Annotated in this window: 118 protein-coding genes and 1 pseudogene (2 of these 119 cut by a window edge); 58 read left to right on the forward strand and 61 right to left on the reverse strand. The window is 65.8% G+C overall.

Annotation, left to right across the window (positions count from 1 at the left end; translation table 11 throughout):
* The 3 genes from AB0L58_RS13775 to AB0L58_RS13785 all read right to left on the reverse strand — a co-directional run.
* Positions 1-496: the 5' portion of an NADH-quinone oxidoreductase subunit B family protein gene (locus AB0L58_RS13775; RefSeq protein WP_364386207.1), read on the reverse strand. The gene continues 59 nt to the left of window position 1, outside the view; only the first 496 of its 555 coding nucleotides appear in the window; it begins with the start codon at positions 494-496; its stop codon lies off the left edge, out of view.
* Between the two features lie 77 nt (positions 497-573).
* A complete protein-coding gene (locus tag AB0L58_RS13780) occupies positions 574-954 on the reverse strand; it encodes an NADH-quinone oxidoreductase subunit A (RefSeq protein ID WP_364386209.1) in 381 nt (126 codons plus the stop codon).
* 403 nt (positions 955-1,357) lie between these two features.
* Positions 1,358-1,693 carry a hypothetical protein gene (locus tag AB0L58_RS13785; protein WP_364386679.1) on the reverse strand — a complete coding sequence of 112 codons (336 nt, stop codon included), beginning with the start codon at positions 1,691-1,693 and terminating at the stop codon, positions 1,358-1,360.
* A gap of 229 nt (positions 1,694-1,922) precedes the next feature.
* Here AB0L58_RS13785 and AB0L58_RS13790 point away from each other — a divergent pair, with 229 nt between their 5' ends.
* Genes AB0L58_RS13790 through AB0L58_RS13800 form a run of 3 tightly spaced genes read left to right on the forward strand, consistent with a single transcriptional unit; the run spans position 1,923 to position 5,320 of the window.
* Positions 1,923-3,464, forward strand: coding sequence for a hypothetical protein (locus AB0L58_RS13790; RefSeq protein ID WP_364386211.1), 1,542 nt, complete (start codon positions 1,923-1,925; stop codon positions 3,462-3,464).
* Positions 3,465-3,467: 3 nt separating this feature from the next.
* On the forward strand, positions 3,468-3,911 hold the full coding sequence (locus tag AB0L58_RS13795; RefSeq protein WP_364386213.1) for a hypothetical protein: 444 nt from the start codon (positions 3,468-3,470) through the stop codon (positions 3,909-3,911).
* The gene (locus tag AB0L58_RS13800; RefSeq protein ID WP_364386215.1) at positions 3,908-5,320 is read left to right on the forward strand and encodes an FHA domain-containing protein; all 1,413 of its coding nucleotides are present in this window, start codon (positions 3,908-3,910) and stop codon (positions 5,318-5,320) included. The genes AB0L58_RS13795 and AB0L58_RS13800 overlap by 4 nt, the downstream gene beginning before the upstream one ends.
* Here the strand turns inward: AB0L58_RS13800 and AB0L58_RS13805 are convergent.
* Both AB0L58_RS13805 and AB0L58_RS13810 read right to left on the reverse strand, forming a co-directional pair.
* Positions 5,300-6,181 (reverse strand): class I SAM-dependent methyltransferase, encoded by an 882-nt coding sequence (locus tag AB0L58_RS13805; protein ID WP_364386217.1) that lies wholly within the window; start codon positions 6,179-6,181, stop codon positions 5,300-5,302. The genes AB0L58_RS13800 and AB0L58_RS13805 overlap by 21 nt on opposite strands.
* A 267-nt stretch (positions 6,182-6,448) precedes the next feature.
* Positions 6,449-7,315: a LysR family transcriptional regulator gene (locus AB0L58_RS13810; protein WP_364386681.1), complete on the reverse strand. Its 867-nt coding sequence runs from the start codon at positions 7,313-7,315 to the stop codon at positions 6,449-6,451.
* Positions 7,316-7,548: 233 nt separating this feature from the next.
* Here AB0L58_RS13810 and AB0L58_RS13815 point away from each other — a divergent pair, with 233 nt between their 5' ends.
* The 6 genes from AB0L58_RS13815 (at position 7,549) to AB0L58_RS13840 (ending at position 13,772) form a co-directional block, all read left to right on the forward strand.
* Positions 7,549-8,991 (forward strand): form I ribulose bisphosphate carboxylase large subunit, encoded by a 1,443-nt coding sequence (locus AB0L58_RS13815; RefSeq protein ID WP_364386219.1) that lies wholly within the window; start codon positions 7,549-7,551, stop codon positions 8,989-8,991.
* Positions 8,992-9,008: 17 nt separating this feature from the next.
* The gene (locus AB0L58_RS13820) at positions 9,009-9,431 is read left to right on the forward strand and encodes a ribulose bisphosphate carboxylase small subunit (RefSeq protein WP_364386221.1); all 423 of its coding nucleotides are present in this window, start codon (positions 9,009-9,011) and stop codon (positions 9,429-9,431) included.
* Entirely contained in the window at positions 9,421-10,518 is a 1,098-nt protein-coding gene (locus AB0L58_RS13825; RefSeq protein ID WP_364386223.1) for an AAA family ATPase, read from the forward strand. Before AB0L58_RS13820 ends, AB0L58_RS13825 begins: the two co-directional genes overlap by 11 nt.
* A 15-nt stretch (positions 10,519-10,533) precedes the next feature.
* Positions 10,534-11,598: a class 1 fructose-bisphosphatase gene (locus tag AB0L58_RS13830; RefSeq protein WP_364386225.1), complete on the forward strand. Its 1,065-nt coding sequence runs from the start codon at positions 10,534-10,536 to the stop codon at positions 11,596-11,598.
* 19 nt (positions 11,599-11,617) lie between these two features.
* The gene (locus AB0L58_RS13835) at positions 11,618-12,496 is read left to right on the forward strand and encodes a phosphoribulokinase (RefSeq protein ID WP_364386227.1); all 879 of its coding nucleotides are present in this window, start codon (positions 11,618-11,620) and stop codon (positions 12,494-12,496) included.
* 109 nt (positions 12,497-12,605) lie between these two features.
* Positions 12,606-13,772, forward strand: a complete 1,167-nt coding sequence (locus AB0L58_RS13840; protein ID WP_364386230.1) for a thiolase family protein — start codon at positions 12,606-12,608, stop codon at positions 13,770-13,772.
* A 9-nt stretch (positions 13,773-13,781) separates the two neighbouring features.
* Here the strand turns inward: AB0L58_RS13840 and AB0L58_RS13845 are convergent, their stop codons facing one another.
* The 5 genes from AB0L58_RS13845 to AB0L58_RS13865 form a co-directional block, all read right to left on the reverse strand.
* Complete coding sequence (locus AB0L58_RS13845; RefSeq protein WP_364386232.1) at positions 13,782-14,159, reverse strand: PLDc N-terminal domain-containing protein; 378 nt, start codon at positions 14,157-14,159, stop codon at positions 13,782-13,784.
* Positions 14,160-14,280: 121 nt separating this feature from the next.
* On the reverse strand, positions 14,281-15,534 hold the full coding sequence (gene dinB / locus AB0L58_RS13850) for a DNA polymerase IV (protein ID WP_364386234.1): 1,254 nt from the start codon (positions 15,532-15,534) through the stop codon (positions 14,281-14,283).
* Positions 15,535-15,685: 151 nt separating this feature from the next.
* A complete protein-coding gene (locus AB0L58_RS13855) occupies positions 15,686-16,123 on the reverse strand; it encodes a VOC family protein (protein WP_364386236.1) in 438 nt (145 codons plus the stop codon).
* 131 nt (positions 16,124-16,254) lie between these two features.
* On the reverse strand, positions 16,255-16,659 hold the full coding sequence (locus AB0L58_RS13860) for a VOC family protein (protein ID WP_364386238.1): 405 nt from the start codon (positions 16,657-16,659) through the stop codon (positions 16,255-16,257).
* 437 nt (positions 16,660-17,096) lie between these two features.
* On the reverse strand, positions 17,097-18,308 hold the full coding sequence (locus AB0L58_RS13865) for an erythromycin esterase family protein (RefSeq protein WP_364386240.1): 1,212 nt from the start codon (positions 18,306-18,308) through the stop codon (positions 17,097-17,099).
* A gap of 112 nt (positions 18,309-18,420) precedes the next feature.
* On the opposite strand from AB0L58_RS13865, the gene AB0L58_RS13870 reads away from it, so the two are divergent.
* The 3 genes from AB0L58_RS13870 (at position 18,421) to katG (ending at position 21,912) form a co-directional block, all read left to right on the forward strand.
* On the forward strand, positions 18,421-19,116 hold the full coding sequence (locus AB0L58_RS13870; protein ID WP_364386242.1) for a MerR family transcriptional regulator: 696 nt from the start codon (positions 18,421-18,423) through the stop codon (positions 19,114-19,116).
* 87 nt (positions 19,117-19,203) lie between these two features.
* Positions 19,204-19,635: a Fur family transcriptional regulator gene (locus AB0L58_RS13875; protein ID WP_364386244.1), complete on the forward strand. Its 432-nt coding sequence runs from the start codon at positions 19,204-19,206 to the stop codon at positions 19,633-19,635.
* A gap of 45 nt (positions 19,636-19,680) precedes the next feature.
* Positions 19,681-21,912 carry a catalase/peroxidase HPI gene (gene katG / locus AB0L58_RS13880; protein ID WP_364386246.1) on the forward strand — a complete coding sequence of 744 codons (2,232 nt, stop codon included), beginning with the start codon at positions 19,681-19,683 and terminating at the stop codon, positions 21,910-21,912.
* A gap of 51 nt (positions 21,913-21,963) precedes the next feature.
* Here katG and AB0L58_RS13885 read toward each other — a convergent pair whose 3' ends face one another.
* Positions 21,964-22,299 carry a cupin domain-containing protein gene (locus AB0L58_RS13885; RefSeq protein WP_364386248.1) on the reverse strand — a complete coding sequence of 112 codons (336 nt, stop codon included), beginning with the start codon at positions 22,297-22,299 and terminating at the stop codon, positions 21,964-21,966.
* Positions 22,300-22,370: 71 nt separating this feature from the next.
* Here AB0L58_RS13885 and AB0L58_RS13890 point away from each other — a divergent pair, with 71 nt between their 5' ends.
* Entirely contained in the window at positions 22,371-23,306 is a 936-nt protein-coding gene (locus AB0L58_RS13890) for a helix-turn-helix domain-containing protein (protein ID WP_364386250.1), read from the forward strand.
* A 2-nt stretch (positions 23,307-23,308) separates the two neighbouring features.
* Here the strand turns inward: AB0L58_RS13890 and AB0L58_RS13895 are convergent, their stop codons facing one another.
* Positions 23,309-23,443 (reverse strand): hypothetical protein, encoded by a 135-nt coding sequence (locus AB0L58_RS13895; protein WP_364386252.1) that lies wholly within the window; start codon positions 23,441-23,443, stop codon positions 23,309-23,311.
* A gap of 12 nt (positions 23,444-23,455) precedes the next feature.
* On the opposite strand from AB0L58_RS13895, the gene AB0L58_RS13900 reads away from it, so the two are divergent.
* A complete protein-coding gene (locus AB0L58_RS13900; protein WP_364386254.1) occupies positions 23,456-23,692 on the forward strand; it encodes a hypothetical protein in 237 nt (78 codons plus the stop codon).
* A gap of 70 nt (positions 23,693-23,762) precedes the next feature.
* Here AB0L58_RS13900 and AB0L58_RS13905 read toward each other — a convergent pair whose 3' ends face one another.
* On the reverse strand, positions 23,763-24,986 hold the full coding sequence (locus AB0L58_RS13905) for a metallophosphoesterase (RefSeq protein WP_364386256.1): 1,224 nt from the start codon (positions 24,984-24,986) through the stop codon (positions 23,763-23,765).
* A 134-nt stretch (positions 24,987-25,120) separates the two neighbouring features.
* On the opposite strand from AB0L58_RS13905, the gene AB0L58_RS13910 reads away from it, so the two are divergent.
* The 5 genes from AB0L58_RS13910 (at position 25,121) to AB0L58_RS13930 (ending at position 28,324) form a co-directional block, all read left to right on the forward strand.
* On the forward strand, positions 25,121-25,534 hold the full coding sequence (locus AB0L58_RS13910; RefSeq protein ID WP_364386258.1) for a BlaI/MecI/CopY family transcriptional regulator: 414 nt from the start codon (positions 25,121-25,123) through the stop codon (positions 25,532-25,534).
* Positions 25,531-26,478, forward strand: a complete 948-nt coding sequence (locus tag AB0L58_RS13915) for a M56 family metallopeptidase (protein ID WP_364386260.1) — start codon at positions 25,531-25,533, stop codon at positions 26,476-26,478. The genes AB0L58_RS13910 and AB0L58_RS13915 overlap by 4 nt, the downstream gene beginning before the upstream one ends.
* A 63-nt stretch (positions 26,479-26,541) precedes the next feature.
* On the forward strand, positions 26,542-27,345 hold the full coding sequence (locus AB0L58_RS13920; protein WP_364386262.1) for a crosslink repair DNA glycosylase YcaQ family protein: 804 nt from the start codon (positions 26,542-26,544) through the stop codon (positions 27,343-27,345).
* 25 nt (positions 27,346-27,370) lie between these two features.
* Positions 27,371-27,787, forward strand: coding sequence for an NUDIX domain-containing protein (locus AB0L58_RS13925; RefSeq protein WP_364386264.1), 417 nt, complete (start codon positions 27,371-27,373; stop codon positions 27,785-27,787).
* Positions 27,788-27,826: 39 nt separating this feature from the next.
* Positions 27,827-28,324 carry a hypothetical protein gene (locus AB0L58_RS13930; RefSeq protein ID WP_364386266.1) on the forward strand — a complete coding sequence of 166 codons (498 nt, stop codon included), beginning with the start codon at positions 27,827-27,829 and terminating at the stop codon, positions 28,322-28,324.
* Positions 28,325-28,614: 290 nt separating this feature from the next.
* Here the strand turns inward: AB0L58_RS13930 and AB0L58_RS13935 are convergent, their stop codons facing one another.
* The 6 genes from AB0L58_RS13935 to AB0L58_RS13960 form a co-directional block, all read right to left on the reverse strand.
* Positions 28,615-28,770, reverse strand: coding sequence for a hypothetical protein (locus AB0L58_RS13935; protein WP_364386268.1), 156 nt, complete (start codon positions 28,768-28,770; stop codon positions 28,615-28,617).
* A gap of 368 nt (positions 28,771-29,138) precedes the next feature.
* Positions 29,139-29,747, reverse strand: coding sequence for an ATP/GTP-binding protein (locus AB0L58_RS13940; protein ID WP_364386270.1), 609 nt, complete (start codon positions 29,745-29,747; stop codon positions 29,139-29,141).
* Positions 29,728-30,102, reverse strand: a complete 375-nt coding sequence (locus tag AB0L58_RS13945) for a DUF742 domain-containing protein (protein WP_364386272.1) — start codon at positions 30,100-30,102, stop codon at positions 29,728-29,730. The genes AB0L58_RS13940 and AB0L58_RS13945 overlap by 20 nt, the downstream gene beginning before the upstream one ends.
* Positions 30,099-30,494, reverse strand: coding sequence for a roadblock/LC7 domain-containing protein (locus AB0L58_RS13950; protein WP_062982063.1), 396 nt, complete (start codon positions 30,492-30,494; stop codon positions 30,099-30,101). The genes AB0L58_RS13945 and AB0L58_RS13950 overlap by 4 nt, the downstream gene beginning before the upstream one ends.
* A complete protein-coding gene (locus tag AB0L58_RS13955; RefSeq protein ID WP_364386274.1) occupies positions 30,472-32,937 on the reverse strand; it encodes a nitrate- and nitrite sensing domain-containing protein in 2,466 nt (821 codons plus the stop codon). The genes AB0L58_RS13950 and AB0L58_RS13955 overlap by 23 nt, the downstream gene beginning before the upstream one ends.
* Positions 32,938-33,071: 134 nt before the next feature.
* A complete protein-coding gene (locus tag AB0L58_RS13960) occupies positions 33,072-33,440 on the reverse strand; it encodes a DoxX family protein (protein WP_364386276.1) in 369 nt (122 codons plus the stop codon).
* 174 nt (positions 33,441-33,614) lie between these two features.
* Here AB0L58_RS13960 and AB0L58_RS13965 point away from each other — a divergent pair, with 174 nt between their 5' ends.
* Entirely contained in the window at positions 33,615-35,168 is a 1,554-nt protein-coding gene (locus AB0L58_RS13965) for a succinic semialdehyde dehydrogenase (RefSeq protein ID WP_364386278.1), read from the forward strand.
* Between the two features lie 155 nt (positions 35,169-35,323).
* Here the strand turns inward: AB0L58_RS13965 and AB0L58_RS13970 are convergent, their stop codons facing one another.
* From AB0L58_RS13970 to AB0L58_RS13980, 3 genes are all read right to left on the reverse strand, one after another.
* The gene (locus AB0L58_RS13970) at positions 35,324-35,728 is read right to left on the reverse strand and encodes a DUF779 domain-containing protein (RefSeq protein WP_364386280.1); all 405 of its coding nucleotides are present in this window, start codon (positions 35,726-35,728) and stop codon (positions 35,324-35,326) included.
* Positions 35,728-37,245 carry an aldehyde dehydrogenase family protein gene (locus AB0L58_RS13975; protein WP_364386282.1) on the reverse strand — a complete coding sequence of 506 codons (1,518 nt, stop codon included), beginning with the start codon at positions 37,243-37,245 and terminating at the stop codon, positions 35,728-35,730. The genes AB0L58_RS13970 and AB0L58_RS13975 overlap by 1 nt, the downstream gene beginning before the upstream one ends.
* Positions 37,246-37,334: 89 nt before the next feature.
* The gene (locus AB0L58_RS13980) at positions 37,335-38,588 is read right to left on the reverse strand and encodes a transcriptional regulator (RefSeq protein ID WP_364386284.1); all 1,254 of its coding nucleotides are present in this window, start codon (positions 38,586-38,588) and stop codon (positions 37,335-37,337) included.
* Between the two features lie 114 nt (positions 38,589-38,702).
* On the opposite strand from AB0L58_RS13980, the gene AB0L58_RS13985 reads away from it, so the two are divergent.
* Positions 38,703-39,128, forward strand: a complete 426-nt coding sequence (locus AB0L58_RS13985) for a hypothetical protein (protein WP_364386286.1) — start codon at positions 38,703-38,705, stop codon at positions 39,126-39,128.
* A 22-nt stretch (positions 39,129-39,150) separates the two neighbouring features.
* Here AB0L58_RS13985 and AB0L58_RS13990 read toward each other — a convergent pair whose 3' ends face one another.
* Positions 39,151-40,038 (reverse strand): TIGR03621 family F420-dependent LLM class oxidoreductase, encoded by an 888-nt coding sequence (locus tag AB0L58_RS13990; RefSeq protein ID WP_364386288.1) that lies wholly within the window; start codon positions 40,036-40,038, stop codon positions 39,151-39,153.
* An 18-nt stretch (positions 40,039-40,056) separates the two neighbouring features.
* Between AB0L58_RS13990 and AB0L58_RS13995 the strand changes: the two genes are divergently transcribed.
* Positions 40,057-40,302 (forward strand): hypothetical protein, encoded by a 246-nt coding sequence (locus tag AB0L58_RS13995; RefSeq protein ID WP_364386290.1) that lies wholly within the window; start codon positions 40,057-40,059, stop codon positions 40,300-40,302.
* Here the strand turns inward: AB0L58_RS13995 and AB0L58_RS14000 are convergent.
* Positions 40,299-41,348, reverse strand: a complete 1,050-nt coding sequence (locus AB0L58_RS14000) for an NAD-dependent epimerase/dehydratase family protein (protein WP_364386292.1) — start codon at positions 41,346-41,348, stop codon at positions 40,299-40,301. The genes AB0L58_RS13995 and AB0L58_RS14000 overlap by 4 nt on opposite strands.
* 111 nt (positions 41,349-41,459) lie before the next feature.
* On the opposite strand from AB0L58_RS14000, the gene AB0L58_RS14005 reads away from it, so the two are divergent.
* The 5 genes and pseudogenes from AB0L58_RS14005 (at position 41,460) to AB0L58_RS14025 (ending at position 44,663) form a co-directional block, all read left to right on the forward strand.
* The gene (locus AB0L58_RS14005; protein ID WP_364386294.1) at positions 41,460-42,074 is read left to right on the forward strand and encodes a TetR/AcrR family transcriptional regulator; all 615 of its coding nucleotides are present in this window, start codon (positions 41,460-41,462) and stop codon (positions 42,072-42,074) included.
* 85 nt (positions 42,075-42,159) lie between these two features.
* The gene (locus tag AB0L58_RS14010; protein ID WP_364386296.1) at positions 42,160-42,471 is read left to right on the forward strand and encodes a nuclear transport factor 2 family protein; all 312 of its coding nucleotides are present in this window, start codon (positions 42,160-42,162) and stop codon (positions 42,469-42,471) included.
* 331 nt (positions 42,472-42,802) lie between these two features.
* A complete protein-coding gene (locus AB0L58_RS14015) occupies positions 42,803-43,945 on the forward strand; it encodes an alkaline phosphatase family protein (RefSeq protein WP_364386298.1) in 1,143 nt (380 codons plus the stop codon).
* A 90-nt stretch (positions 43,946-44,035) separates the two neighbouring features.
* A pseudogene (locus tag AB0L58_RS14020) lies at positions 44,036-44,158 on the forward strand (helix-turn-helix domain-containing protein); the annotation flags it as partial.
* 190 nt (positions 44,159-44,348) lie between these two features.
* Complete coding sequence (locus tag AB0L58_RS14025; RefSeq protein ID WP_364386300.1) at positions 44,349-44,663, forward strand: hypothetical protein; 315 nt, start codon at positions 44,349-44,351, stop codon at positions 44,661-44,663.
* 110 nt (positions 44,664-44,773) lie between these two features.
* On the opposite strand, the gene AB0L58_RS14030 is transcribed toward AB0L58_RS14025, so the two are convergent.
* Together AB0L58_RS14030 and AB0L58_RS14035 are read right to left on the reverse strand one after the other, a co-directional pair.
* The gene (locus AB0L58_RS14030; RefSeq protein ID WP_364386302.1) at positions 44,774-44,980 is read right to left on the reverse strand and encodes a DUF397 domain-containing protein; all 207 of its coding nucleotides are present in this window, start codon (positions 44,978-44,980) and stop codon (positions 44,774-44,776) included.
* Entirely contained in the window at positions 44,970-45,821 is an 852-nt protein-coding gene (locus AB0L58_RS14035; protein ID WP_364386304.1) for a helix-turn-helix transcriptional regulator, read from the reverse strand. The genes AB0L58_RS14030 and AB0L58_RS14035 overlap by 11 nt, the downstream gene beginning before the upstream one ends.
* A gap of 219 nt (positions 45,822-46,040) precedes the next feature.
* Between AB0L58_RS14035 and AB0L58_RS14040 the strand changes: the two genes are divergently transcribed.
* The 3 genes from AB0L58_RS14040 to AB0L58_RS14050 all read left to right on the forward strand — a co-directional run bounded on the left by AB0L58_RS14040 (position 46,041) and on the right by AB0L58_RS14050 (position 49,093).
* Complete coding sequence (locus tag AB0L58_RS14040) at positions 46,041-46,388, forward strand: hypothetical protein (protein ID WP_364386306.1); 348 nt, start codon at positions 46,041-46,043, stop codon at positions 46,386-46,388.
* Positions 46,385-46,618, forward strand: coding sequence for a hypothetical protein (locus AB0L58_RS14045; RefSeq protein WP_364386308.1), 234 nt, complete (start codon positions 46,385-46,387; stop codon positions 46,616-46,618). Before AB0L58_RS14040 ends, AB0L58_RS14045 begins: the two co-directional genes overlap by 4 nt.
* Positions 46,619-46,810: 192 nt before the next feature.
* On the forward strand, positions 46,811-49,093 hold the full coding sequence (locus tag AB0L58_RS14050; protein ID WP_364386310.1) for an excinuclease ABC subunit UvrA: 2,283 nt from the start codon (positions 46,811-46,813) through the stop codon (positions 49,091-49,093).
* A gap of 297 nt (positions 49,094-49,390) precedes the next feature.
* Here AB0L58_RS14050 and AB0L58_RS14055 read toward each other — a convergent pair whose 3' ends face one another.
* Together AB0L58_RS14055 and AB0L58_RS14060 are read right to left on the reverse strand one after the other, a co-directional pair.
* Entirely contained in the window at positions 49,391-49,858 is a 468-nt protein-coding gene (locus AB0L58_RS14055) for a nuclear transport factor 2 family protein (RefSeq protein ID WP_364386312.1), read from the reverse strand.
* Positions 49,859-49,868: 10 nt separating this feature from the next.
* A complete protein-coding gene (locus AB0L58_RS14060; RefSeq protein ID WP_364386315.1) occupies positions 49,869-50,453 on the reverse strand; it encodes an NAD(P)H-dependent oxidoreductase in 585 nt (194 codons plus the stop codon).
* Between the two features lie 135 nt (positions 50,454-50,588).
* Here AB0L58_RS14060 and sigJ point away from each other — a divergent pair, with 135 nt between their 5' ends.
* Positions 50,589-51,479 (forward strand): RNA polymerase sigma factor SigJ, encoded by an 891-nt coding sequence (sigJ, locus tag AB0L58_RS14065; RefSeq protein WP_364386317.1) that lies wholly within the window; start codon positions 50,589-50,591, stop codon positions 51,477-51,479.
* A 160-nt stretch (positions 51,480-51,639) separates the two neighbouring features.
* Here sigJ and AB0L58_RS14070 read toward each other — a convergent pair whose 3' ends face one another.
* From AB0L58_RS14070 to AB0L58_RS14085, 4 genes are all read right to left on the reverse strand, one after another.
* Positions 51,640-52,077 carry a hypothetical protein gene (locus AB0L58_RS14070; protein ID WP_364386319.1) on the reverse strand — a complete coding sequence of 146 codons (438 nt, stop codon included), beginning with the start codon at positions 52,075-52,077 and terminating at the stop codon, positions 51,640-51,642.
* Positions 52,078-52,320: 243 nt separating this feature from the next.
* Positions 52,321-53,052: an arginase family protein gene (locus tag AB0L58_RS14075; RefSeq protein ID WP_364386321.1), complete on the reverse strand. Its 732-nt coding sequence runs from the start codon at positions 53,050-53,052 to the stop codon at positions 52,321-52,323.
* Positions 53,053-53,331: 279 nt separating this feature from the next.
* On the reverse strand, positions 53,332-53,544 hold the full coding sequence (locus AB0L58_RS14080) for a hypothetical protein (RefSeq protein ID WP_364386323.1): 213 nt from the start codon (positions 53,542-53,544) through the stop codon (positions 53,332-53,334).
* A 24-nt stretch (positions 53,545-53,568) separates the two neighbouring features.
* The gene (locus AB0L58_RS14085; RefSeq protein ID WP_364386325.1) at positions 53,569-54,240 is read right to left on the reverse strand and encodes an NmrA family NAD(P)-binding protein; all 672 of its coding nucleotides are present in this window, start codon (positions 54,238-54,240) and stop codon (positions 53,569-53,571) included.
* An 81-nt stretch (positions 54,241-54,321) separates the two neighbouring features.
* On the opposite strand from AB0L58_RS14085, the gene AB0L58_RS14090 reads away from it, so the two are divergent.
* Positions 54,322-54,732: a helix-turn-helix domain-containing protein gene (locus AB0L58_RS14090; protein ID WP_364386327.1), complete on the forward strand. Its 411-nt coding sequence runs from the start codon at positions 54,322-54,324 to the stop codon at positions 54,730-54,732.
* A gap of 60 nt (positions 54,733-54,792) precedes the next feature.
* Positions 54,793-55,449, forward strand: a complete 657-nt coding sequence (locus AB0L58_RS14095) for a hypothetical protein (RefSeq protein WP_364386329.1) — start codon at positions 54,793-54,795, stop codon at positions 55,447-55,449.
* A gap of 155 nt (positions 55,450-55,604) precedes the next feature.
* Here AB0L58_RS14095 and AB0L58_RS14100 read toward each other — a convergent pair whose 3' ends face one another.
* A complete protein-coding gene (locus AB0L58_RS14100; protein WP_364386331.1) occupies positions 55,605-56,453 on the reverse strand; it encodes a helix-turn-helix transcriptional regulator in 849 nt (282 codons plus the stop codon).
* A 102-nt stretch (positions 56,454-56,555) separates the two neighbouring features.
* Here AB0L58_RS14100 and AB0L58_RS14105 point away from each other — a divergent pair, with 102 nt between their 5' ends.
* Entirely contained in the window at positions 56,556-57,275 is a 720-nt protein-coding gene (locus AB0L58_RS14105; protein WP_364386333.1) for an SDR family oxidoreductase, read from the forward strand.
* A gap of 15 nt (positions 57,276-57,290) precedes the next feature.
* On the opposite strand, the gene AB0L58_RS14110 is transcribed toward AB0L58_RS14105, so the two are convergent.
* The 4 genes from AB0L58_RS14110 to AB0L58_RS14125 form a co-directional block, all read right to left on the reverse strand.
* Positions 57,291-57,500 (reverse strand): hypothetical protein, encoded by a 210-nt coding sequence (locus tag AB0L58_RS14110; protein ID WP_364386335.1) that lies wholly within the window; start codon positions 57,498-57,500, stop codon positions 57,291-57,293.
* A gap of 99 nt (positions 57,501-57,599) precedes the next feature.
* Entirely contained in the window at positions 57,600-57,821 is a 222-nt protein-coding gene (locus AB0L58_RS14115) for a hypothetical protein (protein ID WP_364386337.1), read from the reverse strand.
* A gap of 131 nt (positions 57,822-57,952) precedes the next feature.
* Positions 57,953-58,705, reverse strand: a complete 753-nt coding sequence (fabG, locus tag AB0L58_RS14120; protein ID WP_364386339.1) for a 3-oxoacyl-ACP reductase FabG — start codon at positions 58,703-58,705, stop codon at positions 57,953-57,955.
* A gap of 35 nt (positions 58,706-58,740) precedes the next feature.
* Positions 58,741-59,889, reverse strand: a complete 1,149-nt coding sequence (locus AB0L58_RS14125; RefSeq protein WP_364386341.1) for an acyl-CoA dehydrogenase family protein — start codon at positions 59,887-59,889, stop codon at positions 58,741-58,743.
* 130 nt (positions 59,890-60,019) lie between these two features.
* On the opposite strand from AB0L58_RS14125, the gene AB0L58_RS14130 reads away from it, so the two are divergent.
* Complete coding sequence (locus AB0L58_RS14130; protein WP_364386343.1) at positions 60,020-60,667, forward strand: TetR/AcrR family transcriptional regulator C-terminal domain-containing protein; 648 nt, start codon at positions 60,020-60,022, stop codon at positions 60,665-60,667.
* On the opposite strand, the gene AB0L58_RS14135 is transcribed toward AB0L58_RS14130, so the two are convergent.
* Positions 60,664-61,263 carry an HAD hydrolase-like protein gene (locus AB0L58_RS14135; protein WP_364386345.1) on the reverse strand — a complete coding sequence of 200 codons (600 nt, stop codon included), beginning with the start codon at positions 61,261-61,263 and terminating at the stop codon, positions 60,664-60,666. The genes AB0L58_RS14130 and AB0L58_RS14135 overlap by 4 nt on opposite strands.
* A gap of 177 nt (positions 61,264-61,440) precedes the next feature.
* Here AB0L58_RS14135 and AB0L58_RS14140 point away from each other — a divergent pair, with 177 nt between their 5' ends.
* Positions 61,441-63,528, forward strand: coding sequence for a serine/threonine-protein kinase (locus AB0L58_RS14140; RefSeq protein WP_364386347.1), 2,088 nt, complete (start codon positions 61,441-61,443; stop codon positions 63,526-63,528).
* Here AB0L58_RS14140 and AB0L58_RS14145 read toward each other — a convergent pair.
* From AB0L58_RS14145 to AB0L58_RS14160, 4 genes are all read right to left on the reverse strand, one after another.
* Entirely contained in the window at positions 63,525-64,649 is a 1,125-nt protein-coding gene (locus AB0L58_RS14145) for a BTAD domain-containing putative transcriptional regulator (RefSeq protein WP_364386349.1), read from the reverse strand. The genes AB0L58_RS14140 and AB0L58_RS14145 overlap by 4 nt on opposite strands.
* A 914-nt stretch (positions 64,650-65,563) precedes the next feature.
* Positions 65,564-66,604: a crotonase/enoyl-CoA hydratase family protein gene (locus AB0L58_RS14150; RefSeq protein WP_364386351.1), complete on the reverse strand. Its 1,041-nt coding sequence runs from the start codon at positions 66,602-66,604 to the stop codon at positions 65,564-65,566.
* 108 nt (positions 66,605-66,712) lie between these two features.
* Positions 66,713-67,126, reverse strand: a complete 414-nt coding sequence (locus AB0L58_RS14155) for an SgcJ/EcaC family oxidoreductase (protein ID WP_364386353.1) — start codon at positions 67,124-67,126, stop codon at positions 66,713-66,715.
* A 140-nt stretch (positions 67,127-67,266) separates the two neighbouring features.
* Entirely contained in the window at positions 67,267-68,691 is a 1,425-nt protein-coding gene (locus AB0L58_RS14160; RefSeq protein ID WP_364386355.1) for an amino acid permease, read from the reverse strand.
* 230 nt (positions 68,692-68,921) lie between these two features.
* Between AB0L58_RS14160 and AB0L58_RS14165 the strand changes: the two genes are divergently transcribed.
* Both AB0L58_RS14165 and AB0L58_RS14170 read left to right on the forward strand, forming a co-directional pair.
* Complete coding sequence (locus AB0L58_RS14165) at positions 68,922-69,086, forward strand: hypothetical protein (protein ID WP_364386357.1); 165 nt, start codon at positions 68,922-68,924, stop codon at positions 69,084-69,086.
* A 118-nt stretch (positions 69,087-69,204) separates the two neighbouring features.
* Positions 69,205-70,722, forward strand: coding sequence for an NAD(P)/FAD-dependent oxidoreductase (locus AB0L58_RS14170; RefSeq protein WP_364386359.1), 1,518 nt, complete (start codon positions 69,205-69,207; stop codon positions 70,720-70,722).
* 31 nt (positions 70,723-70,753) lie between these two features.
* Here AB0L58_RS14170 and AB0L58_RS14175 read toward each other — a convergent pair whose 3' ends face one another.
* From AB0L58_RS14175 to AB0L58_RS14185, 3 genes are all read right to left on the reverse strand, one after another.
* Positions 70,754-71,785, reverse strand: coding sequence for a zinc-dependent alcohol dehydrogenase family protein (locus AB0L58_RS14175; RefSeq protein WP_364386361.1), 1,032 nt, complete (start codon positions 71,783-71,785; stop codon positions 70,754-70,756).
* A 203-nt stretch (positions 71,786-71,988) separates the two neighbouring features.
* Positions 71,989-72,114 carry a hypothetical protein gene (locus AB0L58_RS14180; protein ID WP_364386709.1) on the reverse strand — a complete coding sequence of 42 codons (126 nt, stop codon included), beginning with the start codon at positions 72,112-72,114 and terminating at the stop codon, positions 71,989-71,991.
* A 318-nt stretch (positions 72,115-72,432) separates the two neighbouring features.
* Positions 72,433-73,044, reverse strand: a complete 612-nt coding sequence (locus AB0L58_RS14185; RefSeq protein WP_364386363.1) for a helix-turn-helix domain-containing protein — start codon at positions 73,042-73,044, stop codon at positions 72,433-72,435.
* A gap of 49 nt (positions 73,045-73,093) precedes the next feature.
* Between AB0L58_RS14185 and AB0L58_RS14190 the strand changes: the two genes are divergently transcribed.
* Positions 73,094-76,369, forward strand: coding sequence for a carboxyl transferase domain-containing protein (locus tag AB0L58_RS14190; protein ID WP_364386683.1), 3,276 nt, complete (start codon positions 73,094-73,096; stop codon positions 76,367-76,369).
* A gap of 22 nt (positions 76,370-76,391) precedes the next feature.
* On the opposite strand, the gene AB0L58_RS14195 is transcribed toward AB0L58_RS14190, so the two are convergent.
* On the reverse strand, positions 76,392-77,558 hold the full coding sequence (locus AB0L58_RS14195) for a serine hydrolase domain-containing protein (RefSeq protein WP_364386365.1): 1,167 nt from the start codon (positions 77,556-77,558) through the stop codon (positions 76,392-76,394).
* Positions 77,559-77,620: 62 nt separating this feature from the next.
* On the reverse strand, positions 77,621-78,382 hold the full coding sequence (locus AB0L58_RS14200; RefSeq protein WP_364386367.1) for an alpha/beta hydrolase: 762 nt from the start codon (positions 78,380-78,382) through the stop codon (positions 77,621-77,623).
* A 108-nt stretch (positions 78,383-78,490) separates the two neighbouring features.
* Between AB0L58_RS14200 and AB0L58_RS14205 the strand changes: the two genes are divergently transcribed.
* Entirely contained in the window at positions 78,491-78,919 is a 429-nt protein-coding gene (locus tag AB0L58_RS14205) for an SRPBCC family protein (protein ID WP_364386369.1), read from the forward strand.
* Between the two features lie 54 nt (positions 78,920-78,973).
* Here AB0L58_RS14205 and AB0L58_RS14210 read toward each other — a convergent pair whose 3' ends face one another.
* Positions 78,974-80,278, reverse strand: a complete 1,305-nt coding sequence (locus AB0L58_RS14210) for an MFS transporter (protein WP_364386371.1) — start codon at positions 80,276-80,278, stop codon at positions 78,974-78,976.
* Here AB0L58_RS14210 and AB0L58_RS14215 point away from each other — a divergent pair.
* The 3 genes from AB0L58_RS14215 to AB0L58_RS14225 all read left to right on the forward strand — a co-directional run bounded on the left by AB0L58_RS14215 (position 80,277) and on the right by AB0L58_RS14225 (position 82,404).
* Positions 80,277-81,230, forward strand: coding sequence for a helix-turn-helix domain-containing protein (locus AB0L58_RS14215; protein WP_364386373.1), 954 nt, complete (start codon positions 80,277-80,279; stop codon positions 81,228-81,230). The two genes, AB0L58_RS14210 and AB0L58_RS14215, sit on opposite strands and share 2 nt — an antisense overlap.
* A 101-nt stretch (positions 81,231-81,331) precedes the next feature.
* Positions 81,332-81,703: an NYN domain-containing protein gene (locus AB0L58_RS14220; protein WP_364386375.1), complete on the forward strand. Its 372-nt coding sequence runs from the start codon at positions 81,332-81,334 to the stop codon at positions 81,701-81,703.
* Positions 81,704-81,759: 56 nt separating this feature from the next.
* Entirely contained in the window at positions 81,760-82,404 is a 645-nt protein-coding gene (locus tag AB0L58_RS14225) for a pentapeptide repeat-containing protein (protein WP_364386377.1), read from the forward strand.
* A gap of 93 nt (positions 82,405-82,497) precedes the next feature.
* Here the strand turns inward: AB0L58_RS14225 and AB0L58_RS14230 are convergent, their stop codons facing one another.
* On the reverse strand, positions 82,498-83,178 hold the full coding sequence (locus AB0L58_RS14230; RefSeq protein WP_364386379.1) for a TetR/AcrR family transcriptional regulator: 681 nt from the start codon (positions 83,176-83,178) through the stop codon (positions 82,498-82,500).
* A gap of 68 nt (positions 83,179-83,246) precedes the next feature.
* Here AB0L58_RS14230 and AB0L58_RS14235 point away from each other — a divergent pair, with 68 nt between their 5' ends.
* The gene (locus tag AB0L58_RS14235; RefSeq protein ID WP_364386381.1) at positions 83,247-84,356 is read left to right on the forward strand and encodes an FAD-dependent monooxygenase; all 1,110 of its coding nucleotides are present in this window, start codon (positions 83,247-83,249) and stop codon (positions 84,354-84,356) included.
* Between the two features lie 123 nt (positions 84,357-84,479).
* Here AB0L58_RS14235 and AB0L58_RS14240 read toward each other — a convergent pair whose 3' ends face one another.
* Complete coding sequence (locus tag AB0L58_RS14240) at positions 84,480-85,859, reverse strand: phosphatidylglycerol lysyltransferase domain-containing protein (RefSeq protein ID WP_364386383.1); 1,380 nt, start codon at positions 85,857-85,859, stop codon at positions 84,480-84,482.
* Between the two features lie 94 nt (positions 85,860-85,953).
* Between AB0L58_RS14240 and AB0L58_RS14245 the strand changes: the two genes are divergently transcribed.
* Both AB0L58_RS14245 and AB0L58_RS14250 read left to right on the forward strand, forming a co-directional pair.
* Positions 85,954-86,382: a hypothetical protein gene (locus AB0L58_RS14245; RefSeq protein WP_364386385.1), complete on the forward strand. Its 429-nt coding sequence runs from the start codon at positions 85,954-85,956 to the stop codon at positions 86,380-86,382.
* On the forward strand, positions 86,379-87,239 hold the full coding sequence (locus AB0L58_RS14250; RefSeq protein WP_364386387.1) for an SDR family oxidoreductase: 861 nt from the start codon (positions 86,379-86,381) through the stop codon (positions 87,237-87,239). Before AB0L58_RS14245 ends, AB0L58_RS14250 begins: the two co-directional genes overlap by 4 nt.
* Positions 87,240-87,562: 323 nt before the next feature.
* On the opposite strand, the gene AB0L58_RS14255 is transcribed toward AB0L58_RS14250, so the two are convergent.
* Positions 87,563-88,381, reverse strand: coding sequence for an NAD(P)H-binding protein (locus AB0L58_RS14255; protein ID WP_364386389.1), 819 nt, complete (start codon positions 88,379-88,381; stop codon positions 87,563-87,565).
* A gap of 89 nt (positions 88,382-88,470) precedes the next feature.
* Between AB0L58_RS14255 and AB0L58_RS14260 the strand changes: the two genes are divergently transcribed.
* Complete coding sequence (locus AB0L58_RS14260; protein WP_364386391.1) at positions 88,471-88,842, forward strand: helix-turn-helix domain-containing protein; 372 nt, start codon at positions 88,471-88,473, stop codon at positions 88,840-88,842.
* 5 nt (positions 88,843-88,847) lie between these two features.
* Here the strand turns inward: AB0L58_RS14260 and AB0L58_RS14265 are convergent, their stop codons facing one another.
* Positions 88,848-89,570 (reverse strand): CAP domain-containing protein, encoded by a 723-nt coding sequence (locus tag AB0L58_RS14265; RefSeq protein ID WP_364386393.1) that lies wholly within the window; start codon positions 89,568-89,570, stop codon positions 88,848-88,850.
* Positions 89,571-89,693: 123 nt separating this feature from the next.
* Here AB0L58_RS14265 and AB0L58_RS14270 point away from each other — a divergent pair, with 123 nt between their 5' ends.
* Entirely contained in the window at positions 89,694-91,037 is a 1,344-nt protein-coding gene (locus AB0L58_RS14270; RefSeq protein WP_364386395.1) for a serine/threonine-protein kinase, read from the forward strand.
* 14 nt (positions 91,038-91,051) lie between these two features.
* Here the strand turns inward: AB0L58_RS14270 and AB0L58_RS14275 are convergent, their stop codons facing one another.
* From AB0L58_RS14275 to AB0L58_RS14300, 6 genes are read right to left on the reverse strand one after another with little or no spacing between them, the layout of a single operon-like run.
* Entirely contained in the window at positions 91,052-91,561 is a 510-nt protein-coding gene (locus tag AB0L58_RS14275; RefSeq protein WP_364386397.1) for a hypothetical protein, read from the reverse strand.
* 9 nt (positions 91,562-91,570) lie between these two features.
* Positions 91,571-94,183 (reverse strand): ATP-binding cassette domain-containing protein, encoded by a 2,613-nt coding sequence (locus AB0L58_RS14280; RefSeq protein ID WP_364386399.1) that lies wholly within the window; start codon positions 94,181-94,183, stop codon positions 91,571-91,573.
* Between the two features lie 13 nt (positions 94,184-94,196).
* The gene (locus tag AB0L58_RS14285) at positions 94,197-95,285 is read right to left on the reverse strand and encodes a hypothetical protein (protein ID WP_364386401.1); all 1,089 of its coding nucleotides are present in this window, start codon (positions 95,283-95,285) and stop codon (positions 94,197-94,199) included.
* Positions 95,286-95,294: 9 nt separating this feature from the next.
* Positions 95,295-96,755 carry a protein phosphatase 2C domain-containing protein gene (locus AB0L58_RS14290; protein ID WP_364386403.1) on the reverse strand — a complete coding sequence of 487 codons (1,461 nt, stop codon included), beginning with the start codon at positions 96,753-96,755 and terminating at the stop codon, positions 95,295-95,297.
* A gap of 6 nt (positions 96,756-96,761) precedes the next feature.
* Complete coding sequence (locus AB0L58_RS14295) at positions 96,762-97,496, reverse strand: VWA domain-containing protein (RefSeq protein ID WP_364386405.1); 735 nt, start codon at positions 97,494-97,496, stop codon at positions 96,762-96,764.
* Positions 97,497-97,508: 12 nt separating this feature from the next.
* Positions 97,509-98,018 carry a hypothetical protein gene (locus tag AB0L58_RS14300; protein WP_364386407.1) on the reverse strand — a complete coding sequence of 170 codons (510 nt, stop codon included), beginning with the start codon at positions 98,016-98,018 and terminating at the stop codon, positions 97,509-97,511.
* 405 nt (positions 98,019-98,423) lie between these two features.
* Here AB0L58_RS14300 and AB0L58_RS14305 point away from each other — a divergent pair, with 405 nt between their 5' ends.
* From AB0L58_RS14305 to AB0L58_RS14340, 8 genes are all read left to right on the forward strand, one after another.
* Positions 98,424-99,293, forward strand: coding sequence for an IclR family transcriptional regulator C-terminal domain-containing protein (locus tag AB0L58_RS14305; protein ID WP_364386409.1), 870 nt, complete (start codon positions 98,424-98,426; stop codon positions 99,291-99,293).
* Between the two features lie 99 nt (positions 99,294-99,392).
* Entirely contained in the window at positions 99,393-100,667 is a 1,275-nt protein-coding gene (locus AB0L58_RS14310) for a hypothetical protein (RefSeq protein WP_364386411.1), read from the forward strand.
* Complete coding sequence (locus tag AB0L58_RS14315) at positions 100,664-101,659, forward strand: glutamate ABC transporter substrate-binding protein (RefSeq protein ID WP_364386413.1); 996 nt, start codon at positions 100,664-100,666, stop codon at positions 101,657-101,659. Before AB0L58_RS14310 ends, AB0L58_RS14315 begins: the two co-directional genes overlap by 4 nt.
* Before the next feature lie 4 nt (positions 101,660-101,663).
* Positions 101,664-102,842, forward strand: a complete 1,179-nt coding sequence (locus tag AB0L58_RS14320; RefSeq protein ID WP_364386415.1) for a hypothetical protein — start codon at positions 101,664-101,666, stop codon at positions 102,840-102,842.
* Positions 102,839-105,175, forward strand: a complete 2,337-nt coding sequence (locus AB0L58_RS14325; protein ID WP_364386417.1) for a tetratricopeptide repeat protein — start codon at positions 102,839-102,841, stop codon at positions 105,173-105,175. The genes AB0L58_RS14320 and AB0L58_RS14325 overlap by 4 nt, the downstream gene beginning before the upstream one ends.
* On the forward strand, positions 105,172-106,236 hold the full coding sequence (locus AB0L58_RS14330) for a phosphatase (RefSeq protein WP_364386419.1): 1,065 nt from the start codon (positions 105,172-105,174) through the stop codon (positions 106,234-106,236). The genes AB0L58_RS14325 and AB0L58_RS14330 overlap by 4 nt, the downstream gene beginning before the upstream one ends.
* Entirely contained in the window at positions 106,233-107,519 is a 1,287-nt protein-coding gene (locus AB0L58_RS14335; RefSeq protein WP_364386421.1) for a VWA domain-containing protein, read from the forward strand. The genes AB0L58_RS14330 and AB0L58_RS14335 overlap by 4 nt, the downstream gene beginning before the upstream one ends.
* A complete protein-coding gene (locus tag AB0L58_RS14340) occupies positions 107,519-108,208 on the forward strand; it encodes an FHA domain-containing protein (RefSeq protein WP_364386423.1) in 690 nt (229 codons plus the stop codon). The genes AB0L58_RS14335 and AB0L58_RS14340 overlap by 1 nt, the downstream gene beginning before the upstream one ends.
* Positions 108,209-108,261: 53 nt before the next feature.
* On the opposite strand, the gene AB0L58_RS14345 is transcribed toward AB0L58_RS14340, so the two are convergent.
* Positions 108,262-108,735 (reverse strand): SRPBCC domain-containing protein, encoded by a 474-nt coding sequence (locus tag AB0L58_RS14345; RefSeq protein WP_364386425.1) that lies wholly within the window; start codon positions 108,733-108,735, stop codon positions 108,262-108,264.
* Positions 108,732-109,070 carry a metalloregulator ArsR/SmtB family transcription factor gene (locus AB0L58_RS14350; RefSeq protein WP_364386427.1) on the reverse strand — a complete coding sequence of 113 codons (339 nt, stop codon included), beginning with the start codon at positions 109,068-109,070 and terminating at the stop codon, positions 108,732-108,734. The genes AB0L58_RS14345 and AB0L58_RS14350 overlap by 4 nt, the downstream gene beginning before the upstream one ends.
* A 194-nt stretch (positions 109,071-109,264) precedes the next feature.
* On the opposite strand from AB0L58_RS14350, the gene AB0L58_RS14355 reads away from it, so the two are divergent.
* On the forward strand, positions 109,265-109,540 hold the full coding sequence (locus AB0L58_RS14355) for a hypothetical protein (protein WP_364386429.1): 276 nt from the start codon (positions 109,265-109,267) through the stop codon (positions 109,538-109,540).
* Positions 109,540-109,869, forward strand: a complete 330-nt coding sequence (locus AB0L58_RS14360) for a hypothetical protein (protein WP_364386431.1) — start codon at positions 109,540-109,542, stop codon at positions 109,867-109,869. Before AB0L58_RS14355 ends, AB0L58_RS14360 begins: the two co-directional genes overlap by 1 nt.
* 14 nt (positions 109,870-109,883) lie before the next feature.
* On the opposite strand, the gene AB0L58_RS14365 is transcribed toward AB0L58_RS14360, so the two are convergent.
* Positions 109,884-111,661: the 3' portion of an aminotransferase class I/II-fold pyridoxal phosphate-dependent enzyme gene (locus AB0L58_RS14365; protein ID WP_364386433.1), read on the reverse strand. 1,027 nt of this gene lie beyond the right edge of the window; only the last 1,778 of its 2,805 coding nucleotides appear in the window; its start codon lies off the right edge, out of view; its stop codon occupies positions 109,884-109,886.

The raw sequence follows: 111,661 nt of genomic DNA on the forward strand, positions 1-111,661 counted from the left end.
CGGCCCGGATGGCCTCCTCACGGTTGACGCCGAGTGGCATCTGCTGGATCTTCGCGTGCAGTGTCAGGATCGCGTTCAGCAGCATTTCCGGGCGCGGCGGGCAGCCTGGCAGATAGATATCGACCGGCACCACATGGTCCACGCCCTGCACGATGGCGTAGTTGTTGAACATGCCGCCCGAGGACGCGCAAACGCCCATGGCCAGCACCCATTTCGGTTCGGTCATCTGGTCGTAGACCTGACGCAGCACCGGTGCCATCTTCTGGCTGACCCGGCCCGCGACGATCATCAGATCGGCCTGCCGCGGTGAGGCGCGGAACGCCTCCATGCCGAAGCGGGCGATATCGAAACGTCCTGCGCCGGTGGCCATCATCTCGATGGCGCAGCAGGCCAGCCCGAAGGTGGCCGGCCACAGCGAGCCCTTGCGCAGATATCCGGCGAAATCTTCGACCGTGCTCAGCAGGAAGCCGCTGGGCAGTTTTTCCTCGAGACCCATGTTCGACTAACTCTCACTTCCACTGTGCGTGCGGCCCGACGTGGCGAAATGCCCTGTGGGCCAGTGCGTATGGGCGATCAGTCCCAGCTGAGACCGCCGCGGCGCCATTCGTAGGCATAGGCCACCGAGACGTTGAAGATGAACAGCGCCATCGCGGCGAGACCGAAGAGACCGAGCGCATCGAAGTGGACAGCCCACGGGTAGAGGAACACGATCTCGATATCGAAGATGATGAACAGCATGGCGGTGAGGTAGTACTTCACCGGAAAGCGTTGTCCGGTAACGTTTCCCGGCCCGCCCGCGACGGCGTGCGGTGTCGGTTCGATGCCGCACTCGTAGGCCTCCTGTTTGGCCCGGTTGTAGCGCTTGGGGCCGACGAGGGCCGAGAGGATGACGGAGAACACCGCGAACGCGGTGGCGACCGCGCCGAGGACCAGAGTGGGCATCTCGATATTCACGACTGCAGTTCCCCTCCTTGCGAGCTGTAGCTGGCGGTTGGGCGTCATGTCCGCCGACGGCGCCGGGGGGTGTCGTGGTCGGCGTCGGAATCATGACGGCAGCTTCCGAGGCGGGCTGACGTCGTTGTCCGCCTCGGTCAGACTCGCCTCATGGCCTGCTCGCACCGCGCGGGTCTGTCATATCGAGGCCCGCGCTCATGTGAGCTACGGCACAGCCTACAACCGACGCGGCCAGTCGACCGTTTATTCGATTGGGTCTTTGATCGAAAACGGGACTGCTATTTATGACTGAATCGGGGGTAATCCAACCTGTCGGATCGCTGAGTGATTGCGTCGTCACGTGACATGAGAGTGTCCGCGTCCTCGGGACGCGGGCACGATGTGGTGATCGGAAGGGAGTCGATCAGGCCGCGGTGCGATTGTGCAGCAATGCGACGACGACCTCGGTGAGCCGGATCGGATCGATCGGATGGGCCACGGCGGCCTCGGCGCGCGACCAGTTCGCGAGCCAGGCATCGTCGGGGCGACCGGTCAGCACCAGAACCGGTGGGCACTGATCGATCTCGTCCTTGAGCTGTTTGGCGATGCCGAGCCCACCCGCCGGGGCGGACTCGCCGTCCAGGATAGCCAGGTCGATACCGCCCGCGTCCATCTGTTCGATGACCACAGGTGCGGTCGCCACCTCGAGGTACTCGAAGGCGGGCAGCTCGGGGTGCGGGTGTCTGCCCAGTGCCAGCATTACCTGGCGCCGGGTATCGGCATCGTTGCTGTAGACCAGGACCCGCAGTGGGGTGGTACGAATCGCGTCGGCCACGCAGGGATGGTACGTCGGGGCGGGGGTGCGGCGTGGCAGGTTGGCGCAGATTGCTCGGCGCGCGTCGCGCGGTCGTCGGTCGGTGGTGCGGAATGCGTGTGCGGGCAAGGTATTCGAAAGCGGTCGCTAAGTTCCGGCCGGTAGCATCCCGAAAATGCGGGGAGATATCACGCGCGAGCTCGTCGAAACCGACGTGTGGACCGACGAGATGGTGGGCCGGGCGGGCATTCCGGTGGTGGACGTCGCGTTCGTGACCATCGGCAGCGGGATCGGCTCCTTCGTCACCTACGACACCCTGCGGGTCTACGGCGTCGCGGCGGCATCGATGGCGGTGCTCGGGCCACAGGAGGTGCCGTGGTCGTCGTATGAGTATCTGACGCGGGTATCGCAGATTCCGCGCGGGGAGCGATTGCGCAGCGACTCGTCCTCGACCCCGGACAATATGTGGGGCTTTCCGTCGTACGCGGTGCGCGAGGCATTGGCGGAGAAAACCATGCGGCCGCTGTGGAACGTCTTCACCGAGCCGATCTTCAGCAACTACTACACGCCGAGGGCGGGACAGGCGTTCGCCGCGATGGAACGAGAGTTCCACCGGATCGGATATGCGGGTTCGTTGCACAAGGGGCATGTGCGCATGGTGCGCAAACGCTACGGCGGTGGGTATTTCAGCGTCCTCACCCCGCCCGTCGGTGCGGCGCCGACCAAACGGATCGCGTTTCGCAGTACGTACGTCCATGTGGGCGTCGGTTATCCGGGGCTGAAGTTGCTGCCGGATCTGCAGGAGTATCGGGAGAAGTACCGGGATCCGACGCGCGTGGTGAATGCGTACGAACCGCACGAGCACGTATATCAGGCACTGCAGCGCAGGCCGGGGAAGGTGATGATCCGCGGCAGCGGGATCGTGGCGAGCCGGGTGTTGCAACGGATCATCGACGATCGCGACAAACTGCGGCTGAATACCCAGATCCTGCATCTGTTTCGACATTATGTCGCCACCGCGCACGGACCGAATATTTTCAGTCGGCGCAAGGGTGGCGACGGGTGGTCGTATCAGGGATTCAACTATCCGAAGTCGGTATGGGGCGGGCAGCTCAAAGCGAAAATGCGCACGCTGCAAGGAGAGCAGCGCGCACAGGCCTACCAGGAGATGGGCGGGACCAACACCCCGGTGCGCTCGAATTGGCAGGAGCAGCTGCGGCGCGGACGTAAGGAAGGTTGGTATCAGGTGATGGCGGGCAGTGCGCGTGATCTGCGTCCTGCCCGCGGGCCGAGCGGGGTGATCACCACGATAGTGCCGGATCCCACGGCGGCGCTGCCGTTTCCGCCGCCGACCCAGCCGTTCGACATTTCGGCCGATTACATTATCGACTGCACCGGATTGGAGGCCGACGTGCGCGAACATCGGTTGCTGGCGGATCTGCTCGATCATGCCGGGGCCGGGCGTAATCCGGTTGGGCGGATGGATGTGGCGACCACATTCGAGTTGATCGGTACCCGAAGTGGCAGCGGACGCATCTATGCATCGGGTAGTGCGACGCTGGGGGGACCGTTTCCGGGCGTGGATACTTTTCTCGGATTGCAGATCGCGGCGCAGGAGATCGCCGATGACCTTGCGGCGCTGGGTTTCTGCGAGCGGATGGGGCCACTGCGATCGACTCGGCAATGGTGGTTGTGGGCGATGAACAAGAAGATCTGATCGATGCTGCTTACCTTGAACGGGCGGATTCAGACCCGCTTACTCGCGCTCGGCGTTATCGGATTGTTGGTCGCGGTGATGATTACGCCGGTGCTGCCGACCGGATCGCTATCGCTCGGCAACGCCTACCGGGTCACGTTGTCGGTGCTGCTGGCGACGGTGCTCGTCGGCGTGTTGTGGGAGTTGCTCTACCATTTTCTGCAGCAGTTCCGATGGGAGAAGGACTGGCCGACGCTGTTCGGCTTCTGGACGGTGATCAACGAGGCGGCGCTGATGTGGGTCCTCGTGCACCACACGACCGTTGTGCTGCCGCAGGCGTTGCATGCGTCGCTGACGGCATTCCTGATCCAGTTCGTCGTCACGTGGATGGTGTTCTGGCTCATCGTCAACGGGCCGATGCGGGTGGTATTCCATCGGTGGCGGTTCCAGGGCGGGCGGTTCCTGTGAGTCCGCAACTCGAGGTGCTGCCGGGTGGTACACATCTGATCGCGAACAGTGGCGGGGTCGTGCTCGTCGTCGCGCACCGGTCGGACGGTACGGCCGATGTCGAATCGCCTGCGGCGCAGACGCTGACGGCGCTGCTCGAGTTGGTGCAGGAGGCAGGCGCGCAGGAGCAACCGCGCACCGGACGCAGGTTTGCACGACTTGCCACCAACTGGTTGATGAGTCTGGACGACGAGGAGCAGGTGGAATTCGGGGTAGTCACCCCGAGCACGGCGGGAGTGGCGGTCTTCCTGCACGGCGGTGTGACCGCGGTGGTAGCGACGTCGGGTCGCGCGGAAGTACTGCACGGCAGGGATGCCGGATTCACGGTCGACCGCGTGGTTATCCCGGCACCCGCTATCGGGATCGGACTGTTCGTAGACGAGGACGCGGTGGTCGTCTCGGCCTTGCCGAGCCGCGGCATCGCCCGACTCGACGAGGGAACGGTGCCCGGTGCCGGGGCGGTGCTGTGGTTCGGAGTGCCCGCATCAGCTCGTGTGTCGGCGGCGCGGCGGCCGGCGCAAGCGGATGGTGGCGAAGCCGGGGTGGGGTCGCCGCAGAACGCGTCGTCGACGGCTGGTGTGGGAACAGTGTCAGCGGTCGGGGTCGAGGATGCGCGGCAGCGCGAGGTCCCGGAGCCGTTGGTCGAACTCGTCGCGCCGCCGCCGGAAAGTGCTGCGGTGCAGCCGCCGATCGGGGGCGGATCGGCGGGGAAGGCGGCACCGTGGGAACGCGCGTCCGCGATGGGTGTGGGTAATCTGCCGCCGAGGGGTGCGGTTTCGGGTGCCGGGGAGCGGCGCCGAGTCGGGCTGCGCAAGAACGCGCAGCAATCCGAGATCGCCGTACCGGAGCCGGTCGCACCGCTGGAGAATGGGATGGCTTCGGGGCCAGGGGGTGGTCGGGCGGTGGTTCGGGGGTTCATGTGTTCGCGGCAGCATCTGAACGATCCGCGGGTGTCGTTCTGCGCGGTGTGCGGGATTCGGATGGATCAGTTGACCTGCGTGTTGACCGAGGGGGTGCGGCCGCCGCTGGGTTTGCTGATGCTGGATGACGGAACATCGTTCGTACTCGACAACGACATCGTCCTCGGACGCGAACCCGAACATGCCGAGGCGGTGCGGCGTGGCGCGCGGCCCATCCGGCTGCCGGACAGTTCGGGCGCGATGTCGCGGGCGCATGTGGAGGTTCGGCTGGTCGAATGGGATGTCGTCGTGGTCGACCAGGGCTCGGCCAATGGCACCTATGTCCGGATGCCCGGCCACCAGGAGTGGAGCCGTGCCATGCCGAACCAGCTCACCACCCTGGCCGCCGGTGCCCAGATACTGCTCGGCGGCCGCATCCTCACCTTCGACTCACAACACAGCCAGTTCTGAACCCGAGCCGCGCTCGAAGCGGACGATTCCGGACCAGGGGCTGCGGCCGGGTTTGCGTGGGTCGGGCTGCGGGAGATAGGTGAACGGGCGCAGGTACCAGGGTGCACGGTGGAGTTTGCGGGCGTGCACGAGGAGATGTTCGATCTCGCGGGCGTGCCAGCCGAGCTCCTCGAAGTAGGCGATGCCGTTGTGGGGTTCGAATCTGAGGGGTGCGTTCTCGAACATCGAATTCGAGCGCATGCGGGGCATTTCCATCGTGACGTCCATGACCCACCAGCGGATCTGCGGCCGGGACAGGGCGGCCGCGATGGTGCGGACCGTGTCCTCCTCCAGATACATCAGCAGACCCTCGGTCAGCACCAAAGCCTTGGTGGCGGTGCCATTTTCGGGGCCCAGCGAGCCGAGTGCCCAATCCAGGAACTTCGCCGACGCGGCCGGGTCGGCCAGATCGACACCACGGCGGATCAGCGCACAGCGCGGCTTCTCGTCCGCGAGAGCGGCCTCCTTCTCCGCGGTGAGCGCGGGCAGATCGGCCTCGACCCAGACGAAATCGGCGGGCAGTTCGAGGCGGTAGGGGCGGGTGTCGAGTCCGGCGGCGAGATTGAGCACCCGGTCGCAGCCCTCGGCGAGGGCGGTCGCGATCAGATCGTCGATGATTGTGGTTCGGGTGACCACCGGCCAGCCGTCGCGCATCATTCGCGACGCGGCCGCCACCATGGCATAGCCGCGCTCTCCGGCCAGGCGTTCGGCCAGCGGATCGCGGAACAGCGCATCCTCGCGCGCGGTCTCCATCGCGCGGTAGGTGGCCACCCAACGCGCGGTATCGGACACATTCGAAATCAACGCTTCCCCACCAGCCATGTGCGCCAGTCTGGCACAGCGTTGCTTCGATATCCGGTCAGGGCCCCTGCTGACCAGCTGGTGCCATCCGATAGAATTCCGTCGGGAAACGAGCCGTGCAATATGCGATATTTCACCGGCTCGTAACAGCGAAACATGCTGCTGAGCCGGTATTCGGTTCACAATCATCCAATGGCGAATTCACCGCCGACAACCTGCGCGATCGTTTCGATCGCCAGTCGGGTGGAGTCCGGGTGTCGTGCCCCCCGGACTCCACCGCCCGGAGTTCTAGCTCGGGTGGAAGGCGTGGGCGCCCACTTCGGCCGGGTCCAGGATGTGGGCGAGAAAGAGACGGGTAGTGGGGGTGGGGGTGCGCGTCGTGACGGCGTGCCACGGCCGGTCCATGGGGGTGCCGTCGACCGGAAGTACTTGCAGCAGACCGGATTCCAGGTCTTGGGCCAGCGCGTCGGTGTGCATGAGGGTGACGCCCAAGCTTTCACGGGCGGCGGCCAGGACGGCACCGTGGCTGCCGAGGGTTAGGGTGGGCGGGGAGATTTCGAGGCGGTCGATGAGGCTGAGTGTGGCGTCGCGGGTACCGGAACCGCGACCGCGTAACAGCCAGGTGTTGCGCAGCGGATCGGGGCAGCCCGGCGCGCCGACGACCACGAGCTGACTCGGCCGCCGGGCTCGGATGACCAGCCCGGTGTCGCGCGGTGGGCGGCCCGCGATGACGAGATCGGTTTCGTGGTGGTGCAATTCGAGGAACAGCACATCGCGTGGCTGCACCGACAGGCTCAGTTCGATATCCGGATAGCGATTCCGGAATGACGCCAGCGGTCCGAGCAGCACATACTCACCGGCCGTTGCGACCACACCGATCCGCAGCTTGCCGGTCTCGGCCCTGCGCACCGCGGCATTCGCTTCCTTCATCAGGCCGAGGATGGTGCGGCAGTATTCGGAATAGATGCGTCCTGCCTCGGTGAGCGCGATACCACGTCCGGCCTTCGCGATGAGCTTTGCCCCGAGCTGCTTTTCGATGTGTGCGACGGCCGCGGAGACGGCGGCCTCGGTGATGTGCAGCTGGGTGGCGGCGCGGCGGATGCTGCCCTGCCGAGCCACGGCCAGGAATGTTTCCATCCTCGCCGCACTCACCATGCCCACGGTTCGACGGTATCAAACTCGATGAATCCGTTGAGTATTCCGAGGAACAATCAAATTGTCTGTCATCGACGACGCCGTCATCCTTGAACTCAGTAGGCGTTCACCCCACGTCTCAGGCGCAGCACCCCGCACCACATCCGAGCCGAATGTCCTGCTCGATATCCGGGCGCCGATGCTTCGCGCAACATACTCCGAGCCGATCACCCGCAAAACCGAGCGGAGCAATGATGACCGACGAAACCGAGCCCAACCGCTGGGATCCGGGTGTCCACTCCTACGCTTCCATGGGCTACTACGCCCCGGACTATGTCCCCAAAGATACCGATGTCCTCGCGGTCTTCCGCGTGACCCCGCAAAAAGGTGTCGATCCGATCGAGGCGGCGGCCGCGGTCGCGGGCGAATCATCCACTGCCACCTGGACTGTCGTATGGACCGACCGCCTCACCGCGCATGACCGCTACCAGGCCAAATGCTATCGCATCGATGAGGTTCCCGGCCGCCCCGGCGAGTACTTCGCTTATATCTCCTACGATCTCGACCTCTTCGAAGAGGGGTCGATCACCAACCTGACCTCCTCGATCATCGGCAATGTTTTCGGCTTCAAGCCGCTGCTGGCACTGCGCTTGGAGGATATGCGGATTCCGGTGGCCTATGTCAAAACCTTCCAGGGCCCGCCACACGGGACCGTCATGGAACGCGAGTACCTGAATAAATACGGCAGGCCGTTGCTCGGTGCGACCGTGAAGCCGAAACTCGGTCTGTCCGCGCGCAATTACGGCCGGGTGATCTACGAGGCGTGCAAGGGCGGCCTGGATTTCACCAAGGACGACGAGAACATCAACTCCCAGCCGTTCATGCGCTGGCGCGACCGGTATCTGTTCGCCATGGAGGGGGTCAACCGCGCCATGGCCGAGACCGGTGAGATCAAGGGCCACTACCTCAATGTCACCGCGGCGAGCATGGAGGAGATGTACGAGCGCGCCGAGTTCGCCAAGCAATTGGGCAGCGTCGTGATCATGATGGACCTCACGGTGGGATTCACCGCCATGCAATCGATGTCGCACTGGGCCCGGCGCAATGGTGTATTGCTGCACCTGCATCGGGCCGGGCACTCCACCTACACGCGGCAGAAGACCCACGGCGTCAGCTTCCGGGTGCTGGCCAAATGGTGTCGGCTGATCGGCGTCGATCACCTGCACGCGGGCACCGTGGTCGGCAAACTCGAGGGCGATCCGGCAACCACCAGGGGCTTCTACGACACATTGCGGGAGAACCACATTCCCACCAATCCGGGCAACGGCATCTTCTTCGACCAGCATTGGGCCAGCCTCGGCGGTGTCATGCCGGTGGCCTCGGGCGGTATCCACGCGGGGCAGATGCATCAGCTGTTGGACCTTTTCGGCGATGACGTGGTCCTGCAATTCGGCGGCGGCACCATCGGGCATCCGCTCGGCATCGCCGCGGGGGCGGAGGCGAATCGGGTGGCGCTCGAGGCGGTCGTGAAGGCCCGCAACGAGGGGCGCGATCTGCTCGAAGAGGGCCCGGATGTGCTGCGCAAGGCCGCCGAGATCTGCCGCCCGCTCGATGTCGCGCTCTCGACCTGGGGCGATGTCACCTTCGACTACACCTCCACCGACGCGCCGGATGCCGTGCCGACGGCCAGCCGCTGAACGACAGGACTCCGCACATGTATCTGCGCCACGGAACCTTCTCGTATCTGCCCGAACTCACCGACGCCGAAATCGCGGCCCAAGTGCGCTACGCCTTGCTCAACAACTGGCCGGTGTCCATCGAATACACCGATGATCCGCACCCCCGCAATACCTACTGGGAAATGTGGGGGCTGCCGCTGTTCGATCTCGACGAGCCCGACGGTGTGCTCGCCGAGATCGACGCATGCCGCACTACCTTTCCGCGACACTACATCCGGATCCTCGCCTACGACGCCCGCTATGGCAGGCAGACCACCGCATTGAGCTTCCTGGTGCAGCGTCCTCTCACCGAGCCCGGATTCCTGCTGGCCCGCACCGAGGGACCGGACCGGCGCCAGACCTACGGGCTGCACTCGTATGCCACCGATGAACGGCCGGGTACTCGGTATGGCGGCTGAAAGATCGAGCGCGGCAAGCGGTTTCCGATTGCACCGGCCCGACGTGGACGACGGCAGGCCGGTGCGAGCGGTACCCGCGCAGGCGCCGCTGGAGGATTTGCTGGCCGAGGACGCGGTGCTGGATCTGTCCACCGATATCGCTGGCAATGACGTCGAGGACGTATTGACCAGGCTCGACGCCGAACTCGTCGGTCTGGCGAATGTGAAGCGGCGGGTGCGGGAGATCGCGGCGCTGCTGCTGATCGATCGGGCCAGGCAGCGCTTCGGTCTGCGGGCCTCCCGGCCGACCATGCATATGAGCTTCACCGGCGGTCCCGGCACCGGCAAGACCACCGTGGCCTTGCGGATGGCCGAGATGCTGCATGCGCTCGGCTACATCCGTAAACCCAAGGTGCACACGGTGACTCGTGACGATCTGGTCGGCCAGTTCATAGGGCACACCGCGCCCAAAACCAAGGAGGCCCTGGCCAAAGCGGCCGGGGGAGTGCTCTTCATCGACGAGGCCTACTACCTGTTCCGCCCGGAGAACGAACGCGACTACGGACAGGAAGTCATCGAGATCCTGCTGCAGGAGATGGAGAGCGAGCGCACCAGTCTGGTGGTGATCTTCGCCGGCTATCCGGATCGGATGGAGAAATTCTTCTCCGCGAACCCGGGTTTGTCCTCGCGAGTGGCCCATCATCTGGAATTCAGCGATTACACCCACGACGAGCTGGTGCGCATCGCCGAAATCATGGTGGCACGGGACAATTTCCGATTCGACGACTCCGGATACGCTGCCTTCGGCGAATATCTCACGCTGCGGATGACCCGCCCCCGATTCTCCAATGCGCGCAGTGTGCGCAATGCCCTGGACCGCTGCCGGTTACGGCAGGCCAAACGGCTGGTCGAGCTGCGGCGACCGCTCACCAAAACCGACCTGATCACGCTGACCGACCGGGATGTCCACGGCAGCAGCGTATTCCGCGGCGCGAGCGATGGACTCGGTGACGGTAGCTCGAGTGACCACACAGGGCCCCGGGAGCGCCGCCAATCGAACACCGCAGGACAGCAGCCGGATGGGCCGACCGCAAGGGCCCCCGCGTGACGAGATCGAGAACCCATGCCAGAAGGACTGAAGACCCTCACCCGCTACACGATCGAGGAGGAGCACCGGCATCCCGGATCATCCGGTGAATTCTCCGCCCTGGTGAATGTCGTTGCGACCGCGACGAAAATCATCGCCAACCAGGTGACCAGGGGGGCCATTGTCGGCTCACTCGGCGCCTCCGAACCCGACAACCTGCCGCCGACCGTGCATCGCAAACTCGACGCCATCGCCAATGACATCATGGTGGCCGAGACCCAGTGGACGGGGCATCTGTCGGCGCTGTTGTCCGAGCAGATGACCGATGTCCATCCGGTGCCGGACGAGCACCGACGCGGCAAATATCTGCTGGCCTTCGATCCGTTGGACGGCTCCTCGAATATCGATGTAAACCTGCCCGTCGGAACGATTTTCAGTGTACTGCGGGCGCCGGACAGCGGTCCGCCGACCAACGCGGACTTCCTGCAGGCGGGTGTGCGGCAGGTCTGTGCGGGATTCACGCTGTACGGACCGGCGACCATGCTGGTGCTCACCACCGGCAGCGGTGTCGACGGATTCACCCTGGATCGGGAGATCGGCGCATTCGTATTGACCCATCCGCGCATGCGAATCCCGGAGGATACTTCGGGATTCGCGATCAATGCCGCCAATGAGCGGTTCTGGGAACGGCCGGTGCGCCGGTATGTCCACGAATGTCTCGACGGTGTGGACGGGCCGCGGGGGCGGGATTTCAATATGCGCTGGGTCGCGTCATTGGTCGCGGATACCTTCCACATCCTGACCCGCGGCGGGGTCTACCTCTATCCATACGACACTCGGCGGTCGGGGCGGGTGTCGTTGCTGTACGGCGCGAATCCGATCGCCTACATCGTCGAACAGGCCGGCGGCTGGGCGACCACGGGTGGTGATCGGGTGCTGGAGGTGACGCCGGAACAGGTGCATCAGCAGGTGCCGCTGATCTTCGGTTCGCGCAATGAGGTCGGGCGGATCGAGCGCTATCACAGCGAGCCCGAGGAAGGGCCCAGTTTCGACAGTTCACTGTTCGGGTCGCGGTCGTTGTTCCGTCCGGCTGGGCGCTGAAATCCCCTGAGGAGATGTCATGTCGGTCAAACACCCCGTCGTCGCCATCACCGGCTCGTCCGGGGCGGGCACGACCAGTGTCACGCGGACCTTTCAGGAGATATTCCGCCGCGAGGGTATCAATGCGGTGATCGTGGAGGGGGATTCGTTCCATCGCTACGACCGCAACGAGATGAAGCTCGCGATGGCCGAGGCCGAGCAGAACAATAATCGCACCTTCTCGCATTTCGGTGAGGAGGCGAATCTGTTGAAAGAGTTGGAGACGCTGTTTCACGACTACGGGGAGACCGGCGTGGGTTCGGTGCGCCGATACCTGCACGACGAGTTGGAAGCCAAACCGTATGGACAACCGGCGGGCACCTTCACGCCGTGGGAGGATCTGACACCGGGCAGCGATCTGCTGTTCTATGAGGGATTGCACGGGGCCGCCGTCACCGATTCGGTGAATGTCGCGCAATATGCGGATCTGCTGGTCGGCGTGGTGCCGATCGTCAACCTCGAATGGATCCAGAAGGTGATCCGGGACAAGACCGAACGCGGCTATTCCAGTGAGGCCGTGATCGATACGATCCTGCGCCGCATGCCCGACTACGTGAAATACATCTGCCCGCAGTTCTCCCACACCTATGTCAACTTCCAGCGCGTTCCCACTGTGGATACCTCGAACCCCTTCATCGCCCGCACCATCCCCACCGCCGACGAAAGTTTCGTCGTCATCCGCTTCGCCGACCCCAAGGTCATCGACTTTCCTTATCTGCTGTCCATGCTGCACGACTCCTTCATGTCCCGCCCCAACTGCATTGTTGTCCCCGGCGGCAAAATGGACCTGGCCATGCAACTCATCTTCACGCCCCTGATTCTGCGGCTGATGGATAAGCGCCCCAAGCGTTCTCGCTGATCGCGGCTCGGGTCCGTGCCCCGGTCGCGGCGATACAGCAGATCGGCGTACAGTGTCATAAGTTAATCGTCATTCGCATCGGCGATCATGAAAGCAGCAAGGAGCCGTCATGACATCCGCAGTCATCGTCGACATTGTCCGGACACCCTCCGGGAAGGGGAAAGCCAGTGGTGGACTTTCGGATGTGCATCCAGCCACCCTGCTGGCCGAGGTGCTGCGGACCCTGATCGAGCGCACCGGCGTCGATCCGGCACTCATCGATGATGTGATCGGCGGTTGCGTCACCCAAAGTGGCGAGCAGGCGTTCAATATTTCGCGTACCGCCGTATTGGCCGCCGGGTTCCCGGAATCCGTGCCCGCCACCACGGTGGACCGGCAATGCGGATCGAGCCAGCAGGCCGCGCATTTCGCCGCGCAGGCCGTGATTGCCGGAGCCTATGACATCGCGATCGCCTGCGGTGTGGAGTCGATGAGCCGGGTGCCGATGTTCTCCAATGCCCAGGGTAAGGATGCCAACCGCGGTCCGCTGTCCCACCGCTTCCCGGAAGGTCTTATCGCACAGGGGATTTCGGCCGAAATCGTCACCCAGCGCTGGAAGCTGGACCGGGCGACGCTCGATGCCTTCGCCGCCCGCTCGCACCGGTTGGCCGCCGAAACCGCCGCGGCAGGCGGCTTCGACAACGAACTGGTCCCCGCGGGCACGCTCACCGCCGACGAGACCATCCGCCCGAGCACCACCGCCGAAGCTCTGGCCGGGCTGCGCCCCGCATTCGCCGACGACGAATTCACGGCGCGTTTCCCGGAAATCGATTGGTCCATCACCGCGGGTAACTCGTCCCCGCTCACCGACGGGGCCTCGGCCGCCCTGATCATGACCGAGGAAAAGGCGAACGCCCTCGGCCTGCGTCCGCGCGCCCGCTTTCACTCGTTCGCGGTCACCGGTGACGACCCGCTGCTCATGCTCACCGCCGTCATCCCCGCCACTCGCAAGGTGCTGGCTCGCGCCGGGCTGACAATCGACGACATCGACGCCTACGAAGTGAACGAGGCTTTTGCTCCGGTGCCCCTGGTCTGGCAGCAAGACCTCAATGCCGACCCGGCCAAACTCAATCCCCGTGGCGGTGCCATCGCCCTCGGCCACCCGCTGGGGGCCTCGGGCACCCGCATCCTCGCCACCCTGGTCAACCACCTGGAACAGTCGCAGGGCCGCTACGGCCTGATGACCATGTGCGAAGCGGGTGGCCTCGCCAACGCCACCATCATCGAACGCCTCTGACGCGACGGCCTACAGCTCACCCTGCTCGCGGCGACGATCGAGGTCGCGCTGGCGTTCCAACTCCTGGCGGCGGGCCTCGCGGCGCTGGGATTCGGCACGTTCCCGCAGGCCGCGCAGGAAGGCTTCGTCATCGTCCGGATTCTGCGCGACGTAACGGCCGGGCCGGTCGTACTCGGCGTAGCGGGTGGCTGTTCGCGGGCCGCCTTCGTGCAGTGGGCGGCCCGCGAACAGCCACAACAGTGCGCCTACGGTCGGCACCAGGATGACGACGATGAGCCACGCCATCTTCGGCAGATTCCGGATCCCGGCATCGGGGCAGGTGATGATGTCGACGAGGCAGTAGACCCACAGGGCCAACGTGATCAGGCCCAACACTGCGTATGGCATCGGAAATCTCCTCGGGCGCACGGCAATTGCTATGGCCTGCTCATCCGCGGTTTCCGAAAGTTCGATGGTCACCCCCCGCCGAACCGGCCTGCATGGAGGATACACGTCGCATTCGTGTGCATCAGTCCGGCAGCAGCGGGACCGAGAGGCCTTCACCGCGACCGATGAGCGCGGCACGGGTGACGGCGGATGACCCGAAGCGGCGGCGCAGATCGTCGAGGGTGGCATCGAGGCTGTTGATAGCACGCGGTTCCAACGGCAGGGTGAGCTGGACGGTATCGGCATTGTCGAGATTGGTCAGTGCCAGACCGATGAGGGTCAGACCGCGCTCCTGGATCATGGGCATCGCGGCACCGAGCAAGGTGCGCGCGGCGTACAGGATGGTTTCGGTGTGATCGGTGGCCTCGGGCAGGGTATGCGAGCGGGTAGCCCGGGTGAAATCGTCGAAACGCATGCGCAGCACCACAGTTCGGGTCACCCGCTCGGCCGCGCGCAATCGGCGGCCGAGGCGGTCGGTAAGCCCGTGCAGGTAGGCCTCGATCTCGTCGGGTGGCCGGTGCCGCCGACCGAGTGCGCGCTGCGCGCCGATGGAACGGCGGCGGACGCCGGTTTCGACGCGACGTGGGTCGCGAGCCCAGGACAGTGCGTACAGGTGCCGCGCCGCGGCGGGGCCGAGGATGGCGCGCAACGGTGATTCGCCGAGTTCGGCCAGTTGACCGATCCGGGTGATGCCGTGTTCGTGCAGGGTGCGTGCGGTGACTTCGCCGACGCCCCATAGTCGTTCGACCGGCAGTGGATGCAGGAAATCGAGTTCGAGTTCCGGCGGCACCAGACGCAAGCCGTCTGGTTTGGCCACCGCGCTGGCCACCTTCGCCAGAAATTTCGTCCGCGCGATACCGACCGAAATCGGCAGTCCGACCTGCTCGCGCACCGCAGCCCGCAACCGCTGCCCGATCTCGACGGGTTCGCCCGCGATCCGCCGCAGCCCACCGACATCGAGAAACGCCTCATCGATCGAAATGCCCTCGACCACCGGCGTCGTGTCGTGGAAGATTTCGAAGACGGCTTTGCTCGCCTCGGCGTAGGCCGACATGCGCGGTGGCACCACCATCGCATGCGGGCAAAGCCGCAGCGCTGCGCCACCATTCATCGGCGTGCGCACGCCGAACGCCTTCGCCTCATAGCTGGCCGCCAGCACAACGCCACCACCCACGATCACCGGCCGCCCCCGCAGCCGTGGATTATCGCGCTGTTCCACCGAGGCGTAGAACGAGTCGAGATCCGCATGCAGGATCGACGCCTCGGCCCGCGCCTCGATCCGCGGCCGCTGGGAACGCGGCGCAATCGATGGCGGGACAGACTCGGACACGAACATATGTTCGCATAGATCGCCGCTGGCGCGTCGAACTTCCTGGCAGGTTGCTCGGTTTACGCTCCGAGCACATCGAGCTGGGAAGGAGCCGCTGTGCCCAGGTCACGGCGGTTGAAGGTCCCGGTCGGGGACAAGGTGTGGGTGAGGTTGTCGTTCAGTGCAGTTCCTCGACCAGCCCGACGATGATGCCGTCGGGGCCGCGGACGTAGCAGTACCGGTAGATGTCTTCGTATTGGGCTACTGTGCCCACGAGTTCGGCGCCATGGGCGCGCAGGCGGTCGAGGACGTCCACGACGTCGTCGACGACGAACGTCAGGCGAGGGATGCCCGGGGTGTTCACCGGCGCTTTCGGCGCAGTGCTGGTGGTCGCTGGCGAGTGGAACGTCGAGAGCTCTACCCGGCCATGGCCGTCCGGCGTCCGAACGACGGCGATGTCTGCTCGGACGCCGTCCAGTCCGAGGAGGTCGTCGGCCCATTGGCCCCCGACTGTTGCTTCGCCCTCCAGTTCCAGGCCCAGTTCGACGAAGAACGCGATAGCAGCCGCGAGATCCTCGACCACAATGCCGGCGTGATCCATCCGGTGGATCGTCATCGAGATTCTCCTCAGGTTCGTTACGGCCCATTCTGGCCGGGTTGATCGGTTCAGGCGCGCTGACGCTCGGCCCGCTGCTGGATCGGCTCCTCGACCGCGGTGGGCAGCGGAAATCCGCTCGATAAGCGGCATCACGGTGTGTTCGGGTGGCTCTCCACCGGCTCGACCCGGTGCCGGAGCAGGCAGAATTCGTTCCCCTCCGGGTCGGCCAGTACGTGCCACGTTGCGGCGCCGGGCTGGCCGACGTCGACCTTCCGCGCACCCGCGGCGAGTAGACGTTCCAGTTCCGCGTCCTGATCGCGGTCGGTGGGGTTCACGTCGAAGTGCAGGCGCAGTTTCCCGCGCCTCGGCTCGGTGCTGCGACCGAACACCAGAGTGGGCTGCGGTCCGCCGAAGCCGGTTCCGGGCGGGCCGATCTCCAGGTGGTCCTCGCCCTCCCAGCCGAGTTCGACGAAGCCGAGGACTTCGCACCAGAAGTCCGCCAGCCGTTGTGGGTCGGCACAGTCGATGACCAGTTCGGTGATCCTGGAAGACATGCGCGCGACACTACGCGTGCGAGACTGTTCCGAACAGCGATTTCCTTGTCGGCACGGTGAAGCGGTCATGAGGCTGGATGCTGTGGCGCAACCTCGTCGGAAACCGGCGCAGTTCGACCAGAAGCGAAGCAAATGCGTTGATACCAACGCTTTTCCAGCTGAAGCCCGCTGAGTGCACGCGCCTCGGCATCACCGCGCGTTCCGGCGATTGCGGCCGGGTAGCCAATCGGCATCCACGTTGCGACCCACCAGATCTTGCCGAGAGGTTGACGGTGAAGATGAAGGGGTCGCGCAGACGCTGGGTTTGACCTCGAGTTCGACCGACTCTCCGTCTGGGGATCTCCGCCAGCGAGCTCTCTTATGCGCCAAGCTTCCTGGCGGGTCCGATGAGTGCTGCGCGGGCTCCGCGCTGGCCGTTGTTACTGCATCGGGAGCGGCTACCAGTACTGATGCTGTTTTCCGTCGGTGTCGGCGATGAAGATGACCGCGTCGGCGCCGGTCAAGTCTGTTGGGTTGAGCGGGATGTGGCCGCGCACGATCGGTTTGCCCGTGCCGACCGATGGGGGAAGTGCGGCGCGCAGAGCCGGTGTCGGGAATAGGGCGCGCCGGGTGGTCGCCTCGGCCAACAGGTTTTGGAGGGTGCCCGGATCGGTGTCGGGGCTGGCGTCGGTTGCCAGGAATACGTACCGCTCGCCGAGGGTGAGCCCGACGAGCGCACCGGCGCTGGCCCAGTTCATATCGTCCGCGCCGACCGACAGTTGGGCACGCTGCAGGTGCGCGTTGTGCGCGAACAGCAGGCTCGGTCCGCGCCGCTGCTCCTGGGTAACGATCGCGAGCAGGTTGTCGGCGATCATTTCGGCGCGCAGGCTGAGCAAGATCGCGATGCGATCGGGCGCGGTACCGGCCATCGCCGCGTGATAGCGCAACAGGCCCTGGGCGGTTCGCGCGTGCGCGCGGGCGTGGTCGTAGCCGTTCGGGTCGGCGGGGCGCAGGCCGGGGGCGGCGCGGCGCAGCGCGCTGGCGAGGTCATCGGCGACGATACGCAGGGCGCGGGCGTGATCGGAGTCGCCGATCGATGCCGCCGGGTCGAACATGGCCGCCTCGTTCGTCCAGTCCGTGTCTTCGCCCAGTAGAGCGTCGAGGTCGTGGACCGTCCCCGGCCGCAGCGGTTCGGGCAGGTACTCGACGACCGCGGACAGTGCGCGTCGGGGGCTCGGTGCGGCGGCGTACTCCAGTGGTGCCTCGCAACCGTAAAAGCGGACTCGATCCCGCGGTGCGCGACCGGCATTGTGCGCGCGGAGCCATTCGACGAGTTCGCGGTTGCCCGGCACGGCTCCGAACCCGTGGCTGAACCCGGTCGCGAGCACCTTGTCGAGCTCCGCCGTTGCCCCGGCCACGTAGTCGTCGACAACGGACGCGGCGAAGAAATCCGTTTCCAACACGATCGACCGGTACCCGCGTTCGACGAGGTGACCGAGGAGTTCGTTGCGCAGCAACGGGAAGGCCTCGATCCCGTGTGTCGGCTCGCCGAGGGCGAGCAGGGTCGGCGGCCGGGTCCGCGTGGCGAGCAGTTCGTCGACGGCACGGCCCAGGCCGGCAGGATCGTCGAGTTGGCGGCCGATCTCGCGCAAGGATGCGGCAGTGGACATGAAAAGCCCTTCCGATAGGAACTGACCTCGACACTATCGTTGAAGGATCGAGTGAAACTTATGTGACTTCAACATGCGTCTTCGGGTAGAAAAGCCTCAAAGGAGGTTCAAGTTGCGACCCATCGATCTCGCCCGGGAACACGGGTTGTCCGCGCAGGCGGTCCGCAACTACGACGACGCGGGCATCCTCCCGCCGACCGTGCGCACCGAGACCGGCTACCGGCGCTACACGCCCCTGCACGCACAGGCGCTACGCGCCTTCCTCGCGTTGCGCGGTGGCCATGGGCACCAGCAGGCGCTGGAGATCATGCGCGCGACCAACCGCGGCGACAGCGAGTCCGCCTACCGGCTCATCGACGCCGCACACGTCGCGCTGCTCACCGAACGCAACACCCGCACCGAGGTCGCAACCGCACTGGGCAGCCTGTCCACCACGGCACCGACCCCGCTCCGCGGCCGACCGCTGACCGTGGGCGAACTCGCGCGCCGACTCGGCGTGCACCCGGCCACACTGCGTACCTGGGAGGCCGCGGGCATCCTCGACCCCGAACGCGACCAGGCAACGGGTTACCGCCGGTACGGACCGGACTGCGTGCGCGACGCCGAGATTGTCCGACAGCTGCGCCGCGGCGGGTACCTGCTGCACCAGGTCGCGCAGTTCATCGAGTCGCTGCGCGAGGCGGGCGGGACAGACGCGTTGACCGCCTTCCTCGACTCCTGGCAGGACCGGCTGCGCACGCGCAGCCGCAACCTTCTCACCGGCGCGGCCCAGTTGGATACCTACCTCACCATGCTCGATCAGACGTAGCAGGGGGTCTTGCCGCATGCCCACCGAAACTTGAAACACCAGTAGGCATGCTTGACTCGTTCCAGAAAACGGACGAGACTCCTGGACGTGCCCACGGACACGGAATTCCAGCAGATGCTGCGGGGAGTTTCGCTTCGCGTGACCGCTCCGCGTATTGCGATTTTGAGTGCGGTGCACGAACATCCGCACGCCGACACGGATTCGATCATCCGCGCCGTCCGATCTCGGCTGTCAGCAGTGTCGCACCAGGCGGTGTACGACTCGTTGCGCGTGCTCACCGCCGCAGGCCTGCTTCGATGCATTCAGCCGTCCGGCTCGGTCGCGCGGTACGAAACACGGGTCGGTGACAATCACCATCACGTCGTATGCCGGACGTGCGGATCGATCGCCGATGTCGACTGTGCGGTCGGCGAGGCCCCGTGCTTGACCGCGACCGACGACCGCGGCTTCGCCATCGACGAGGCCGAGGTCATCTATTGGGGCCAGTGTCCCGACTGCGCCGCATCGCCCGCCGTTTGATCACGTCCTGAACGCAGCCGCATATCCATTTCAGGAAGGAATGTCATGACATCCGATAGCCGCCCCCTCGCTCCTGAGACCGGAATTCGAATCGCGAGCGAGAGCGAGAACCCGGCCATCCCGTCCCCGACTCCGCAGACCGAGCATCGCCCCCACACCAACAAGGACTGGTGGCCCGAGCAGATCGATGTCTCGGTGCTGCACGCACATTCGTCCAAGGCCAACCCGCTGGGCGAGGATTTCAACTATGCCGCAGAGTTCAACAAGCTCGATGTCGACGCTTTGAAGGCCGATGTCGCCGCAATCCTGACCGACTCGCAGGACTGGTGGCCCGCGGACTACGGCAACTACGGTGGCCTGTTCATCCGGATGAGCTGGCATGCGGCGGGCACATACCGAATCGCTGACGGTCGCGGTGGCGGCGGTCAGGGAGCGCAGCGCTTCGCACCGCTCAACAGCTGGCCGGACAACGCAAGTCTGGACAAGGCTCGTCGGCTGCTGTGGCCGGTCAAGCAGAAGTACGGCAATAAGATCTCCTGGGCCGACCTATTGGTGTTCGCGGGCAATGTCGCTCTCGATTCGATGGGTTTCCAAACCTTCGGCTTCGGTTTCGGCCGCCCAGATATCTGGGAGCCGGAAGAGGTGTACTGGGGCCCGGAGGACACCTGGCTCGGCGATGAGCGCTACAGCGGTGACCGGGATCTGGCGAAACCATTCGGTGCGGTCCAGATGGGCCTGATCTACGTGAATCCGGAAGGGCCCAACGGCCGGCCGGATCCGGTGGCCGCCGCGCGGGACATCCGAGAGACGTTCGGCCGCATGGCGATGAACGACGAGGAGACGGCCGCACTGATCGTCGGCGGCCACAGTTTCGGCAAGACCCACGGTGCGGGTGATGCCGACCTGGTCGGTCCCGAACCCGAAGCAGCCCCGCTCGAGCAGCAGGGCCTGGGCTGGAAGAGTGCCTACGGTACCGGCAAGGGCAAGGACGCCATCACCAGCGGTATCGAGGTCGTATGGACTGCCACTCCGACCAAGTGGGACAACGGCTTCCTGAAGAATCTGTACGGCTACGAGTGGGAGCTGACCAAGAGCCCGGCCGGGGCGTGGCAGTACAAGCCGAAGGACGGTGCGGGCGAGGGAGCTATTCCGGATCCGTTCGGCGGGCCCGCCCGAACCCCGACCATGCTGACTACCGATCTGTCGCTGCGGGAAGATCCGATCTATCGGGAGATCACCCGCCGCTGGCTGGATCACCCGGAGGAGTTGTCCGAGGCGTTCGCCAAGGCGTGGTACAAGCTGCTGCACCGGGATATGGGACCGCGCAGCCGCTACCTCGGGCCATGGGTTCCCGAGCCGCAGCTGTGGCAGGATCCGGTTCCGGCCGTCGATCACGAACTGGTCGACGAACAGGACGTCGCGGCGCTGAAGCGAAACATCCTCGACTCCGGGCTCTCGGTCGCGCAGTTGGTCAGGACCGCATGGGCGGCGGCCGCGAGCTACCGCAGCACCGACAAGCGCGGCGGTGCCAACGGTGCCCGGATTCGGCTTGCGCCTCAAAAGGATTGGGAGGTCAACGAACCCGCCGAGCTGGCGAAGGTACTGCCTGTGCTCGAGCAGATCCAGCAGGAGTTCAACGGTTCGGCCGCCGGCGGCAAGAAGGTGTCGCTGGCCGACCTGATCATCCTCGCCGGGTCCGCGGCGATCGAGAAGGCGGCCAAGGACGCCGGCCACGACATCACGGTGCCGTTCGCACCCGGACGGACCGACGCCACGCAGGAGAACACCGATGTGGAATCGTTCGCGGTGCTCGAACCGCGAGCGGACGGGTTTCGTAATTACGCGCGGTCCGGCGAGAAGGCCCCGCTGGAGCGTCTGCTGCTCGACCGGGCGTACATGCTCGACGTGACGGCTCCGGAGCTGACGGTACTGGTCGGCGGCCTGCGCGCCCTTGGCGCGAACTACGGGCGCAGTAAGCACGGTGTGCTCACCGAGCGTCCGGGCCTGCTGACGAATGATTTCTTCGTCAATCTGCTCGACATGCGCACGGAGTGGAAGGCGTCCGAGTCGGCGGAAAATGTCTACGAAGGCTTCGACCGGTCCTCGGGCCAGTCCAAGTGGACGGCCACCGCCAATGACCTCATCTTCGGCTCGCACTCGGTGCTGCGCTCGGTCGCCGAGGTCTATGCGCAGCAGGACGGCGCGGAGAGGTTCGTGAACGACTTCGTCGCCGCGTGGGTGAAGGTGGTCGACAACGACCGGTTCGACCTCGCCTGATCTCGATCGGGCCCCATCGGGAGATTCGATGGGGCCCACCAGCCCGCGCTCCTAGCCTTCCGGGTAGAAGACGAACAGCGTGCAACCGGTCGTGGTTGTCGGAACATGCCAGGATCCGGCCGGGGCGTGCAGAAAAGTTCCGGCCGGGTAATCGCGCGCGCCGTCGTTGAACGTGCCCGCGACCACGTAGACCTCCTCCGGTCCCGGCTCGTGGACATCGCGGTGCGGCCATGACGTGCCCGGATCCATCTCCAGCACGTTGGCGTGCGCGCCGGAGGACCCTGTCCACAGTGGGCGGACCCGGATCCCGGGGAACAGCTCACGCACGGGTGATCGATCGACGGAGGCGGAGGTGTAACCCGCTTGGGAGAGGATCTCGTGGTGCATGGTTGTCACGGTGCCGTGCGCGACCGTCGGGGGGAAGTGTCGAGTAAGACACCATGGGGTACTTTCTTGCCATGCATCGCGTCATCGCCTTGGTGCGGCCGGTGCAGTCGACATTCGAACTCGGCTGTGCCGTCGAGGTTTTCGGCACCACGCGGTCCGGCGTGCCGCAGCACTACCAGTTCGAGGTGTGCGCGGAGACACCCGGACCGGTGCCGACGACGGCCGGGTACGCGATCGCGGTGACGCACGACCTCACGGCTCTCGCATCCGCGGACACCGTCCTCATTCCCGGCTGGGCGCCGGTCGAGACGCCGCTGTCACCACGCGTACGCGACGCACTGTTGCGTGCGCACGCTCGTGGGGCGCGTCTCGTCACGATCTGCTCCGGGGTATTCGCGCTGGCCCGCACCGGGCTGCTGGACGGCCGCTCGGCCACCACGCACTGGGCGCGCGCAGCCCAACTGCAGCAGGAGTTCCCCGAGATACGGGTGGAACCGGACAGGCTCTATGTGGACCATGGCGATGTCGCGACCAGCGCCGGCGCGGGCGCGGGTATCGACTTGTGCCTGCATCTGGTCAGTCGGGACCACGGTGCCGCGCATGCCGCCCTGCTGGCCCGACACATGGTGATGCCGCTGCATCGCGACGGTGGCCAGACGCAATACGCTCCGACCGCACGGCCCACGGACGCACTGGACGGGCTCCTCGAATGGGCCGGCGCGCGCCTGGGGACACCGTTGTCGGTGCGCGACCTGGCCGCACACGCCAATGTCTCGCCCCGCACACTGGCCCGACGCTTCGCCGATCAACTCGGCACCAGTCCGGGCACATGGTTGCTGTCGCGTCGGGTGGCCGAGGCGCGCATCCTGCTGGAACAGACGGACCTACCGGTCGAGGCCATCGCGGGCCGCGTCGGCCTCACTTCGGCGGTCAACCTGCGTCGCCGCTTCCGCGCTCAGGTCGGCACAACCCCGGGCGCGTATCGACGGGCGTTCCGGACCTCGTGATGTCAGCGGCGTCTGGTATTCCACGCTTCGGCGGCCTCGGGGTCGGCCTCGGCCCATGCCGCGATCATCTCTGCTGTCATGGCGATGGCCTGTCGGCGCTCGTGGCCGTCGACCTCCAGTGCCGAGGCGCGCAGCACGGCGCGAAACCGGTGTTGATCAGTACGAAAGTTGCCACATCGTATTCGTGGTCGTCACCGGGACCGGCGATCTGGATCACCAAAACCTCGGCGGTCGAGGCGCTGATCGTCCAGATCACCGGCCCAGGTGCGGATCGCCGAAACGACCCGATGGCCGCCATGCTGCTCAACACCATGTTCGCGGCGGCGGTGCGCTCGAACACCACCGCGAGCGTCGTGGTGAATACATCGCCACGACTTCACAAATGATCACCGCATGGATCCGAACGAAACTCGATCCCAGCACGGCCTGAATTGCCACTCGATCCCAGCGGTCCGGTCACGCCTGTTTCGACGCCAGTTCGATCACGGTGATATCGGAAGGGGCACCGACCCGGACCGGCGGTCCCCACGCACCCGCGCCGCGCGTGACATAGAGTTGGGTGTCACCGTAGCGCTCCAGGCCTGCGACGGTCGGATTGGCCAGGCCCGCAACTAAATTGCCGGGCCATAGCTGACCGCCGTGGGTATGGCCGGACAGTTGCAGATCGACACCGAATTCGACCGCATCGTGGATCTGCACGGGCTGATGCGCCAGCAAAACCGCGGTGCGCGCGAGATCACGGTCGCCGAGCGCGGCGGCGAAATCCGGCCCCTGCCCGATGCGTTCGCCTTGAATATCGTTGACACCGGCCAGGTCGAAATGCGGTAGCTCGGCGCGGCTGTTCGCCAGCAATCGCAATCCGAGTTCCTGCACCTGCTCGATCCACTGCTCGGCACCGGAGAAGTATTCGTGGTTGCCGGTGACGAAATAGGCGCCCTGTCGCGCCCGCAATCGCGACAGCGGCTCGACTGCCGAGCGCAGATGTTCGACGCTGCCATCGACCAGATCGCCCACCACGGCAATGAGATCCGGCTGCGTGCCGTTGATCGTCTCGACCACTCGCTCGGCGAACCCGCGACCCAGAATCGGACCGAGATGGATATCGCTGACCACGGCGATCCGGAAACCGTGTGCGGCACGCGGCAGATTGGCCAGCGGCACCGTCAACTGCTTCACTCGCGGTCCCGCCAGCACGTTGTGGGTGCCGTAGCCGACGGTGGCAACCGCAGCCAGCGTCGTCGCGGCGCCGACCGAGCGAGCGACGAACAGCCGCCGGGAAACCGGTGCGGGCTGGTCTCGCGGCGGGGGCTCGATTGCCGAGAACCGCACGTCCTCGGACCCGCTCGAACGCGTAATCCAGCGCCGGAAAAGCGGCCGAATCAGCTCACCGGCCAATAGCCACAGCACGAGGTAGAGGAACAGCGCACCCCACAGATAGCCGGGCCAGGCGATGATTCGCGTGAGGAGGAACGGAACTCCGGCTGATTCGGATCCGAATGCGCCGATCAACAGCACCGTCCCGGCGACGATAACCCCCGTCCCCACCCAGCGGGCGGTCGATCCGCGCACCGTTGTATCCCGCACCAGCCGCCGCCACAGATACCAGTGCACGCCGACCACGCCCAGCGCGACTATTCCCGCGCCGACGACGACTCCCACGACCGCGATCACCACGTCCACGGCAGCACTCTATGTCCAGTCGAGGTCGACGAGACCCCCTCGGCTGGCGACAGGTCTCATCCGCCACGCCACACACTGATCTACGGTATGACTACGTAGTAACAAGTCGAGCCAGCTACCCTTGGATATCAGAGATGTCCAGTTTTTTTGATGAGGGAGTCGGCATCGTGCGTGGATTCGGGGATTTGGAGGCGGTGATCATGGACCGCATTTGGGATCGGGACGCGGAGACCACAACGGTCCGCGAAATCTTCGACGAACTGGCCGTTGAACGCGGTATTGCCTACACCACGGTCATGTCGACCATGGACAATTTGCACCGCAAGGGCTGGCTGGCGCGCGAACGCGCGGGTAAGGCATATCGATATTGGCCGACACTCACCCGCGAGGAACACAGCGCGCGACTGATGCTCGAGGCCCTCGGCTCGGGCGGTCGCTCGGATCTGGTGCTCAGCCATTTCGTCGATCGGATCAGTGAGGAGGAGTCGGCAGGACTGCGTGCCGCGCTGCGTCGGCTGACCTCGCGCAAAACGCCAGAGGCGCCGTGAACGTAGCCGTCAGCCTGATGATCTACGGCAGCATGGTGGCCACGTTCGGCCCGACCGTGTTGCGCAGACTCACCCGGCGCGGCGTCGCGCCCCGACTCGGGGTGCTCGCCTGGCTGGTCGCGATCGCGGGCGCACTGGGTGCGTGGGCCATTGCGGCCGGCATTCTGATCGTCGAATTCGCCACCTACTGGCATCCCGCCGATACGCTGCACGACTGCTACACCGCACTGGCCACGCCGGTGCATCTGCACGGCGGCCTGCTGGTCCAATTGGGCACCCTGACCTGCGCGGCCCTGGTCGCCGCAGGGCTGCTCGGCATCTCGGCGCATGCCGCACGGGCGATGCTGTTCATGCGACGCAAAACCATCGCACACGGGCGGGCCGTTCGCATGGTCGGTCGACACGTGCCCGGCGTCGGTGCGGTGGTGCTGGATTCGCCGGAACGCCAAGCCTATTGCGTGGCCGGACGGCCCGACACCATCGTGGTCACCAGCGCGGCCGTGGACGCGCTGACCGAGCAGCAGCTCGCCGCGGTGCTCGCCCACGAGCACGCACATCTGGACGAGCGGCATGCCGGACTGCTCCGATTCCTGCGTGGTATCGCGATCACACTGCCCGGCATGCGTCTGGCGACCGACGGCGTGCACGAAATCGGCCGACTACTCGAGATGTGTGCCGACGATACGGCGGCGCGCACGCACGGCCGGGAGCCGCTGCTCGGAGGTCTGCTCGCGATCGTCGGCGCGACCGAACCGCTTCCGGCGGGCGCGTTGAGCGCCGCGGCCACCGCCGTACTGGTTCGAGCCGAGCGGTTGGTCGCACCGGTCGGTGCGGTTCGGCGCGCGACGAACCGCACCGCATTGCTCGCCGTGATGGCGGCAACGGTGGTGGGGCTACTCGAGATTGCGGTCGGAGTACTGTTCTGCAGCACAGTGCTGGGGTGAATCCGGCACTGCACCGGAGCCGGTAAGGGGTCCGGTCCGGCGGCAGAACAGCGGAGGGGATAGGTGCACCTCACCTGGGATCAGGTTTTCGCTTGGCGACTACGCAGGCAGTTCGTCACCGCACCTGACGATGTCGGGGTCACCGAGATCGTCGGGCGGCTGTGCGGTGTGCAGGCCCAAGTGACCGCGGCCGCGGATCTCGCGGTGGCGCTGCGGCGCAGAAAACCCGATCCAGGTGCGCTACTACCGGAACTGGCAGCGGGCAGCCTGATGAAAACCTGGGCCATGCGCGGAACTCTGCACGCGCTCGCCCCCGATATGGCGGCCGCGATCCTGTCCTTGATCGGCTCCGCTCGCACCTGGGAAAAGCCGGCCTGGCAGCGCACATTCGGGGCGTCGCCGGCGGAGGTCGCGGCATTGGCCGATGCGGTGGCGCGGGTGCTCGACGGCGTGGTGCTCAGCCGGGACGAATTGGTCGACGCGTTGCTCACCGACCCTGCATTCCATCGGCTCGGCGCGGAATTGCGCTCTGGGTGGGGTGCGCTGCTCAAGCCGCTGGCTTGGCAGGGGGCGTTGTGTCACGGTCCGGCGCACACCGATCGTGCGGTGTTTCCACTTTTCCCGAGGGGATCCTGCCGCCTGTTGCGCCGCAGCCGGTTTCGGCATCCGGGCGCTGAGCCCGATCAGTCCGGCGACTACCGCGACGGCGGCGGTGACGTGCCCGCCGGTGCAGGCCGTGCACGAATCCACGCTGATCGAACCGGTCTGCGCCGAACGCGGAGAGCGGGTGACCTGCGCCCTGTCGACGGTCCGGGCGCGGCGGGCGGGCGCTCCATCCTGCCCGCCGACCTCCAGCACGCCCACTGATCGATACGTCTATTAGGCTGCGGCGGTGGCGGATGGGCGAGTGCGCAAGCTGATCGACACGGTCGCGTGGGTACGCATCGAGGGCGGCCGCATCCTGTGTGCGCGCCCCAAGGGCAAGGACATCTTCTACATTCCGGGCGGGAAACGCGAGGGCGCTGAATCCGATCTGCAGACGCTACTGCGCGAGATCGAAGAGGAGTTGACCGTCGCACTGCTTCCGGAAACCGTCGCCCACGTCGGCACCTACGAGGCCGCACTGCACGGACCGGCCAGTGATGTGGTTGTTCGGATGAGCTGCTATACCGCCGACTATCGCGGCACCCTCGTGGCCAGCAGCGAGATCGAAGAGGTCGCATGGTTCCGTTACGCGGATCGCGCGCTGGTGCCGCCGGTTGATCAGCTGCTGTTCGACGACCTCGTCGATGCGGGCCGATTGGCCTGAGGTGCCCGCGTCCGCGCCGCGGGGGATACGGTCGATGGCATGACCACGGTTCGCTCACTGTTGCGTTGGGCCGCATACGCGTTGGTTGCGCCCGTGATCGGCCTCGGCCCCATCGCGAGCCGATTCCGGGTCCCGCGCCGACTGCTCGGCATCTTCATCGCACCGCGAGATCGTCTGGCAGTGCGCGCGACTGCGCATTCGGTGCTTGCCGGCGTGCTCGGCGTGCTGACCTGGTTTCTGGCCTTCCTGGCGGCTATCGCCGCGGTGCGCGGAATCGGCTATCCGCTCATCGCGGACAACGATCTCGAACACTCATGGGGTGGTCCGACGCTGGCCGGAGCCTGGGCGGTACACGCACTGCTCGGGGTCGGGCTACTACCCGCCTGGGGCCTGGTACTGGCCGGACTCGGTGCGGTGCAGGTGCGCCTGACCCGCCGGTTGCTCGGAAGATATGGCCCGTGGTGGCCGATTCCGGTATCGCTGCTGCTGGCCGCCGGTGGCGTGCTGCTGTTCATCGCCTGGTTGCGTCAAGTCTGAGTCGGCGAATGGTGTTGCAGCGGATGCAACACAATCTTTCGAGCCGACTCCGATCGATCGCCGACTCCAGATCTGCGAATAGTGGCGTCCGCTACGGCTAAAACGAACGTTCATTCCTTGACAGGGCCTGCCCGTCCTCCAGGGCTTCGTCCTGACCACCGCCTGGTCGACTACCGCCCGACCACCCGAAACCGAATGGCGCGCACCGTCCCGTAGCGGCGCGAAATCGCTGGTCGTGCGCTCGTCCTCGGTGGCAGAGGACGGCGCCGAAGAATCCATGGCGGGCTTGTTCAGCTCGGTCCTGGATGCGCGACTGGCCCGGATTCCAGGAAGCCGTCGACGAGGTCCTCGCCTCCGGCGGCGATATCGCGCCCATGGCGGTACTCGTGCAGCCCTACCTCGACGCGGTCTGGGGTGGGGTTGATCTTCACCGCGGATCCGGTCACCGGCCGCACCGTGCTGGCCGTCCTCGACAATGCCCGGACCACACTGACCGCCCTGCACGGCTACGAGGCATTGGCCGGAATGCTGGCCGAGCGCGGCGAATCCGCCCCGACCGCCGCGTCCATGGCACTGACCGCCATGTCTCGCGCACGCACCCAGGGTATTTCGGCGGACCGAATCATCGAGGAACTTCCGGTTGTGCTGGCACTGATACCGCCGCAGGAAATTCCGCACCGACCGCAATGCCGAGAACACCCGTGCCATCGTCCGTTTCGACGCCGAGACCTTCGTCGGCTGCCTCAACGACTGGAAGGTCGACGGCATCACCGGCCACCACATCAGCACCCGGCTGGAATACCGGTAGCCGCGATCAGGTGGCGACCGGAGCCCGCCCCGCCCGTTCGATGAGGTGTTGCACCAGGCTCAGCAGCACCTCCTTGGCGGAGGCGCGGTCCCGGGCATCGCACAGCATGACCGGGATGTGGTCGTCGAGATCGAGCGCGTCGCGGACCTCGTCGACGGTGTAGACCGGTGCACCGTCGAAGCAGTTCACCGCGACCAGGAAAGCCAGCCCGCGCCGTTCGAAGAAGTCCACTGCGGCAAAGGAATTGCTGAGCCGTCGGGTGTCGGCGATGACGACCGCGCCCAGTGCGCCGCGTGAGAGTTCGTCCCAGAGGAACCAGAACCGGTCCTGGCCAGGCGTGCCGAACAGGTAGAGCACCAGGTCGCGGTCGATGGTGATACGGCCGAAGTCCAGTGCGACCGTTGTCGTGGTCTTCTGTTCGACGCCGGACAGGTCGTCGACGCCGGTGCTGACCTCGGTGATCAACTCCTCGGTGCGCAATGGGGCGACCTCGCTGATCGCCGACACCATGGTTGTCTTGCCGACGCCGAAACCACCGGCGATGAGAATTTTGACCGAGGCGGCCAGCTGCGGTGTCGCACCGGGTCGGGTCGGGTCAAAGCTTTCGGATGCCATCCAGTACCGCTCGCAATATGTTGAGATCGCCGGGACCCGCCTCCGGCTGCACCGGAGCCCGGAAGATCAAGTGGCCCTCGCCGATCAGATCGCCGACGAGAATCTTGGTCACCGCCAAGGGAAGTTTCAGATAGGACGCCACTTCGGCGACCGATTGCGGTGCGCGGCACAGCCGCACGATATCCGCGTATTCCGGATCGGTCCGCCGCAGGGTACGCGGCGGATCGGCCGTGACGACCACGGTGAGCATGTCCAGATCATGGCCTGCTCCCATCACCCGCCCGCGAGTGACCGCATAAGGCCGGACCAGCGGACCGGCCTCTTCGTCGAACCATTGCCCACCGCTATGTGTCATGGTAAACGCGCTGGGGTGGATAGATAGGTGCCGACGCGTTGGACGGTGACATTCATTTCGTAGGCCACCATCCCGAGATTGGCCGATTCGGCCGCCTGCAGTGCCAGGCAGGCATTGTCACCTGCGGAGGTCACGAACAGTACCGCACGATCGAGTTCGATCACCGCCTGGCGGACCCCGCCGCCGTCGAAGCGGCTGCCCGCACTGCGGGCCAGACCATAGAGCGTGGAGGACATGGCGGCGAAATGTTCGGCGTCCTCGCGGGTCATCGCGGTGGAGCGGCCTAGCAGCAGGCCGTCGGTGGACAGCACGACCGCATAGCGCACGCCGGCCAGTCGATCGACGAGATCGTCGAGCAGCCAGTTGAGATCACCGGGGCTGGAAGAAGTCACCGTTGCCTTCCTGTTCATCCGAGTGTTTACCGCTCGGTCCCTGAAATGTGCCGAATTGCTCGGCGGCCGCCACCTCGGGCAGCACGGCATCGGGGACGGCGCGGCGGCCCTGCCTGGTCCCGTTCTCGATGGCGGACATCAGATCTCGGGCCTGCTCCGCCGAACGCTCCCGCTCCGGCGGCTGCTGCGCTTCGGGCTCGGCCGAGGTCGGCTGCGCCAATTGCGGTGCGATACTGGCCTGCCGGTTCCGGCGCGGCAGCGCGGGCCTCGTGTCCGCCGCGGTGGGCTGCGGCGCCTCGAACGCGGGGCGCGGTGCCGGTGCCTCGACGGTGGGCGGTGCCAGCGGCGGCGCGGTGAGCACCGTGGACTCGGTGTCGGCGCCACCGTAGGGGGAGGATTCCACGAACGGGACCGGATGCCGACGTCGGCGTGCCGATTCCAGCGGCTCGGAACCCGCTGTCAGGGCGGCTTGTTCATCGGCGAGTAGGACCGACGGGATGAGCACGATGGCGCGGATGCCGCCGTAGTCGGACTCCGACAGCCGGATCGAGACCCCGTGCCGGTGGGCCAGCTGCGCGACCACGAACAGGCCGAGCCGGGAATCCGAAGACAATGCCGCCACGCCGAAATCCGGTGGATTGCGCAGCATCTCGTTCACGCGGGCGATTTCGGACTCCGTCATGCCCATGCCCTGGTCGCTGATCTCGACGACCACGCCCTTGCCGACCACATTGCCGCTCACCTCGACCCGCGACTGGGGCGGTGAGAACGAGGTCGCGTTGTCCACCAGTTCGGCGAGCAGATGGATGAGGTCGGCCACCACCGTGCCGAGCACATGGGTTTCGGGCAGCCGGGAGACGCGCACCCTGGCGTAGTCGAGGGTCTCGCCGACCGCGCTGCGCACCAGATCGATGAGCGGTACCGGGTTGCGCCACTGACGGCCCGGCTGACCGCCACCGAGGATGATCAGGTTCTCGGCATTGCGGCGTTCCCTGGTGGCGAGGTGATCGAGCCGGAACAGGGTGTCCAGCAGGGCCGGATCCTCTTGGCGCTCTTCTGCCTTGTCGAGGATCTCCAGTTGCCGGTGCACCACGATCTGGCTGCGGTGCGCGATATTCAGGAAGACCGCCTTGACACCCTCACGGGTGCGGGCCTCGGTCACCGCGCCCGCCACGGCCGCGGCATGCGCGTGCTGGAAGGCCTTGGCTACCTGGCCGATTTCGTCGTGACCGTAATCCAGTTCCGCGGATTCGGCGGCCGGATCGATGAGTTCACCTTCGCTGAGCCTGCGCATCAACTCGGGCAGCCGCTCATCGGCCAGCGCGAGGGTTTCGCCGCGAAGTCGTTTGAGCCTGTGGATGACTCGGTTGGCCAGCACGATCGCGATCACGAATGCCAGCAGGCTGACCACCACGACACCGCCACCGGCCCACGCGGATCGCGCGGTGGCAGCGGCGGCCTTGTCCTCGGCCAGCTTCTGCGAGTACTTGTTCTGGGCGATCCACACATCGATCAGCCCGCGGCTCACCTCGGCCGCCGCGTTGTGCCACTCTTGGGGGCTCAACGGCAGGGCGGGCGGCGTCGCCTGTTTGCCGGTGCCGCTCGACGAGCTGGAGGAACCGGATGAACTCGACGAGCCGGAGGTGCTGCTCGTTGTTGTCGTATTGTGTTGGGCCAGCGCGTTTTCCACAGCAGTCAGCTGTTGCCAGGCCTGGCTCGCCATCAGCGTGTGCAGGCTCTCCTGCTGCTTCGGGTCCAGTTCGCCCGCCAGATTGGCGGCCTCGGCGTGATAGAAGCCGATCTGGCGCAGGTACTCCTCGAGCGGGATGGGGGTCGGCCCGTTCGCATTGACGATCACGCCCCCGAGCGCGGTGCTGCGCGACATCGCCTCGGCCACCAGGAAAATCCGCATACCGTCGGCGATATGCACGCCGATCTCGGCATCCGGCGCGGTCTGCTCGGCGATCTCGGTGCCGAAGGCGATGATGTCGAGCAGCCGGTTGTAGAAGTTGTATGCGTCCGGGACCGGCAACGTGCCCGCATCGGTGAGCGTGCGGACCTGGTTCATCGACGTCGACAGTGTCATGAAGTTCGCGGCGTTGTCACCGATCTTCGAATCGTCCACCGCTCGCAGTCCGGCCGAGGCCTCGATCAGGCCCTTCAGCGCGCCGTCGAGGCGCATCCGGGCCACTCCGAGCGCGGGGGTGGCAGCCTCGTCGCCGGTCAGCGCCGACAGCGTCAGCTGACGTTCGCTCTGGACCGCCTCCAGCAATTCGCGGGTGGAGGGGATGGCCTGCTGATTCTGTGACGCCCAGTCCTTGGCCTTATTTCCCTCGGCAACCAGATATCCCGCCGCACCCACGCCGACCACGAGCAGAGTCAGGCTCGGCACGAGCGCGATCGCCAGAATCCGTGTTCGGACCCCGAGCCTCGCTCTGAACATCGCCATAATCTAAACCCGTTGTGATCATTTTGTTGCTCACATCCCGCTGAGCGGGACCGGATTTGACATCGCAACTGATGTCCGGTGCGCCTGAATCGAATGCGGTGGCGAGCCCGATGGACTCGCCACCGCGATCACAGGCCGGCGAAGCGGCCGATGGCGACCAGGACGGCGATGATCAGGATTGTCGTGGTGATCGCGATATTGCGGGGTTCGCGCAGGCGGATGTGCGAGCTGATCGCGCCGATCATCACCACGGCGAATCCGACCGCCGCCAGCGGGGTGAGTACCGGCGCGATTCCGGTCCACCACGGGACGATAATGCCGACGGCGCCGAGCAATTCGGCGTAGGCGGTCATGCGCACGATCGGCGTCGGGTATACCGCGACACCGGTTTGGCCCAGCTCGACCAACTTCTCCCTGGATTGCGTGGATTTCGCGATCCCGGATGCGGTGAACACGGCGGCGAGCACGATTTGCCCGATCCAGAGTGCGGTATTCATGGTTCCTCCCTCGGTTGGGTTCAGCTGCCCATGAGACAAATCCGGTCGCGCGAACGTGACAGTTCCGGCCGAATAGGCGTCGTCATCGGCCAACCCCGCGCAGTGGCTACGACGGCGACCGTCGGCGGCGTATGTTGTGTGTATCCCGGGGTTACTCACAAGTAGGAGGCACCGATGCCCGCGCCGAATGCCGAAGTCTTCGAGCGCCTGAGTGCGCTCGCCGCGATCGCCGATCCGGACGCCCGTGTGCGCAAAACGATCGCCGAGACATTCACCGGCAACCCGCTCGGCAGCGTGCCGATCGGCACCGCCGATGATGTGGCGGCCGCATTCGACAAGGCCAGGGCGGCGCAGGCCCGCTGGGCCGTGCGCTCGGCCAAGGATCGTGCCGCAGTACTCGAGCGATACCGCGAATTGGTCATCGAACAGCGCGAATTCCTGATGGACGTGATCCAGGCCGAAACCGGCAAGGCGCGCTGGGCCGCCCAGGAGGAGATCATGGGGCTGATGTTCGCGGCCCGCTATTTCGCCAGGGTCGCGCCCGATCTGCTCGACGCGCGCCGCGTGCCCGGCGCCTTCCCGGTGCTCAATCGGGCGGCGGTGCGCCACCAGCCCAAGGGCGTCGTCGGGGTGGTCGCACCGTGGAACTATCCGATGCTGCTCTCCATCGGCGATTCGATCCCGGCGCTGCTCGCGGGCAATGCGGTGATCGTCAAACCGGACAGCCAGACCCCGTTCTCCGCACTGGCCAGCGCCGAACTGCTGTACCAGGCCGGATTGCCGCGGGACCTGCTCGCGGTCGTTCCCGGACCGGGCACCGTGGTCGGTACCGCCATCGTGGACAACTGCGACTACCTGATGTTCACCGGATCCTCCGCGACCGGGCGCACCCTTGCCGAACAGTGCGGACGCAGATTGATCGGCTTCTCCGCCGAACTCGGCGGCAAGAACCCGATGATCGTCACCCGCGGCGCGAAACTGGACAAGGCCGCCAAAGCCGCGGTGCGCGCCTGTTTCTCCAATGCGGGTCAGCTGTGCATCTCGATCGAACGGCTGTATGTGGAGAAGGCGGTCGCCGCGGAGTTCACCGAAAAATTCGTGGCCGCCCTCGAGGCCGCGAAACTCGGTGCGGCCTATGACTATTCGGCCGATATCGGTAGCCTCATCTCCGAGGCCCAGCTGGAGACCGTTTCCAAACATGTCGCCGACGCGACCTCCAAGGGCGCTCAGGTGCTCGCGGGCGGTCAGGCGCGCCCGGATCTGGGACCGCTGTTCTTCGAACCCACCGTGCTCGCCGATGTCACCGATGAGATGGAATGCGGTCGCAACGAAACCTTCGGGCCGCTGGTCTCCATCTACCCGGTCGAGACTGTCGAGGAGGCGATCGACCTGGCCAATGACACCGAATACGGTCTGAACGCGAGTGTTTGGGCGCAGAGCAAGGACGCGGGGGAGCGCATCGCCGAGCGTCTGCACGCGGGCACCGTCTGTGTCGACGAGGGGTATGCCCCGGCCTGGGGCACCACCGCGGCGCCGATGGGCGGTATGGGCATCTCCGGTGTCGGGCGCAGGCACGGCCCGGACGGTCTGTTGAAGTTCACCGAACCGCAGACCGTTGTGGTCACACGATTTATGAATCTCGATGCGCCGCGGGTGATTTCGCAGGACAAGTGGCAGCGGCTGCTGATGACGCTCGCCCGCGGCTTCCGTTTCCTGCCCGGCCGGTAGCCGCCGGGCCCCGCCGTCCCGGTCTGCAGCGGGACGGCGGGGCTTCGCGGTGTCGGCTCAGGGCTGCGGACCTCCGTGGCCGATCACCCGTTCGTCGCCCGCGGACGCACCGGCGCGGGCGTGAATCAGGTACTGGGCGACTGCCGGCGCGGCAGTCAACTCATCCGATCGGCTCCCGTCCGCGGTGGCGGTCCCGCCGCCAACACCGCCGTCTCCTCATCGGTCAGCAGTCGCGATCTGATGATGAACCGCACGCCCTCGGGCGCCTCCAGCGAGAACCCGCTGCCGCGCCCGTTCGCCACGTCGACGGTGAGATGGTTGTGTTTCCACAGTTCGAATTGATCGCCGCTGATCCAGAATTCGGTATGCCACGGCAGCCGACCCAGCAGCACATCCGCGCCGCCGACCCGGAATTCGCGCACCCCGAAGCACATCGGTGAACTGCCGTCGCAGTAGCCGCCGGATTGGTGGAACAGCACCGGTCCGTGCTGTTCTATCAACCGGCGCAAGACTTCTCGCGCCCGGTCGGTGATGGCGACCCGGGCTACTCTGCCATGCATCAGAAGAATCCGAGTTTTGTCGGTGAATAGCTGACCAGCAGATTCTTGGTCTGTTGGTAGTGTTCGAGCGTCATTTTGTGGTTTTCCCGGCCGATGCCGGACTTCTTGTATCCGCCGAAGGCGGCGTGTGCGGGGTAGGCGTGGAAACAGTTGGTCCAAACCCGCCCGGCCTTGATCGCTCGGCCTATCCGGTACGCGGTGGTGATATCCCTGGTCCACACTCCGGCGCCGAGGCCGTAGAGGGTGTCGTTGGCGATCATGGTCGCCTCTTCGACGGTGTCGAACCTGGTCACCGCCACCACCGGGCCGAAGATCTCCTCCTGGAAGATCCGCATCGTATTGGTGCCCTCGAAAATCGTCGGCTGGATATAGTAGCCACCCGGCAGTCCGTCCACCTTGCGTGCTTCTCCTCCGGTGAGTACGCGGGCGCCTTCCCGCCTGCCGATATCGATATAGGACAGAATCTTTTCGAATTGGTCGTTACTGGCCTGGGCTCCGATCATGGTCGTGTCGTCGAGCGGATTACCGCCCCTGATGGCTCTGGTCCGCTCGATACAGCGGGCCAGGAATTCGTCGTAGATCGATGAATGGATCAGTGCGCGCGAGGGACACGTGCACACCTCGCCCTGGTTGAGCGCGAACATCACGAAGCCCTCGACGGCCTTGTCGAGGAATTCGTCGTCGGCGGCCATGACGTCGGGCAGGAAGATATTGGGGCTCTTACCGCCCAACTCCAGGCTGACCGGGATGATGTTCTCGCTCGCGTACTGCATGATGAGCCGTCCGGTGGTGGTCTCACCGGTGAAGGCGACCTTGGCCACCCGCGGACTCGCCGCCAGCGGCTTACCCGCTTCGACGCCGAAACCGTTGACCACGTTGAGAACTCCGGGCGGCAGCAGATCCGCGATCAGCTCGATCACCAGCAGAATCGATGCCGGGGTCTGCTCGGCGGGTTTGAGCACTACACAGTTGCCCGCCGCCAGGGCCGGGGCCAGCTTCCATGCCGCCATCAGGATCGGGAAGTTCCACGGAATGATCTGACCGACCACGCCGAGCGGTTCGTGAAAATGGTAGGCGATGGTATCGACATCGATTTCGGCGATGCTGCCCTCTTGGGCGCGGATGGCTCCGGCGAAATAGCGGAAGTGATCGACCGCCAAAGGCAGATCGGCGGCGAGGGTTTCGCGAACCGGTTTGCCATTGTCCCAGGTTTCGGCGATGGCGAGGGGTTCGAGGCTGTGCTCGATCCGGTCGGCGATCTTGTTGAGGATATGGGCGCGCTCGGCCGGCGAGGTGGCGGCCCATTTCTCGGCGGCCCTGTGTGCGGCTTCGAGTGCCATATCGATATCGGCGGCGGCGGAGCGCGCCACCGAGCAGAAGGTTTCGCCGTCGACCGGTGAGGGGTTCTCGAAATATCTGCCCTCGATGGGAGCCGCCCAGTCACCATCGATGAAGTTGTCGTAGCGGCTGGCGTAGGTGACGATGCCGGTGGCGGACCCTGGTTTGGCGTAGATCATAGGTGGGCGCTCCTCGCGAATCTTCCCTGTCGGGCCACTATGTCCCGAGAAGGTTGGTGCGAGGTTGGTGCGGGTGTGACAGGGGAGACTCAGGAGCGCAGCGCGGTGTGCAAGCGGGCGACGACCACGGCCCGGCGCACATCGTCGGCGGGCAGCAAGCCCAGCGCGTGCTCGTGCACCTCGATATCCCCGGGGGAACGCTCACTGAAGGCCACGGCGTGATCGGCGCGGTCGCTGGCCAGTACCGCGGTGCGCACACCGACATCGAGATGGTTGCGCCACTGCAGCACACCCGGAGTGTCCGAACCGGGCAGCAGCGGGCCGCGGTAGAGCCAGACCGCCGAGCTGGTATCGCCGGCCTGGACGGCGGCGAGCAGATCGACCGCATCACAGGAGACCGGACCGGTGAGCATGTAGCGGCGGTTGCTGATCTCACCACCGGTGGTGCGCCGCAGATGTGAGACATCAGCCTTGAGCGTGCTGGAGGACACCGGACGGTCGCCATAGACCGCGGCCTGCAGTTGTTTCGGGGTGAACCCGTCGGGTTCCAGAGCGAGCAGCGCCAGGATTTCCAGGTGACGCGGCGGCAATGGCACCGGTCTGCCGTCGCGGACCAGCCGTGCGCCGCCCAGACATTCGAGCCGCACACCCCGTGCCGGTGTCGGTGCGGCCGCCCGCAACATCGTCTCGACGGCGGTGACCAGCGCGCGGACCGAGGTCATCACCATCGGATGCGAGCGGTCCCAGGAACTGGACAGATCGAGCACACCGAGCTGGCGGCCGTCGGGAGCGTGGATCGGCGCGGAATAGCAGACCCAGCTGTGTAGCGCGGCGACCAGATGTTCGGCGGAGAATACGGTGCTCGGGCGGTCGTGGTGCAGGGCGAGCGATAATCCGTTGGTGCCCATATGGCTTTCGTCCCAGCAGCCGCCCGGCGCGAAGTTCACCGCCTCGGCCTTGCGGCGCAGCGCGCGATCGCCGCAGGACCAGAGGACGGTGCCCGCGGCATCGGTGACCACCGCGAGATAGCCGGAGTCCTCGGAAATGCTGCGCAGATCACCGGCCAGTTCGGTAATCGGCTGGCGCAGTGGGGATTCGGTCCACCGATCGCGGACATCATCCAGGCCGGGCGCCTCGGTACGACTCGGATCGACGGTCGTCAGCGAGCGCTGCCAGGATTGGATGACCTCGGTGCGTAGTGCGGTCGAGCCCGCGGGTATGCGGAAGGCGTCGCCGGGAGCCGTCGCCCAACGGGCCCATTCTTTTTCCAGTGCGGCCCGTCGTTGGGTGAGGGTGTGGAACTGTGCCACCTCGCCAACCCCATCGTTAGAGTGTGAACTCACATTCGCTATCTCATGATGGCGTACGCATACGGGTTCAGTCGAGAGTGCTACGCCATACCGACCGTTCCCCATTGAAGTTTCGAATGTGGTTCGAACGAGGTCTACGCTGCTGATATGGCGCGGGTTTCGCGACGAGCCGAGGTGGCCGACGTGCACGAACTGGCCACCGGCATGCCATTTGTCAACCGGGTGGACGGACCGCACGGCAATGCGGTTTACCAGGTCGGCGGCAAATCCTTCGTCTTCTTCCGCAATCCGCGTCCCGACGCATTCGACCCGGACACCGGTGAGCGCTATGCCGATGTGATCGTGATCTGGGTGCCCTCGGAGTCGGACAAATTGGCGCTGGTGCAGGATCCGGATTCACCATTCTTCACCACACCGCATTTCGACGGGCATTTGTCGGTCCTGGTGCGCGGCAGCCGCATCGGCGAACTCGGCAAGCGGGAGTTGGCCGAGGTCATCCAGGACGCCTGGCTCAGCCGCGCCTCGCGCAAACGTGCGGCGGACTGGCTGGCCGCGCACAACGTCGCGGACTGAGCCGCTGTGGTGTGTCCGGCGCTCAGCGCAGCAGTTCGATGACCGCGCCCATCGGCTCCATGCTGCTCTCGAGCACGGTGACATAGCTGAATCCGAACCGCTCCCGGCGCTCTTCCAACTGCCGCGCCATCTCCTTCGGCGTCCCGATCAGCAATGCGGGCAACTCCTCCGGCCGGTCGGCGACATCGGTGGGCAGATGCGGACCGTACAGTTCCAGTGCGGCCGAACGTTCCTGCGGCGGAACTACGCGCTGCAGCAGGATATTCAGCTCGACCTCCTCGGCCCGTGCCCCGAGTAACTCCCGCAGGTATGCCATCCGCGCATCGGTGCCGGCGGGCCCGACGAACTGCAGCGGTCCACCGTTGTACGCCGGGGCGGCAGCGGGCAGCGCGACGGTATCGGCATATTCGGCGGCGACCCGCAGCAGCCGATCGCCCCAGCCGGCAATGACGAGTGGCGGGCCCGCGGGTTGCGCGGGACGCGGCTGATGCTCCGGATCAGCGAACAACCGCCGCAAGGTGGCGGCGGTTGTCGCCAACTGTTCGACCCGTTTGCCCGCGCTCTCGAAAGTGATTCCGGCTGTTTCGAATTCTTCTCGGACATATCCGGCTCCGAGCCCCAACTCGACTCGTCCATCGGTGAGCAGATCGGCCGTGGCGGCCTCGCGGGCCAAGAGTGTCGCGTTGTAGAACGGCGTATTCAAAACGAGGGTGGTCAGCCGGACCTGTTCGGTCGCCTCGGCCGCGAGAATCATGGCCGGAAACGGTGCGGGCAACCCCAGGTGATCGGCGACACCGACCACGTCGTAGCCGAGTTCCTCGGCCCTGCGGCACTTTCGTTTCCACTCCGCCCGTGAAGGAGGAGCGAGCAGGGTGACACCGAATCGGAACTTGCTTCGCGCAGCCGCCACCCCTCCTTGTCTACCAGCGTGCGCCCAACCGTCGATCAGCAGGGTGTGAGCGCCAGACCCAGCCAAACCATTCCGGCCAAGGTTGCTGCCGCCGCCAGTACCGGACCCGGTCGCCGCAGCCTGGCCGAACCGACGATCCGCCGCACCGCATTGCGCCGTTGCGGCGCACCGGATTTCGTTTCCGATGTTCGTCTGCCCAGCCAACGTCGCACCAACCCGATAGTGCCGATGATGAGTGTCGCGATCAGCACGCCGGGCCCCTAGGCGTGCACGGCGGTCCGACGCGGCGGTGCACCGGCCGTCCGTGGCACGATGGCGAACTCGATCAAACTCTGCGCGGTATCCAGCACGGTCTCTCGCACCGGCCGCATCGACCATCCGAGCTCCCGTTGCGCCTTTTCGGAGCTGAGCAGCTCGGTACGGCCCAACATCGGCAAGGTCAATCGAATCCCTTTGTCGAACAGGGCAATCGCCCGCACCACGACATCGGGGATCACCCGAGTCGGCACGCGGAAGCCACGCGGTCCGAATTCCTCGGCCAGCATCCGCCCCATCTCCGCCATCCAGACATGTTCGCCCGCGCAGATATACCGATTCCCGACCGCTGCGGGAGCCTCCAGCGCGAGCCGATGCGCCACCGCCAGATCACGCACATCCACCACTGCCCATCCCACCCGCGGTGACCCCGGCGCATCCCGGGCGAGCAGTCGGCGCACCGGTTCGTGCGAGGTGCTCGTTGCCGCGTATTGCAACGGTCCCAACACCATTCCAGGATTCACGACCACCAGCTCGAGGTTCGAATCCGCCGCGAAATCCCACGCCGCCCGCTCGGCCAGCGTCTTGCTCTTCTGATAGGCCGCGCTGCGTTCGATCACCGACCAGTCGGCCTCGGTGCGCACCGCATCCGTCTCGTGGCCGTAGGTCACCGCGGCGATCGATGAGGTCAGTACCACCCGCTGAACACCGGCGTCGGCGCCTGCCCGCAACACCCGCAATGTCCCGTCGACCGCGGTATCGATCAGTTCCCGTTCGTCGTCCGGTGGTGTCGCCGGAAACGGTGACGCCACGTGCAGTACGGATGCGCAGCCCGAAACGGCCGCCGCCCACCCCGCATCGTCGTTCAGATCCGCCGCGGCGAACTCCAACTCGCCGCCGAGCCGATCCGCGAGTGCCACCAGATGTGCGCGTTTATCCGCATTTCCGAGATCGCGAACCGTGCCGCGCACGGCGTATCCGTGCTCGAGCAGTTCCGCGATGACGTGCCCGGCGACGAATCCTGTTGCACCGGTGACGAGTACCCGTGAACTCATATGCTTACCCGCTTCCGAGGAGGGAACGCGGCCAACCCATCTGAGCGCCGCTCAGATAATCTAAGCACTGCATAGTTAGGCTGTCCAGCGGGTGTCGAATACGCTCGATTGGTGACGCGGACCAGTTACCACCACGGCGCGCTGCGCGACACGCTCCTCGCCGCCTGCCTGCGGCTGATCGAAACCGAGGGCCTCGGCGCGGTGAGCCTGCGGCGGGTGGCCCGTGAGGCGGGTGTGAGCACCGGCGCGCCATACCACCATTTCGCTGATCGCTCGGCCCTGCTCGCCGCCCTGTCGACCCAGGGTTTCCGGCAACTCGGCAGCGATTTGGCCGCCGCGCGCGCCGCTGCCGACACACCACTGCGGGCATTGACCGCGTTGGCCCAGACCTATGTGCGGTTCTCCCAGGAAAATCCTGGCTACTTCCGCCTCATGTTCCGCCCGGAACTTTCACAACCCGATAAGCATCCGGATGCGGGCGCGGCGGGCGATGCGGCCTTCGATGTCCTCGCCGACACCATCGCCGATGCCGTCGCCGCCGGATTGCTGCCCGCCGATAAGGCTGACACGCTGGCCGTCATGTGGTGGAGTCTGGCGCACGGCATGGCCGCGCTGTGGCTGGACGGTCAGCTCGAAAAGCGCAGCATCCAACTCGGAACCACCGCGCCGAAGCTGGTCGAGGACATCATGCGGACCTTCACCACACTCGTCGGCCCCGGCGCGTGATACCCGGGTGGGCACACTCGGCACTAGAGTGAAGCCGAAAGTTTGCTGTCCGATGCACCCATACTCTTCGAGAGGGGATGTTCCGATGACACAGCCGCTCGATCCCACGGTCCAGGAATTCGTCGCCGCGCTCAACGACAACGATCAGGACCGCTTCTACGCCATCCTCACCGAGGATGCGACCATGTCCGATGACGGTGTGGAACGCAATCTCACCCTGTGGACCGACTCCGAAATCTTCGGCAGCAATGGGCGCATGAATGTCGAAACCGTGGGCGACGGTGGTACCGAACTGGTTGCCGACTACACGAATACTCGCTGGGGTTCGATGCGTACCGCCTGGCGCTTCACCGTGCGCAACGGCAAAATCAGTCGATTCGAGACCGGCCAGGCTTGACAGCGTGGCTGAATACCCTGATGGGTATTGCAGGCACCGTTGAAGGCGTTGATCAGGCTGAATCCGGACCACGGCACCGAATGGCCGGGATCGGATTTCCGCTGGGTTGGCGCGGTCTTCACGAAGTCAAGCGGCTTGTTGAACGCGAACCGGGCCGCACCGGCGTGCGTGCGAGCACGGCTTGCTGCTCGACGGTGGGGCCGAGACAGTACCGGAAGGTGGTGTGGCGGCTCATCACCGGCGAGTGTGACACGGGGCACCGACAACAACGATCACCCCGCGATCGGGGTAGCCCCCAGTTCCCAGGTGGGCTCTGAGTACTCTCGAGTTCGTGTTCGTCACACCCCATTACGGTACGAACTCCCTGGCTGATCTGTTTCCCTCCCTCCTCGCCGGGTTCGGTGTGCCCGGCGAGGTCGACCGGCTCGGTCTCGAGCTCGTGGCCGACCGGATCTGTGTGCTGCTGGTCGATGGTCTCGGCGCGGAGGCACTCGCCGCGAATTCCGCTGCGGCGCCGTTCCTGTCGGCACTGGCGCAGCGCACGCTGACGGCGGGTTTCCCGAGCACGACCACCGTCAGTCTGAGCTCACTCGGCGTCGGTGTGCCGCCCGGCGAACACGGGTTCACCGGATATCTCATGCACGTACCCGGCTACGACCGACTGGTGAACGCGCTGACCTGGCGGCTACACGGCGCGGGACCGAAGATCGACCTGCTGCACGAGCTGGTGCCGGAGCGATTCCAGCCCACCGCCACGGTTTTCGAGCGGGCCGCCGCCAGCGGAATCGCCGTGACGCAGGTGGCGCCGCGGCTCCAGGCAGGGTCTGGGCTGACGCGGGCCGTGCTGCGCGGCTGCCAATTCCGCCCCTATGTTTCGGTCGGCGATTTCGTCGACGGCGTCGCCACCGCATTGCGCGCGGGCCCACGCTCGTTGGTCTACGCCTACCACGGCAACCTCGACACGACCGGTCACGTGCGCGGAACCTCCTCCGAGGCTTGGCTTTTGGAACTCGCGCACGTCGACCAGCTGGCCGCGACCATCGCCGAACGTCTACCACCCGATGCCGCGCTCATCGTGACCGCCGACCACGGCATGGTGGAGCTCGCCGACCGCGTCGACTACGACAGGACCGAGGTATTGCGCGAGGGCGTACGCCTACTCGGCGGCGAGCCGCGCGCCCGCCACATCTTCACCGTCGACGGCGCGACCGACGATGTGTCGGCGATCTGGCAGGAATACTTGGGCGTCGATTTCGATGTCATTCCCCGTGCCGAGGCGATCGATCGCGGCTGGTTCGGCCCCACCGTGGCACCGCATATCGCCGAGCGCATCGGCGATCTCGTAGTCGCGGCCCGTGGTCTACGCGGTGTCGTGCGCACCGGCGCCGAACCGCTGGAATCGATGCTGATCGGGCATCATGGTTCTCTCACGTCGGCGGAGATGAATGTGCCGCTGCGTTTGTTCCGCTCGTAACCGTGCCGTTGTCCAAAGTCTAGGAGCTGTCTCCAGGATTCGGTTTGGTTGTCGGGCAAGTTTGTCGGTGGGTGGTGAGATGCCGCGGTCGTGGTGCGGCACACCTGCTTACAGTTTTGTCTCGACCCGACCGTCGAGCAGGCCAACGCGCTCGCCCGGCACGCGGGCGCAGCGCGGGTGGCCTACAACCAATGCTTGGCCGCAGTGAAATCCGCACTGACCGTTCGAGTATGGGTGAAACCGTCCCGGATGACGCGGAAACCGACACCCACACCACATCCAAGATGCTGGGTTAGGACACCCGAGAAGGGTGGTGTCACCCAAAATTTAGATTGGAAGACACGCTGTAGGCTGTTACGCGTCGTCGGGCATGGTCGTCCGTCGAAGCGCCAGGAGGATCTCTATGAACGTCACGCTCTTACGGACCGGACTCGGGGTCGCGGCGGTCGCGGCACTGCTGGCCGGTTGCAGCGATATCGAGCGTGCGCTCAACCAGGGTGGCGACACGACCTGCCGCGACTATGTCAAACAGGATCAGGACACCAAGCGCACCACGATCACCAAATTCATCAAGCAGCAGACCAATAACGATCACGAGCCCGCGGGCACGGCGGTCGATGCCACGATGATTCAGGTGGACCTGCTGTGCGGTGCGCAGGTCAATCAGGACACCCCGATCAAAAAGGCCGATGTCGCAGGCATCTTCCTGAATAAGTAGTCCGATGCGCGGCAGGGACCCGACCGGTTCGGAACGGATGACCCCAGCCGGATACGCAGAACGGTCCCCAGTTGAAGCTTGGATTCTGGGGGCCGCTCTGCTGTCACTGCCTATGTCCGGTCGAACTCGCCGTCGTTCAAGCCAGCGGTGAAAGCGTCCCACTCGCCGGGCGTGAAGACCAGCGCCGGACCGGTCGGGTTCTTCGAATCCCGCATGCCGACGTGCCCGCTGTCGAGGAACGCCACCTCAACGCAATCTTTTCCGGCTTCGCTGCGTCGAGACTTGAACCACTGCGCACCGGTCAGGTCAACGTCCACTCTCAAAGCTCCTTGCTATATCTCTCAGTCGAATTCGACTTGGGGCGGCATCCAGCGTCGCCCGCGACACAGTGCGGAACGCACGTCGAAACCGCTGCACGTCCTCGCGCTTTTCAAGATACGCATCCCCTGTGAAGCTCTCCGCATATACCACTGAAGGCTCCACCGGCCTGCCAGCCGAATCCGTCGGAAAGGTCAACACGGTAAACGGCGCGATAACGCGGCCGGTGGGGAAACCCGCGTGAAACGGCAACAGACGGATCTCGATGTTGTCGCGGGAGCTCATGTCCGCGATGTGCCGCAATTGATCGGCCATCACAGCAGATCCGCCGACCACGGTCCGCGCGACATTTTCATGCAGCACGGCCACAAGCCCGGTCGGGTGCCGCGCCCGTGTGATCAAGTGCTGCCGCTTTGTCCGCAACGCCGCGAGCCGGTCCAGATCATCATCCGGAATTCGAGGATGGGTCGCTTGGTTCATCGCGCGCGCATACTCGTTGGTTTGGAGTAGACCTGGTATCACAAGCGGCTGAAAGATCGCCAACACGGCTGCTGCGGCCTCCAGTTCGAGGTAGGTGTCGAACTTCGTTGCCAGCACATCACTGTAGGCACGCAACCAGGATTGGACCGGGGCCTGCTTGGCAAGATCCTTCCAGGCGACTAGATCCTCGTTATCGACTCCGTACAGCTCCGCTAGCGCATCAAGGTCACGCGGCCGGACCTTTGCCGTCTTGCCGTTCTCGAGACGGCTCAATGTCGCTTTGCCCCAGTCCATCAGGCGCGCCGATGATTCCAAGCTCAGGCCCACCGCTGTCCGTGCGTCGCGTAGCAGTCGGCCCAACTGCCGTCGTGGCAGGGTGCTACCGGTGTCTTCGGGATCGTCGTCAACGGTTGTCGCGATCAGCGTTCCATCCCCCTGTTTCGTTCGACCACATGGGTTTGTTCCGAACCGGAAGGATCATAGGTGCGGAACTGGCCCGCTCTCAGGTGATTCGCGGAGATATATACAGTTCGACGATTGGGCGCCGCCCATCATCGGCCCTTGACACACGCTTGCGTCATGTCCACGCCGAAACGCGATCTTCCACAACGACACCCGTTCACCGGGCCACCGGCCGCGTACAGCGGCGCGCCGCCCGATCTGGTCGAGCGGGTCGCGCTCGCGGTCCGTGAGTGGGCAGGCCCGCCGATAGCTCCCTCCGTGCGCCGTTTGCTCGCCGACTTCCACCAGGACACCCACCAGAAACTCGACCGCGCTCCCATCGACAGCCGTCCGATATTCGAGGGGGCGGACGGCTCGCTGGTGCCGGTCGACGAGGACGGATGGATTTCCGATTCGGACGATGTCGACAGGGCCGATGCAATCACCTTCCAGCCCAACGATGTTCGCGACATCGAGGAATCGTGAGCCCGAAACCGCAAGAACCCAAGGGCGTTTCGCCTCGCCCCGGCGAACCGGATCTGCACCTCAGCGTGTTCCTGCACGGCGTGCGCTTCGATTACGTCGCCTGCCTGACCGCCGCGCTGATATTCACGCGCGAGCACCGGATGCAGCATTACGCCGATGCGGTCACCCTCGACCTCGGCGACACCGGTCGCTATCCGCGCCTGCCGTGCGAACGCCTGTTCCTCGGCTGATGACACGAGACCCGCGGATGGCGAAATCCAAGACCGTCAACGGAATCCGTCGAGCCGTTCGACTTTCCCGGCAATAGTCGAAGAATGCGCTGGTCAAGGCTGAATCACAGCCATATGCGAAAACTGCATTAATGTGATCTATATCACATTCCGCCGGGCATTTTGTCGGTGTCGCATGGCATGGTTGGCGGCATGCCTTTTGCCGATTCCGTCGTCGCCACGGATGTCATCCGCGTACTCGGTGCCAGTGAGCACAATCTGCGCAATGTGTCGTTGGAGATCCCCAAGAACAAGATCACCGTCTTTACCGGCGTCTCCGGGTCGGGCAAATCGTCGATCGTCTTCGACACGATTGCCGTGGAATCACAGCGTCAGCTGTACGCGACATTTCCCGCGTTCATTCTCAACTTCCTGCCGCGTTACGAGCGGCCGCACGCCGAAGCGATCGAGAATCTGACGGCCCCGGTCATCATCGACCAGCAGCCCGTCGGCGGTGGGCCGCGCTCGACCGTGGGCACGATGACCGATATCTACTCCATGGTGCGCGCCATGTTCGCCCGATTCGGTTCGCCCTCGGCGGGATTCGTCTACAACTACTCGTTCAATGTGCCGCAGGGCATGTGCCCGGACTGCGACGGACTCGGTGTCACGGTGCGGGCCGATCCGGATCGGCTGCTCGACCGGACCAAATCACTCAACGAGGGTGCGATCCTGCTGCCCGGCTATGCGGTCGGCAGCGGGGAGTGGCAGATGTACGGCAAGTCAGGACGATTCGATCCGGATAAGAAGCTGGCCGATTACACCGACGAAGAGTTCACCGATCTGCTCTACGGCACCGGCGGCAAGGTGGAACTGACCTTCAGCAAGGGCACCTGGAAGGCGAATTACGAAGGGCTGGCGGCCAAATTCACCCGCACCCGATTGCAACGCGATACCTCGACGCTCAGCGAGAAGACGCGCGAACAGATGCAGAAGTTCCTCACCGAGGGCGTCTGCCCGTCCTGCGACGGCGCCCGGCTCAATGCCGCGGCGCTGGCCACGAAGATCGGCGACCGCAATATTGCCGACTGGTCCGGTCTGCAGATCACCGATCTGATGGCGGTGCTCGACGAGATCACCGATCCGGCCGCGCTCGGGCTGGCCGCCGCCATCCGGACCGCGCTGGGGCGAGTAACCGATATCGGGCTCGGATATCTGAGCCTGGATCGCCCGACCGCCACACTATCCGGCGGTGAGGGGCAGCGGCTCAAGATGATCAAACACTTGTCCAGCACATTGATCGGGATGACCTATATCTTCGACGAGCCGAGCGTCGGGCTGCATCCGCGCGATGTCGGGCGGTTGAACAATCTGCTGAAGGCGTTGCGGGACAAGGGCAATACGGTGCTCGTGGTCGAGCACGATCCCGATGTCATCCAGATCGCCGACCATATTGTCGATGTCGGGCCGCGGGCCGGTCTGCACGGCGGACAGGTGGTGTTCGAAGGCAGCTTCGCGGACCTGCGTACCGCGGATACGCCGACCGGCGCTGGATTGCGCAGGCCGTTCACCGTCAAACAGACATTCCGAAAGTCCAACGGCGAGTTGCTGATCGAGCATGCGAGCGTGCACAACCTCAAGGATGTGACGGTAGCGATCCCGACCGGCATTCTGACCTCGATCACCGGGGTCGCCGGATCCGGAAAGAGCAGCCTCATCCGGGATGTGTTCGTGCGCAAGCATCCCGACGCTATCTTTGTCGACCAGTCGGCGATCGCCGCCTCGTCCCGCTCGACTCCGGCAACCTACTTGGGACTGATGGACCCGATCAGGAAGCTGTTCGCGAAGGCGACGGGCGAGTCGCCCGGCCTGTTCAGTTTCAACTCGACCGGTGCCTGTAAACAGTGCGAGGGCCGCGGCGTGATCATTACCGAGATCGCCTATATGGACCCGGTGACCACCCACTGCGATGCGTGCGACGGGCGTCGGTTCTCCGACGAGGTGCTGGCATTGACGTTGCGTGGCAGGTCGATTGCCGATGTGCTGGAGCTGTCGGCCGAGGAGGCACTGAACTTCTTCACCGAGAAGGCACTCGCCACGAAATTGCGCACCATGAACGAGGTCGGCCTCGACTACCTGAGCCTCGGTCAGGCGATGAGCACCCTTTCCGGTGGTGAGCGCCAACGTATCAAACTGGCTACCCAACTCCAGAACACCGGCACCACCTACGTTCTCGACGAACCGACCACCGGTCTGCACATGTCGGATGTGGATACGCTGCTCGCCCTGATGGACGGCTTGGTCGACCGCGGCAACACGGTTGTGGTCATCGAACACAATCTCGATGTGGTAGCCCATTCCGACTGGGTCATCGACCTCGGCCCCGACGGCGGAAAAGACGGCGGCGAAATCGTCTTCACCGGCACCCCCGCCGAGTTGCTGAGACACCCGACATCACTGACAGGTGAATACCTGCGAAAGTACAAGGGCGCCTGAGCGAGCGAGCGCGACCGAGGGCGGCGGGGGCAACCGATGCCGGTGAGCAGGGTCCAGGTGCCGCACCCGATCACGCCTTGCTCATCGAGGGGGTGTGGGCGCGAAGGTGCTGCTGCGGTGTTTGTGCTGTGGGAGAGGGCTGCCGGCACGGCTGGGACCGCGGAAGATCCTCCAGTGCAGGCGATCCCACCGCGAGACGTATCCCGTGGGAATGTGCGCGGTGGGATCTACCAAATGGTGAGGACGGGCAGGTGGGGAAACTCGCGCAGCGAGGCCCCGACAGCGCTCCGCGACCCGTCAGGGCTCGAGATCGACGACGCCTTTGCCGCTCTGGATGTCGAGCGGCACCGAGACCTGGTCGTGCGCGATCAACCAGGTGCCGTTGATCTTGCGCATTCCGTAGGTGACCCGTACCCACATGCCGCTCGTTGCCGCCCCGTTCTTCAGCGTGCCGCTCAGACGAGCAAAGGCGTGCCCGAATGCCACGTCATCGCCGACGGTGAACGTCAGGTCGCGAACCTCATAGGTCACGCTCTCGAAGAACAGGTACACCTTCGCCCAGTTCTCGAGTTTCGCCGCTATCCCGACATGCTGGAGCGGCGGCTCGACGTCGAAGGACACGACGTCGGTCGTGTAGAGCTGCTTCAGGGCCTCGAGATCCTTGGCGCGCAGTGCCTCGATCACCTTGTCGATGTGCCGGCGAAGCTCGGCCTCGTCCGACTCGATGCCGCCGGCGCGTGACTGAAGATCGTTGGGAATGGTCATGATCGGCTCCCTAGGAATTGATGAGAGTGGTTTCGGCGCCGACCCGCAGCGGCGCGAGCGCGGCGCTCCAGGCGATGAGCTGATCCAGCGTCTTGTGCAGTGCGGCGACATGGTGATCGCGCGGTATGAAGGTGGTGTGGTTCTCGAAATCGGTGAGCAGCGAGATCGCGACCTGATAGCCGACGTCGGCCATCCCCAGCGTGCTGCAGACCGTCCGCAGCTGCACTACGGCGCGGGCGCCGCCGCCCGCTCCATAGGAGACGAATCCGACCGCTTTGTCGGTCCACTCCCCGAACAGATGGTCGATGGCGTTCTTCAGTACTCCAGGGGCGCCGCCGTTGTATTCCGGGGTCACCATCACGAAGCCGTCGAACGGGGCGATCCGCTCGGCCCAGGCGCGGGTGTGTTCATGCACCGAGGGGCCGAACATCGGCGGCACTGGCTCGTCCAGATGCGGTAGCGGGTGGTCGCGCAGATCGATCAGTTCGAATTCGGCGTCGCCGCGCTGCGATGCCGAATCCAGCACCCATTGGGCGATCTGCGGGCCGTTTCGGTTGGGCCGGGTGCTGCCGAGGATGATGCCGATTCTGGTCATGTCCGGAACTCCTGCTTTGCTGAACGTGTGACGACCTTCCGACGACACAGCCGTCGGAAATGTCAGGCCGCCTCACAACTCGGGTCCCTGATTCGTCGGTATCGGTGAGGGACGCACAGACCAAGGGAGCCGACCATGACCGACCCGCACCTGCCCGCGGTGATCAGCGAACGCCGTCAGCTGATCAATCTCGCCTACCGGCTGCTGGGATCGCTGGCCGAAGCCGAGGATGTGGTGCAGGAGACCTACGCGCGCTGGTACGCGTTGTCCGAGCGGCAGCGGCGAGAGGTGGCGGCGCCAGGCGCGTGGTTGACTACGGTTGCCGGCCGAATATGTCTGGATCTGCTCGGCTCGGCGCGCGTCCGGAGGGAACGCTATGTGGGCGAATGGCTTCCGGAGCCGGTACCCGGCCATTCCGAATGGTTCGGTGGTCCCGTCCCGGCCGATCCCGCCGACCGGGTGACCCTCGACGAATCGATCAGCATGGCCTTTCTCGTCGTGCTGGATTCCATGACGCCGGCCGAGCGGGTGGCGTTCGTCCTGCACGACGTGTTCCGCTACTCCTTCGCCGAGGTCGCCGAGGTCGTCAGCCGCACCCCCGCGGCCTGCCGCCAGCTCGCCTCCAGCGCCCGCCGCCGCATCGATACCGCACGCGGCCCGTCGACCACCGAGCGCGCCGAGGTGGTCCGGGACTTCAAACTAGCCTGGGAGGCAGGTGATATCGAGGCCCTGATCCGCCTGCTCGACCCGCAGGCGATCGCGACGGCCGACGGCGGTGGCCTGGTCCTGGCATTCCGTGAGCCGATTACGGGTGGGGAGCAGATCGCGTACGCCTGGATGGAAATCGCCGCCCGCGGCGCCGAGCTGACTCTGATGGAGCGCACGGTGAACGGCCAGCCCGGCTTGGTCGCACAGCTCGGCGACACCATCGTGTCGGTGTACGCCTTCGACATCGCCGACGGTCGGATCACCCGCATCTGGGTGATCCGGAATCCGGAGAAACTGCGGCCCTGGACGGCCGGCTGAACTGGCGGTGGGACGGGACACCTCGTCGCACTTGATCACCCACGAACCCTGAAACGGATTGACGCAGGACAACGCGGTGCCCCGTCCGGACAAGGATTATCGGGTTTCAGCGCCCGCCACGGATGCCGGTTCGCAGCCCGATACGCGGCCGGGCGATTGTTCAGCGCACGACGCGAACTGACTGCGGGCCGGTTGTTGCAATGACGGTCTGGCCTTGGGCGAGTGTGACCGTCACCGTGCCAGCGGATTCGTTGGGCAGTGCGCGGCCAGGCGCGGTGAGATTGCCCGACCACGTGTGTGCCGTGCCATCGCAGTCCACCAGGACCGGTCCGTCGAGTTGCACGGTGATCGGGCCAGCCAAATCGCCTTGGACCATTTGGTCCAGCGAGCCGTCCACGACATCGACTCCGGCGGTTCCACCGCCATTACAAGTAGCCGATCCGTTGATGGTCAAAGTGGTGACGTTGTAGCCGAGTTCCGGCTCGACACTGATCGATGTGGCTGGCTGGGCGGCCGCGGTTGCAGCGAGGATTCCTCCGCAGCAGCCGACTACCGCGGTGACAACGGCTAGATTCGAGCGAATCGAACTGTGGAACATGGTTGTTCTCCCGTCGATGCTCGTTCGAAGGATACCAACCCGCCTATCATTCCAGCATCCGTCAGCCTCCACTCCAGTTTCATGGGAGTGAGTGTCCGCTCGTTGCCATTACTGCACGTATTACCTGTTCAAGCCACCATTTCCGCGTGGGGTCGATGGTCGGTGGTTGGTCGCGGTAGTCGCCCTCGACGGCACCGAGAAGATCAGTGGTCGGAATCGGTGCAGGTGTCGCGCCAGGTGGGGTCAGGCGGAGTCGATCAGGCGGCGGACGTGGTGGGCGGAGTCTGCGTTATCGCGCCAGGTGCAGGCGAGGCCGAAGGCTGCTACTCGGCCGGTGGCGAGGACGGTGCGCACTGCGGCCGAGACCGCGGACAGGGTGGGGCCGCCGGGGGTGGGGAAGAGGAGTCCGGGGAGGTCGTTGGGGTTGATGACGTCGAAGTCGAGGTGTAGATAAAGCGGGCCGTCCGGGAGGTCGTCGAGGTCGTCTACCGGGCAGTGCCGGATCCGCGCGGTGCGCAGGTAGTCGACTTCCGGCGGGTCGAGGTCACGGCCGCCGACCAAGACGGCGCGGTCTTCGGGGATATCGCGCAAGCCGATTCGGTCGGCCATCAGGTGGCGACCGTAACCGACGAGCATGCGCAGCGGGAAGCCACCGAGATAGCCGGACGCGGAGGTCTCGATGGTTTGCACATCGCCGTGCGCGTCGAACCAGACCAGCGCGGGATCCAGTCCGGCTCTTTGCAATCCGGCCACCGTGCCGAGTGCGGTCGTGCAATCTCCGGACGCGACAATCGCACGTTCACCCCGGACCGTGCACTCCGCAACGCTATTCGCCACCGCGTCATAGAGCACGGCCATCCGCGCCCAACAATCATCGACAGCCGGCAGCTCGGCGGTGACCACCCTATCCGGTGTGATCGGAGCATCCAGCTCCGGCCGATATTCGTCGAGGTGGTACGGCACGAGCAAGCGCATCTACCCGAGCCTATTCGGGGCCGAAGCACGCGGCCACCGAATTGTGACCGCGTCAGGGCCGCGGGAGCGTGCGCCCGCCCGGCGCGGAAGGGCCGCCGCGCTCCGTGCATATCGAGACAACGACATGGGCCGGTCCCGGCGACGCCGAGCCGATACTCGGGACTTGGGGCGCAGGCCGAGGCCGTTGACGGCGGAATGCTCGGCGTCGGCGAGATCCACGCCCGAAGCCAGGCTGCTGTCATGGCCCACCGTGTGCGCTCACCGCTGAATACGCCCGGTTCACTGCGCCGCGTTCACCGAGACAGACTGGAAACCGCCTGCCCGCACCGCAGCGGTGATGAGCGCCCGAACGTCATGCGGTGGGCTCGGCAGCAGGTCGAGCAGGTCGGTGCTCGACGCTTCGAGCACTCCGGCACCGAGATTCGCGAACAACGAAAGTGTGTGCGCGATCTGATACGGTTCCAATCCGCTGCCCTGCAATATATCCCGCATTTCGCCGAGTGAGATGGGCACGTATCACACTGGGCGAGTAAGGGATTCGCTCAGGATCGAGGCGATATCCGCACCGCCGACCGCGGTGACACCCTCGAGCTCGTATACCCTGCCCGCATGCCTGCTGCGCCGTCCGGCGGCCAGATCCCGCTCGGTCTCCGCGGCCACCCGCACGGCCACCTCGGCGAGATCCTCCCGCGCCACCACCGAAATGCGACCGGTGCCGAATGCCGCGGCGAACACCCCGGAATCGGCCGAGGAGGCGGCACCGGCGACGGCGAGTCCGACCGGCACCTCCGCATAGAGGCCGTTGCGCAGGATCGTCAGGTCGAATGGTGCTGCGGCCATGCGCTTTTCGGTCCAGCGGTGCGGCAGGGCAATGGTCATCAGATCGCCCGAACCCGCGAGACTGGTATAGATCACGTGCCGGACCCCGGCTGCCGCGGCGGCGTCGATCGCCGCACCGTGCCGGGCCAGCACCACATCGTCTTCGGCATATCCGGCCGAAATCATTACGAGGACATCGACATCGCGCAGTCCCGCGGACAGCGTTGCCGGATCGTCGAAATCGATACGGCGCGTGGTGGTGTCGTCACCGGAGCGGCTGCCCGCCGCTACCGTCAGGCCGTCGAGGGCGGACAGGCCGCGGTGGACGAGGCCGCCGAGGGCTCCGGAGATGCCGGTTACCAGGATCATCGCAACGCTCCCGAGTGTTGTAGTTGTTGAATTCGTCCCCAGCATCGGCGGCCGCGGCGCGCGGCATAAGGAGGCACTTTCATGTCGGTCACGAACACGGCGGTCACCGCGCAGGTCGCGGGCACTATTCCCGATGGGCCCTGTGGCGATGACGACTGCGGCATTCGCGATGTACTCGACCGGCTGGGGGACCGGTGGACGGTGTTGGTGATCGTCGAACTGAGTAAAGGGGTGCGGCGCTTCCGCGAACTGGAGCGGGCGATTCCCGGGATCTCACAGCGGATGCTGACACTGACCACCAAGCGGCTGTGCCGCGACGGGATGGTGGAGCGGATCGCGTATCCGACGATTCCGCCGCAGGTGGAATACCGGCTCACCGAGACCGGTCGGAGTCTGGCCGAGGCGATCGGCGCACTCGCGGACTGGTCGCGCGATCACAAGGATCGCATCGCCGAGGCCCGCCGACGCTGGGATGCCGAACACGACGACTGAACATCTGTCGCGCGCGGGCGATCAGCGCTTGAATGGAAGCATTCCCACAGGGAGGTTCCGATGACCCTTTACGCTCGTGACCTGCTCGACGGGATCCAAGCCGAGCTGGCCCCGCACGACGACGACAACCGCATGGTTCCGCTCATCGCGGTGGGCAAAGCGCCGCGCGCGGTCTTCGCGGCGATTGCCGCCGAGGAACAGCGCATTACCGGCAGCGACTGGCGCAGCTTCCACGCCATGGCGGCGCGGGCGGACGAGCCGCACATCAGGGCATTCCTCGACGGTCTCCCACCCGGCGAGCGGCAGGCGCTGGCCATGTTGGACGCGCTCGTCGCGGCGGCCGGACCCGACCAGGGCATGTCGCTGCCCAGAGCGGGCTGTCAGGCGTACCCGGCCTATGTCGCCTGGTTGGCGCTCAACGCCGAGCCCGCCGCCGCAGCAGCGGGTATCTACGCGAATGTCGCCGCCTTCGGCCGCTACTGCGGGGCCGTCGCCGACGGTATGCGCACCCACTACGAGTTCGACGATCCCGCCTGCGCATTTTTCGAATTCTTCGCCGCCGACATCCCCGAAGTCGAACAGCGGGCCCTCGCCGCAATCCAGGCCGGACTCGACACCGGCCGGTTGAATCCGAACGACGCGCATTTGTACGCCAGACTCTTCCAGGACTACGAACTCATGTTCTGGAACACCTTGGCGGACGAGTTCTCGGGATAGCGCCGCGACCCGTAGCGTGCAACTCCGAACGGTCGTGCCCAGCTTCGGGCCTGTCGCAGGTCCAATGGCTGCTTGCCGCAGGACACACCTTGCGTGAGGTATTCGAAAGCTCTGTGAGCGAGGGCTTCTCGACCGTCACGATCGAGCGGATGGCGCTATCGCTGCTCGGTCAGCTGCTGGGTTCCGGTGATCCGGAGCAGTTCGAGTGCGGAGGCGGCGGGGGTGTGAGGTGCCGCGGAGTACACGACCACGGCCTGGTCGCTGTCGGGTACGAACAGCGCATCGCAATCCAGGACCAACCGCCCGACCTCGGGATGATCGATGGTCTTGGTGGCGCTGCGCCGGTTCCCGGTGCTCCCTTCGCGCCACAACCGGTCGAATCGTTCACTGCGCGAACGTAGTTCGGCGATCAGCCGGGCAAGATCCGGATCGTCGGGATAAGCGGCCTTCGCGCTGCGCAGCGAGCTGACCCAGGATTCGGCGGCCGCCTCGGCCTCGGCGGGTGTGAACACCACACGGGAGGGTTCGGTTCCGAGGAAGGACTGCCAGATGATGTTGCGCCGGGCGGGTGACCAGGCGGAGAAGTCCCCGAGTAAGGCCGCGGCCATCGGATTCCAGGCCAGCACATCGGCTTTCGCGGAGATCACCAGCGCGGGTAGATCCGCCATCCGGTCCAGCAGTCGCAGCACGCTCGGTCGCACCACCATAGTGATGCGGCCTTCTTGCGGTGGTGCCGAACCGGCCAGCCGGAACAGCAGATCACGTTCGGGGTCGGCGAGTCGTAGGGCGCGGGCGAGTGCGCCGAGTACGGCCACCGACGGTCGCGGTCCGCGGCCCTGTTCGAGCCGGACCACATAGTCGACGCTGACACCGGCCAGTTGTGCGACCTCCTCACGTCGCAGCCCCGGCACCTGGCGCCGCGAACCGCTGGGCAGGCCGACATCGCGCGGCCGTACCCGAGCCCTGGCCTGCCGCAGGAGCTTGGCGAGTTCGGCGCGATCCATAGCCTCGATGATGCCGCAGGGCGCGGGTGCCGGGGTGGTACCGCCGGTCCCAGGAGTTATCGGCCCTGGAGCGGAACTCGCGTGGCGGGCCAGGCTCGAGTCATGAGCAATACGACAACAGCCCTGGTGACCGGGGCGAACAAGGGAATCGGCCGCGAGACGGTCCGTCGGCTCGCCGAACTCGGCTGGCAGGTATTCCTCGGCGCCCGCGACGCGGATCGAGGCAAGGCGGCCGCGTTCGACCTGGCCGAACAGGGCTTGCGCGTCGAATTCGTCCAGTTGGATGTGACTTCTGTCGAATCGGTCGCGGCCGCGGTCGAGACCATCGCGGGCCGGACACCGCACCTGGATGTGCTGATCAACAATGCGGGTATCGGCGGTACGCGCGCCACGCCCGCGGATACGGTGGCCGCCGATTTCCGAAATGTCTTCGAGACCAACGTTTTCGGGCCGGTCCAGGTGACCCACGCCTTCCTGCCACTATTGCGCGCCGCCACCCACCCGCGCATCGTCATGGTGTCCAGCGGCATCGGTTCGATTACCAATACCTCCGATCCGAGCCGGATCGAATCGCAGATCCTCGGGCTGGTGTACCCCTCCTCGAAAACCGCGCTGAACATGATCACCACGCAGTACTCCCGCGAGCTGCCGCGGATGCGCGTCAACGCGGCCGATCCGGGTTACACCGCAACGGATTTGAATGGGAATTCGGGCCATCAAACGGTTACCGAGGGCACCGATGCCATCGTCCACTTGGCGACGATCGGACCTGACGGACCCACCGGCGGATTCTTCAACCGTTTCGGCGCCGTTCCCTGGTGAACGCCGAGCCAGGGCTCAGCGGTCCTGTAGGTGACAGACCCACTGACCATCGTCGCCGCAGATGCAATAGTAAGGGCCCTGGTTCTGAGATTCTCCGGCCTGGCACTCCGGCGTCGGACCCGAAGGAGCGGGTTGAGCCATGGCGACCGGACCGGACACCGTCACGAGGCAGCCGAACACCGCGGCAAGTGCGAATCCGAAGAACTGATTCGACTCGGCGCGCATGATTGCTCCTTCAGTCGGCGGCTAACGCCATGGCGCTATGTCCATTGGCCCGAGCCACTCGGGAGCCGATGACACTGACAAGGCACTTGCGAGACACTCTCAGACGCCTCCGTGCCCCCGTTCGTTGCAGACCCACTTGCCGTCCTGCGAGCAGTTGCAGTCGTAGGGGCCTTGGACCTGAAAATCTCCGGCCTTGCATTGCGGCGTCGCCGGATCCGAAGACGGAGGTTGAGCCATGCCGACCGGACCGGACACCATCACGAGGCTGCCGAACACCGCGGCAAGGGTGGATGCGAAGAACTGATTCGACTTGGCGCGCATGGTTGCTCCTTCAGTCGACGGCTATCTCCAATGCGCTATTTTCCTCTGGCCTGAGGCCACACGTCGGTTCCCGCTGTCGGGTGCGCGAACCGATTCCATCTTCCCATACCGACCGGTCTCGATTGCGTCCTTCAGCGGGCCCCGCCATTGACGTACAGCGTCTGACCGCTGACGTAGGACGCCTCATCACTGGCCAGAAACGCGATCACCGCGGCAACCTCCGCCGGCTGACCCACCCGGCCGAGCGGAGTCCGCTCGGCCGCGGCCTGCTGGTGGTCCTCGGCCGTGAGCCCGACCCGGTTCGCGGTCGCGGCCGTCATCGCGGTGGCGATGTAGCCAGGCGCGACGGCATTGACATTGATGTTGTACGGCCCGAGCTCGATGGCCAGTGTCGCGGTCAGGCCCTGGATGCCCGCCTTCGCGGCGGCGTAGTTCGCCTGACCGCGATTGCCGAGCGCCGAGCGGCTGGACAGCGAGACGATCTTCCCGTATCGCTGGGCGACCATATACTCCTGGGCCGCCTGGGTGCAGTGGAATACACCGGTCAGATTGACCGCGAGCACCGCATTCCAGTCGTCCTCGGAGAGCCGGAAGAACAGATCGTCGCGGGTGATGCCCGCATTGTTGATCAGAATGTGCGGACCGCCGAGATCGGTTGCGATATCCGCGAATACGGATTCCACCGAGGCGCGGTCGGTGACATCGCAGACATAACCGCGCGCCGCGCCGCCCGCCGCCACGATCTGTTCGGCGGTGTTCTCGGGCGCGTTGCGGTCGAGCACCGCGACCTGGGCGCCCTGGGCGGCGAGCAGGTGCGCGGTGGCCGAGCCGATACCCTGCGCCGCGCCGGTGACAACGGCGACCCGGTCGGTGAATCTGGTCATCGAAGGTCCTCCTCGGGAGTTTGCTACGGCGGTCATCAGAATGCGCTGACTCCGGTCAGCGCACGCCCGATCAGCAGCTTCTGGATTTGGCTTGTGCCCTCGTACAGGGTCATCACCTTGGCGTCGCGCAGGTATTTGCCGACCGGGAATTCATCGACATACCCGTAACCGCCGAAGACCTGCAGCGCCCGATCGGCCGCACGCACCGCGGCCTCGCTCGCGAACAATTTGGCCTTCGACGACTCGATGGCGAATTCGGCACCCCGGTCGATCAGATCGGCGACCCGCCACACCAGCAGCCGGGCCGCATCCACATCGAGAGCGATATCCGCGAGCAATTCCTGCACGAGCTGATGTCCGGCGATCGGCTTGCCGAATTGTTCCCGCTCGGTGGCGTATCCGACCGCTGCGTCCAGGCAGGCCTGTGCGATGCCGACACAACCGGCGGCCACCGACATCCGGCCTTTGGCCAGCGCCGCCATCGCGACGGTGAAACCCTTGCCCTCGTCGTGCAGACGGGCGCTGTCGGGAACTCGGACGCCATCGAGCACTATTTCGGCCGTGGCCTGCCCGCGCAGTCCGAGCTTGCCGTGGATGGTACGGGCGGTGAAGCCGGGGGAGTCGGCCGGGACCAGGAATGCGGTGATGCCGCGATGCCCCTCGCCGCCGGTGCGCGCGAAAACGAGGGCGACGTCGGCCCAGGTGCCGTTGGTGATGAACATCTTGGTCCCGGACAGCACCCAGTCGTCTCCGTCGCGGACCGCGCGGGTGCGCAAATGCGCCGCATCGGAACCGGTCCCCGGCTCGGTGAGGCCGAAGCAGCCGAGCGCGGTGCCCGCGGTCAGGCGCGGCAGCCAGGTTCGTTTCTGTTCCTCGGTGCCGTAGTGGTTGATCGACTTGGTCACCAAACCCAAAGAGACCGAGACGATTCCGCGCACCGCCGAGTCGCCGCGGCCGAGTTCTTCGAGCACCAGGCAGTAGGTGAGATGGTCGCCGCCGCTGCCGCCGTACTCCTCGGGAATGGTCAGGCCGAGGAAACCGACCGCGCCGAGTTTGGACACGATCGCGGTATCGACGGACTCGGTCCGATCCCACTCGGTCGCGTGCGGCGCGATCTCACGGTCGGTGAATTCGGCGGCGAGGCGCTTGGCGGCGGCCTGTTCGTCGGAGAGTTCCAGGTTCATCACGACTCCGAGGGCGAAAACTAACAGCGGAAGTTTTCTAGTATGCTAACCATCGATAAACTAACGATGCAAGTTTGATGTTGCGGGTATCCGTCATGCGACACTGGACATGATCGACCAGGAGGTTTTCGTGGGAAGACCCCGCCGCCCCTTGCTGAGTCGCGACCGCATCGTCTCGGCCGCGCTGGATCTGGTGGATGCCGAAGGCCTGGAGGCGGTTTCGATCCGCCGACTCGCCACCGAACTCGGCGTGCAGGGCCCATCGCTCTACAACCATGTGGCCACGAAGGATGATCTGCTGGACGCGATGGTCGATGCCGTCCTCGGCGAGATCGATCTGTCCATGTTCACCGACATCTCGGATTGGCGGGCAGCACTGCGCGATTGGGCCAGGTCATATCGGGCGGCCCTGGCGGCGCATCCGAAGGTGGTGCCGGCCTTGAACCAGGGCATGGGTCGACGGCCGAACGCACTGCGGCAGGCCGATGCCGTCTTCGGGGGACTGGTGGCGGCGGGTTGGCCGCGACGGGAGGCCACGCAGGTGGGTGCGCTGATGCGGTTCTTCGTCACCGGGTCGACGCTCGGCTCGTTCGCGGGTGGGTTCCCGGAGGACGCGGCGGTCTACCGCGGAAACTATCCGCATCTGGACGAGGCGCATCTGCTGTCGGGGCGGCAGCGCGATATCGATGACGCCGCCTTCGAAACCGGATTACGTGCGTTGCTGGACGGGCTGTCGCTGCGATTCGAGACGCTGGCGGGCGCGGCGCGTGGGCGCTAGCGCGCGGCCAGCCAATCCGGGAATTCGGTCAGCTCACCGAGGATGAAATCCGCTCCCGCCGTCCGCAATTGGTCGGCATCGCAGGGGCCGGTCGCGACCCCGAGCGCGTACACATCGGCCGCCCGCGCTCCCCGCATATCGCCCTCGTGATCGCCGACGAACAGGTCCGCACCGTGCGCACGCAATGCGGCGGCCTTGCCGTCCGACCAGAGATCGCCGACCACCTCGTCGATGCGCCACCCGAGTTCGGCGACATGCAGCCGGGCCAGCGGTTCGTGCTTACCGGTCACGATGAGCACCCGTCCGCCGCGCGCACGGACCGCAGCCAACGCGGCATCCGCGCCGGGCATGGCCGGAACGTAAGGCACGATCGACGGATAGATCTCGCGGTAGCGGGTCACGAGTGCGGGAACGAGTTCCTCGGGCGCACCCGCGTCGGCGAGCAGCATCCCCAGCGGCGGGCCGAGCCGGTCGGCCAATTCGGCACTGCGCAGCGGGAGGCCGAACTCCGTGGCCAATTGCTCGATCGCCTTGCATACACCCGGACGCGAGTCGATCAGCGTCATATCGAGGTCGAAGCCGACGGTCCAGGTCATCCCATGACCCTATCGCCGGTGCTCGCCGCGCTGCGCGACAGGACCCGCGGTTAACCGAACAGGACACGGCGAAGATCAATCAGAGGGAACATTTCCGCAGGCGGTGCGAAATACCAGTCGCCGAACATACAGTTGACCGACGAGCGAAGGGCTCCGGTCTGCATCGCGGAGGACGAGATGACGAGCCAGCGCCAGCCACTGACCGTGGGCTCGATCTTCGGGCACTACCGGTTGGATCGGCTGATCGGGCGTGGGGGCATGGGCGAGGTCTACGAGGCCTACGACGTGCGCAAGCGCCGCAGTGTCGCCATCAAGGTGCTCTTGGAAAGGCTCGCGCTGGACGAGGGCTACCGCGAGCGGTTCCAGCGCGAGGCCGATGCGGCCGCGCGACTGCGCGAACCGCATGTCATCCCGATTCACGATTACGGCGAGATCGACGGTCACCTCTACATCGATATGCGTCTGGTGGACGGCACCAGCCTGCCCGCTGTGTTGCGAAACGGGCCGATGGCGGCGTCGCAGGCGGTGGCGGTGATCCGGCAGATCGCATCGGCATTGGATGCCGCACATGCCGAAGGGCTGGTCCACCGCGACGTCAAACCGGACAATATTCTGCTCACGCCGGACGGTTTCGCCTATCTGGTCGACTTCGGTATCGCGCATTCGGATGCCGATCACGGGCTGACCACCCATGGTGCGGTGATCGGTTCGTTCAGCTATATGGCGCCGGAACGGTTCCGGGCCGAGCACACCACGCCCGCGGTCGATGTCTACTCCCTGGCGTGCGTGCTCTACGAATGTCTGACCGGCGCACGGCCGTATCGGGGCACCACCGACGCCGAGATCATCAGTGCGCATCTGTTCGAGCCGGTGCCGCGACCGAGCACGATCCGGCCGAATGTGACGCCCGCGCTCGACACCGTCATCCAGCGGGGCATGGCCAAGAACGTGCGCGAACGTTACGGGGCCGCGGGTGACCTCGCACACGCCGCGGAGGCGGCGCTGACGAGCGCGGGCGCCGTTACCGAAGGACACACGGCGGTATCCGCGACCGATGAACGAAACTCGAAAACTGAAGCGGCACAGGTTGGTTCACGCGATACCGCGACTCGTGACGAGCCGGCGTTCGTTGCTGCGAAACCTGATGCGAAGCGGTCCGATATCGAGCAGGCCGACACACGCGATACGCGGAAACCGGGTGCGGAACCGCGCCGCCGACGCCGAGTGCTGACCGCGCTGGTCCTGGCACTGGCCGCCGTGATCGCCGCCGGGGCCGGTTTCGGAGCCTGGACTTTGCTCGGCGATCGCAAGGGCACCCCGGTCGCCGACGCCACCGCACTGCGCGGTGCCGACATCGATCTGCTGAATGTCGTCGCCCAGACCGGCCGCAAACGATCCACCTGCCAGCATGAGCAACCCGATACTTCCACCACCGTCGCGGTCGTCTTCTGTCCGGACCACCCTGCGGCCAGTGAGTCCGCGGTCCGATATATGCGTTTCCGCAGCCTCGACGCACTGCGCGACTATTACAGCCTCCTCATCCGAACGTTCCATGCCACGAACTGCCCAGGTGACCCCGCCGGTGCGGATGGACCGGTGATTTACGAGGGCAAGGAGATCGGCCGCAAGGCATGCGTCGCGAACCGCGCAGACTCGCCCGACACGCCGAAACCGTCCCTGCTGGTGACCGATGAGAGCCAGCTGGCGCTGGCCTTCTTCATCTGGCCGTCACCCGGGGATGAGCGCCTGCGCGACTACCTGGCCAAGTTCAGCGCCAGCCAGTTCCTGACCAACGACGCCGCCCGTGACCCCGACTATTTCACGCCCGAGGACCGCAGCCTCCTCGGCCGGCTCGGCAATGCCTTCGGTCCGGGGAACTGTCGGCACATACCACCGCCCGGCGGCACGGTGAACGCCGCCATCGCGTGCAGTACGCCGCCCGACTATCCGGCGGCCCTGTTCTATGGATTTCCGGACAGCCAGTCGGCGGTGACCCTGTACCGGGCCGATGTCGGGGTGCTCGGCGGACACAGCTGCGGTGGCGGGGGCAACGACGAGGTGTGGCGCAGTGGAAGCGAAGAGCTCGGCCGGTTCTTCTGTTTCCTGGACAACGATCCGGATATCGGCACCCGGACCTGCCTGCTGGCCGTGCACGACGACGCCCACCTGATCGCCCAGTTCTGCACGCTGGTACCGGAAAATCCGCTTCCGGGACCGAAAACCGAAGCCCAACTGCGGGACTGGTTCGACAAGCACGTGCGCTAGTTGGGCGGCATGACACCGAAGATGAACTCGGTATCGCCGATGCGGACCGTCACACCATCGGTGAGCGCGGCGCCATCGATGACCCGAACTCCGCCGACGAATACACCGTTGGAGGACAGCAGATCCTTCAGCACGCACGTCACCCCATTGCTGACGATGACGGCGTGATGGCGGCTGACCTTGCCGTCGTCGAGCACGATGTCGTTATCGGGCAATCGGCCGATGCGGGTGAACGGGCCGGTGATCGGAAAGGTCTGCCCGGTCGAATCCCGTAGGTACGTTTGGGATCCGGGCGCTATCAGGTCGACCACGGTGGTGGCGCGCAGTGCGGACGCCACGGCATCCGCGGGTGGTGTGAGCGGTTCCTGCCGCAGCATCTTGGCTTCGAGCTCGCGAATCGAGGCCACCGGATCGATTCCGAGTTCATCGGCGAGCGTCACCCGCAATCGGCGCAGCGTCTCGAGTGCGTCGCTCTGTCGACCGTTCACGTAGAGCGCGGTGATCAGCTGCTCCCACAGCGGTTCGCGCAACGGATACTTATCGGCCAATTCGGCCAGCTCGGCAATGACGCCGTCGGCCCGGCCCTGCGCGATCTCGGCTTGGGCGCGGGCCTCGATGACGCTGATCCGCTCGTCGTCCAGGGCCGTGGCGAAGGCGTCGGCGAACCCGAGCCCCTGCAGATCGGCCAGCGCGGTGCCACGCCACTGCGCGAGCGCGCTGGCGAGCACCTCGGCGGCCACCGAGAATCGGCCCGCGGCCATGGCCCGCAATCCGGATTCCTTGCGCGCACGGAACCGCTGGACATCGCAGCTGTCGGCGGGCACCGTGATCCGGTATCCCGTCCCGGCGCGCGAAAGGATGGTGCGCGCGTCGAGTCCGGCATCGCGCAACGGCTTTCGCAGATTCGACACGATGGTGTGCAGGCTGATCCGGATATCCGGCGGTGGATTGTCCTCCCACACGGCCTGCGCCAGCGACTCCGTCGACACCGGCCGATTCGCATTGATCACGAGATACGCCAATACCGCGCGCTGTTTGACACCACCGAGCGGTTGCGCCACCCCATCGATCGTCAACAGCACCGGTCCGAGCATCCCGAACCCCGCCCGCGTATCCGACATCCCCGCCAGTCCTCCCGTTCTCGAATTGCCTATCGAGCGCCACGCCCCCGTCGTTTCCGATCTCGATGGTGACAGCCGGGGCCGTTGCAAGAAGTATCAGTCGATCGCGCATGTCGCGCATGCGACATGGGTAGCGTTGAAGCGGCGAGCGGGGGAGAGAGGGGTCGCCAGATGTCCGTCGATCCGAATCAACACATCCTCGACACGGTGGCGAACACCGCGGCCACCGTGCCCGCATACCGGGCATTTCTGGACGCGCACGGCATCGATCCGGAGAAGATCACCGATGCTGCGGCCTTCCACGAGCTGCCGTTGACAACGAAAGCCAATTACCACCACCGTTATCCACTACCCGAGCGCTGCCGGCGGGGATCTCACCAACTGCGATCTGATCGCGGTGTCGTCGGGATCGACTGGGACGCCGACCTTCTGGCCGCGCACCGTCGCGGACGAGGCGGCCTCGACGCGCCGATTCGCGCAGGTGCTCGTCGACGGCTTCGGCGCCGCGACGAGGCGCACCCTCGCGGTGGTGTGTTTCCCGCTGGGAACCTGGGTCGGCGGGCTGTATACGCTTTCGTGCCTGCGGACATTGGCGGCGAAACTACCGTTGACCATCGTCGCGCCGCGCAATAACAAGGCTGAGATCCTGCGGGTCATCCCGGAGCTGGGTGCGCGCGTCGATCAGGTGGTGCTGCTGGGATATCCGCCGTTTCTCGAGGACGTGATCGATACCGGACAGCGCGCGGGAGTCGAGTGGTCGCGCTACTCGGTGAAACTCGTCCTGGCCGGTGAGGTAGCGAATACGCGCATTACGTTCCGCCCGAACGTCACCTGCCGCATGTCGAACTACGTCCCGCGGGCGATCCGGACTACTTCCCGATCGGGGTCAAGCACCGCTACACACGCTGAGCGCGTTATTCCTCGGAACGGAACTGGGCGCGCTTGTAATCGCCGAATGGTTCGTCGCGTTCGCGCACAGCCTCGCGAAAACCTACGGTGGCCGAACGCAGTTGGAAGGCGTAGCCCTCGCGCGTATGCCGTGAGATCCCGTCGAATACCGTGCTGATCATCGCGGAATTCGTCACACCCTGCGCATGCAGTGCCGAATTGAGCGCCAGTTTGGCCATCATCAATTGATTGACCGGCATGCGCGCGATGCGTGCCACCAACGTCTCGGTGCGCTCGTCGAGTTCGTCCGCCGGACACGATTCGACCGCGAGCCCCCACTCCTCGGCCTGCCTGCCGCTGATGCAGTCGCCGGTGAACAGCAGCCGTTTGGCGCGCTGATCGCCGAGGCGATGCGCCCACATGCCCGCCGCCGGAATACCCCATACCCGGGTGGGCGGGTAGCCGATTTTGGTGTCGTCGGCGCAGATGATCTGATCGGAATAGAGGGCGATGTCGGTGCCGCCCGCGATGGCGAAGCCGTGCAATTTCGCGATGGTCGGCTTATTCGCGTTCATGAGGCTGGCGAAACCGCGGTTGAACCGGCTCATCATGGCGTAGTCGATCATCGGATCCCAGGTGCCGCGGGGATTGTGATTGACCGCCTGCACCACCGGATCGGTCACGGTGCCGGTGGTATCTGTCGCGCCGTCGATACCGTGGCTGCCTTGTTCGGCGAACATATCCAGGTCGTAGCCCCCGCAGAAACCCTTGCCGCGCCCTGACACGAGGATGACGTGCACCCGTGGATCCAGATCGGCCCGCTCGACCGCATGCGCGAGATCGACCGGAGTGTCCGGGGTGATCGTATTGCCCTTATCCGGGCGGTTGAAGGTAATGCGCGCGATACGCCCATCGCGCTCATAGGTGAGCGTGCGGTACTCGCGTTCGCCGGCGGGCTCGGGCCGATCCCGCCACGGCGAATCGGATACCTCCGTCCAGTTCTCGTACCAGGCCGCGGGGCGGGTGCCCGGATGGTTCGAAAAGGGATCGCTATCAGGCTGATTCACGTGGAACTCCCGGTGCACTCGATGCCGTATTCGCGGCAACGGTGCCACCACGCCACCGGTGGTCGATGCATCGTTGCGCTCGATGCCACCGTAGCGAACCGGGTGAGCTCAGACCTCGGGTACCAGACTGTCGTCGGGGAAGGAGTGGTGTTCGTGCACCACGGACCAGCGTCCGGACTGTTTGCGCAGGCCGAAGGTGATTCGCAGGCGCTTGGCGGGATCGCGGGCGAAATCCTCCGCGGTGCCGCAGAGCAGCAGCGCGTGCGCGAATGCCACGTCTGTACCCGCTTCTACCTCCAGCGAGACGATGTCGAATGTGGCACCCGATGCCTGCCATTCGAAGAAGCCGGGCCAGACATCCCGATAGGCGTCGATGCCGCGCACGCCTTCATTCGGCGGGGGCACATCGAACATCACGATATCGTCGGCGTGATCGGTGAGTACACCGGCTAGATCGCCGGTATGTACCGCCGCCGCCCACCGCTCGATCAGGATCCGGATCTGCTTCTCGTCATCGGACATATCGGGTCGTCGTCCTCTCCGGCCCGGCAGCGAGGGGTGTGCGCCGTGGCTCCTACTCAGAGAGCGTGCCGAATTCACCACGGGGACGCAATATTTCGGAATGCATTCGTGCAAGATCCCAATGGCGAATTTCGCGCCGGTTACCGATCGGCAGAAACCGTTGAGTCAGTTATGGTCGGCTGGGCGAGGGATGACCGTTTGCGGCCGTAGCCCAGGTAGACCGCAATGCCGACGACCACCCAGACCCCGAAGCGCACCCAGGTCAGGCCGTCCAAGGTGGTTGCCAGCAGTACGCAGCCGATCAGCGCGAGAATCGGGACCAGTGGCACCAATGGAGTGCGGAACGGCCGTTCGCGATTCGGTTCCAGCTTTCGCAGGACCAGGACTCCGACACATACAACGGCGAATGCCGACAGCGCGCCGATATTCACCAATTCCACGACGATATCGATCGGCAGCAGACCGGCAATGGTCGCACAGACGACACCGAGCAGCAGCGTCAGCCGGACCGGGGTGGCGCGCTTACTGGTTTCGGCCAGGCCGCGCGGCAGCAGGCGGTCGCGGCACATCGCGAACATCAGCCGCACCTGCGCGTAGACGATCAGCAACAGTCCCTTGGTGAGCGCGATGATCGAGGCGATCACGATGACATTGCCGATCCAGCCGATGCGCAGATTTCCGAAGGCGGTCGCGATGGGCGAGGCATTGTTCAGGCTGGCGAACGGTGCGATGCCGGTGAGTACCGCGCTGACGAGTGCGTAGAGCAGGGTGGCGATGAGGACCGTGCCGATGATCGCGAACGGGATATCGCGACGGGGATGGCGCGCCTCCTCGGCCGATGCGGCGACCACGTCGAATCCGAGGAAGGCGAAGAACGCGATCGCCGCGCCGCCGATGATGCCGCCGAGCCCGAACGGTGCGAACGGGGTCCAGTTGCCGATATCGATATGCGGTGCACCGATCGCGACGACCAGGACCAGCACACCGATCGTGACCGCAACCAGAGCCTTGGTGATGCGGGCCGTCAGTGACACCTCGCCGACGAGTACCGCGACAATGACACCGATGACGAGCACGGCGGGCAGGTTGACGATGCCACCCTCGGACGGGCCCGCAGTGATCGCGGTAGGCAGGGTGAGGCCGAACATGGTGTCCAGCGCCGAGACGACGCTGCCGGACCAACCGATCGCCACGGCCGCGCCCGCGATGACGAATTCGAGCAGCAGATTCCAGCCGACCAGGAAGGCCGGACCCTCACCGAGCGTGGCGTAGGTGTAGGTATAGGCACTGCCGGAGACCGGCACCATCGCCGCGAGTTCGCTGTAGCAGAGCGCGACCAGCACACAGACAGTTCCGGCCAGCAGGAACGACAGCACGATCGACGGCCCGGCCTTCTCGGCGGCAGCCACTCCGGTGATGACGAAGATGCCCGCCCCGACGATCGTGCCGACACCCATGGCGGTCAGGTCGATGCGGCCCAGGCTGCGCCTGAGGGTCGGCGACCCGGCCTCGGGGCGCGTCGCGGAGTCGGGCAGGCGGCGGCGCCAACGGGGTGGGCTGGTCATGTACTCCCTTTACTGCGTGCTCTGGCTCCGACCGACCGGCGGAGTCGGCTATCCATTGTGGTCGGGTGAGCGCGCGCACTCGACGCCGGGGCGGTCGCGAGCGACCAGCAGGCAATCCGTGGGCGCGACTACATAGCGTGCAGCTACGCGTCGAGTGCGCGATTGCAACGCTCGCAACCCAGCTCCCGCCGCAATCACCGGGCAAGTACGAACACGGCCGTTGATCACGGGTGATCGCTGTCGAAGCCGCACGTCGTCTTGCCGCCGGCCATCAACCGCACGGGGCCCGCACACCGGCACAAGCGTTCGACCCCACCTCGTTCCTCGACTTCCTCACGGGCGAAGACGTGACCTGGAAGACCGAATCGAGCATCGGACCGCGCGGCCTGGAGTGATCTGCCGACGATGCACCCTCGAATCAGAGACTGCTAGACGTTACTGGAGATAACAGGTAATCTTGGGGGACGCTCGGGCGAGGATGCCCCGGCCGGATTAGACGGAACGGATACCTCAATGACGCGGCATGTCGACGTACTGATCATCGGCGCGGGCCTGTCCGGGATCGGGATGGCGTGCCATCTCACCCGCGAGCAGACCGGGCGCAGCTATGCGATCCTGGAACGCCGCACCGCCGTCGGCGGGACCTGGGATCTGTTCCGGTATCCGGGCATCCGCTCCGACTCCGACATGTTGACCTTCGGCTTCGGCTTCCGTCCGTGGGTCGGCACCAAGGTGCTCGCCGACGGGCCGCACATCCGCCGATACATCGAGGACACCGCTGCGGAGTACGGCGTCACCGAGCACATTCGGTTCGGCCGCAAGATGACAAAGGCCAGCTGGTCGAGCGAGACCGAACTGTGGACCGTCGAGGCGCTCGACGAGCAGACCGGCGAGACCGAGATCTACACCAGCAACTTCCTCGTCGGCTGCACCGGCTACTACGACTACGACAACGGATACCGCCCGCAGTTCCCGGGCGAGGCGGACTTCCGCGGGCCGATCGTGCACCCGCAGCACTGGCCGGAGGAGCTGGATTACCGCGGCAAGCGCGTCGTGGTGATCGGCAGCGGCGCGACCGCGATCACGCTGGTTCCGGCCATGGCCGACGACACCGCGCACATCACCATGCTGCAGCGCTCGCCCACCTACATCACCGCGCTGCCCGCCGATGACCCGGTCGCGGTCGGAATGAAGTACGCGCGGGTGCCCGAAAAGTTCGCCTATCGAACGGGTCGGGCGCGCAATATCGCATTGCAGCGGGCGAGCTTCCGGCTTTCGCGCACCAATCCCGAGTTGTCGAAGAAGCTGCTGCTGGCCGCGGTGCGGATGCAGCTCGGCAAGCAGATCGATATGCGGCACTTCACGCCGTCGTACAACCCGTGGGACCAGCGGCTGTGCGTCGTCCCGAACGGCGACCTGTTCAAGGCGCTGCGCAGTGGTAAGGCATCGATCGTCACCGATCACATCGACCGCTTCACCAAAACCGGCATTCGGCTCGCGTCCGGGGCCGAGCTACCCGCCGATATCGTCATCAGCGCAACCGGTCTCACCGTGCAGATTCTCGGCGGCGCGACGCTCGAGGTGGACGGGGAGCCGGTATCGACCCGCGAGCATGTGGTCTACAAGGGCACCCTGCTCGACGGCATTCCCAACGCGATGCTGGTCCTCGGCTATACGAACGCCTCGTGGACGCTGAAGGCGGATCTGGCCGCCGAATACTTCTGCCGCATCCTCAACCACATGAAGGCACACGGCTACACCAAGGTGGTCGCGATCGCCGAAGACGCCGACCGCTCCGATCAGTCATTGATGGGCGGCGCCCTGACCTCCGGCTACATCCAACGTGGCGACGGCGTCATGCCCCGCCAGGGCGCCCGTGGCCCCTGGCAGGTCATCAACAACTACTTCCGCGACCGCGTGCTGCTGCGCAAGGCACCGCTGGAGGACGGGGTACTCACCTTCGACGGCGCGGCAGATGCCGCCCGAGGCGGCCGCAAACCGAAAGACCAGGCGCGCAAGCGAATCGCCTAGACTAATCCAGGATGCGCTGAGCCCGACGCTGCTATCCGTCGCCTTTGGCATGGCTCTCTTCGAAGACGAACAATGGTTTGGCGCCATGTGCGGGTGTTTCGGCGAGCGAGATGGCTTCAGCGAAATGTTCGAGTGGGAACGGCTGGCCCGGGGGGATGCTCAGCACTTCATCAGCGACGAGACCGCGAACCTGGGAGAGCGCGCGCAGCGCATCCTGAGGTGAGACAGCGCTGAACCAGCGGTACAGCCAGAAGCCACGGACCACTTTGGTCTCGTAGATAATCGAGCGTGCCAGCAGCGGAATCGTCAGCGCTGCCGGGTCAGCCCGGCGATGGGTAGAGAGTGCGCCGTAAACCACGACCTCTCCTCCGGGAGCCAGTGCCTGGGATATCCGGGCACCCACGTCACCCGAGACGCAGTCGATGGCCTTGCGCACGCCAACCGGTCCTGCTATCTCAGCCACACGCCGCAAGAGATCCTCGTCCTCGGTGCAAATGACCTCGTCACCACCGAGCGTCTTGATCTCCTCGACGGCATCGCGCCGCCGCACGACATTGATCGTCCGAATACCTAGATGCCTGGCCAGTTGAATGACGAGCCGGCCGACGGTGGAGCCCGCGGCCGTCTGCAACATCCATTCACCGGGCTGCACGCCGAGTTCGTGAGTCACCAGCAACAGCGCGGTCAACGGGTTTACGGCGAGTTGGCAGGCACTGGAGTCGCTGAGATGATCGGGAACCGGCAGCAACCTTCGGGTATCGGCAACAAGATATTCCTGCCAAGTGCCGGTAACACCGACGGTTACTACGCGCTGGCCGATCTCGAGCCCCTCGGTATCCGGGCCAAGGGCCTCGATTCGTCCCACGCATTCCAGACCCACAACAGTGGGAAACTCGGGGGAGAATCCGTATCGGCCACGCAACACGTGCAGATCGCTGGCGTGGATCGGCGTCGCTTTCACGCGGACCAACGCCTGACCGGCTGCTGGCGTGGGAACAGGCCGAGATTCCAGCCGCAGGACATCGGTTGGCTCGCCAACCCTCTCGGCTACCAGCGCGCGCATGGATTGTGGCATGAGCGACCTTCGACTCTCAGCGCCCGCGAATCCCGGGGGCGTTCTGGACAGGGACGATGCCGGTGAGAATCACAAGCAAGCCTTCGAGCGATCCGGCGTGGGAACGCGCGTAACGAAGCATGTGCAGATGTTCTGCGTTTGTGGTGAGCCGCATTCCTCGCCCGAGGTCTCGGGGCGGGAGACGACTGTCGTTACCTGTCGCCGAATTTCGCCTTCAGCCCCTCTGCTGCGGGCGCCTGTTCGGGGTCTTCGGGCTCTTCGTCGTCGGATTGCAGCGGGTCATATTCGGTGACCTCTGCCGAGGGATCAGTCGACACGGTGTGACTCCTCAACTCGTTCGAAAACGGCCGATCCCGACAGTATCGCTGGGCGTTTGTCCATAATGCGTGGACGGGTCGAGGTCGTATCGGCGGGTGTGCTGGGACGGCACGGGCGTCACGCTTGACCGTGTTGAGGGCCAGGCCGAGCCGACGGGCGCAGTCGAGCAGCCCGACACCCTGATCGAGCAGGTTGCGGACGGCGTGCCAGCGTTGTTTTCGCGCGGGTCGGCGTCTGCCGTTCGGGCCGGCCGTGAGAGTCGCGAATTCGGCGCGGCGGATGAATCGATCACAGGGCACATCCGCGACCCAGGTGAATCAGGTTGGGGATAAAAGGGTTTCGGCAACCGTCTGCATGTGTGCCAGGTACGCGGTGCGGACGCGTGGGGTGGCGTCGGTGCGGGTGAGGGTGCCGCGGGTGAGGGCGTAGCCGATGGTTTCGGCGATGATTCGCGGCGGGACGGTGGGGGAGATGCGGCCCGCGGTGTGCAGGCGTTCGAGATAGCGGGTGAAGCGGCGGATGGGGCGTTCGGCGATTTCCTGTGCGAGGACGGCGACTCGGTCGTCGACGGCTCCGCGTTCGTCGATGAGACGCAGCATGGATCCGGCATTGCCGACCGCGGCGGCGAAGGCGTCGATGGTGGCGGCCAGCATCACACGGGGATCGTCGGTATCGATATCGGGTTCCTGGGCGGCGAGGAAATCGTCGCGGACCCGGGCGGCGAGGGCAAGGAAGATTTCGTCCTTGGAGGCGAAGTAGACGTACATCGTCGCGCGGGAAACGCCTGCGGCGGCGGTGATATCAGCGACGGTGGTCTTGTCGTAGCCACGTTCGGCGAAGACTGCGGCCGCTGCATCGAGCAGCGCGCGGTGGCGGTTGGTATGGGATCGTTCCCGCGCCGCACGCACCGACCAGCCCGCCTGTGTCATGCTCCCATCGTCGTTGACATTGACGTCAATGTCAAAGCAGACTGGCGGCATGCATGTGGTGGTGGCGAACAGGGGTGAGGTGGCGGTCCGGGTGATCCGGACGGCCCGCGAGCGGAATTATTCGACCCTCGCGCTCCATACCGGCGAAGAGGCGGCGACACTGCCGGTACGCCTGGCCGACAATGCGATCCAACTGCCGGGCAGCGGTGCAGCTGCCTACCTCGACATCACCGCCGTGGTCGCCGCGGCCGAAAGCGCCGGTACCGAGGCACTCGTGCATCCCGGCTACGGATTCCTCAGCGAGAGCGCCGATTTCGCGGCGGCATGCGCATCCGCCGGTCTGGTATTCGTCGGGCCTTCGCCCGAGGTGCTACGCATCTTCGGCAACAAACTCTCGGCACGCGACGCCGCACAGCAGGCGGGAGTTCCGGTGCTGCCCGCGACTTCCGTCGGCGCGGATCTGCCGGAAATTTCCGCATTCTTCGCCGACCACCCGACCGGTGTGATGCTCAAGGCGGCGGCCGGTGGCGGCGGACGCGGTATGCGTGCGGTCCACATCGCCGACGAACTCGCCGAATCGCTCGACCGCTGCCGAGCCGAAGCCCGCGCCGGTTTCGGCGACGACACCGTGTACGCCGAAGCGCTGGCCGCCGACGCACGACATATCGAGGTTCAGGTAGTCGCGGACGGACGCCGAGCCATCACCCTCGGCGACCGCGACTGCAGCATCCAACGCCGCCACCAGAAACTCATCGAAATCGCCCCGGCCCCGAATCTTCCTGCCGCCCTGCGGGACCGCCTGCACCGCGACGCCGTCCGCATAGCCGAATCGGTCTCCTGCCGCGGCGTCATCACCGTCGAATTCCTGGTCACCGCCGCCGATGCCTGGTTCCTCGAGGTCAACCCACGCCTTCAGGTCGAACACACCGTCACCGAGGCGGTAACCGGCGTGGACCTCGTGGCAGCCCAATTCGACCTCGCGCGCGGCGCCGCTCTGCACGATCTCGGTCTCGTCGATTTTGCGCCGGGCCGCGATGATCGTGCGAATGTCTCCGGCGGGCTGCGGGGGTTTGCGGTGCAGGCGCGCGTCAATGCCGAGATGGTCACGGCGGGTGGGGAGATGCTGCCGAGCACGGGTGTGTTGACGGAGTTCGCCGCGCCGACCGGCGTGGGACTTCGGGTGGATACCGCAGCATTCACGGGGATGCGGCAGGGGGCACACTTCGATGCGCTGCTGGCGAAGGTTATCGCGCGGGGGCCGACGTTTTCGGCGGCGGTGCGGCGGTGTTCGGATGCGTTGGCGGAAACGGTGATCGGCGGTGTCGATACCAATACGAGTCTGCTGCGTGCGGCGTTGGATCAACTCGCCGATGAAGTCAGTGTTTTCACTTCCTGGTTCGAGGAGAGCGTCAGCGAACTTCTCGGTCGGGCGGACGATTATGCGCCTGCTGTGGCCCAGCGCGCGCAAGACACAGCGGATCCGGCGCATGTGCTCGCCGAGCATCGACACCGCGAGATCGCGGATCCGACGGTGAGTGGTGATCCCGAGATTGCGCTCGAAGACGATGAGCAGGGTATGCGCTCGCCGATGGGCGGAACCGTCGTGAGCTTGGCGGAGCCGGGCAGCATTGTGCCAACCGGTGCGGAAGTCGTTGTGCTCGAGGCAATGAAGATGCAGCACGTGCTGCGGGCCGATCAGCCGCTGCGGGTATCGCGTCATCTGGTGGCACCGGGTGCGACGGTCGATCCGCATGCGTTGCTGCTGACCTGGGTGGCGGCCGACCATGACGTTGCGGCCGCCGATATCGAGGAGATCGACCTGGACACGGTGCGTGCCGACCTGGCGGAGGTGCGCGAGCGGCATACTATCGGGCTCGATGCGGGCCGCCCGGCCGCCGTCGCGAAAAGGCATAAGCTGGGCCGCCGCACGGCCAGGGAGAACATCGCCGACCTCGTGGACGACGACAGCTTCCTCGAATACGGCGCACTCGCCGTCGCCGCACAGCGATTGCGCCGCAGCCCCGAGGATCTGATCGCCAACACCCCCGCGGACGGCCTGATCGGCGGCATCGCCACCATCAACGCGGACCGATTCGGCGCGGAAGCCGCACGCGCACTGGTGCTGTCCTACGACTACACCGTGCTGGCCGGCACCCAGGGCATGCGCAATCACGCCAAAACCGATCGCATGCTCGAACTCGCACACGAACAGCGCCTACCCGTCGTGTTCTTCACCGAGGGCGGTGGTGGGCGACCAGGCGATACCGACTACTCGGGCATCTCCGGACTGGATGTGACCACCTTCCGCGCGATGGGCGCGCTGTCGGGGCGAGTCCCGTTGGTGGGCATCGTCTCCGGACGCTGCTTCGCGGGCAATGCGGCACTGCTCGGCATGTGCGATGTGGTCATCGCGACCCCCGACGCCAATATCGGCATGGGCGGACCGGCAATGATCGAGGGCGGCGGACTCGGGGTCTACGCACCCGAGGACATCGGCCCCATCGACGTCCAACGGCGCAACGGAGTCGTGCACATCCTCGCCGCCGACGAGGCCGAGGCGGTCACCGCGGCCCGCCGCTATCTCTCGTATTTCCAAGGGCCGCTGCGAGACTGGACGGCACCGGATCCGCGCATCGCCCGACATGTGGTGCCGGAGAATCGGCTGCGCGCCTTCGATATCCGCGAGGTCGTCGCGGCGGTGGCCGATGTCGACTCGGTCCTGGAATTGCGCCGCGACTGGGGCGTCGGCGTGGTCACCGCACTCATTCGCGTCGAAGGCCGCCCCTTCGGCCTCATCGCCAACGACTGCCACCACCTCGGCGGCGCGATCGACGCCCCGGCCGCCGACAAGCTCAGCGCCTTCCTGCGACTCTGCGATGGCCACGGCCTGCCGATCGTATCCCTGTGCGACACACCGGGTTTCATGGTCGGACCGGAGGCGGAGCAGGAAGCTACCGTCACCAAATTCAGCAGGCTCTTCATCGACTCCGCCGCGCTCACCGTCGCGCTGGGCACCGTCATCATCCGCAAGGGATACGGCCTCGGCGCACAGGCCATGGCCGCGGGCTCCTTCCGCGCGCCACGCTTCGTAATCGCCTGGCCGACCGGCGAAATCGGCGGTATGGGCCTGGAAGGTGCGGTCCGCCTCGGCTTCGCCAAGGAGCTTGCGGCCATCGAAGATCCCGATAAGCGCCAGGAAGCCTTCGACAACCTCGTCCAGCTCGCCTACGCCAACGGCAAGGCCCTGACCGCGGCCACCGTCCTGGAACTCGACGACGTCATCGACCCCGCCGACACCCGACGGTGGATCCGCACCCTGCGCTGAACCACGCGGCGCGCGTCGATGCCTAGGCGATGGCGTCGATCACCGAATCGACGAGATTGCGGGCACGCAGGTCCAGGGCGCCTTCGATGATGTAGTTGGTGACGTAGGCGAAGGCGATGCCGGTGTCCGGATCGGCGAAGGCGAGGGAGCCGCCGCGGCCGGGATGACCGAAAGAGTTGGGGCCGCCGAGTGCGAAACCTTCGGTGGGGAGCATGTATCCGGTCGAGTAGCGGTCGGGCAGCATGACGACACGATCGAGGCCCGAGGCCTGCTCGCGGGTCGCGGCAGCGAGGGTTTCGGGGGCCAACAGGCGGGTGCCGTCGACCTCGCCGATGGTGGCCGCGTAAAGCCGGGCGAGGCCCCGTGCGGTGCCGATGCCATTGCTGGACGGGATCTCCGCGGCATGCACCGCCGGATCGTTGAAATCGATATCGGCCGGATCGGTGACGGCGAAGGCACGGTTGACCAGCGCCTCCGGATCACGCATCGCGATAACCATCGGCCGGAACTCCGCCGGGATCGACTCGTCCGGTATCGACGCCAGATCGACCTTGGGCGCGAATACGAGTCGGCTGACGCGGTGCCGTTCGGATTCGGGCAAACCGATGAAGAAGTCGACACCGAGCGGTCCGGCGATATCCTCGGCCAGAATCCGTCCGACCGTGCGCCCCGTCGCCCGCCGGATCACCTCCCCGACGAGCCAGGCGAACGTGCGCCCGTGGTATCCGTGCGCGGTGCCGGGCGGCCAGTTCGGCGTCTGCGCGGCGAGCGCATCCACCATCGGTCCCCAGGCCAGCGCATCCGTCAACGGCACCGGCTTGTCCAGCGCCGCCAGCCCCGCCTGATGGGTCAACAACCAGCGCACCGGGATATCGCTCTTGCCCGCCGCCGCGAATTCCGGCCAGTACCGCGCGACCGGCGCGTCGAGGTCGAGCTCACCACGCTGGGCGAGCAGATGCGCGACGGTCGCGGTGACGCCCTTGGTCGCCGAGTAGACCAGTTGCACCGTGTCACGCTCCCACGGCCGCGCACCCTCCGGATCAGCCAGTCCACCCCACAAATCCACCACCGGCTGCCCATTCCGGTACACCGTCACCGCCGCACCGACATCCCTCTGCTCGGCGAAATTCGCCGCGAACACCTCCCGGACCGCCTCGAACCCGGACGCGACAACTCCATCGATCACCATGTGCCCCAGCATGTCACGCATCGCGTCCGGCCCGCGGTGCGCGCCACGACGAACGTGCGCCATCAGCGGGCAGCGCCGACGACCTTTCGGTGGTCGATGCGGTCGGCCAGGAACTTCGCTATAGCGGTGGAGTAGGTGCCTGGGTGGGAAAAGCGGAACATGTGACCGGTGCGTTCCAGTACGACCTCGGTGGCATCGGGGATGCCGTCGCGCATGACTTTGGCGGGCGCGTCACCGACGATGACGTCGTGTTCGGGGGTCAGGATCAGGGTCGGGACGGTGATGCGGTCGAGTTTGTCGACGTAGTAGGCCGCCAGGGTGGCGGTGATGCGGGCACCATAGGACTCTGCGGGGGTGTTCTCGTGGAACACGCGGCGGCTTTCGGCCTCGCTCCAGGGGACCTGTCCTTCGCCGTCGAACGGTGAGGCGAGGCGGTGCGCGTGGGCGCGCAGGACGATGTGCTGATATGCCGCACCGCGCATCTTGCCCATAGTGCGCATCGCGGTATTCCAGAACGGGGAAGTGACGGGGTTGGCGGCGAATCCACCCGACATCACCAGTCCGCGAAGGCCTTTGGGCCGGCGAACCGCCAACGCGAGCCCGATCTGAGCGCCGAAGGAGTCTCCGATCAGTACGTAGTCGTCGAGGTCGGCGACGGCGTCGGCGACGAAGTCTGCGTAAGCCTCCATGTTGTCGACGGCCTCGGGCAGCTTCAGCAAGCGCATGGGTCGCTCGCTCAGCGAGTCGAACTTGCTGATGTCCCACGGCGCACCGGACAGGCAGGGGATGAATACCAGGGTTGTGTTCTTCGTTGTGTTCGTCATACGGGATAGATTACACGACATACATGTCGTGTAATATGTAATATGGATCACACCGTCGAACGGGGCTGTCACCGGAATATGCGCACTTCCCCCACACTTCGGAAAGGCATGACCACCTTCGAGAACGCACTCGCCATCAACCGCCCGATCGGCGAAGTCTTCGCATACCTTGCGCAGTTCGAGAACATTCCCCGCTGGAACTACGCCATCACCGAGACCCGCAAAACCTCCCCGGGCCCGGTCGAGGTGGGGTCGACCTATCGACAGACTCGATCGATTCCCCAACCAGCCGTGGAGACGTTCGAGGTCACCGAATTCGAACCCACACATCAATTGCAGATCCGTGGCCAGTTGGGGCCGTTCCCCGCTACGGTGTCCTACTATTTGGAGCCCGTCGGCGGCGGCACCTTGCTGCGAAACGCAGTCGAACTCGAACTCAACGGTCCCGTGCGACTCGCGAGCCCCGTCGTCGCGGCGCAAGTCAAGTCGGCGGTAGCCGCCAATCTCGATGTCCTTCGACGGCTGCTCGAGGCATAGCATCTCGGCCCTACTCCGATTCCAAAACCAGTGCCTGAGTGGTGATCACATCACTCATCCCTGCGTCGGCTTTCCGATTCGAGTAGTCAGCGTCAGCCACGCGGTGGCCAGCACGGCGAGGGCCGTGACGGCCGACAATCCTTGCGCGGGTGACAATCCGCGGCTGTGCGAGATCGTCAGGAGATACGGCAGAGCGAACCCTAGATAGCTCAAAGCCTGGTACGTCGACGTCGCTGCGCCGAGTTGCGCTGGGCGGGCGACGTATTGGATGTCGGCCAGGCCGGCGAACTGGGTGAGGCCGTATGCGGCACCCAGCACGATTACGGCGACGAGTACAGCCCACACGGCCGACATCGCCGCGGCCCATGTCGCGACGATCAGCCCGGCTACTGCCGCAACCATGGCTGGCATGAGAAGCCCCGCTGCGGGGCGGTCAGTCGCCCGCGACACCAAAGGCTGTACCAGGACTCCGGCGAGCGCGGGCAGGGCGGTCGCAACGGCCGCGAACGTCAACTGTTGCGAACCAGCGCGATCGGCAACGGTCGCGGGCAGGTAGGCCAGCGCGATGCCGGCGGTGCCGAAAACCCATGGCGCGAAAGGAGCCGTGATCAACAACAGGTGGCGGGTGAGGGACTCATCCGTGCCACGGGTGACGGGACGAGGCGCGATGTTCTGCGACGGTGGGCCGGCGGGCGAAGCATCGAAACGGGCGAGCACGACAAGCGCCACGGCACACAGGATCAGATGCGGCACATACGGCCAGACCTGCGGTCGCGCCGCCCATTGCGCGAGCATTCCGGCGATCAGCGGGCCGCCTCCGAAGCCGACAGTCATCGCTATCGTCGCCCGGCGGGGACCGGCGTGCGGATGCGCGTGCCCGGCGGATAACTCCCGGATCCAGGCCGCACCGGTACCGAACGCCAATCCGCTACTGATGCCGGCGAGGAAGCGCCCCGGACAGAGCAATCCATGCCATACCGAGCCCACCAGCAACATCATCGATGCCAGCATCGAGAGCACCAGCGCGGTCGCGACAACAGCCTTACGACCGACCCGGTCCGACCATCGGCCTCCGACAAGAAGCGCGGGGACGAGCCCGACGGCGTACAACCCGAACATGGCCTCGGTAGCCGATGCCGAGACACCGTGCCGTTGGTACAGAACGATCATCGGGGCGAACTGATTCGCGCCCCAGCCGATCGCCGCAACGGCGACTGCCGGCCGAATCCAGGATGCTGTAGCTGACTGCACCAATCCGCTGCTGGGTGCGACTTCTTGTTCGATCACCCCACCAGCGTTCGTCGACCGGACCCGAAAGAACAGTGACCGATCTGACACCATCAGTACAATTTCGGTCATGTCTCATGTCGTGGCCCTCGCGCTGAGCGAAGGTGTGCCGATCTTCGAACTGGCAGCTCCGTGTGCCGTCTTCGGCACCGACCGGTCCGACCTGACCGGCTCGGATTGGTACACGCTGAAAGTCTGCGGCCCGCGACAGGCACACGTGGATCAATGGTTCATCGCCGCGACACCACACACCTACGACGACCTGATCACGGCCGATACCGTCATCGTCCCGGCCTGCCACGACACCGTGCTCACGCCCCCACCGGACCTCGTGCACGCAATCAAGTCAGCAGCCCGCAATGGCGCGCGTATCGCTTCCGTCTGCACCGGAGCGTTCGTCCTGGCCGCAGCGGGGCTACTGGACGGACGCCGTGCGGCGACACACTGGCTCCACGCCCCCACCCTGGCCATGCGCTACCCACAGGTGATCGTCGACTCGGACCCGCTGTATATCGACCACGGCGACGTTCTGACATCCGCGGGGAAATCCGCCGGCACCGACCTGTGCCTGCACATTGTGCGCAAAGACTACGGCGCGCACATCGCCAACCAGATCGCTCGCCGCCTCGTCGCACCCCCGCACCGGGAAGGGCATCAGCGACAGTACGTCGACCCCGCGCCGATACCGACAAGCAACGACGCCTTCAGCGACACGATGAGCTGGGCGCTCACGCACCTCGACGAACCACTCACTGTCGAGCAGCTCGCCCGGCAGGCAAGCGTCAGCGTGCGGACACTGCACCGGCACTTCGTCGGACGCACCGGCGCCAAACCACTGGAATGGCTCAATGCCCAACGCGTCCGACGGGCGCAACAACTACTCGAAACCACCGACATCCCAGTGGAGCGCATCGCTGCCGCCTGCGGCTTCGGCACGGCAGCCGCCCTGCGACGCCACTTTCGCGACAGCATGGGCACGACCCCGGACGCCTACCGCAGAACATTCAGCACCGCCACCCCATGAAGGACCAACTACCGACGTCGCCGTCACACGTCGACGACGTCCTTCCCGCAACAGAGCTGGCCAGGACACGAGGAAACTCGACCTGAGACCGAGAGGCAGTGATGCTGATCGTCGTAGACGCCGCGAATGTCGTCGGCTCGCGTCCCGATGGCTGGTGGCGGGATCGTGCGGGGGCGGCTCGCCGATTGCTCATGCGGCTGAGCACGCTGGAACAGCGCCTTACGCAACCCGCCGAAGTGGTCGTCGTCCTGGAGGGCGCCGCCAGGGCCGCGGCATCGGATGAGTTCGAAGGCGTGCGCGTGGTTCTGGCGGATGGTTCGGGAGACGATGCGATCGTCGACGTCGTGGCCGCGGCCACCGAAGCGGAGCGGATCACCGTCGTCACGGCCGATCGCGGACTCCGCGACCGAATCGAAGCCCTCGGCGCCGAATCGGTGGGCCCACGTTGGCTCCTGGACCGCATCGACTGCTGACCTGTCGGATCCGGCTGATAGACAAGGAGAACCGTCGCCTAACCCGGAGGTCAACCGTGCCCTACGAACTCGAGGATCTGCCCTACGCGCGTTATCTGACGCCGCCGGAGAGCGATCTCGAACCCGAGGGCGACTACGACTGTGTGCACATCACCGGCGCCGACATCGATGACATCGAGGCAGGCAACTCCCGGTTCTCCGAAACCGTCTTCACCTCGCTCGCGGTCAACCGCGGCAGCCTGCGTTTCTCCCGTTTCACCGATGTCTGGCAGCGCAACGTGCGCTGGATCGGCACCGATCTGTCCGATACCTCCTGGCAGGACGTCGAAGTGATCGCCGGTGCACTGTCCGGTGTCGATGCGGGCGGCGCCAACTTGCGTCGAGTGCGTTTCGAGGGCTGCAAATTCGACGCGGTGAACTTCCGCAAGACCAAATTGCGCGGGGTGCAATTCGTCGATTGCGTGCTGCGCCACGCCGACTTCGCTGATGCCGAGCTGACCAAGATCACCTTCCCCGGCACCACCGTGGAGGGCCTACTGCTCAACCGTGCCCGACTGCAGCAGGTCGATCTGCGCGGCGCCGCGCACCTGAATATCGCCGAAGGCCTGGATGCCTTGCGCGGCGCGACCATCACCCCGCTCCAACTGCTCGATCTGGCACCCGACTTCGCCAAGGCCATCGGTCTCACCGTCCGCGACTAGTAGGGGTTCCGGTAGAAACTCCGCTGGAGGTCGCGTCGTCTCAACGCCGAGTTGGTGCCGTGGGCTCCGCTCGTCTGGTCCCTCGGCTGCGTGTCAGCTCGAGATCCGGGCTTGGATGCCGTCGAGGAGGAAGTCGAGGCCGGTGCGGAAGGTTTGGTCGGCGTCCAGGTGGGCGGCATCGTGTATGACTGTGGACAGCGCGGGGAATCGGCCAGTTGCGAAGGTTCGCTCCAGATAAGGCCCGAAGGTGGTCTGCCACTGCCTCTTGTCCATCCCGGTGGCCCGCTCGGCGCGCCGCTCGGTGATCTCCCTGCGCACCGCGCCGATCACGTACGCATTGACCGCGTCGACCACCGGCATCACGGTGTCCACGTCGACGTCGGCCATCGCGGCCACCACAGCCTCGCCTCTGGCCAGCGCGTGCGGCCCGAGCTGGGGTCGCCCACCGATCAGGTCGGCGAGCCATTCGTGCCGGTGAGCGGCCCGCCGGGTGGTTTCGGCAAGGGACCGCAGCACCTCTCGCCAACCGTCTCCGGCCGGCCGGATCTCGGCGTAGACCGAATCGACCATCAGGTCGAGCAACTCCTCCTTGGTGGCGATGTAGCCATACAGCCGCATCGGACCGACGTCCAGTGCGGCGGCAACCTTACGTAGCGACACCGCCGCCAGCCCGTCCGTGTCCGCCAGCCGGATCGCCGCTCGTACGATCCGCTCCCGGCTCAACGGGGCCGGGACCGGTCGAGCCGGCGGCTCCGGCCTCTCCCACACCAACATGCCGCTGACGATACATCGCATGTAGAGATACAGTGTATTGGACAATTCAGTGTATTGAAGGGGCGACCATGACCATCAGCATCGTCGGAGCCGGACTGGGCGGCCTGACCCTGGCCAGGGTGTTGCACGTGAACGGCATCGACGCCGTCGTGTACGAACGTGAACTGTCGCGCGGCGCGCGTGGTCAGGGCGGCATGCTCGACATACATTCCGGGCAGCGAGCGCTGCGTGAGGCCGGCCTGATCGACCAGTTCCACGCGATCGCCCGCGGCGAAGGGCAGGACATGCGCCTTCTGGAGCCGGACGGCACCTTGCTGCTCCAGGAGGACACGCCGGCCGACGCCCCGCTCGAGCGACCCGAGGTCGACCGTGCCGACCTGCGCAACCTGCTGCTGGATTCCCTCCCCGAAGACGTGGTGCGCTGGGGGCGCGCGTTCAAATCCGCCGACAACGGCCTGCTGCACTTCGTCGACGGCGGCAGTGCGACGTATGACCTGCTGGTCGGCGCGGACGGCGCGCAGTCCCGGGTCCGCGCGCTGCTCACCGACGCCCGCCCGGCGCATATCGGGCAGAACGTGGTCGAGGTCGGCATTCCCGACATCGACCGCACCCACCCCGACCTCGCGGCGATGGTCGGGCGCGGCAACTACTGGGTGCTCGGCAACGGACTATCGCTGGCGGCGCAGCGCAACGGCGACGGCCGCGTTCGCATCGGCCTCAGCTTCTACAACACCGCCGAGGACTGGTTCGCTACGAGCGGGATCCCGTTCGACGACCCGGCCGCCGCCAGGGCGCGGCTGATCGACCTGCTCCCCGGCTGGGACTCACGGTTCACCGCGCTGATCGCGGCCTGCGACGATACGGTCGTGCCGCGGTCGATCACCGCTCTCCCGGTCGGCCTGACCTGGCCGTCGACGCCAGACGTCACGCTGCTCGGCGATGCCGCGCATCTGATGCCGCCGGTGGGAGAGGGCGCCAACATGGCGCTGCTCGACGGCGCCCTGCTCGGTCTCGCGCTGGCCGCGCACCCGGAGGACTTTCCCACCGCCGTAAAGGAATACGAACGCGAGATGTTCGAACGCACCAGCGCTGCCGCCCGGATGTCCGCGCGCATGCAAGAAATGCTGACCTCGCCCGACGCCAGCCGGAGACTGCTCGCATTCTTCCAACCTGGCTGAATTGTCACCGAATACGGCCAACCCCTGAAGCTGTCGTGAAGTGCACATCACTCGAGCGACGTCGCCCCCGTTCTACCGTCACTGACCAGCGGCTGTTGGATTGCGGCGGTTACTATCGGAACCCTAGTGCTGCTTGCGGTGCGGTATGAACTCCAAGGTGAGCAGGGCCGCGGCGGCCAGCAGCACTTCGCGCCACCGGATCAGGACGAACCGCTGATCCGACATCGCTTGGAACTTCCGCAGGAATCGGTACAGCGATTCCAGCCGGATCAGCGGATCGCCCAGGTGGACGAGGACGTAGATCAGCTTTCCGGTCCGCGATCGCTCCTTCTCGGCGAACAGTTCCGGGAAGGGGGCGAATGCCAGGGAGATCCGTTCGATGCCCTGGGTGCGGGCGTGGTCGACGAGATCGATGATCATCCGTTCGTCCAGACCGTTCGGGGCATCCTTGCGCCGCCACGGCACGTCCAGGCTGAGCTCACGGCCCCGGCCGGAGACGCCGTAGCGCTGGAAGCCCGCAACGCGTCCGTCCGCATCCCTGGCCAGCACCAGCAGCATGCCCGGATTCCGCCCATCCAGCAGATGGTCGAGGATCATCGAGAAGCCGCGATTCTGCCGACCGGTACGCCATTCGTCGACGATATCCAGCAGTTCGGCCCGCAGCGGTTCGGCTAGGTCGGTCTCATTGACGACCTCGGTGGTCACGCCGAAATTCCGGGTGCGGCTCACCGCCTGGCGCAGATTGCGGAAGGAGCGCCCGACCATCGCGAATGCCCCGACATCGATGACCACATCGCGGCCGACCGGAATCGCCCGCAATCCCCGATGTTCGATTGCCCGATGCCGCCATATGCCGGCCAGATCCGGACTGGCGCCGAGCACCGCGATTCGCCAGCCGTGATTCGCCGCGAATTCGGAGAAGTCCGTGAGCAGTGCCGGGAAGTCGGCGCGATTGCCGATCGGATCACCGGCGACCACCGCGATGCCGAAGCGGGCCCGATAGCCGATCGCCGCAGTCGAATTCGCATTGAAGTAGTAGGACTTCGACGAATGCAGCGCGAAGGCGGCGAGTGGATCGCGTTCGGTTCGGCCGACGAGCTCGGCGACCCGGTACAACTGCTCGGGCTGAGGCCGACTCGACTGCGGCAGCATCAGGATGAATCCGGTCGCGGCCAGGAAGACGAATCCGAAGCCCGGATGCGAGGCGCGATAGGCGGCATTGGCCGCCGCAAGCACGAAGACCGCGATGGTGAAATGCGGCAGGGTGATCGGGCGGCGCAGATGCAATCCGCGCACAACGAACAGCCCGGCGATCGACACGGCGATGAACCAGCCGTGGTCCTCCCCGGGGGCGGCGCGACCGGCCTCGTAAACCAGCGCGACGCTCATCAGCAACAGGGCTATGGAGATCACCGGGCGGACAGCCGGTGTGGTGGTGATCGAGGCATCGCGGTACCCCGCGAGCGTGGAATTCCGTGCCGTTGTTTCCCGTCCCTCAGCCACGTCTGCACCCCATTAGGCCGGCGGGTCCGAAGAGGTTCCCCATGTGTCCTCCCGATGATCCTGTACACGCAACAATATTCGGAACATGGGATGAGTGCTCGAACATTCCTGGCGCACCAAGATCGTTGGAGTCCGCTGGTGTTCGCCCGGCAACCGCCCCATGCGGATGCTGGTGCCGTCGGCCTCGATGGGGCCGGGGGTTAACGCGCCGTTGGCCGCTCGAATCGAGTATGCCACCGGAGCGAATACGGACAAGGGCCTTTCCGTGGCCATATTCCCGACCATCGGCCCTGGTATCGAAGTTATTCACCAGCATCGCTCGTATATCGCCTCGGTGCCGGTCTGCGTGAACGTCGGCGACGCTCCGGTGGGTCGATGTGAGCACATCGACAGCTATCGTTCAGCGAGCCGGCTGTCAATCGCGCTACGTGATCCGGCGACCGATGGCCGCGGATTGCGTCTGAGACGCAGATCAGGATCTATAGACAATAGTGTTCGCAATTGTCTATCGTTTGGTTCATGACGAAGTTCGACGGCAAGATCTGCCTGATCACCGGGGCGGCGAGTGGGCTGGGCCGCAGTACCGCGCTGGCGGTGGTCGCCAAGGGCGCATCGGTCGTCCTGACCGATATCGATGATGTCGGACTGCGGAGCACCGCCGATGAAGTGCTCGCGCGGGGTGGCGTCGTGCACCTGGCCGCGCCCGCCGATATCAGCGATTACGACGCCGTGGTGGCACTGGCCGCGAAGACGCATGCCGAGGTGGGCAGTGTCGATATTGTGATGAATGTGGCAGGCATTGCCACCTGGGGGACCGTCGATCGGCTCACGCACAAACAGTGGCGGCGCACCATCGATATCGACCTGATGGGCCCGATCCATGTGATCGAGGAGTTCGTGCCACCGATGATCGAGGCAAGGCGCGGCGGACATCTGGTGAATGTGGCCTCGGCCGCAGGTCTTTTCGGGCTGCCCTGGCATGCGCCCTATAGTGCGGGCAAGTTCGGATTGCGCGGCGTCTCGGAGGTGCTGCGCTTCGATCTGCGGCAGCACCGGATCGGTGTCAGCCTGGTCTGCCCGGGTGCGATGGCGACGCCGATGGTGGACAGCGTCGATATCGCGGGCGTCGATCGGCAGGGCGCGGCCGTCCAACAGGCGGTCGCGCTGTTCATGCGCCATGCGGTCACACCGGAGCAGGCGGCACGATCGATCGTGCGCGGCGTCGAGCGCAATAAGTACATGGTCTTCACCTCGCCGGATATCCGAGTCGGCTACCTGGCGCAGCGCTACTTCCCACCGTCCTACCACGTCGCGATGCGCGGGCTGAACTGGGCAATGAGCCGCTACATCGATAAGGCACCGCTGCCGACCAAGGTGTAATCAATCGCGCCGTTACGTCGCGCCGACGGTGTGGGCTATTCGGGGTTCCGGTAGTAGCGGCGCGAAAACAGCCGGCGGAAGGGGGTCGAGCGTCTGCGGCAGGTCGGTAGCTTCGGACACATGGAGTGGAGTTTTCGTTCGATCGAAGAGCTTTCGGCTGCACTGCGTGCCGGTGAAGTGACCTCATGGGAGATCGGCGCATCGACATTCGGCTTCCGGGCACCGAACTAGGGCGCACTGCCGCGTGTCGGTCGAGGTGCGGATCGCACGCACCAACCAGCTGCTCAGCCCATACTGTTTCCCGCGCGATTACTACCGGGGCCCTATTCGAAGGATGCGGCGCTGCGCGTGGCCCAAGTCGCGAACGTCCGGGGTGGACGGCCCAAGAGTCGCTCGACATCGGGGCTTACGCGTTGTTCGGCGGCCGATGGTGAGCCGAGGGCGCCGAGTGTGGCGTCCACGACCGGCTCGGGCAGGTATCGCAGCATTTGACTCCGGGCTTGCGCGCGGGTCTGCTCGATGAACCGCACCGGCTCGTCGATGGCAGTACCGATGGCCGCAGCCTGCTGCCGGGGTGAGATCGGAACCGGACCGGTCAATGTGTAGATGTTGCCGCCGTGGCCTGGCTCGCGCAGTGCGACGGCGGCGACCTCGGCGATATCCGCCGGGTCGATGGCCGGTACCGCAACGTCGCCGAAGGGCGCCTCGACTACTCGTCGGGTGCGGACCGAATCGGCCCATTGGAGTGCATTGGAATCGAAGTTGCCCGGCCGCAACATCGTCCACTCCAGGCCCGACCGCTCGACGGCATCCTCCAGCCGCGATGAATGACGTTGCGTGCCAACACCTTGCGAAGACAACAACACGATACGTTGGACCCCGGCCGCTCGCACCACCTGCACCACGTCATCGATGTTGCCGTGCGCCATGAAGTCGGCGGAGGTCAAGACGAACACGGCGGCGGCCCCGTCGAGAGCGGGTGCCAGACTCGCGGGCTCGGCCAGATCCGCCTGGTGCGACCGAACTCCCGCGGACACCTCGGCCACGCCTCGGGAAACCGCCGTCACCTTCTCGCCCGCCGCTACGAGAGCCCGTACGAGCGGTCGCCCGACATTCCCGGTAGCTCCCGTCACCACGATCATTTCTGTTCTCCTGTCACCGATTTCGCTGTGGACCCGGCCAAGCTACTATCGAGGAGGTAGTAGGTACCTAGAGGAAAGTGACTTTCGGAGTGACCGAGACCACATACGAGCTCCCGCCGGAACTCGCGTGCCCGATCACTCCGGTGGTCGACATCGTCTTCAGTCGGTGGACCACCCCGATTCTGTGGACGCTCAACGAATTCGGGCGACAACGGTTCGGGGAACTGGAACGCCGCATCGTCACGATCACACCTAAAGTGCTGACCCAGCGACTACGCCAGCTGGAACGCGACGGGATCGTCGTGCGCACCTACTACCCCGAGGTGCCGCCCCGGGTCGAATACGAGATCAGTGAGCTGGGACGCAGCCTCGCACCGCTGTTCGCGACGCTCGCCGAATGGTCGGTCAACCTGGACAAGGTCGAGAAGGCTCGGCTGGATTACGACGCGAAGCAGCGGTAGGGCGATCACTTGCACGACGCGAAGTGCTGGACGTACAGACCTGCCTGGTCGGGTGCTGTACCGGGTTGGGCGAGGCCGTAGACCGCGCCGGGACCGAGCAGAGTCGAGTCTTTGTCGAGGATATTGGCTCGGTGGGTATCGGAGTGCATCCAGGCGTCGACGATGGCGCGGGCGGTGGATCGGTTGCCCGTGCCCCAGGCGGTGTTTTCCGCCCAGTGCGCCAAGGTTTTACCGGAGGGACAAGGTTGGGCGGCAGCCACTCGCTTGCCGATCTGCACCTTGGCTTCCTGGTTGTCATCGGCAGTGGTGCGTGGGGTCTCGGGATGGATGTGCCACTTCACCGTTTCCGATGGGGCGCTGCCAACCCACCAGTCGAGGCGGTCCGCCTCGGTACCGTACTTCTCCGCCGAGTCGACGAGCTGCATATTCCATTCGAGGGCGGGGATGCCGCGCTGGGTGCGTTCGGCATTGGTCAGGCACAGGACCGCCTTCTCGATTTCGTGGCGGTAGGCGAGGTCGGGGAACAGATCCCGCAGGCGGCTGCGTGAGCCCGAGTTGCCGGATGGCGCCTTGTCCGGCGGGATTACCGGATCGTCCGCATGCGCGCATTCGGGAGCCGCTGCGGCCGTGGGCAGTTGGGTGAGGGGGAAGACGGCGATCGTCAGGCCCGCGACGGCGGCCAACAGAGCGGCAGCGGGGCGGCGGATCGGGTGTATCGAAGGGGTCATGCCAACGAGATTCACATCGGCGGCCAATGAAACACCAACGGGCGACCAACGTGACCGGAAAATACTCGCGGACAGTGCTAAGCTCCGAAAACCACGACAGCTCAGCGTAATCGGCGAGGGAGAATGCTGAGACCATTGTTGCCGGATGATCCGACGGCTATCGGTCCGTTCGTGTTACACGGCCGTCTCGGTGAGGGCGGAATGGGTGTCGTATTCCAGGGATTCGGCCCGGACGGCACCGTGGTCGCGATAAAGATGCCGCATCGACAATTGGCGCGGGATCCGGAATTTCGGGCCAGATTCCGGCAGGAGGTCGCCGCGGCACAGCGAGTGCACGGACGGCGCATCGCGGAGGTGGTGGACGCCGATATCGAAGCCGAGCGGCCGTGGCTGGCGAATTCCTTCGTATCCGGGGAATCGATGGCGCAGGCCATTCGGGAACACGGTGCCATGTCGTCGGCGCAGCTCTACGATTTCGCGAGTGGACTCGCCGAAGCACTCGAGTGCATACACGCCGCCGATGTCATTCATCGGGATTTGAAGCCGGACAACATCATTCTGTCGTGGGATGGGCCGCGGGTGATCGATTTCGGCATCGCCCGGGTCGCCGATGCCACCCGGCTCACCGAACCCGGACGCATCATCGGAACGCTGGCGTGGATGCCGCCGGAGGTGCTCGGCAACCAGGAGGTAGGTCCGCCGGCGGATATCTTCGCGTGGGGGGCGTTGGTCGCCTTCGCGGCAACCGGTCGGCCACCGTTTCATGCGGATACCCAGGCGGCGGTGATAGCACGGATCATTCGGGACGATCCAGATCTCACCGGGGTGCCGGGTCGATACCGGCGGATGGTCGTCGCGGCGATGACCAAGGATCCCGATGCCCGGCCGACGGCCGGTGAATTGGTGGATTTCCTTGCGGCACAAGGCAGGGACGAGCAGGGCGGGCGGCGCAAACAGGCGACTGCGCCACCAGCCGAGGCGGTCACCGCGCCGAATGAGGTGGCGGACGTGATCACCGACGACGAAGCCACCTTGCGCGAGCCCGGCAAGATGGCCGGATCGGATGAGGTCACCGAGCTGGTGGCGGCCGAGGAGAGGCTGGTGCGGTCCACGGAGTCGCGGCGTAGCCGCTCGACATCACCATCGAGCAATATTGTGGCTACCCCACCCGATCGGCCTGTCGTTACTCAGGTGCCACCAGGTCCGCCGGTCGGTGTGCGAGATCCGGCCCCCCGCACACCGATTGTCGTCACCACAATTCTCTTGTCGCTCTTCGGATTCGGCCTCGCACTCGGCCCAGTCGCGATCGTGCGCGGACTTCGAGAACGTGTTCACGCCCGGCGCGCATTCGTCGCACCGCCCGAATCAGCCGCACGCTGGCGACTGCTCGGCTGGATTTCTCTGACGATATCCGCAGTCGTGCTCGTGAGTCTGGTCGCATTCCTATCGGAGATGCTAATTGCATGATTCCCGCACGCGCATCAGTTCTGCGATTCGGTCTCCGTATTAAACGTGATACTCGTCAACTCTCCGGGCATATATCGCTCGCCCCGATTCACGACGAAGAATTCACAGACCGCCGACATGCGACCGGTGCCGGATTGCGCATTCGCGGCGCCGGGAAATATCTGGGTGCCAGCACCTTTCGCCGGTGCGGGTCGGTAGGTCACCGGCAACTGTGCACCCTCACGCGCACCGAATTCCAGGGATACGATTCCGCTCAGCCACACGGTTTCTCCGGTGCGCAACTTGAATCCGGCACCGTCGGTCGTGCAGTACCGCAGCGAATTCGGTTCGAAGAGGACCTGTCGGTTCGTTCGCAATGTAATGGTCCCGCTCGGAATCCGTCCGGTATGCACCGTTGCCGGAGGCGGCGCACCCGGCTCGTCCGCCGACTGCCGCACCTGATGTTGTCCGGATGACGAACACCCAGCCGCACCGAGACTCACCAGGACGAACACGCTCAGCAACAGGTGGATTCGTGATGTCATACGCAGCTCCTACTTCAAGGCCATCAGCTGCCGCCGCAGCACCCGAATGGTCAATGCGGTGGCGACGATCGCGATGCCGACGAGCACCGCCGCGGCCGTCTCGACATGGTGCAGATCGTGGGTCCAGATCACATCGGTGAACGGCTTCTGCTGCCCCGGTGGCGGCTCGGGTCCCTCGATGAGTCCGATATCGGCACCGAGCCCGGCCGACGCCCACCGCGACGGCGCGGCATACGCGAACGTCCGCAGCACCGCACCGGGCGTGCCTTCGAACGGCGGCGCGAGCCCGGTCATCACCACCTGCAGCGCCAGCACGCCCATCAGTACGAAAACCGCCTGCCGCAATGATTTCGAACAGGCCGATACCAGCAGACCGAGTGCCATCGCGGCGAGTGGCAGCGTAATCGCGAACAGCAGCAGACCGTAGGGCCGTGGCAGCACCGGATTCGCGGGTCCGGACTTGATGCCGAGATATCCTATGGTCGATGCGACGCCGAGCAGCACCGCGAGCGGGGTGCAGGTGATCGCGCGCGCCAACACCACCGAGGCCGCCGAAATGCCCCAGCGCGCTTCACGTTCGATGACGACGCGATCGTCGACGATGGCGGCGAAGGATTGCGCCATCGAGAAGAAGGTGAGACAGACGATCAACGCGATCATGACCGAACTGACCGCACGCTGATCACCGCCCAGCCCTTTGTCGGATGCGGCCGCACCCAACAATGCGGTCAAACCGATGCCCGCCGCCGAACCCAGCGCGAGTGTGCGGAATCCATTGCGTTGGCGGGCCCATTCCCGACCGATCAGGCGCGGCAGGTGCCGGTGCAGGGAACCGCGCATCGGCGCGGGCGCCGCGTGCTCGGCGGGTTGCGGGGACGAGGGTCCGACGGGCGGCCCGGCCTGCCGGTCGGCGCGCAGCCGGTCCATTACCTCCGCGTAGCTGTCGACGCCGAAGGCGCCCAACAACTCTCGGGGTGGTCCGAAGAACCCGAGCCGCCCGTTACCCGTCACCGCGAGCACCTTGTCGGCGCAGTCGACATTCACCATGGAATGGGTGACGACAATGACCGCGCAACCGGTTTCGGCGACCACCCGCAACCGCTGCATCATGGCGCGGTCCAAGCCTTCGTCCAAGCCGGAGGTCGGCTCGTCCAATACCAGCAATTGCGGGTCGCTGAGCAGTTCCATGGCCGTCGAGACCCGCTTGCGCTGACCGCCCGACAGCGTATCGATCCGCTTGTTCACCTCACCCGCCAGCTCCATTTCGGCGATGACGGTGTCGACCCTGGCCGCCCGCTCGGCCCGGGTGGTATCACTGGCCGTGCGCAGACCGGCGACCCACAGCAGTGCGTCGCGCACCGCGAGGTCGCCGAACATGGCGGGCTGTTGCGGCACGAAGGAAACGAGGTGGCTGGCCTGCATGCGGGACGCGACCAGGTCGACGTGCCCCAGCCGCAACGAGCCCGCCGCCAGCGCGACCTCGCCGAGCAGACCCGCGCACATGGTGGACTTCCCGGCTCCCGACGGCCCGATCACGGCAAGCACCTCGCCGCGCCCGAGTTCGAAGGTCAGATCGCGCAATGTGGGTTCGGTGCGACCCCGATACCGCAGGCTCACCCCGTCGAAACGCAGCAGTGGCTCCCGCGCGATCACGGCGGCGGGCACGAGTGTCAGCTGTGCCGGGCCCGATACCTCGAAGGTGTGGTGCGCCAACATGAATTGCTCGCCCACGCGCAGCCGGGCATGCAGCACGGGCTTTCCATCCACGAACGGACGCGCGTTGGTGGCGAGTCCGCGCAGCTCCACCGCACGCCCTGTCCAACGCACCGTCGCATGCCGATGCGCGAGATCCAGTCCGGGCAGGGCGATTTCCGCATCGCCGCCCTCGCGACCGATCGCGAGCGGCCGATCGCTCGGTACCGGCCAGGATCCTGGCCTCGATGGTGAGACATGTTGTCGTGGTGCGGTATCGGCTTGCCGGGGAGTGCGCTGGGCGGGGCCGGTCTGCGATGCGTGCGCGGGCTCATCGATCAGCGTCGGGTCGGCAATCGGGCGTGCTTTGGGCGTGCGGGCAGCCGGTGGGGTCGAATGTGCGGGTTTGCGTCGGGGAGGGGTTCGGCTCGCGGCTGCGGCAGGGTCGACCGGCCTGGGATCCGCCGCGGTGCCGTGCCCAGCGCCCGCTGTCGGTGGAACCGCAGTGGGCGGGGTTGGCCGCCGCCGCGGCGGGGTTTGCGATGCGAGCGGGTCGACCGCGGGATCCGGTCCGCGACCCGACGGACCGACAACCGTTGGCGGCGTGAAGCTTCCGGGGCCGTCCGCGTCCGCCACGACGAGCCGAAAAGTCCGACCGCGCACCGCGATCCGCAGTTCGTGCACCCCCGAGGTGTCGACGGCGGTCCAGCTACGTGGGCCGATGGGGACGTCGTCGAGGGTTGCCTCGATCATCGGATCCACGAGGCGGATGGCCCAGCCGTTGACGTACCGGAATCGAAGCCACTGGCCGGTCGGACCATCGTCACTGACCGAAATATCGGCGCTGGATCCGCAGCCGAGAGAATGGGTGCGACCGGAGATGCGGTGGCGGATCGCTCCGATGGTGACCAGAAGTGCGGGTTCGGACATCGTTCGTTCCAGATCAGGCGAGCGCGACGACAATGGTGACCAGCACGATGAACAGCGCGATCCAGGCGAGAACCACAACGGGTGAAATACGTTGGGACGGTGCACTACTCGTCGGAACGGCGGTGGCAAGTCCGGCGAAGTGGGCGGCGCGGGTGTGCTCGTTCCACGGTTCACGCAGCGCGGAATCGGTCCGCCGATACAGCCGCCCGTCCGGTCGTACTACCGACTGCCAGGCCAGTGCGAGCGCCCGCAGATCGGCGGAGGTGAGATCCGGTTGCGGCGTGGTCAGGAGGCGATCGAGCTTCTGGAAGTCCCCGCCGGGCAGGAGTTGGGCATACTGCCGATACTCGAGCTGGTCGGCGGCCAGATCCTCGGCGAGGCAACGAATCATCAGCAGCGCGAATTTGAACAGATCGGTGGTCGCGGTGAACTGCTGGACCGGATACGGGGGCCGCCACGGCAGCGGATCCAGTCGCGGTGTCGCACCGCGTCCGCCGATGAGGAAGGAATCGCAGTCCAGGAAGTAGTTGTGCGCCGTGACGATACCGTCGATCGGGCGCGCGTCGGTGGTCAGAATGTTGTTCGGCTGTAGATCCCCGACCACGATGTCGTTGTCGTGCAGGAACTCCAGATCCACCAGCAACTGCCCGAGCCGCGCGATCTTGTGCGGGAAGTCGAAATAGGTATGCCCGCGTTTCCGCGCATCCGACACCCGCACCGCGACCCTGGTGAAGGCGCGCGGCTGCGGCCCGCTGTGCGATTCGAAGAAGAATTCGCGCGGCGCCAACGGCATGAGAATGCCCACCACCGTTTCGTTTTCGACGACCACCGCATGCGGCCACGCGCACAGCTCCAGCAGCCGCTTCCGGTCATCCTGATCCAGCCGATGCGGCCAGCCGACCAGTTCGCGCAGCACTTGCGGCCGCAATTGGCGCACGGTATCCCGGTCGTAGCGCTTGAAGGCAACCGATACCTCATCCGGTGTCGTACACCGCCACACCTGCCCGGAACCGCCCTCACCCAGCGGGAAGTCGCCCACGATGCGCAGTTCGTCCGCGCGGTACTCGGTACGACCGGCCGCCGACCACCCCGGCATAGACATTGCCCCCACCTACCGTATTTCCCGGGCGGGCCCGCGCCCGCGTGTCGGCCAGGCCGCGACAATGGTGCGGTCATCGTGCAGGCCCGGCAGGTCGAAGCCGACCAGCTGACCGAAGATGTGCTCGGCGGGTCGCGGCCCGGCGATCTGCGGCAGCAGCGTGGCGTATTGCTCGGGCACCAGCCGGATGGCATCGGCCATCCCGTCGCTGGCCAGCACCACCATCAGATTCGACGGCACGAAGGTGAGTCCGGCGATCACGCGATCGGCATCGCGTGGCAGCGACGGCGTCACGTTGCTGATCATGCCGCGCTTGGTCGCGTGCTGGGTAAGCCATTTGGTGGCACCGGAATCCAGATCGACCAGCAGCAGATCGCAATCGCCGACGGTCGCCCAGGCCAGCGGGTAGCCATCCGCCGAAACCGGGCCGAGGGCAGCGAAGGCCAGGGTGCAGGCCGGGACCGCGGTGCGTTTGTTATTGCCCGCGCCGTGCGGGCTGCGGTAATCGATCTCGGCCGCCAGTTCGTCGACCGCTTCCGCGTCGAGTTGGGCTGCGACCTTCGCGGTGATCTCGGCGGCGAGCGGCTCCCAGGTGGACGGATAGCCGATGTGATCGAGTGCACCGGCGTGTCGGTGCAGCAGCGTCAGGCAGGCCCGGGTCGCGCGCTGGGCGGCGGCATGGGAATTCGCGGCCGAACCGAGCCCGTCGGCGACCGCGAGATACACCCAGCCGCGGTCCGGATCACCGCCGATGGCGTAGGCGTCCTCGCGGGTATTGCCGTCTTTCGCATGCGAAAGTCCTACTTGCGTCGCGGCGTACACGTCGTAGCGGCCGCTGCGGCCACGGTCGACGGCGAGTCCGCTCACGCCCGAAGTGGTCAGGGCGGGCAGTGCCACCGCGCGCGCGGGCTCGGTGCGCTCGACATGCTCTCGGCGTGCGGTCTCGTCGCCGCGTTCGGGAGCGGGAACATCAGTTCGGGGGCGCACCAGCAGGACCGCCGCGCCGGTCGCGATCGCGGCAAGGAAACAGATCAGGGCCGCTGGCAGCCACCACCAGGGCCGCTCGTGCGCGGGTGCGACGATCGAAACCATCAGCAGGTCACCCGCATTACCGAAGGACCGGATGTCGACTTCGTTACCTTCGATATCCCGCTGTATCCCCGGGGAGGGCTTGAATCCCTGCGGAAACGTGATGGGCGTACCCGAAATCAGCGCACAGGTGTCACCCTGCTTATTGACCATTTTCGCCCGGATCGGCCAATTCGACACGCCGACAGCACTTTCTGGTTGGCCCGAGGCCGGTGGGCAGCCGGAGAGTCCCGCGGCGACGACCCGATCGGCAACCGCGTCCGTCGTCCACCGGTCGGCCCCGCGATCACCCAACAGTTGCACAATGATCGACAGCAGCGCACCCAGCAGTGCGATCCCGGCCAGCAGCAGAACGGGGCGTTGGCGAAGTGTATTCAGCGTCATTGGTATTCAGTCCAGTTCCCGCATGCCGATGGGTGTGCGGAACAGGAACCTGCCCTGCCCGACACTGCTGCTGATCGAAAACTTGATGCTGTTGATGATGGCCCGCAACAGATCTCCCGGCGCCACACTGCCCTCGGCGACGCAGGCGACACCGACCGGATTGCGCGAGCGCAATTGCCGTACTGTCTCTTCGCGCACATCACCGATTCCGAGGGCCACTACCACCGGCCGGAATGGGTGGCCCGGCGCCTCGAGTCCGGCCCGCACCGGCACCCAGACGTCGTCGGGCTGGAATTTGCCGCGCACCTGCGGATTTCCATCGGTGAGGAAGAAGATCACCGGCGTATAGGTGTCCAGCCGGGCGCTGGCGAAACGCTTGTGGTCGGCGCGCAATTGCCGGTCCAGATAACGGAATACGTCCGCGTAGTCGGTCGCGCCCTGACGCGGCAGCGCCGGAATGGACGGATCGATGCGCAGCGGAGTCAGCGGCAGCACCGCGACGGCGGAATCACCGAAGGCGACGACCGAAAGATGCGCGGTGTCATAGGTGGTCGGATCCTCCTCGAGCACATTGAGCATATCCGGCAGCGCCTGCTCCACCGTCTCGAGTGGTGTGATCTTCTGATTCGTCCACGCGGGATCCCACATCGATCGGGAGACGTCGCAGACGACATAGAACGGGAACACCCGGCTGGCGCTCACGCCGGCCTGGGTGAGTCTGAAACGGGTATCCTCACGCATTCCTGACTCCGATTAGTTGGAAATTTCTGCGCGGCAATACATTCCGCGAGCGGTGGACTGTTGATCGGCGACGACCTTGCCGTCGACGGTGATCTTGCAGTGGGCCGCACCGACCGGATCGGGCGTGCCCTCGATGAAGACGACGAAACCGCTGGTCCGGTTGCTGACCTGGGTACGCGAATAGGGCAGTGTCGTAGCGCCGGCGCCGAGGTAGCTGCTTGCGCCGTCGCTCCAGCTGAGGTCGCGGACCTTGCCGCTGCCGGTCACGTCGAAGACGATGGTGTGCTTCTTGGTCTGCTCCGGTTTTCCGGTGGGACCGGTCGGGCCGGTGGAACCGGAATTGCCGTTCCCGCTCGATTCTCCGCTGCTACCGGAGGATCCGGTGCTCTTGCCCGTGGGCTGGTCCTGATTCGAAGCCTGATCGACCTGCGGCAGGTGGATATCGAGATTGGGCTTACCGACCGCGAGAAAAACCGCGGCCGCTGCGACCACCGCGAGAACGGCGGTGAGTAGGTACTTCACTGGATTCACTTTCCTGCGCGCCAAGCCCGGTGGACGGGACTGGAATCAGCGTCCGGCAAATCCGGTGCGGAAACATCCCCGCCGTATCACTGAGTGACACGTTCATCGAAATTGGCTGTGCGTGCATTGATTACGGTCGCCCAGGGGTGCGACGCTGGAGAGTTGGATAGGGGTGCGTTGGGGGTTGGCACCGAACACGGGTCGGTACGTTTCGCCGCCCCCTGAGATTCGCGGCACAGACCAACGAATAACCAACGGCGGTCCAACGGATGCCGGTTTGACACCCGCGCTGAAGCGGTCGCACACTCATCGCAGCCGCGCATTTCTCGCGCGGCCTGCTCCCACTTCCCGAGAAGGTCGACATGATGTGTCGTCGCTGTGCTCCGGTCGCCTCGGCGGTGCGAAATGACCGATGACAAAACCGTGGTCGGGCGGGCCGTCGCGATTATCGAGGCGGTCGCCGATGCCCGGGATCCGGTCGCACTGGCCACATTGACTCGGCGCACCGGCATACCGAAGCCCACCGTCCGCCGCATCGCCAACGATCTGGCCCGACGCGGCGTGCTCGAACTGACCCAGGACGGCTATCGCGCGGGCACGCTGCTGATCTACCACGGTCTGCGCGCGGCCCAGCAGCACGGTTTCGTCCTCACCGCGCAGCCGTACATCCAGGATCTGTATTTGCGCACACGCGGCGAAATCGTCTGGTGCGCGAGCCTGTACGGCGGCGAGCTGACCCTCAACGGTTCGGCGTTCGGCCGCAACTACGCCGCGGTGATGAAACGGCAGAATTGGCCGAGCCTCGCTTCGTTCGGGCCGAGCATTGTTCTTACCGCCGCCGGGCGACTGCAGATCGCCGCACACGAGGAACAGGCCGAACATATCCTCGCCATGGGCTGGGCGCCGCTGACCCAGTATTCGGTCACCGATCCGCGCAAGTTGCGAGCATTGCTCGACGAGGCCCGCGATACCGGATTCGTGCACGAGCGCGAGCAATCGGCGGTCGGCTGGAGTTGTGTGGCGTCGGCGGTGCGCGACGGCTCGGGCACGCTCATCGGCGCGATCGGTGTCACTGGCCGCAGTGCCGTGCTCGAACAGCGCAGTCTGCACACCGGATTGGTGCGCTCGGTGCAATCGCTGCAACACGAACTGCGCGAGGACAGCTCGGTCGGCCTGCCGCCGGGCAAACCGATGAAGTCCTTCGGCGAGATCTTCGGCCAGTCCCCACGTTGGACGCCGAACCTCGCACCGTTGCTCGATATGCCCTCGGATTGACTTCCGATTTCGTTACCCCAACGCGATGGGCGGCACACCCGAATTCCCTCCCGTACTATCGCGATCGGGAGCACCGGCCGGGTAGATGAAGGGGGGACGGTGTTGGAGATTCGCCTACCGGCGACCACACGCAACGGGGGTGCGTGGTTACGGCGCCTCGCCGGGACGACTCCGGGTGCCATCGGCGTCGTCGCCGTCGTAACCGTGGTGTTGTGTCTGCTCGCCGGGTCGACCTCGGCCGATCAATTGAGCGGCAAGATCGCTCGGCGCGATGCCGTGCTGGAACATACCGAACCGCTGGCCTATGCCGCACAAACCCTGTATGTCGCGCTGTCGTCCGCAGACGCGTCCGCGGCCACGGCGTTTCTGTCCGGCGGCATCGAATCACCGCAGGTGCGCGGACAGTATCAGCAGGCACTCGCCGAAGCGGCGGCCGCACTGGCGGAGGCGACCGCTGGGGCGACCGATCAGCAGACCAGGAATATCGTTGCCGAGATCGCCGCCGACCTGCCCGCCTACACCGGCCTGGTCGAAACGGCACGGGCGAACAATCGGCAGGGCTTCCCAGTGGGTTCGTCCTATCTGCGCGAGGCCTCATTGCTGATGCAGAATTCGCTGCTGCCCAACGCCGAAATGCTCAACAAGGACCGCATGGCCGCGGTGCGTCAGGATCAGCGCGATATCGGCGCGCTGCCGTGGACGACCATCGTGCTGCTGCTGGTGGTGCTCATCAGTTGTGGCATCGGTACTTTCGTTCTGCTGCGCCGCACCAATCGTCGGGTGAACCTCGGTCTCGCGGTCGCCGCGGGCGCGACCGCCCTCGCACTGTTCTGGGTAGTCGTCGCAACGATTATCGCGGCGACCGCCCTCGATACCGGCAGGTCCGGGGCGACCAGTCGCTTCGAAACCCTGACCCAGGCCCGGATCCTGGCTCAGCAAGCGCGCACCGACGAAACCCTGGAGTTGATCACCCGCGGCGATATCACCACCAGCGAAACCGATTACCGCAAGCACACCACCGATCTGGCGGATCGGTTGGCGACGGTAACCGGCCCGGATTCCGCGGCCTCGCGCAGTGTGCTCGGCTGGACGGCCGGACATGCCAAACAGCGCGAGGCCTACGAGGCGGCGAACTATCCCGCGGCCGTGACGCAGGCCATCGGCACGGGTCCGGACAGCTCGGCGATGTTATTCGCCCATCTCGACCAACTGTTGCGCGACAACCTCGTTCACGAACGCGATGCGTTGCGCGACGGGGTCGACACCGCGGGCGCGACATTGACACTCAGTCCGGCGGGGACACTGGTGCTGTTGTTCGGCGCCGCGGCCTCGACTGTCACCGGCCTGTGGCCACGGCTGCAGGAGTTCCTGTGAGACAGCGAATCATCCTGCGGCAGTGCGGCTTCACCCGGCTCGCGCTGGCCCTCGCCGTCGTGAGCGCGCTGGTGACCGCATGCGGTTCCGATGTCCAGGCCCCGGCGTCGACGAATGTGGCGGCGGTGAACCCCAAGCCCGATCTCACCGAGATCACTACGCCACCGCAGTCCGAATCCGGCGGCAATTGCGATCCGGAGGCGACCCTGCGCCCCGGTCCGTTGCCGAGTCTCGGTGCGATGCCATCGGGTTCGGCTATGGCGGCCATCGTCGCCAATGGCAAGCTGCGGGTCGGAGTGGATCAGAACACCTACCTGTTCGGCTTCCGCAATCCCACCACGGGACAGCTGGAGGGCTTCGATATCGATATCGCGCGCGAGATCGCCCGATCCCTGTTCGGTGATCCCAATCGGATCGAGTTGCGTTCGGTCACTGCGGCCGAGCGGATACCCGCCTTGCAGAACAAACAGGTCGACCTGATCGTGCGTACCTTCTCGGCGACCTGTGAGCGGCGCCGCGATGTCGACTTCTCGGGTGTCTATTACCGTGCGACCCAACGCATTCTGGCCACCCGCAACTCCGGCATCCGAAGCGGCGCGGATCTGGCCGGGAAACGGGTGTGTGTCACTCGCGGCACCACCTCACCGGGCCCACTGTTCAGTCTGCCCAAACGGCCGACGGTGCTGGGCGCGTCCAACTGGACCGACTGCCTGGCCGCGCTGCAACAGGGCCATGTGGACGCGATCAGCGGCGACGATCCGATCCTGGTCGGTCTGGTGGCCCAGGACCGAAATCTGGAGATCGTCGGCGAGGTGCTCGGCATCGGTGCGTACGCGGTCGGCATCGCGCAGGGGCATCCGGAGCTGGTCCGCTTCGTCAATGGTGTGCTGGAACGCATCCGCAGCGACGGCACCTGGCAGCAGCTCTACAACGCCAGACTCAGCGCCCTCGGCCCGTCTCCCGGACCACCGGACCTGCGCTACAAAGAGTGAGACCATGCAGCTACTCACCCTGGCCGAAATCGACGCTGAATTGGCCACCCGCACAATCGAATTCGATGCCATCACGGCGACACTGCTGGAACTGGACAAACATCCGGGCCACACACTGCTACAGCGCTATCCGCCGACCGGGGTGACCGAACAGCGCTGGCTGCCGGTCCGTACCGCGCTCGCGCTGATGTGGGAGGACTACAGCCGCCTGCAGATCATCCTGGATTCGGCGCGCAAGGTGCGCGGCACTCGGGCCCGCCTCGACGACGGTGAGCGCGCCGAGCTCACCCGACTCCTGCGTGGGCGTCCTTACGAGGCCGCGCGCACGCCGATACCGATGGCGCAACGTTCGCTCACCGGACCCGCCGAAGAGGTTCTGTTCGTCGGACTGGCCGATACGGTTGATCGTATGCGGGCCACCTTCCCGGAAATCGCCGAATTCCTCGACGCGGTCGATGCCGTCAACAGCCGGGTGATGTCTGGCCTCGCGCCGCTGCAGGACACCCTGGACAAGGCGGGCGCGGCCGGGGCCGAGACCGCGCAGTTGCGCGCGATCGGCGACGGTATCGCCGCATTGTCGATCCGGTCGGCGACCGACCCACTCGCGCTGACGGTGCCGGAGATCGATACGCGCATCGCGGAGTTGGCCGGGGAGTTGCGGCAGGTGGCCGTGACCCTCGCCGAACTCGATGCGGTGGCAGCGGATTGGGCCGAGGCGGTCGCCGAATCGCGCAGGCGCTTGGCAGCGCTACGGGCAACCCGCACCGCTGCAGCGCAGGCGCGGGTAGAGGTCGAGGCGAAGATTCTGGCGGGCCCGCTGCCGATATACGAGGACGACACCGCCACGCTCGAAGCGGAACTCGATGCGTTGTCGGCGCAATCGGGTGCGGCAGCGGATCTGGTGCGGTTGCGTACCCGGATCGCGGACGCGACCGCGGGGGCGGCCACTGTGCAGGAATTGGCTCAGGGCCTGCTCGATCGGCGAAGTGAGCTGCGTGGACGGCTGGCCGCCTATCAGGCCAAGGCGGCTCGGCTCGGCGTCGGCGAGGACCGAGATGTATTGGCGTGCAATCAGATCGCGACGGGCCTGCTCGCGCGGCGACCGTGCGACCTGGCGGCCGTCACCCGGGCGGTCGTCGACTTCCAGCAGATCATCGGGGAGAAATCGGGGCGGGGCGGATGACCTGTAATGAGCCGGGATGCGACGGCACGATCGACGACGGTTACTGCGTGGTGTGCGGCACCGCGCCCGCCGAGGCCAGCACGATATCGGCGGAACTGCCTATACCGCATGGGGTTTCGAGCGAGGCGCAGGTGTGTGCCGAGCCGGGATGCGTCGGAACCATCGTCGACGGCTACTGCGACGCCTGCGGCACCGCGCCCGCTGAGACCTCCGGGACTTCCGCGCTTTCGACGCGCTCGGGCAGCACCCGTGCCTCCGGCCGCTCCGTGCGCACGGGCCGGTCCTCGTCGAAATCCAGTGCGCGTGGTCGGCTCGGTGCAGGCATGGTGGAGGTGCCGCGGATGCCGCGCATCGACCCGGCCACCGCGGTCCTGGCCGACCCGCAGGTCGCCGAGGGCAAACGGTTCTGCGGCACATGTGAACGACCGGTCGGCCGCGGCCGTGACGGCACGCCAGGCCGCGCCGAAGGATTCTGTCCCAACTGCGGTACCCGCTTCTCCCTCACACCGAAGCTGAGCAAGGGCGATCTCGTCGGCGGGCAGTACGACGTCGTCGGCTGTTTGGCGCACGGCGGGCTCGGCTGGATCTATCTGGCCACCGACCGCAATGTCGCCAACCGCTGGGTGGTGCTGAAAGGTCTACTCAATTCGGGGGATCTGGACGCGATGGCGGCGGCGGTCGCCGAGAAGAGGTTCCTGGCCGAGGTCGAGCATCCGAGCATCGTCAAGATCTACAACTTCGTCGAGCACCGCGGCGCCGACGGTATCGCGGTCGGTTACATCGTCATGGAGTACGTCGGCGGGACTTCGCTCAAACAGATCCTGCGCACCCGCCGTGACGCCGACGGCAGCTATCTGCCGCCGCCGCAGGCCATTGCCTACATCCTGGAGATATTGCCCGCGCTCGGCTATCTGCATTCGCTCGGCCTGGCCTACTGCGATTTCAAGCCGGACAATGTGATGCAGACCGATGAGCAGCTCAAGCTCATCGATATGGGCGCGGTGATCGCCATGGACGATCAGGACAGCCCCATCTACGGCACCGTCGGCTATCAGGCGCCCGAGATCCCCGAGACCGGGCCGACCGTCGCCACCGAGGTCTACACCGTCGGACGCACGCTCGCGGTATTGCTGATGAATGTGCCGCAGCACGGTGGACATTTCGGCGCACTGCCCGGCCCGGACGCCGAACCGCTACTGGCGAAATATGATTCGCTGCACCGATTCATCCTGCGCGCCACCGACACGGACCCCGAGGCGCGCTTCTCCTCCATGGAAGAGATGGCCGATCAACTGACCGGTGTGCTGCGCGAGGTGCTGAGCATCGACGACGGTGTGCCGCGTCCCGGTCTGTCGGCCTACTTCGGGCCGCCCCGCGGCGCATTCGGCGTCCAGGAGGCGCCGACGCCAACGAGTATCGTTGCGGCACTGCCGGTTCCGCTGGTCGATCCGAACGACAGCGGCGCCGCGCTGCTGGCGACCACCGGCGGGACCGCACCCGCCGAACTGGAACCGGTCTTCGAAGCGGGACTGCGCTCGGTACTCATGACCCGCGGTGCGTCCGTGGAAATTCCACTGCGGCTGGTGCGCGCCGCCCTCGACGTCGGCGATTCGGCCGACGCGCTGCGCCGACTCGACGAGCTCACCGACACCCTGCCGGGTGACTGGCGACTGGCCTGGTATCGCGGCCAAGCGGAACTGCTCGCGGGCAATATCGATGCCGCCCATGCCGAATTCGACGCCGTGCACGCGGCATTGCCCGGTGAGGCCGCACCTAAGGTGGCCCAGGCGGCAGCCGCCGAACTTGCGGGCGCATCGGCGGATCGGCAGCGGGCGGCGCGGTTCTACGACACGGTCTGGCGCACCGACCGCGGCTTCGTCAGCGCGGCCTTCGGACTGGCCCGGCTGCGCACCGCCGACGGCGATCGCGACGGTGCGGTCGCCGTACTCGATCAGGTGGATTCGGCCTCGGCGCTCTACACGGAGGCCCGGCTGACGGCCGTGGAAACCATGCTGGCCGACCGCGCACCCGCCGAACTGTCCGAACCACTGCTGCGCGATGCGGGCGGGCGCGTCGAGGCATTGCGGATCGAATCGAAAAGCCGTGGCGCACAAGTTCGGATGCGTGTGCTGGATGCCGCGTTGAACTGGCTGCGAGCGGGTAAAGCACCGACAACACATGGGGCGCTGCTCGGCGCCGATCTCGATCAGGACGGAGTACGAACCGGTTTGGAGCGCTGCTATCGCGACCTCGCCCGCGAAACCGAAGATATGTGGACTCGATTCGAGTTGGTGGATCGTGCCAATGCGATCCGGCCGAGGACGACCCTATGACCCAGCCCGAGACCGAGGTGCAGCCGCGGTGCCCGGAATGCGCGGCGCGGGTCGCGGTGGCGGACCGGTTCTGCGAGGCCTGCGGCCGCGAACTCGGCACGCGCCGGGTCGCGCTGCCGCGGTTGGATCCGGATGCGGCACCGACGTGTGAGGGCTGTGGCGGCACCCGATACGACGCCGACGGCTACTGCGGCGGCTGTGGTCAATTGCGTCCGCAGCCGGATCGGTTCGAGGCCGATCTCGGCGCGGTGTATGTGATGACCGATCGCGGTATCGCGCACGCGCGCAACGAGGATGCGGTCGCCGCCGCGGTGCTGGAAGACGGGGCGAAGCGCCCGGTCGTCACGGTGATCGCGGTCAGCGATGGTGTCTCCACCTCCGAGGATCCGCAGGCGGCCTCGGGCGCGGCCGCGCGGGCGGGCGTCGATGCCTGCCTCACCGCACTGGCCGATGCGCGCTCGGGCACTGCGGTGGTGCTGGCCGGGCTCACCGCCGCGTCGCAGGCCGTGCGCGATATCGCGACACACGATGGCCACGCTCCGTCGTGCACCTACGTTTCGGCCATCGTGCGCGGCTACGGCGGCGACGGTGTGGAGATCACCGTCGCGAATGTCGGTGACAGCCGGGCATATTGGTTGCGGGGCACCGGCATCGAGCCGATCGCGGGCGGGAATCTGCCGTCGACCCGATTGACGGTCGACGACTCGTGGGCACAGGCGCTTGTCGATGCCGGCGCGATGGACGAGCAGTCCGCGATGCGGGATCCGCGGGCACATACCCTGCTGCGCTGGCTCGGTGCCGACAGCGAGGACAAACCGTGGTCGGACCGATGTGTGAAGACCTTTCACACCACGGGTCCCGGGGTGCTGTTGCTCTGCAGTGACGGACTCTGGAACTACGTATCCGATCCGACGGCGCTCGCGCGGATGGTCGGCGCATTGCCGCGCGAGAAGGCGGCGCGGGCGCTGGTCGAATTTGCACTACGGTCCGGGGGGAGCGACAACATCACCGTCGCGCTGGTGCCGATCGGGCCATCGGTCGATGCAGGAGAAGAACAGTGAGTTCAATTGCGAATAACGGTATTTCGGTAGCGATAGACCAGAACGAATATCTGGCCGAGGGTGCGGGCACGGTCGATGCGGTGGTGACCGTGGAGACGGGTGCGGATTTCGTGGCGGCCGGACCGGAACCGCAGCGACTGGAGGTGCTGATCATCGACTGCTCCGGATCGATGGCCACCGATAGGAAGTTCGAGGGTGCGCGCCGGGCCACCCTGGCCGCGCTCGATGTGCTGAAGGACGGCACCCGGTTCGCGATCATCGAGGGCACGTCGATGGCACGGCTGACCTATCCGAGCGATAAACCATCGGTGTCGGTCAACCGCGATACCAGGGCCGCGGCCCGGCGCGCACTGGATAAGTTGCGCCCCAACGGCGGCACCGCCATGGGCACCTGGCTCGGACTCACCCGGCAGCTGGCCAAGAAACATCCGGGTGCGATGGTGCACGCCATTCTGCTCACCGACGGGAAGAACGAGCACGAGGAACCGGCGGGGCTGGCCGCGGAGATCAAACAGTCCGAAGGGATCTTCACCTGCGACTGCCGCGGCGTCGGAACCGACTGGCAGGTGGAGGAGTTGCGCACCATCGCCTCGGCGCTGCACGGCACGGTCGATATCGTCGCGGATCCGGCGAATCTGGCCGCGGACTTCACCGCGATGACGCAGACGTCGATGGCCAAGGCGATTCCGGAACTCACCCTGCGGGTGTGGACACCGGCGGGCGCCACCGTTCAGTTCGTCAAGCAGGTCGCGCCGACCATCGCGGATCTGACCGCCCGCCGCGCCGACACCGGACCGCAGTTGGGGGAGTACCCACTCGGGGCCTGGGGTGCGGAGGACCGCGACTATCACGTGCAGGTGCGGGTCGAGCCCGCCGCGCCGGGGCGGGAGAAGCTCGCGGCGCGGATCAGCGTTGTCGCGGGCGACGAGGTGGTGGGGCAGGGATTGGTACGTGCGGTGTGGACCACCGAGACCGAGCTGTCGGCCCGCATCAGCAGGCGCGTCGCGCATTACACCGGGCAGGCCGAACTCGCCCAGGTTGTGCAGGAGGGGTTGAGCGCGCGCAAGAACGGTGATGTGGCGACCGCGACGGCAAAGCTGCGGCGCGCGGTCGAGTTGGCCGCCGAATCCGGGAACGAGGGCACTGCGAAGCTGTTGCGCGGTGTGGTCGAGGTGGACGAGCGCAATGGCACCGTGCGCTTGCGCGCCCGGGTCGAGGCCGCGGACGAAATGGCCTTGGACGCACGCTCGACCAAGACGGCGCGGGTACGCAAGGAGGGGTGATGGCGATTGCCACCTGTCCGGATGGGCATCAGTCCGTTGCGACGGACTATTGCGATGTCTGCGGTTCGCCGATAGGTGCGCCCGCGCCGGCGGTGGCGACCGCGCTGTGCCCGTCGTGTGGATCGCCGAGCACCGGCCGCTTCTGTGAAGTCTGCGGCGCCGATTCGGCGCTGCCGACGCCGGTGCCGCATGCGATCACCGAAATGGTCACGGCGGTTTCGGCCGCCGAAATCCAGGGCCGTGCCGGTGCGGTGACATGGGTCGCCACGATCACCGCCGATCGCGAGTTCTACGACCGGGTGCAGGCCCGCAAGGGCCCCGACGCCGACCAGGTGGAATTCCCGGCGTTCTATCCCGAGCGCCGAATCACCTTGCGCGGCACCGATATCTTGATCGGCAAACACAGCGTGTCCCAGGGGCTGCAGCCCGACATCGATCTCGGCATCGCCCCCGCCGACGCCGGTGTCTCCCGCGCCCACGCGATCCTGCACATCGCCGAAACCGGCATCACCATCACCGATCTCGGCTCCACCAACGGCACCAGCCTCAATGGCAGCGACGAGCTGATCCCCGCCGAGGTGCCGGTCCCGCTCCGGAGCGGTGACCGCATCCACCTCGGCGGCTGGACCACGATCGTAGTGACAGTGGCGGACCGACCACCACGCCACGTCCCGTCGGCGCGCGGTTAGCGCCGCGCGCGGTGCGCAGCCATGGCCAAGGCGCGCCGACCGGTAACCGCGACTCAGCGTCCGGGGTTCGGCGCTGATTCCAACTCTCGCAACACCTCATCGATGCGCCGCATGACATGAGACCGCCAGCCGCCGTCCATGATCGTCCGCGCCTTCTGCTGCAGCGGATGGTTCGGATCGAATCCCGTGTGTTCCAAGAACAATCGGGTGCCCTTGCCCTCGGGCTCCAGCGTCCAGGTGATCGTCCAATCCGCGCGGTGCTCGGCATTCGGGTCGGCATCGCGCCAGGAAACACGCAGCATCCGCTCCACTTCGAAGGCCAGCACCTCGGCCGCGATCACACCGGAAAAGCCAGTTGCCGGAACGGCTTTCGCATCGAGGGTGTAGCGGTGCCCGACCTCGAGCCGAAAGTCGGACGGCATGAACCACCGCGCGAGCAACTCCGGTTCGGTCAGCGCGCGCCACACCTTCGCCGGGGGGTGCGCGAGGAATTCGTCGACGTGAATGGCAGTCGGATCGTCGGTCATTCGTACTCCTCTTCCATGGTGTCCAGCAGTTCACGCAGCCCGGTCAACTTCTCGCGCCAGAACCGCTCGAACGGGTGCAACCATTCCTGGATCTCGTGCAGCGGGGCAGCCTCGAGCCGATACAGCCGTTGTCGCCCAACCTTGTTCTCGCTGACCAATTCGGCTTCCCGCAGCACCCGCAGATGTTCGGAGAAGCTCGGCCGCGCCATCTCGAAGTGCGCGGCCAGATCGGTCACCGGCTTGGGTCCACCGTCGCGCAGCAGCCGCAATACCTCGCGCCGAACCGGACTGGCCAGCGCCGCGAAGACCCGAGCCTCGGGCGCCTCGACCGGCATCGCCGTCACCGGCCCGCGGCGGCCGGGACAAAGCGGTTGCCGTCGGGATCGGTCGGCGTGGTTTGGCGGCGCACGGTATCGACCTCGGCATGGTTGATGTTCACGTCTCGAACTATAGGTAGGAAAAATCCTACGCGTCAAGAAATATCGAATCGGGACCGATCGGTCGGTTACTATGCGCGTAGTATGTGTTCATGGGGTTCGAGTGGCCGGACTGGGCGTTCGCGCATCTGATCGGCATCGGACCCCGGGAGGTACGCCAAGTCCTCGAAGGCGCTCGGCGCTGGCCGCGGATCGCCGATGACGGGCGCGTGACGGTGTTGTCGGTCTGGGGTCGCACGGGTACCGGGCGGCCGCTGATCGTGGCGACGCGCCAACAGGACCAGTGGACCTGGCTGATCATCGGCGCCCGGGAAATGCGCGCTGACGAACTGAAAATGTTCGAGGAGTGGGAACAGGAGAACCGGTGATGAGCGAGAAGGATTTCCCGTCCACCCCGGACGAACTGGCGGCGTTCATGGATCGACTGACCTTCAGTGACGAACCGGTCCCGCCGGAAAAGGCGCCGCCGCCACTCGCCCCCGGTGACGACATCGTGGTGACCAGTTCGATTCGCATGCCGCTGGAACTGCACACCCGGGTGAAGCAGCTCGCCGACAGCCGTGGCATCGGCATGTCGACGCTGATCCGGGAGTGGATGGAGGCGGCCATCGCCGAACTCGATGGCGATCAGCTCATTTCGCGCGCCGATGCGGTCCGCGCGCTGTCGCGACTGCATCCGATTCACCGCGCGAGCTGACCGCGGTAGTCAGATCACGAGATCCCAACCGGATGGTGGCCTGCCGCCGCCGGAGTTGCGTCCAGCGCGCCGTCGGACACCGCGGCAGTTGCGAGCCGCGCCGCGGCCAGCCGCGCCAGCGCGGCCTCGGTGAAGACCGACAACCCGAGGTCGGGGTTGTATCCGTGTATTTCCTTCACGTCGAGTTGGGCCAGGAAATACAGGATCTCCCGCGAGAGCACCTGCCCCGGGACCAGCACCGGGAATCCGGGCGGGTAGGGGACGACGAAGGTGGTGGACACCAGGGTCTTCCCCTTGGCGAGCCGTCGCCCGGCGTCGCCGAGCAGGACGTGTTCGCGGTCGGACTCCGCATATCCGGCGTAGAAGGCCGATCGCATGTCGCCGTACGAGCTGGCACCGTCGGGACGAAACACGCTGTCGAACTCGCTGAAGTCGGGCAGCGCCGGCAGATCCTTGGTGATTTCATCGACCCGGCGCTGTTGCAGGGCGCGATCGTCCTTGCCGGCCGCGCTCTGGCCGCGCTCGAAGTCGGTGGCCACCCGACGCAGCACGTCGAGCAGGTAGTGCACACTCGACCAGGTAACGCCGATCGTGAAGATCAATAGCACACTGTTGATCGAGGTCTTGTTGATCTGTATACCGAACCGGTCCATCAGGACCTTCTCACGGAACTCGAACCCGTTCATGCCGGTCTTGCCGATGAACAGGGTGACCCGAGTCGGGTCGAGCACGAACTGATCGGAGCGCCACGCCTCATTCCACTCTGCCAAGCCACCCTGCCGGACCTGTCGGTACGAGCTGACTTCGGAGAGCCGGAACTCGCCGGGCACCAGGTCGGCCTCGTCGAGTATGCGGAACCACTTGCCGATCAGCCGGTCTTTGCGGACGCGATGACGGAAGACCAGCGCCATATCGTAGACGTTGCGGACCAGCTGGAAGCCCTCGATGTCGACCTGCCGACGCGCCAGGTCCAACGATGCCAGGAGTTGCTGGTTCGGCGAGGTCGAGGTGTGGGTCAAGAACGCCTCACCGAACGCCTCTCGCGTGAGAGCTTTGAAATCCTGATCGCGGACATGGATCATCGACGCCTGCCGAAGCGCCGACAGCGACTTGTGGGTGGAATGCGTCGCATACACACGTATCCGCGCGCGCTCGGGGTCGGGAAGCAGCCGGTGGTTGCGCCACTCGGCGCGGTCGACTCCCTGCATCGACGCACGCCACGTGCGGTATTTCTCGGCGTACTCGGGCGAGGACAAGGTCGATTCGAGTTGCTCGGCGGCAACCATCGCGGTTCGTTGCCGAGCCCACGGCACCGCGGTTGCGAACGCGTACCATGCCTCGTCCCACAGGAAGCAGATGTCCGGCTTGATCGCCAGCACCTCCTCCATCACGCGCCGGGGGTTGTAGACGACGCCGTCGAAGGTGCAGTTGGTGAGCAGCAGCATGCGCACGCGGTCCAGTTGTCCGGCCGCCTCGAGGTCCAGCAGCGCCTTCTTGATGGTGTGCAGGGACACGGCTCCATAGATCGCGAACGGCTCGAGCGGATAGGCGTCGAGATACATCGGGTACGCTCCGGCAAGCACCAAGCCGTAATGGTGCGACTTATGGCAATTGCGGTCGATCAGAACAATATCGCCCGGCCGGGTCAGCGCCTGCACGACGATCTTGTTCGCGGTGGATGTTCCGTTGGTGACGAAGTACGTCTGATCGGCACACCATGTCTCGGCGGCTTTGTCCATCGCCGCCCTGATCGTGCCGTGTGGGTCCAGCAGAGAATCCAGCCCGCCGGAGG

It is taken from the genome of Nocardia sp. NPDC052112, from assembly GCF_040680135.1.
GTDB lineage: Bacteria > Actinomycetota > Actinomycetes > Mycobacteriales > Mycobacteriaceae > Nocardia.

Bases quoted from the DNA above. Each gene is read 5' to 3' on its own strand.
- AB0L58_RS14080 (WP_364386323.1), bottom strand. From the start codon at position 53,544: ATGCGGGATATATTGCAGGGCAGCGGATTGGAACCGTATCAGATCGCG.
- AB0L58_RS14050 (WP_364386310.1), top strand. From the start codon at position 46,811: ATGCCTTTTGCCGATTCCGTCGTCGCCACGGATGTCATCCGCGTACTC.
- AB0L58_RS13945 (WP_364386272.1), bottom strand. From the start codon at position 30,102: ATGACACATAGCGGTGGGCAATGGTTCGACGAAGAGGCCGGTCCGCTG.
- AB0L58_RS13965 (WP_364386278.1), top strand. From the start codon at position 33,615: ATGCCCGCGCCGAATGCCGAAGTCTTCGAGCGCCTGAGTGCGCTCGCC.
- AB0L58_RS14145 (WP_364386349.1), bottom strand. From the start codon at position 64,649: ATGTCGGATACGCGGGCGGGGTTCGGGATGCTCGGACCGGTGCTGTTG.
- AB0L58_RS14040 (WP_364386306.1), top strand. From the start codon at position 46,041: ATGTCCACGCCGAAACGCGATCTTCCACAACGACACCCGTTCACCGGG.
- AB0L58_RS14185 (WP_364386363.1), bottom strand. From the start codon at position 73,044: ATGACACAGGCGGGCTGGTCGGTGCGTGCGGCGCGGGAACGATCCCAT.
- AB0L58_RS13825 (WP_364386223.1), top strand. From the start codon at position 9,421: ATGGCGGCTGAAAGATCGAGCGCGGCAAGCGGTTTCCGATTGCACCGG.
- AB0L58_RS13960 (WP_364386276.1), bottom strand. From the start codon at position 33,440: ATGAATACCGCACTCTGGATCGGGCAAATCGTGCTCGCCGCCGTGTTC.
- AB0L58_RS14135 (WP_364386345.1), bottom strand. From the start codon at position 61,263: ATGACCTGGACCGTCGGCTTCGACCTCGATATGACGCTGATCGACTCG.
- AB0L58_RS14200 (WP_364386367.1), bottom strand. From the start codon at position 78,382: ATGACGAACACAACGAAGAACACAACCCTGGTATTCATCCCCTGCCTG.
- AB0L58_RS14345 (WP_364386425.1), bottom strand. From the start codon at position 108,735: ATGACCGACGATCCGACTGCCATTCACGTCGACGAATTCCTCGCGCAC.
- AB0L58_RS14175 (WP_364386361.1), bottom strand. From the start codon at position 71,785: ATGCGCGCGCTGGTAGCCGAGAGGGTTGGCGAGCCAACCGATGTCCTG.
- AB0L58_RS13785 (WP_364386679.1), bottom strand. From the start codon at position 1,693: ATGCTGGCACTGGGCAGACACCCGCACCCCGAGCTGCCCGCCTTCGAG.
- AB0L58_RS13955 (WP_364386274.1), bottom strand. From the start codon at position 32,937: ATGTTCAGAGCGAGGCTCGGGGTCCGAACACGGATTCTGGCGATCGCG.
- AB0L58_RS13830 (WP_364386225.1), top strand. From the start codon at position 10,534: ATGCCAGAAGGACTGAAGACCCTCACCCGCTACACGATCGAGGAGGAG.
- AB0L58_RS13910 (WP_364386258.1), top strand. From the start codon at position 25,121: ATGTCCAGTTTTTTTGATGAGGGAGTCGGCATCGTGCGTGGATTCGGG.
- AB0L58_RS14265 (WP_364386393.1), bottom strand. From the start codon at position 89,570: ATGACCCCTTCGATACACCCGATCCGCCGCCCCGCTGCCGCTCTGTTG.
- AB0L58_RS13940 (WP_364386270.1), bottom strand. From the start codon at position 29,747: ATGGCATCCGAAAGCTTTGACCCGACCCGACCCGGTGCGACACCGCAG.
- AB0L58_RS13835 (WP_364386227.1), top strand. From the start codon at position 11,618: ATGTCGGTCAAACACCCCGTCGTCGCCATCACCGGCTCGTCCGGGGCG.
- AB0L58_RS14355 (WP_364386429.1), top strand. From the start codon at position 109,265: ATGGGGTTCGAGTGGCCGGACTGGGCGTTCGCGCATCTGATCGGCATC.
- AB0L58_RS13815 (WP_364386219.1), top strand. From the start codon at position 7,549: ATGACCGACGAAACCGAGCCCAACCGCTGGGATCCGGGTGTCCACTCC.
- AB0L58_RS14055 (WP_364386312.1), bottom strand. From the start codon at position 49,858: ATGACCATTCCCAACGATCTTCAGTCACGCGCCGGCGGCATCGAGTCG.
- dinB (WP_364386234.1), bottom strand. From the start codon at position 15,534: ATGTTCGTGTCCGAGTCTGTCCCGCCATCGATTGCGCCGCGTTCCCAG.
- AB0L58_RS14105 (WP_364386333.1), top strand. From the start codon at position 56,556: ATGAGCAATACGACAACAGCCCTGGTGACCGGGGCGAACAAGGGAATC.
- AB0L58_RS14190 (WP_364386683.1), top strand. From the start codon at position 73,094: ATGCATGTGGTGGTGGCGAACAGGGGTGAGGTGGCGGTCCGGGTGATC.
- AB0L58_RS14290 (WP_364386403.1), bottom strand. From the start codon at position 96,755: ATGACGCTGAATACACTTCGCCAACGCCCCGTTCTGCTGCTGGCCGGG.
- AB0L58_RS14125 (WP_364386341.1), bottom strand. From the start codon at position 59,889: ATGAACCTGGAACTCTCCGACGAACAGGCCGCCGCCAAGCGCCTCGCC.
- AB0L58_RS14210 (WP_364386371.1), bottom strand. From the start codon at position 80,278: ATGACCGAAATTGTACTGATGGTGTCAGATCGGTCACTGTTCTTTCGG.
- AB0L58_RS14140 (WP_364386347.1), top strand. From the start codon at position 61,441: ATGACGAGCCAGCGCCAGCCACTGACCGTGGGCTCGATCTTCGGGCAC.
- AB0L58_RS14075 (WP_364386321.1), bottom strand. From the start codon at position 53,052: ATGCGCTTGCTCGTGCCGTACCACCTCGACGAATATCGGCCGGAGCTG.
- katG (WP_364386246.1), top strand. From the start codon at position 19,681: ATGACATCCGATAGCCGCCCCCTCGCTCCTGAGACCGGAATTCGAATC.
- AB0L58_RS14340 (WP_364386423.1), top strand. From the start codon at position 107,519: ATGGCGATTGCCACCTGTCCGGATGGGCATCAGTCCGTTGCGACGGAC.
- AB0L58_RS14255 (WP_364386389.1), bottom strand. From the start codon at position 88,381: ATGATCGTGGTGACGGGAGCTACCGGGAATGTCGGGCGACCGCTCGTA.
- AB0L58_RS14250 (WP_364386387.1), top strand. From the start codon at position 86,379: ATGACGAAGTTCGACGGCAAGATCTGCCTGATCACCGGGGCGGCGAGT.
- AB0L58_RS14060 (WP_364386315.1), bottom strand. From the start codon at position 50,453: ATGACCAGAATCGGCATCATCCTCGGCAGCACCCGGCCCAACCGAAAC.
- sigJ (WP_364386317.1), top strand. From the start codon at position 50,589: ATGACCGACCCGCACCTGCCCGCGGTGATCAGCGAACGCCGTCAGCTG.
- AB0L58_RS14275 (WP_364386397.1), bottom strand. From the start codon at position 91,561: ATGACATCACGAATCCACCTGTTGCTGAGCGTGTTCGTCCTGGTGAGT.
- AB0L58_RS13810 (WP_364386681.1), bottom strand. From the start codon at position 7,315: ATGGTGAGTGCGGCGAGGATGGAAACATTCCTGGCCGTGGCTCGGCAG.
- AB0L58_RS14195 (WP_364386365.1), bottom strand. From the start codon at position 77,558: ATGGTGATCGATGGAGTTGTCGCGTCCGGGTTCGAGGCGGTCCGGGAG.
- AB0L58_RS14205 (WP_364386369.1), top strand. From the start codon at position 78,491: ATGACCACCTTCGAGAACGCACTCGCCATCAACCGCCCGATCGGCGAA.
- AB0L58_RS14320 (WP_364386415.1), top strand. From the start codon at position 101,664: ATGCAGCTACTCACCCTGGCCGAAATCGACGCTGAATTGGCCACCCGC.
- AB0L58_RS14215 (WP_364386373.1), top strand. From the start codon at position 80,277: ATGTCTCATGTCGTGGCCCTCGCGCTGAGCGAAGGTGTGCCGATCTTC.
- AB0L58_RS14000 (WP_364386292.1), bottom strand. From the start codon at position 41,348: ATGAGTTCACGGGTACTCGTCACCGGTGCAACAGGATTCGTCGCCGGG.
- AB0L58_RS14280 (WP_364386399.1), bottom strand. From the start codon at position 94,183: ATGTCCGAACCCGCACTTCTGGTCACCATCGGAGCGATCCGCCACCGC.
- AB0L58_RS13820 (WP_364386221.1), top strand. From the start codon at position 9,009: ATGTATCTGCGCCACGGAACCTTCTCGTATCTGCCCGAACTCACCGAC.
- AB0L58_RS14230 (WP_364386379.1), bottom strand. From the start codon at position 83,178: ATGTTGGTGTGGGAGAGGCCGGAGCCGCCGGCTCGACCGGTCCCGGCC.
- AB0L58_RS14220 (WP_364386375.1), top strand. From the start codon at position 81,332: ATGCTGATCGTCGTAGACGCCGCGAATGTCGTCGGCTCGCGTCCCGAT.
- AB0L58_RS14305 (WP_364386409.1), top strand. From the start codon at position 98,424: ATGACCGATGACAAAACCGTGGTCGGGCGGGCCGTCGCGATTATCGAG.
- AB0L58_RS14325 (WP_364386417.1), top strand. From the start codon at position 102,839: ATGACCTGTAATGAGCCGGGATGCGACGGCACGATCGACGACGGTTAC.
- AB0L58_RS14085 (WP_364386325.1), bottom strand. From the start codon at position 54,240: ATGATCCTGGTAACCGGCATCTCCGGAGCCCTCGGCGGCCTCGTCCAC.
- AB0L58_RS14010 (WP_364386296.1), top strand. From the start codon at position 42,160: ATGACACAGCCGCTCGATCCCACGGTCCAGGAATTCGTCGCCGCGCTC.
- AB0L58_RS13845 (WP_364386232.1), bottom strand. From the start codon at position 14,159: ATGCCATACGCAGTGTTGGGCCTGATCACGTTGGCCCTGTGGGTCTAC.
- AB0L58_RS14025 (WP_364386300.1), top strand. From the start codon at position 44,349: ATGAACGTCACGCTCTTACGGACCGGACTCGGGGTCGCGGCGGTCGCG.
- AB0L58_RS13890 (WP_364386250.1), top strand. From the start codon at position 22,371: ATGCATCGCGTCATCGCCTTGGTGCGGCCGGTGCAGTCGACATTCGAA.
- AB0L58_RS14330 (WP_364386419.1), top strand. From the start codon at position 105,172: ATGACCCAGCCCGAGACCGAGGTGCAGCCGCGGTGCCCGGAATGCGCG.
- AB0L58_RS14270 (WP_364386395.1), top strand. From the start codon at position 89,694: ATGCTGAGACCATTGTTGCCGGATGATCCGACGGCTATCGGTCCGTTC.
- AB0L58_RS13885 (WP_364386248.1), bottom strand. From the start codon at position 22,299: ATGCACCACGAGATCCTCTCCCAAGCGGGTTACACCTCCGCCTCCGTC.
- AB0L58_RS13805 (WP_364386217.1), bottom strand. From the start codon at position 6,181: ATGGCTGGTGGGGAAGCGTTGATTTCGAATGTGTCCGATACCGCGCGT.
- fabG (WP_364386339.1), bottom strand. From the start codon at position 58,705: ATGACCAGATTCACCGACCGGGTCGCCGTTGTCACCGGCGCGGCGCAG.
- AB0L58_RS14235 (WP_364386381.1), top strand. From the start codon at position 83,247: ATGACCATCAGCATCGTCGGAGCCGGACTGGGCGGCCTGACCCTGGCC.
- AB0L58_RS13865 (WP_364386240.1), bottom strand. From the start codon at position 18,308: ATGTCCACTGCCGCATCCTTGCGCGAGATCGGCCGCCAACTCGACGAT.
- AB0L58_RS13795 (WP_364386213.1), top strand. From the start codon at position 3,468: ATGCTGCTTACCTTGAACGGGCGGATTCAGACCCGCTTACTCGCGCTC.
- AB0L58_RS14100 (WP_364386331.1), bottom strand. From the start codon at position 56,453: ATGGATCGCGCCGAACTCGCCAAGCTCCTGCGGCAGGCCAGGGCTCGG.
- AB0L58_RS14095 (WP_364386329.1), top strand. From the start codon at position 54,793: ATGACCCTTTACGCTCGTGACCTGCTCGACGGGATCCAAGCCGAGCTG.
- AB0L58_RS14160 (WP_364386355.1), bottom strand. From the start codon at position 68,691: ATGACCAGCCCACCCCGTTGGCGCCGCCGCCTGCCCGACTCCGCGACG.
- AB0L58_RS14115 (WP_364386337.1), bottom strand. From the start codon at position 57,821: ATGCGCGCCAAGTCGAATCAGTTCTTCGCATCCACCCTTGCCGCGGTG.
- AB0L58_RS14110 (WP_364386335.1), bottom strand. From the start codon at position 57,500: ATGCGCGCCGAGTCGAATCAGTTCTTCGGATTCGCACTTGCCGCGGTG.
- AB0L58_RS14155 (WP_364386353.1), bottom strand. From the start codon at position 67,126: ATGTCCGATGACGAGAAGCAGATCCGGATCCTGATCGAGCGGTGGGCG.
- AB0L58_RS13855 (WP_364386236.1), bottom strand. From the start codon at position 16,123: ATGACGATCCACCGGATGGATCACGCCGGCATTGTGGTCGAGGATCTC.
- AB0L58_RS13790 (WP_364386211.1), top strand. From the start codon at position 1,923: ATGCGGGGAGATATCACGCGCGAGCTCGTCGAAACCGACGTGTGGACC.
- AB0L58_RS13860 (WP_364386238.1), bottom strand. From the start codon at position 16,659: ATGTCTTCCAGGATCACCGAACTGGTCATCGACTGTGCCGACCCACAA.
- AB0L58_RS13975 (WP_364386282.1), bottom strand. From the start codon at position 37,245: ATGATCTACGCCAAACCAGGGTCCGCCACCGGCATCGTCACCTACGCC.
- AB0L58_RS14070 (WP_364386319.1), bottom strand. From the start codon at position 52,077: ATGTTCCACAGTTCGATTCGCTCGAATCTAGCCGTTGTCACCGCGGTA.
- AB0L58_RS13840 (WP_364386230.1), top strand. From the start codon at position 12,606: ATGACATCCGCAGTCATCGTCGACATTGTCCGGACACCCTCCGGGAAG.
- AB0L58_RS14170 (WP_364386359.1), top strand. From the start codon at position 69,205: ATGACGCGGCATGTCGACGTACTGATCATCGGCGCGGGCCTGTCCGGG.
- AB0L58_RS14350 (WP_364386427.1), bottom strand. From the start codon at position 109,070: ATGCCGGTCGAGGCGCCCGAGGCTCGGGTCTTCGCGGCGCTGGCCAGT.
- AB0L58_RS13985 (WP_364386286.1), top strand. From the start codon at position 38,703: ATGGCGCGGGTTTCGCGACGAGCCGAGGTGGCCGACGTGCACGAACTG.
- AB0L58_RS13970 (WP_364386280.1), bottom strand. From the start codon at position 35,728: ATGCATGGCAGAGTAGCCCGGGTCGCCATCACCGACCGGGCGCGAGAA.
- AB0L58_RS14295 (WP_364386405.1), bottom strand. From the start codon at position 97,496: ATGCGTGAGGATACCCGTTTCAGACTCACCCAGGCCGGCGTGAGCGCC.
- AB0L58_RS13930 (WP_364386266.1), top strand. From the start codon at position 27,827: ATGACCACGGTTCGCTCACTGTTGCGTTGGGCCGCATACGCGTTGGTT.
- AB0L58_RS14360 (WP_364386431.1), top strand. From the start codon at position 109,540: ATGAGCGAGAAGGATTTCCCGTCCACCCCGGACGAACTGGCGGCGTTC.
- AB0L58_RS14090 (WP_364386327.1), top strand. From the start codon at position 54,322: ATGTCGGTCACGAACACGGCGGTCACCGCGCAGGTCGCGGGCACTATT.
- AB0L58_RS14285 (WP_364386401.1), bottom strand. From the start codon at position 95,285: ATGTCTATGCCGGGGTGGTCGGCGGCCGGTCGTACCGAGTACCGCGCG.